Source organism: Cryptosporangium sp. NPDC048952, assembly GCF_043197895.1.
Taxonomy (GTDB): domain Bacteria; phylum Actinomycetota; class Actinomycetes; order Mycobacteriales; family Cryptosporangiaceae; genus Cryptosporangium.
Map to the genome: position 1 here is coordinate 1256746 of NZ_JBICTY010000003.1, position 111755 is coordinate 1368500.

At 70.1% G+C, this 111755-nt stretch carries 107 protein-coding genes, 1 tRNA gene and 5 pseudogenes (2 of these 113 only partly in view); 65 read left to right on the forward strand and 48 right to left on the reverse strand.

Translation table 11 applies throughout. From position 1 onward, the window contains the following. Both ACGFY5_RS21940 and ACGFY5_RS21945 read left to right on the forward strand, forming a co-directional pair. A protein-coding gene (locus tag ACGFY5_RS21940) for a winged helix-turn-helix domain-containing protein (RefSeq protein ID WP_392722306.1) crosses the window boundary here: on the forward strand, positions 1-95 show its 3' end. 442 nt of this gene lie to the left of the window's left edge; the window shows 95 of its 537 coding nt (coding positions 443-537); its start codon lies beyond the left edge, outside the window; its stop codon occupies positions 93-95. Next, positions 88-930, forward strand: coding sequence for an MBL fold metallo-hydrolase (locus ACGFY5_RS21945; protein ID WP_392722308.1), 843 nt, complete (start codon positions 88-90; stop codon positions 928-930). The genes ACGFY5_RS21940 and ACGFY5_RS21945 overlap by 8 nt, the downstream gene beginning before the upstream one ends. Here ACGFY5_RS21945 and ACGFY5_RS21950 read toward each other — a convergent pair. The 5 genes from ACGFY5_RS21950 to ACGFY5_RS21970 all read right to left on the reverse strand — a co-directional run bounded on the left by ACGFY5_RS21950 (position 917) and on the right by ACGFY5_RS21970 (position 8329). Further along, on the reverse strand, positions 917-2008 hold the full coding sequence (locus ACGFY5_RS21950; protein ID WP_392722310.1) for an FAD-dependent oxidoreductase: 1092 nt from the start codon (positions 2006-2008) through the stop codon (positions 917-919). The genes ACGFY5_RS21945 and ACGFY5_RS21950 overlap by 14 nt on opposite strands. 27 nt (positions 2009-2035) lie before the next feature. After that, positions 2036-3748 carry a High-affinity nickel-transporter gene (locus ACGFY5_RS21955; RefSeq protein ID WP_392722311.1) on the reverse strand — a complete coding sequence of 571 codons (1713 nt, stop codon included), beginning with the start codon at positions 3746-3748 and terminating at the stop codon, positions 2036-2038. Further along, entirely contained in the window at positions 3745-5274 is a 1530-nt protein-coding gene (locus tag ACGFY5_RS21960) for a tetratricopeptide repeat protein (protein ID WP_392722313.1), read from the reverse strand. Before ACGFY5_RS21960 ends, ACGFY5_RS21955 begins: the two co-directional genes overlap by 4 nt. Positions 5275-5351: 77 nt before the next feature. Then, a complete protein-coding gene (locus tag ACGFY5_RS21965) occupies positions 5352-7022 on the reverse strand; it encodes a DUF4331 domain-containing protein (RefSeq protein ID WP_392722315.1) in 1671 nt (556 codons plus the stop codon). 194 nt (positions 7023-7216) lie between these two features. After that, positions 7217-8329 (reverse strand): glycosyltransferase, encoded by a 1113-nt coding sequence (locus ACGFY5_RS21970; protein ID WP_392722317.1) that lies wholly within the window; start codon positions 8327-8329, stop codon positions 7217-7219. Between the two features lie 84 nt (positions 8330-8413). Here ACGFY5_RS21970 and ACGFY5_RS21975 point away from each other — a divergent pair, with 84 nt between their 5' ends. From ACGFY5_RS21975 to nhaA, 6 genes are read left to right on the forward strand one after another with little or no spacing between them, the layout of a single operon-like run. Next, positions 8414-9163 carry an NUDIX domain-containing protein gene (locus ACGFY5_RS21975; protein WP_392722318.1) on the forward strand — a complete coding sequence of 250 codons (750 nt, stop codon included), beginning with the start codon at positions 8414-8416 and terminating at the stop codon, positions 9161-9163. Then, positions 9160-10146: a molecular chaperone DnaJ gene (locus ACGFY5_RS21980; protein WP_392722320.1), complete on the forward strand. Its 987-nt coding sequence runs from the start codon at positions 9160-9162 to the stop codon at positions 10144-10146. Before ACGFY5_RS21975 ends, ACGFY5_RS21980 begins: the two co-directional genes overlap by 4 nt. A gap of 14 nt (positions 10147-10160) precedes the next feature. After that, a complete protein-coding gene (locus ACGFY5_RS21985) occupies positions 10161-11129 on the forward strand; it encodes a hypothetical protein (RefSeq protein WP_392722321.1) in 969 nt (322 codons plus the stop codon). Then, positions 11126-12379, forward strand: coding sequence for an adenylosuccinate synthetase (locus ACGFY5_RS21990; RefSeq protein ID WP_392722322.1), 1254 nt, complete (start codon positions 11126-11128; stop codon positions 12377-12379). The genes ACGFY5_RS21985 and ACGFY5_RS21990 overlap by 4 nt, the downstream gene beginning before the upstream one ends. Positions 12380-12389: 10 nt before the next feature. Beyond that, positions 12390-13709, forward strand: a complete 1320-nt coding sequence (locus ACGFY5_RS21995) for an MFS transporter (protein ID WP_392722324.1) — start codon at positions 12390-12392, stop codon at positions 13707-13709. A gap of 4 nt (positions 13710-13713) precedes the next feature. Further along, entirely contained in the window at positions 13714-15180 is a 1467-nt protein-coding gene (gene nhaA, locus ACGFY5_RS22000; RefSeq protein ID WP_392722581.1) for a Na+/H+ antiporter NhaA, read from the forward strand. On the opposite strand, the gene ACGFY5_RS22005 is transcribed toward nhaA, so the two are convergent. Then, a complete protein-coding gene (locus tag ACGFY5_RS22005) occupies positions 15151-15663 on the reverse strand; it encodes a DsbA family protein (protein WP_392722325.1) in 513 nt (170 codons plus the stop codon). The two genes, nhaA and ACGFY5_RS22005, sit on opposite strands and share 30 nt — an antisense overlap. A 22-nt stretch (positions 15664-15685) precedes the next feature. Here ACGFY5_RS22005 and ACGFY5_RS22010 point away from each other — a divergent pair, with 22 nt between their 5' ends. The 3 genes from ACGFY5_RS22010 (at position 15686) to ACGFY5_RS22020 (ending at position 20534) form a co-directional block, all read left to right on the forward strand. Continuing rightward, positions 15686-16558: a helix-turn-helix domain-containing protein gene (locus tag ACGFY5_RS22010; RefSeq protein ID WP_392722326.1), complete on the forward strand. Its 873-nt coding sequence runs from the start codon at positions 15686-15688 to the stop codon at positions 16556-16558. Between the two features lie 225 nt (positions 16559-16783). Further along, positions 16784-18787 (forward strand): maleylacetate reductase and hydroxyquinol 1,2-dioxygenase domain-containing protein, encoded by a 2004-nt coding sequence (locus tag ACGFY5_RS22015; RefSeq protein ID WP_392722328.1) that lies wholly within the window; start codon positions 16784-16786, stop codon positions 18785-18787. Position 18788: 1 nt separating this feature from the next. Beyond that, complete coding sequence (locus ACGFY5_RS22020; protein WP_392722330.1) at positions 18789-20534, forward strand: FAD-dependent oxidoreductase; 1746 nt, start codon at positions 18789-18791, stop codon at positions 20532-20534. A 23-nt stretch (positions 20535-20557) separates the two neighbouring features. Here the strand turns inward: ACGFY5_RS22020 and ACGFY5_RS22025 are convergent, their stop codons facing one another. Then, positions 20558-22303: an ATP-binding protein gene (locus ACGFY5_RS22025; protein ID WP_392722332.1), complete on the reverse strand. Its 1746-nt coding sequence runs from the start codon at positions 22301-22303 to the stop codon at positions 20558-20560. Positions 22304-22426: 123 nt separating this feature from the next. Here ACGFY5_RS22025 and ACGFY5_RS22030 point away from each other — a divergent pair, with 123 nt between their 5' ends. After that, positions 22427-25240 (forward strand): tetratricopeptide repeat protein, encoded by a 2814-nt coding sequence (locus ACGFY5_RS22030; protein WP_392722333.1) that lies wholly within the window; start codon positions 22427-22429, stop codon positions 25238-25240. 15 nt (positions 25241-25255) lie between these two features. On the opposite strand, the gene ACGFY5_RS22035 is transcribed toward ACGFY5_RS22030, so the two are convergent. Next, on the reverse strand, positions 25256-26095 hold the full coding sequence (locus ACGFY5_RS22035) for a helix-turn-helix transcriptional regulator (RefSeq protein ID WP_392722335.1): 840 nt from the start codon (positions 26093-26095) through the stop codon (positions 25256-25258). 104 nt (positions 26096-26199) lie between these two features. Here ACGFY5_RS22035 and ACGFY5_RS22040 point away from each other — a divergent pair, with 104 nt between their 5' ends. From ACGFY5_RS22040 to ACGFY5_RS22050, 3 genes are read left to right on the forward strand one after another with little or no spacing between them, the layout of a single operon-like run. Further along, on the forward strand, positions 26200-26895 hold the full coding sequence (locus ACGFY5_RS22040) for an SDR family NAD(P)-dependent oxidoreductase (protein WP_392722336.1): 696 nt from the start codon (positions 26200-26202) through the stop codon (positions 26893-26895). A 19-nt stretch (positions 26896-26914) separates the two neighbouring features. Continuing rightward, a complete protein-coding gene (locus ACGFY5_RS22045) occupies positions 26915-27751 on the forward strand; it encodes an aldo/keto reductase (protein ID WP_392722337.1) in 837 nt (278 codons plus the stop codon). Continuing rightward, positions 27748-28722 (forward strand): DUF3445 domain-containing protein, encoded by a 975-nt coding sequence (locus tag ACGFY5_RS22050; protein WP_392722338.1) that lies wholly within the window; start codon positions 27748-27750, stop codon positions 28720-28722. Before ACGFY5_RS22045 ends, ACGFY5_RS22050 begins: the two co-directional genes overlap by 4 nt. Here the strand turns inward: ACGFY5_RS22050 and ACGFY5_RS22055 are convergent. Together ACGFY5_RS22055 and ACGFY5_RS22060 are read right to left on the reverse strand one after the other, a co-directional pair. Then, positions 28687-29724 (reverse strand): LacI family DNA-binding transcriptional regulator, encoded by a 1038-nt coding sequence (locus tag ACGFY5_RS22055; protein ID WP_392722340.1) that lies wholly within the window; start codon positions 29722-29724, stop codon positions 28687-28689. The two genes, ACGFY5_RS22050 and ACGFY5_RS22055, sit on opposite strands and share 36 nt — an antisense overlap. 43 nt (positions 29725-29767) lie before the next feature. After that, positions 29768-31135 carry an MFS transporter gene (locus tag ACGFY5_RS22060; protein ID WP_392722342.1) on the reverse strand — a complete coding sequence of 456 codons (1368 nt, stop codon included), beginning with the start codon at positions 31133-31135 and terminating at the stop codon, positions 29768-29770. Between the two features lie 123 nt (positions 31136-31258). On the opposite strand from ACGFY5_RS22060, the gene ACGFY5_RS22065 reads away from it, so the two are divergent. After that, positions 31259-32113, forward strand: coding sequence for a helix-turn-helix domain-containing protein (locus ACGFY5_RS22065; protein WP_392722343.1), 855 nt, complete (start codon positions 31259-31261; stop codon positions 32111-32113). Between the two features lie 10 nt (positions 32114-32123). After that, the gene (locus ACGFY5_RS22070) at positions 32124-32825 is read left to right on the forward strand and encodes an SDR family oxidoreductase (protein ID WP_392722345.1); all 702 of its coding nucleotides are present in this window, start codon (positions 32124-32126) and stop codon (positions 32823-32825) included. A 23-nt stretch (positions 32826-32848) separates the two neighbouring features. Here ACGFY5_RS22070 and ACGFY5_RS22075 read toward each other — a convergent pair whose 3' ends face one another. After that, entirely contained in the window at positions 32849-33331 is a 483-nt protein-coding gene (locus ACGFY5_RS22075) for a pyridoxamine 5'-phosphate oxidase family protein (protein WP_392722582.1), read from the reverse strand. Positions 33332-33563: 232 nt separating this feature from the next. On the opposite strand from ACGFY5_RS22075, the gene ACGFY5_RS22080 reads away from it, so the two are divergent. The 5 genes from ACGFY5_RS22080 to ACGFY5_RS22100 all read left to right on the forward strand — a co-directional run bounded on the left by ACGFY5_RS22080 (position 33564) and on the right by ACGFY5_RS22100 (position 38507). Then, complete coding sequence (locus ACGFY5_RS22080; RefSeq protein WP_392722347.1) at positions 33564-35153, forward strand: GntP family permease; 1590 nt, start codon at positions 33564-33566, stop codon at positions 35151-35153. A 12-nt stretch (positions 35154-35165) separates the two neighbouring features. After that, positions 35166-36059 (forward strand): MSMEG_6728 family protein, encoded by an 894-nt coding sequence (locus tag ACGFY5_RS22085; protein ID WP_392722583.1) that lies wholly within the window; start codon positions 35166-35168, stop codon positions 36057-36059. Next, positions 36056-37087, forward strand: coding sequence for an LLM class flavin-dependent oxidoreductase (locus tag ACGFY5_RS22090; protein ID WP_392722348.1), 1032 nt, complete (start codon positions 36056-36058; stop codon positions 37085-37087). Before ACGFY5_RS22085 ends, ACGFY5_RS22090 begins: the two co-directional genes overlap by 4 nt. A 19-nt stretch (positions 37088-37106) precedes the next feature. Then, positions 37107-37703: a hypothetical protein gene (locus ACGFY5_RS22095; RefSeq protein ID WP_392722349.1), complete on the forward strand. Its 597-nt coding sequence runs from the start codon at positions 37107-37109 to the stop codon at positions 37701-37703. A gap of 156 nt (positions 37704-37859) precedes the next feature. After that, entirely contained in the window at positions 37860-38507 is a 648-nt protein-coding gene (locus ACGFY5_RS22100) for a hypothetical protein (RefSeq protein ID WP_392722585.1), read from the forward strand. Positions 38508-38581: 74 nt separating this feature from the next. Here ACGFY5_RS22100 and ACGFY5_RS22105 read toward each other — a convergent pair whose 3' ends face one another. The 4 genes from ACGFY5_RS22105 to ACGFY5_RS22120 form a co-directional block, all read right to left on the reverse strand. Continuing rightward, the gene (locus tag ACGFY5_RS22105; RefSeq protein ID WP_392722352.1) at positions 38582-39184 is read right to left on the reverse strand and encodes a hypothetical protein; all 603 of its coding nucleotides are present in this window, start codon (positions 39182-39184) and stop codon (positions 38582-38584) included. Between the two features lie 181 nt (positions 39185-39365). Further along, positions 39366-40883, reverse strand: coding sequence for an FAD-dependent monooxygenase (locus tag ACGFY5_RS22110; protein WP_392722354.1), 1518 nt, complete (start codon positions 40881-40883; stop codon positions 39366-39368). A gap of 63 nt (positions 40884-40946) precedes the next feature. Continuing rightward, positions 40947-43703 carry an ATP-binding protein gene (locus ACGFY5_RS22115; protein WP_392722356.1) on the reverse strand — a complete coding sequence of 919 codons (2757 nt, stop codon included), beginning with the start codon at positions 43701-43703 and terminating at the stop codon, positions 40947-40949. A 10-nt stretch (positions 43704-43713) separates the two neighbouring features. After that, positions 43714-45633 carry an anthranilate synthase family protein gene (locus ACGFY5_RS22120; protein ID WP_392722357.1) on the reverse strand — a complete coding sequence of 640 codons (1920 nt, stop codon included), beginning with the start codon at positions 45631-45633 and terminating at the stop codon, positions 43714-43716. Between the two features lie 107 nt (positions 45634-45740). On the opposite strand from ACGFY5_RS22120, the gene ACGFY5_RS22125 reads away from it, so the two are divergent. Genes ACGFY5_RS22125 through ACGFY5_RS22155 form a run of 7 tightly spaced genes read left to right on the forward strand, consistent with a single transcriptional unit; the run spans position 45741 to position 51966 of the window. Then, entirely contained in the window at positions 45741-46520 is a 780-nt protein-coding gene (locus ACGFY5_RS22125) for a 2-amino-3,7-dideoxy-D-threo-hept-6-ulosonate synthase (RefSeq protein ID WP_392722359.1), read from the forward strand. Continuing rightward, positions 46517-47548 (forward strand): 3-dehydroquinate synthase II family protein, encoded by a 1032-nt coding sequence (locus ACGFY5_RS22130; RefSeq protein ID WP_392722360.1) that lies wholly within the window; start codon positions 46517-46519, stop codon positions 47546-47548. Before ACGFY5_RS22125 ends, ACGFY5_RS22130 begins: the two co-directional genes overlap by 4 nt. Continuing rightward, complete coding sequence (locus ACGFY5_RS22135) at positions 47545-48276, forward strand: amidohydrolase family protein (protein WP_392722361.1); 732 nt, start codon at positions 47545-47547, stop codon at positions 48274-48276. The genes ACGFY5_RS22130 and ACGFY5_RS22135 overlap by 4 nt, the downstream gene beginning before the upstream one ends. Further along, entirely contained in the window at positions 48273-49508 is a 1236-nt protein-coding gene (locus ACGFY5_RS22140; RefSeq protein ID WP_392722362.1) for a phenylacetate--CoA ligase family protein, read from the forward strand. The genes ACGFY5_RS22135 and ACGFY5_RS22140 overlap by 4 nt, the downstream gene beginning before the upstream one ends. After that, the gene (locus ACGFY5_RS22145; RefSeq protein WP_392722363.1) at positions 49508-50485 is read left to right on the forward strand and encodes an FAD-dependent monooxygenase; all 978 of its coding nucleotides are present in this window, start codon (positions 49508-49510) and stop codon (positions 50483-50485) included. Before ACGFY5_RS22140 ends, ACGFY5_RS22145 begins: the two co-directional genes overlap by 1 nt. Continuing rightward, positions 50482-51237, forward strand: coding sequence for a 2,3-dihydro-2,3-dihydroxybenzoate dehydrogenase (dhbA, locus tag ACGFY5_RS22150; protein WP_392722364.1), 756 nt, complete (start codon positions 50482-50484; stop codon positions 51235-51237). The genes ACGFY5_RS22145 and dhbA overlap by 4 nt, the downstream gene beginning before the upstream one ends. Positions 51238-51249: 12 nt before the next feature. After that, positions 51250-51966: an isochorismatase family protein gene (locus ACGFY5_RS22155; protein WP_392722365.1), complete on the forward strand. Its 717-nt coding sequence runs from the start codon at positions 51250-51252 to the stop codon at positions 51964-51966. On the opposite strand, the gene ACGFY5_RS22160 is transcribed toward ACGFY5_RS22155, so the two are convergent. Further along, positions 51933-53402 carry a BREX system ATP-binding domain-containing protein gene (locus tag ACGFY5_RS22160; protein ID WP_392722366.1) on the reverse strand — a complete coding sequence of 490 codons (1470 nt, stop codon included), beginning with the start codon at positions 53400-53402 and terminating at the stop codon, positions 51933-51935. The genes ACGFY5_RS22155 and ACGFY5_RS22160 overlap by 34 nt on opposite strands. Before the next feature lie 107 nt (positions 53403-53509). On the opposite strand from ACGFY5_RS22160, the gene ACGFY5_RS22165 reads away from it, so the two are divergent. Next, positions 53510-53818: a SelT/SelW/SelH family protein gene (locus tag ACGFY5_RS22165; protein WP_392722367.1), complete on the forward strand. Its 309-nt coding sequence runs from the start codon at positions 53510-53512 to the stop codon at positions 53816-53818. A gap of 176 nt (positions 53819-53994) precedes the next feature. Further along, entirely contained in the window at positions 53995-54915 is a 921-nt protein-coding gene (locus ACGFY5_RS22170; RefSeq protein ID WP_392722368.1) for a tetratricopeptide repeat protein, read from the forward strand. Between the two features lie 42 nt (positions 54916-54957). Here ACGFY5_RS22170 and ACGFY5_RS22175 read toward each other — a convergent pair whose 3' ends face one another. Genes ACGFY5_RS22175 through ACGFY5_RS22185 form a run of 3 tightly spaced genes read right to left on the reverse strand, consistent with a single transcriptional unit; the run spans position 54958 to position 56722 of the window. Further along, positions 54958-55980 (reverse strand): zinc-binding dehydrogenase, encoded by a 1023-nt coding sequence (locus ACGFY5_RS22175; protein ID WP_392722369.1) that lies wholly within the window; start codon positions 55978-55980, stop codon positions 54958-54960. Further along, positions 55977-56312, reverse strand: a complete 336-nt coding sequence (locus tag ACGFY5_RS22180; RefSeq protein ID WP_392722370.1) for a hypothetical protein — start codon at positions 56310-56312, stop codon at positions 55977-55979. The genes ACGFY5_RS22175 and ACGFY5_RS22180 overlap by 4 nt, the downstream gene beginning before the upstream one ends. Then, positions 56309-56722 carry a MarR family winged helix-turn-helix transcriptional regulator gene (locus ACGFY5_RS22185; RefSeq protein WP_392722371.1) on the reverse strand — a complete coding sequence of 138 codons (414 nt, stop codon included), beginning with the start codon at positions 56720-56722 and terminating at the stop codon, positions 56309-56311. The genes ACGFY5_RS22180 and ACGFY5_RS22185 overlap by 4 nt, the downstream gene beginning before the upstream one ends. A gap of 90 nt (positions 56723-56812) precedes the next feature. Between ACGFY5_RS22185 and ACGFY5_RS22190 the strand changes: the two genes are divergently transcribed. The 3 genes from ACGFY5_RS22190 (at position 56813) to ACGFY5_RS22200 (ending at position 58643) form a co-directional block, all read left to right on the forward strand. Continuing rightward, the gene (locus tag ACGFY5_RS22190) at positions 56813-57073 is read left to right on the forward strand and encodes a hypothetical protein (RefSeq protein WP_392722372.1); all 261 of its coding nucleotides are present in this window, start codon (positions 56813-56815) and stop codon (positions 57071-57073) included. A gap of 9 nt (positions 57074-57082) precedes the next feature. After that, positions 57083-58291 carry a hypothetical protein gene (locus ACGFY5_RS22195; RefSeq protein ID WP_392722374.1) on the forward strand — a complete coding sequence of 403 codons (1209 nt, stop codon included), beginning with the start codon at positions 57083-57085 and terminating at the stop codon, positions 58289-58291. Between the two features lie 73 nt (positions 58292-58364). Continuing rightward, positions 58365-58643, forward strand: a complete 279-nt coding sequence (locus ACGFY5_RS22200; protein ID WP_392722375.1) for a hypothetical protein — start codon at positions 58365-58367, stop codon at positions 58641-58643. Here the strand turns inward: ACGFY5_RS22200 and ACGFY5_RS22205 are convergent. Continuing rightward, positions 58640-59272: a PilZ domain-containing protein gene (locus ACGFY5_RS22205; RefSeq protein WP_392722378.1), complete on the reverse strand. Its 633-nt coding sequence runs from the start codon at positions 59270-59272 to the stop codon at positions 58640-58642. The two genes, ACGFY5_RS22200 and ACGFY5_RS22205, sit on opposite strands and share 4 nt — an antisense overlap. Positions 59273-59445: 173 nt before the next feature. On the opposite strand from ACGFY5_RS22205, the gene ACGFY5_RS22210 reads away from it, so the two are divergent. The 5 genes from ACGFY5_RS22210 to ACGFY5_RS22230 all read left to right on the forward strand — a co-directional run bounded on the left by ACGFY5_RS22210 (position 59446) and on the right by ACGFY5_RS22230 (position 61501). Continuing rightward, positions 59446-59519, forward strand: a tRNA-Pro gene (locus tag ACGFY5_RS22210). Between the two features lie 119 nt (positions 59520-59638). Next, complete coding sequence (locus ACGFY5_RS22215; RefSeq protein ID WP_392722379.1) at positions 59639-60010, forward strand: type II toxin-antitoxin system RelE/ParE family toxin; 372 nt, start codon at positions 59639-59641, stop codon at positions 60008-60010. Beyond that, the gene (locus tag ACGFY5_RS22220; protein WP_392722382.1) at positions 60007-60336 is read left to right on the forward strand and encodes a helix-turn-helix domain-containing protein; all 330 of its coding nucleotides are present in this window, start codon (positions 60007-60009) and stop codon (positions 60334-60336) included. Before ACGFY5_RS22215 ends, ACGFY5_RS22220 begins: the two co-directional genes overlap by 4 nt. A 254-nt stretch (positions 60337-60590) precedes the next feature. After that, on the forward strand, positions 60591-60872 hold the full coding sequence (locus ACGFY5_RS22225; RefSeq protein ID WP_392722384.1) for a hypothetical protein: 282 nt from the start codon (positions 60591-60593) through the stop codon (positions 60870-60872). Next, positions 60869-61501, forward strand: coding sequence for a tyrosine-type recombinase/integrase (locus ACGFY5_RS22230; RefSeq protein ID WP_392722386.1), 633 nt, complete (start codon positions 60869-60871; stop codon positions 61499-61501). Before ACGFY5_RS22225 ends, ACGFY5_RS22230 begins: the two co-directional genes overlap by 4 nt. 119 nt (positions 61502-61620) lie before the next feature. Here ACGFY5_RS22230 and ACGFY5_RS22235 read toward each other — a convergent pair whose 3' ends face one another. After that, positions 61621-62187, reverse strand: coding sequence for a hypothetical protein (locus ACGFY5_RS22235; RefSeq protein ID WP_392722387.1), 567 nt, complete (start codon positions 62185-62187; stop codon positions 61621-61623). A 1030-nt stretch (positions 62188-63217) separates the two neighbouring features. Between ACGFY5_RS22235 and ACGFY5_RS22240 the strand changes: the two genes are divergently transcribed. Beyond that, positions 63218-63844, forward strand: coding sequence for a class I SAM-dependent DNA methyltransferase (locus ACGFY5_RS22240; RefSeq protein WP_392722388.1), 627 nt, complete (start codon positions 63218-63220; stop codon positions 63842-63844). 430 nt (positions 63845-64274) lie between these two features. Here ACGFY5_RS22240 and ACGFY5_RS22245 read toward each other — a convergent pair whose 3' ends face one another. From ACGFY5_RS22245 to ACGFY5_RS22255, 3 genes are all read right to left on the reverse strand, one after another. Next, positions 64275-64667, reverse strand: coding sequence for a VOC family protein (locus tag ACGFY5_RS22245; protein WP_392722390.1), 393 nt, complete (start codon positions 64665-64667; stop codon positions 64275-64277). A gap of 309 nt (positions 64668-64976) precedes the next feature. Continuing rightward, a complete protein-coding gene (locus ACGFY5_RS22250) occupies positions 64977-65105 on the reverse strand; it encodes a hypothetical protein (protein WP_392722392.1) in 129 nt (42 codons plus the stop codon). Between the two features lie 166 nt (positions 65106-65271). Then, on the reverse strand, positions 65272-65700 hold the full coding sequence (locus ACGFY5_RS22255) for a hypothetical protein (protein WP_392722394.1): 429 nt from the start codon (positions 65698-65700) through the stop codon (positions 65272-65274). A gap of 112 nt (positions 65701-65812) precedes the next feature. On the opposite strand from ACGFY5_RS22255, the gene ACGFY5_RS22260 reads away from it, so the two are divergent. Then, on the forward strand, positions 65813-66571 hold the full coding sequence (locus ACGFY5_RS22260) for a methyltransferase domain-containing protein (protein ID WP_392722396.1): 759 nt from the start codon (positions 65813-65815) through the stop codon (positions 66569-66571). A gap of 126 nt (positions 66572-66697) precedes the next feature. Here ACGFY5_RS22260 and ACGFY5_RS22265 read toward each other — a convergent pair whose 3' ends face one another. After that, entirely contained in the window at positions 66698-67813 is a 1116-nt protein-coding gene (locus ACGFY5_RS22265) for a hypothetical protein (RefSeq protein ID WP_392722398.1), read from the reverse strand. A gap of 597 nt (positions 67814-68410) precedes the next feature. Here ACGFY5_RS22265 and ACGFY5_RS22270 point away from each other — a divergent pair. The 3 genes and pseudogenes from ACGFY5_RS22270 to ACGFY5_RS22280 form a co-directional block, all read left to right on the forward strand. Continuing rightward, positions 68411-68622, forward strand: a pseudogene (locus ACGFY5_RS22270) (IS21 family transposase); the annotation flags it as partial. Further along, positions 68619-69445: pseudogene (gene istB, locus ACGFY5_RS22275) on the forward strand (IS21-like element helper ATPase IstB). The pseudogenes ACGFY5_RS22270 and istB, both read left to right, overlap by 4 nt. Before the next feature lie 32 nt (positions 69446-69477). Beyond that, the gene (locus ACGFY5_RS22280) at positions 69478-70110 is read left to right on the forward strand and encodes a class I SAM-dependent DNA methyltransferase (RefSeq protein WP_392722399.1); all 633 of its coding nucleotides are present in this window, start codon (positions 69478-69480) and stop codon (positions 70108-70110) included. Positions 70111-70883: 773 nt separating this feature from the next. Here the strand turns inward: ACGFY5_RS22280 and ACGFY5_RS22285 are convergent. From ACGFY5_RS22285 to ACGFY5_RS22295, 3 genes are all read right to left on the reverse strand, one after another. Then, positions 70884-71351, reverse strand: a complete 468-nt coding sequence (locus tag ACGFY5_RS22285; RefSeq protein WP_392722401.1) for a GNAT family N-acetyltransferase — start codon at positions 71349-71351, stop codon at positions 70884-70886. Between the two features lie 191 nt (positions 71352-71542). After that, complete coding sequence (locus tag ACGFY5_RS22290) at positions 71543-72628, reverse strand: hypothetical protein (protein WP_392722403.1); 1086 nt, start codon at positions 72626-72628, stop codon at positions 71543-71545. 340 nt (positions 72629-72968) lie between these two features. Further along, a complete protein-coding gene (locus ACGFY5_RS22295) occupies positions 72969-73244 on the reverse strand; it encodes a hypothetical protein (protein ID WP_392722405.1) in 276 nt (91 codons plus the stop codon). A 288-nt stretch (positions 73245-73532) separates the two neighbouring features. On the opposite strand from ACGFY5_RS22295, the gene ACGFY5_RS22300 reads away from it, so the two are divergent. Beyond that, entirely contained in the window at positions 73533-74318 is a 786-nt protein-coding gene (locus ACGFY5_RS22300; RefSeq protein ID WP_392722407.1) for a phosphotransferase family protein, read from the forward strand. Between the two features lie 75 nt (positions 74319-74393). Here the strand turns inward: ACGFY5_RS22300 and ACGFY5_RS22305 are convergent, their stop codons facing one another. The 9 genes from ACGFY5_RS22305 to ACGFY5_RS22345 form a co-directional block, all read right to left on the reverse strand. Then, the gene (locus ACGFY5_RS22305; protein WP_392722410.1) at positions 74394-74537 is read right to left on the reverse strand and encodes a hypothetical protein; all 144 of its coding nucleotides are present in this window, start codon (positions 74535-74537) and stop codon (positions 74394-74396) included. Further along, a complete protein-coding gene (locus ACGFY5_RS22310) occupies positions 74534-74680 on the reverse strand; it encodes a DUF6247 family protein (protein WP_392722411.1) in 147 nt (48 codons plus the stop codon). Before ACGFY5_RS22310 ends, ACGFY5_RS22305 begins: the two co-directional genes overlap by 4 nt. Before the next feature lie 284 nt (positions 74681-74964). Next, the gene (locus tag ACGFY5_RS22315; protein WP_392722412.1) at positions 74965-75141 is read right to left on the reverse strand and encodes an RGCVC family protein; all 177 of its coding nucleotides are present in this window, start codon (positions 75139-75141) and stop codon (positions 74965-74967) included. An 852-nt stretch (positions 75142-75993) separates the two neighbouring features. Continuing rightward, complete coding sequence (locus tag ACGFY5_RS22320; protein ID WP_392722414.1) at positions 75994-76605, reverse strand: DAK2 domain-containing protein; 612 nt, start codon at positions 76603-76605, stop codon at positions 75994-75996. Next, positions 76602-77600: a dihydroxyacetone kinase subunit DhaK gene (locus ACGFY5_RS22325; protein ID WP_392722415.1), complete on the reverse strand. Its 999-nt coding sequence runs from the start codon at positions 77598-77600 to the stop codon at positions 76602-76604. Before ACGFY5_RS22325 ends, ACGFY5_RS22320 begins: the two co-directional genes overlap by 4 nt. Next, positions 77597-78739, reverse strand: a complete 1143-nt coding sequence (gene mtnK / locus ACGFY5_RS22330) for an S-methyl-5-thioribose kinase (RefSeq protein ID WP_392722417.1) — start codon at positions 78737-78739, stop codon at positions 77597-77599. The genes ACGFY5_RS22325 and mtnK overlap by 4 nt, the downstream gene beginning before the upstream one ends. After that, positions 78736-79782, reverse strand: coding sequence for an ABC transporter permease (locus ACGFY5_RS22335; protein ID WP_392722418.1), 1047 nt, complete (start codon positions 79780-79782; stop codon positions 78736-78738). Before ACGFY5_RS22335 ends, mtnK begins: the two co-directional genes overlap by 4 nt. A 19-nt stretch (positions 79783-79801) precedes the next feature. Then, on the reverse strand, positions 79802-81286 hold the full coding sequence (locus ACGFY5_RS22340) for a sugar ABC transporter ATP-binding protein (RefSeq protein WP_392722420.1): 1485 nt from the start codon (positions 81284-81286) through the stop codon (positions 79802-79804). Beyond that, the gene (locus ACGFY5_RS22345; RefSeq protein ID WP_392722421.1) at positions 81286-82320 is read right to left on the reverse strand and encodes a sugar ABC transporter substrate-binding protein; all 1035 of its coding nucleotides are present in this window, start codon (positions 82318-82320) and stop codon (positions 81286-81288) included. The genes ACGFY5_RS22340 and ACGFY5_RS22345 overlap by 1 nt, the downstream gene beginning before the upstream one ends. A gap of 103 nt (positions 82321-82423) precedes the next feature. Between ACGFY5_RS22345 and ACGFY5_RS22350 the strand changes: the two genes are divergently transcribed. The 3 genes from ACGFY5_RS22350 to ACGFY5_RS22360 all read left to right on the forward strand — a co-directional run bounded on the left by ACGFY5_RS22350 (position 82424) and on the right by ACGFY5_RS22360 (position 85389). Then, entirely contained in the window at positions 82424-83149 is a 726-nt protein-coding gene (locus ACGFY5_RS22350; protein ID WP_392722422.1) for a GntR family transcriptional regulator, read from the forward strand. A 13-nt stretch (positions 83150-83162) separates the two neighbouring features. Next, positions 83163-84170, forward strand: coding sequence for an alcohol dehydrogenase catalytic domain-containing protein (locus ACGFY5_RS22355; protein WP_392722424.1), 1008 nt, complete (start codon positions 83163-83165; stop codon positions 84168-84170). A 175-nt stretch (positions 84171-84345) separates the two neighbouring features. Then, positions 84346-85389 carry a GGDEF domain-containing protein gene (locus ACGFY5_RS22360; RefSeq protein ID WP_392722426.1) on the forward strand — a complete coding sequence of 348 codons (1044 nt, stop codon included), beginning with the start codon at positions 84346-84348 and terminating at the stop codon, positions 85387-85389. A gap of 60 nt (positions 85390-85449) precedes the next feature. Here the strand turns inward: ACGFY5_RS22360 and ACGFY5_RS22365 are convergent, their stop codons facing one another. After that, positions 85450-86604 (reverse strand): alpha/beta hydrolase family protein, encoded by a 1155-nt coding sequence (locus ACGFY5_RS22365; protein WP_392722427.1) that lies wholly within the window; start codon positions 86602-86604, stop codon positions 85450-85452. Further along, positions 86601-87992, reverse strand: a complete 1392-nt coding sequence (locus tag ACGFY5_RS22370; protein ID WP_392722429.1) for a dihydroorotase family protein — start codon at positions 87990-87992, stop codon at positions 86601-86603. The genes ACGFY5_RS22365 and ACGFY5_RS22370 overlap by 4 nt, the downstream gene beginning before the upstream one ends. A gap of 138 nt (positions 87993-88130) precedes the next feature. Between ACGFY5_RS22370 and ACGFY5_RS22375 the strand changes: the two genes are divergently transcribed. Both ACGFY5_RS22375 and ACGFY5_RS22380 read left to right on the forward strand, forming a co-directional pair. Further along, positions 88131-89129, forward strand: coding sequence for an asparaginase (locus ACGFY5_RS22375; RefSeq protein ID WP_392722430.1), 999 nt, complete (start codon positions 88131-88133; stop codon positions 89127-89129). Then, positions 89126-89800 (forward strand): GntR family transcriptional regulator, encoded by a 675-nt coding sequence (locus ACGFY5_RS22380; protein ID WP_392722431.1) that lies wholly within the window; start codon positions 89126-89128, stop codon positions 89798-89800. The genes ACGFY5_RS22375 and ACGFY5_RS22380 overlap by 4 nt, the downstream gene beginning before the upstream one ends. Here ACGFY5_RS22380 and ACGFY5_RS22385 read toward each other — a convergent pair. After that, on the reverse strand, positions 89797-90387 hold the full coding sequence (locus ACGFY5_RS22385) for a TetR/AcrR family transcriptional regulator (protein WP_392722433.1): 591 nt from the start codon (positions 90385-90387) through the stop codon (positions 89797-89799). The genes ACGFY5_RS22380 and ACGFY5_RS22385 overlap by 4 nt on opposite strands. Before the next feature lie 93 nt (positions 90388-90480). On the opposite strand from ACGFY5_RS22385, the gene ACGFY5_RS22390 reads away from it, so the two are divergent. Further along, positions 90481-91587 (forward strand): FAD-dependent monooxygenase, encoded by a 1107-nt coding sequence (locus ACGFY5_RS22390; RefSeq protein ID WP_392722434.1) that lies wholly within the window; start codon positions 90481-90483, stop codon positions 91585-91587. 27 nt (positions 91588-91614) lie between these two features. Here the strand turns inward: ACGFY5_RS22390 and ACGFY5_RS22395 are convergent, their stop codons facing one another. Then, on the reverse strand, positions 91615-92469 hold the full coding sequence (locus tag ACGFY5_RS22395; protein ID WP_392722437.1) for an enoyl-CoA hydratase/isomerase family protein: 855 nt from the start codon (positions 92467-92469) through the stop codon (positions 91615-91617). A gap of 123 nt (positions 92470-92592) precedes the next feature. Here ACGFY5_RS22395 and ACGFY5_RS22400 point away from each other — a divergent pair, with 123 nt between their 5' ends. The 4 genes from ACGFY5_RS22400 (at position 92593) to ACGFY5_RS22415 (ending at position 96524) form a co-directional block, all read left to right on the forward strand. Continuing rightward, positions 92593-93852: an amidohydrolase family protein gene (locus ACGFY5_RS22400; protein WP_392722439.1), complete on the forward strand. Its 1260-nt coding sequence runs from the start codon at positions 92593-92595 to the stop codon at positions 93850-93852. Beyond that, the gene (locus tag ACGFY5_RS22405; protein ID WP_392722440.1) at positions 93852-95321 is read left to right on the forward strand and encodes an MFS transporter; all 1470 of its coding nucleotides are present in this window, start codon (positions 93852-93854) and stop codon (positions 95319-95321) included. The genes ACGFY5_RS22400 and ACGFY5_RS22405 overlap by 1 nt, the downstream gene beginning before the upstream one ends. Positions 95322-95415: 94 nt before the next feature. Further along, positions 95416-95949, forward strand: coding sequence for a thiamine pyrophosphate-binding protein (locus ACGFY5_RS22410; RefSeq protein WP_392722442.1), 534 nt, complete (start codon positions 95416-95418; stop codon positions 95947-95949). After that, positions 95949-96524: a thiamine pyrophosphate-dependent enzyme gene (locus tag ACGFY5_RS22415; protein ID WP_392722444.1), complete on the forward strand. Its 576-nt coding sequence runs from the start codon at positions 95949-95951 to the stop codon at positions 96522-96524. The genes ACGFY5_RS22410 and ACGFY5_RS22415 overlap by 1 nt, the downstream gene beginning before the upstream one ends. Positions 96525-96534: 10 nt before the next feature. Here the strand turns inward: ACGFY5_RS22415 and ACGFY5_RS22420 are convergent, their stop codons facing one another. Continuing rightward, on the reverse strand, positions 96535-97158 hold the full coding sequence (locus ACGFY5_RS22420) for a TetR/AcrR family transcriptional regulator (protein ID WP_392722446.1): 624 nt from the start codon (positions 97156-97158) through the stop codon (positions 96535-96537). Between the two features lie 164 nt (positions 97159-97322). On the opposite strand from ACGFY5_RS22420, the gene ACGFY5_RS22425 reads away from it, so the two are divergent. Together ACGFY5_RS22425 and ACGFY5_RS22430 are read left to right on the forward strand one after the other, a co-directional pair. Then, on the forward strand, positions 97323-98249 hold the full coding sequence (locus tag ACGFY5_RS22425; protein WP_392722448.1) for an ABC transporter ATP-binding protein: 927 nt from the start codon (positions 97323-97325) through the stop codon (positions 98247-98249). Continuing rightward, positions 98246-99004, forward strand: a complete 759-nt coding sequence (locus ACGFY5_RS22430; protein WP_392722451.1) for an ABC transporter permease — start codon at positions 98246-98248, stop codon at positions 99002-99004. The genes ACGFY5_RS22425 and ACGFY5_RS22430 overlap by 4 nt, the downstream gene beginning before the upstream one ends. Positions 99005-99013: 9 nt before the next feature. Here the strand turns inward: ACGFY5_RS22430 and ACGFY5_RS22435 are convergent, their stop codons facing one another. Next, positions 99014-100006 (reverse strand): Lrp/AsnC family transcriptional regulator, encoded by a 993-nt coding sequence (locus tag ACGFY5_RS22435; RefSeq protein ID WP_392722453.1) that lies wholly within the window; start codon positions 100004-100006, stop codon positions 99014-99016. A gap of 81 nt (positions 100007-100087) precedes the next feature. On the opposite strand from ACGFY5_RS22435, the gene ACGFY5_RS22440 reads away from it, so the two are divergent. Continuing rightward, positions 100088-101050 (forward strand): pyridoxal-phosphate dependent enzyme, encoded by a 963-nt coding sequence (locus ACGFY5_RS22440; RefSeq protein WP_392722455.1) that lies wholly within the window; start codon positions 100088-100090, stop codon positions 101048-101050. A 124-nt stretch (positions 101051-101174) separates the two neighbouring features. Here ACGFY5_RS22440 and ACGFY5_RS22445 read toward each other — a convergent pair. The 4 genes and pseudogenes from ACGFY5_RS22445 to ACGFY5_RS22460 form a co-directional block, all read right to left on the reverse strand. Then, positions 101175-101426 (reverse strand): annotated as a pseudogene (locus ACGFY5_RS22445) (hypothetical protein); the annotation flags it as partial. Further along, on the reverse strand, positions 101314-101661 hold the full coding sequence (locus ACGFY5_RS22450; RefSeq protein ID WP_392722588.1) for a helix-turn-helix domain-containing protein: 348 nt from the start codon (positions 101659-101661) through the stop codon (positions 101314-101316). The pseudogene ACGFY5_RS22445 and the gene ACGFY5_RS22450, both read right to left, overlap by 113 nt. Before the next feature lie 306 nt (positions 101662-101967). Then, positions 101968-102321: a hypothetical protein gene (locus ACGFY5_RS22455; RefSeq protein WP_392722457.1), complete on the reverse strand. Its 354-nt coding sequence runs from the start codon at positions 102319-102321 to the stop codon at positions 101968-101970. Positions 102322-103544: 1223 nt separating this feature from the next. Beyond that, a pseudogene (locus ACGFY5_RS22460) lies at positions 103545-103829 on the reverse strand (diaminopimelate decarboxylase); the annotation flags it as partial. Positions 103830-104000: 171 nt separating this feature from the next. Here ACGFY5_RS22460 and ACGFY5_RS22465 point away from each other — a divergent pair. The 7 genes and pseudogenes from ACGFY5_RS22465 to ACGFY5_RS22495 all read left to right on the forward strand — a co-directional run. Then, entirely contained in the window at positions 104001-104147 is a 147-nt protein-coding gene (locus ACGFY5_RS22465; protein ID WP_392722459.1) for a hypothetical protein, read from the forward strand. Further along, positions 104144-104233 carry a K(+)-transporting ATPase subunit F gene (gene kdpF, locus ACGFY5_RS22470; protein WP_392722460.1) on the forward strand — a complete coding sequence of 30 codons (90 nt, stop codon included), beginning with the start codon at positions 104144-104146 and terminating at the stop codon, positions 104231-104233. The genes ACGFY5_RS22465 and kdpF overlap by 4 nt, the downstream gene beginning before the upstream one ends. Beyond that, positions 104233-105891 carry a potassium-transporting ATPase subunit KdpA gene (gene kdpA, locus ACGFY5_RS22475; RefSeq protein WP_392722462.1) on the forward strand — a complete coding sequence of 553 codons (1659 nt, stop codon included), beginning with the start codon at positions 104233-104235 and terminating at the stop codon, positions 105889-105891. The genes kdpF and kdpA overlap by 1 nt, the downstream gene beginning before the upstream one ends. A gap of 3 nt (positions 105892-105894) precedes the next feature. Next, the gene (kdpB, locus tag ACGFY5_RS22480; RefSeq protein ID WP_392722464.1) at positions 105895-108003 is read left to right on the forward strand and encodes a potassium-transporting ATPase subunit KdpB; all 2109 of its coding nucleotides are present in this window, start codon (positions 105895-105897) and stop codon (positions 108001-108003) included. Positions 108004-108063: 60 nt separating this feature from the next. Then, positions 108064-108672 carry a potassium-transporting ATPase subunit KdpC gene (gene kdpC, locus ACGFY5_RS22485; RefSeq protein ID WP_392722467.1) on the forward strand — a complete coding sequence of 203 codons (609 nt, stop codon included), beginning with the start codon at positions 108064-108066 and terminating at the stop codon, positions 108670-108672. A 61-nt stretch (positions 108673-108733) separates the two neighbouring features. Then, positions 108734-111301 (forward strand): ATP-binding protein, encoded by a 2568-nt coding sequence (locus ACGFY5_RS22490; RefSeq protein ID WP_392722468.1) that lies wholly within the window; start codon positions 108734-108736, stop codon positions 111299-111301. Continuing rightward, positions 111298-111384, forward strand: a pseudogene (locus tag ACGFY5_RS22495) (DNA-binding response regulator); the annotation flags it as partial. The gene ACGFY5_RS22490 and the pseudogene ACGFY5_RS22495, both read left to right, overlap by 4 nt. A 102-nt stretch (positions 111385-111486) precedes the next feature. On the opposite strand, the gene ACGFY5_RS22500 reads toward ACGFY5_RS22495, so the two are convergent. Then, a protein-coding gene (locus tag ACGFY5_RS22500; RefSeq protein WP_392722471.1) for a response regulator crosses the window boundary here: on the reverse strand, positions 111487-111755 show its end. 2818 nt of this gene lie beyond the right edge of the window; 269 of the gene's 3087 nt are visible here — the last part of the coding sequence; the start codon falls outside the window, past its right edge — the gene reads right to left on this strand; its stop codon occupies positions 111487-111489.

A 111755-nucleotide genomic window follows, 5' to 3' on the forward strand; every position in this document is an offset into this window, starting at 1 on the left:
GTAAAGCCGCCGGGCCCGAGCAGCGGCACGTCCGATTCTTCCTGGCAGCGACCCCGCTGCCGGATCCCGCCGTCGAAGGGGAGTCCGATGACTGAGACGCCGATCCAGGTGACAGCCCACGACGAGCACACGGTGATCCTGCGCCAGTGCAAGTCGGTCCACTACGAAGCGCCGTTCCTGTACCTGCTGTTCGGCGAGGAGCGTGCGCTGTTACTCGACACCGGCGCCACGGAGGACCCGGCGCTGTTCCCCCTGCGGGCGACCGTCGACGGGCTGATCGACGCCTGGCTGGAGACGCACCCTCGCGCCGACTACGGGCTCGTGGTCGCGCACACCCACGGGCACTGTGACCACGTCGCGGCGGACGAGCAGTTCCGTGACCGGCCCGGTACCGTCGTCGTCGGGCGCGAACTCGACGCGGTGACGGAGTTCTTCGGCTTCGGCGCCGACTGGCCCGAGGGCTCGGTCACGTTCGATCTCGGTGGCCGCGTGCTCACGGTGCTGGGCTCGCCGGGACATCACCGGGCGTCGATCACGATCTTCGACCCGTGGACCGGCTTCCTGCTCACCGGTGACACGGTGCTGCCCGGCCGCCTCTACGTCGACGACACCGACGCCTTCCTCGCGACGATGCAGCGCCTGGTGGAGTTCGCGGCGCGGGAGCCGGTGACGTCGGTGCGGGGTTGTCACGTCGAGATGAGCCGGCGTCCGGGGAAGGACTATCCGCTCGGTGCGGTGTCGCAGCCCGACGAGCGTCCGTTGCCGATGGCGCCGGACCGGTTGGTGGCGGTGCGGGACGCGATGCTGGCGATCGGGCCGCGTCGGGGGGTGTTCCGGTACGACGACTTCATCGTCTACAACCGGCCCCCGACGCGGGACATGCTGCGGCTCCTGGTGCGAGCACGGGTGCACAAGCTCATCTCGCGGTGAGCGTGCGCAGGCGTCGCTGCCAGAACGGGGCGGTGGGCCAGCGGGTTTCGGCCGCGTAGTAGGTGGCGCGGCGGTGCAGGTAGGTGGTGGTCTCGCGGTCGAGGGCCGTTTCGTACGCCGCGAAGCGGTCCCGTTCGGGCGTGCCGGGGGCCGGCGGAACGGGACCGGTTCGGAGTGGCTCGCCGCCGAGCACCGTTTCGGCGGCGGACTTCGCGGCTCGCAGCGCCCGGACCACGCCCGTACCGGTGATCGGATCCTGGGCCATCGCCGCATCACCCACCGCGAGCCACGCCGCGTCGATCGTCGGGCGGTGGAGGCGTTGGCTGGCGGCGGAGACCACGTGGAGGTCGGTGATCCCGGCGTCGGCCAGGCGCGCCGCGGTCTCCGGGCCCAGGGTGGCGCGCCAGCGCTCCGGGGTGGTGAGGGAGGCGTCGCGGCCCAGGTCCGCGTCGGTCAGAACCATGGCGACGAGACGCCCGGCGCCGGCCGGGGCGGAGTAGCACCAGCCTTCGGGCACGGTCTCGACCAGGCCGAAGCCGCCCGGGTCGGTCGCCGGGACGAACGCGGTCACCGCGACCAGCCGATCGAACGCGATCCGCTCGGCGCCCAGTTGGCGGCCGATGCGGGCGGTGCGGCCCGTGGCGTCGACCAGCGTCGTTGCGGTTGTGGTTGCGCCTGTTGCGAGGGTGAGCGTCCAAGAAACGTCGTGGACGACGTTCAGGCAGGCCGTGTTCTCGCGGAGGTCGGCGCCGGCTGCGGCGGCCCTCTCGGCCAGGTGGCGGTCGAAGGCGGCCCGGTCGACGTACCAGCCGGTGCCGTACGGGTTGAACAGGTTGGAGTTCGCGGCGGGGCCGCCCCAGTGGCTGCGGATGCCGTAGGCCGGCTGGGCTCCGGTCAGTTCGATGCCCAGGTCGTGGAGCAGTGGGTTGATGTCGGGGGAGAGGGACTCACCTACTCGGGGGCGTTCGAAGTGTGAACGTTCGAGGAGGAGGACCCGTGCGCCGGTGCGGGCCAGGCGCAGCGCGGTGGCTGATCCGGCCGGCCCCGCGCCGACGATTGCGACGTCGTAGTTCGGCACGCCGTCATTGTCTGCCGCCGGGCAAGGTCATACCGCGAGGAGGGAGCGGCCGGCCAGGCCCAGACCTACGACCAGTACGAGGCCTGCTGTGGCCAGCGGGGCTGCGGCGGACCAGCGGGCGGCGAGGTGGGGGATGCGTTCCCAGCGGCGCCAGCGGGTGACGCGTTCCTGCAGGACGATGAGGGCTAGGCCGGCTGCGGTGAGGGCGCCGGCCATGCCCAGGCCGTAGCCGATCACCAGCAGGACGCCGAACCAGGTTCGGCCGAGGCCGATCGCGCCGAGGAGGATCACGAGCGCGGACGGGCTCGGGACCAGCCCACCCGCGATGCCGATCCCGATCAGCCCGAGCCGACTCGGCTTCGCGTCCCCGTGCGAATGCCCGTGCCCGTGCGAGTGCCCCCCGAAGAACGAGTGCGAGTGCGTGTGCCCCTCACCATGCCCGCGCGAGTGACCCGCCTCGTGCGAGTGCGAGTGCGAGTGGTCGGTCTCGTGCGTGTGCACGTGCTCGATCTCGGTTTCGTGCACGTGGGCCGTGGCGCCTGCGTGGTCGTGGGCCGCGTGCGTGTGGGTCGCGTGCTCGGCCGCGTGCGGGTGGGCCGCGCCCACGAGGGCCGGCTCGCGCTGCGGAGCGTGCTCGTGTTCCTCGCCGGCTGACCCGTGGTCGTGCGAGTGGGAGTGGGTGCGGCGGCGGTGGGCTTCGCGGAGCATGCCGATGCCTACTGCGGCCACCAGCAGGCCGCTGACCACGCCGAGGTAGCCGAGCACCATCTCGCCCACCAACCCCGCCACGGTGGTGAGCACCAACCCGAGCAGCAGCACACCGCCGGTGTGGGTGGCCGTCACCGTGGCCCCGACGACCACCGCGTCCCGTCGCCGCCCGCGGCGTCCGGCCAGGTACGCGGCCATCACGGTCTTGCCGTGACCGGGCAGCGCGGCGTGCCCGGCACCCAGCGCCAGTGCGAGCAGCACAGCCAACAACCCCACTGTCGGCGTCAGCGACTCGCGCCCCACATACGAGCGCAACACCGCGTCCGCCGATGCCGTCCATCGCGCGACGAACGACCCGTCGGTCACGGCCGGAACCTCGACCGACGACCCACTCGACGCCCCCGGCCGCACCGAGAACGACGCCGACCGCACGTCCGGCGGCGAGCTCAACAGGTCGGCGGGGTAGGCCCGCAAACCGTCGCTGACGTCCGAAACAGGCAGCGGTGAGTCCACCAGCCCGACGCCGTCCCCGACCGCGGTGATCTCCCGCCATCCGACGTGGTCGGTCCGGTAGGCGTTCCGCACGTCCACGGAAACGGCCGACCCGAGCGACGCCGGCCCGGTCAACGCACAGGTCAGGCGAGAAGTCGAAAGGCCCGCGGATCCCGGCACATACGCGAACGACGAGGACGACACGCTCCACGGCACCGCCGCGCCCCCGACCCGCACCGCGAACCCGTCAGCGAGCCCGTCGCACGAGGAGGCCGCGAACGCGGCGAGCTCCGACGGCGACGCCGTCCCGTTGCCGTCCCGGTCGACTGCGGACTTCTCCTGCAGGGTCGGCAGCTCCGCCGTGTCCACGGTGGCCGCCACGTCGACCCGGTCCGCCCGGAACGTGATCGCCTCGAGCTGGTTCACCGAGAAGTTGCCGAGCGGGTGGGCGTCCGCGGGGTCCGCCGACCACACCAGCACCACCCCCAGCGCCAACGCCACCACGAGAAAGCGGCTCAACGACGTCCGAAGGAAGTTCATGACGGAAGCTCCGCGAGGGCGCGCCGGGCCGCAGGGGCCTCGACCGGTGAGAAGTGCGGGTTCAGAGCGAGCGCGCCCGACAGGGCGCGGCGCGCCTCGGTGGGTCGGCCGAGCGCGGCCAGGATGACCCCCTGGTGGTACTGGAAACGCGCACTCCGGACGCCCAGCGCGGACGCCTTTCGGGTGTACCGGAGTGCCTCGGCGTCCCGTCCGTTGGCATGCAGTGCCTGGGCCATCGCGTCGGCGACGTCCGCGAACTGGCGCCGCTTCCACTCGCGCTGTGCGGCGGCCAGCGCCTCGGTGGGCTTGCCGCGGGCGAGGGCCAGCGAGACGGTGGTGAGGTCGTCGGAGCCGCCGTTGGCCGCGAACAGCTGGCCGGCTGCGTCGGCGAGGGCGAGCTGTTCGCCGGCCTCGGCGGTGCGGCCCGCAGCCTGCAGGAGCTCCGCGTATTCCAGCAGGTAGCCCGGGGTGGGGGAGCGCTGGGTCAGGGTCTTGTAGCTGGTGATCGCCGCGTTCAGGTTGCCGCGTGCCGTGGCGACCTTTGCGGTGCCCTGCAGGAGCGGAAGGTAGTCGGGGGAGGCGGCGAGGCCGGCCTGGTATTCGCGGGCCGCGGCGGTCAGGTCGCCGCTGTTCCAGGCGAGTTCGCCCAGTTGGTAGCGGCAGAAGGCGACGTCGGCGGGGTCGACGGCAGAGGTGAGGGCCTGGCGCATGAGTGCGGCGGCCTCGGTGTTCTTGCCGTGTTGTTCCAGGTCGTAGGAGGCGCGGGTGTAGGCGGCCAGGGCTGGCCGGAGGTCGAGCATGTGTTGCACCGCGGCGGTGGCGGCGTCGGCGTGGCCGAGTTGGGTTTCGGCGTCGGCGAGCACGCCGTAGGCGTCGGCGCTGTAGGGGTTCTGCTTCAGCGCGGCGAGGGCGTGGGTGCGGGCGGTGGCGAAGTCGTGGCGCGCGTTGGCGAGTGCACCCAAGCCGGTGAGGGCGGCCGGGTTGGGGTTCGGTCGCTCCTTCAGCGAGCGCTGGAGGGCGCCCTGGGACTTGGCGTACCAGGTCGGGTCGGCGGTGATGCGGGATTTTTCGAGGTAGGCGCCGCCGAGGGCGGCCCAGGCGACGTAGTCGTGGGGGAGGCGGCGCAGTCGTTCCTGTGTGGAGGAGATCGATGCGTCGAGTGCGGCGGAGGAGTCCCGCTTCGGTGCGGGGGCCGCCGCCTCGGGAGTGGACGGGGTGTCCCGGTGCCCGAGCACGCCGCCCACGGCGATGATCACCGCGGCGAGCGCCGCAACCACAGCGACCCCCCGCACTACCCGCCCCAACCGCCCCGCCGCGGCCGCATCCGGCGCCGAAGCGCCGCCCGCCGCATCGGCCGACGAGGCGGCGGGCGTAGCGCCCGCCGGCGTGGCGCCGGCCGCTGACGCGTCGGGGGGCGTCGGCGCCGCGGCTGCCGCTGCGACGTCCGCCGGTGGGGAGGAGTCCGCTGCGGCCGGTGAGTCGGCGGCCGGAGCGGAGGACGCCTCGGTGGCGGCCGTGCGGGTCATTCGGGTCTCCTCGCGACAGGTGCCGCCGCCCGCATGGAGCACGGGCGGCGGCACACGATCGGCCTAGAAATTCACTGTCAGCGGCGGCGTCGGCCGGCGCGTGACGGGAGCGTGGCCGTCGTCGGCCGGCGGCGGTACCAGGCAACGAACCCGGCGATCGCGCACAGGATCGCGGTGGTCGAAACCGCCGTCACCAGCGAGACCCCCGTCGGTCCGAGCCGGTCGGTCAGCGCCACGTTCTTCGTGTTCGTCGGCACGTCGGCCTGGTTCACGCCGTCCTCGTTCGGCAGCGCGACGAACGGGAACTCGTGCTGGAACCGCGCGTCGTTCGACTTGACCTTGTCGCCGTCCTTCAGCGCGTCGACGAGCTTGCCGTCCTGCGCCGCGCCCTCCATCACCTGGATGGCGATGTCGACGACGTCGTCACCGAGGCGACGGCCGTTCGGGAAGCCCTGGGTGTCGCCACCGATCACTCCGAGCACGTTCGGGTGCGGGTTGTGCTTGGTGGTGAGGTTCAGCCGGAGCATCTCCGACGCCCGGAACCGCTTGGCGTTGACGTCCTTGTTCAGCAGCTGCGAGTTGAGGTCGACGTCGATCGGGCCGTCGAGCTCCTTGTTCAGACCGGTCAGGAAGATCTCGACCAGGTCGTCACGCGGGGCGTCCGGAGCCGGGATCTTGTAGATCGCCTCGATCAGCTTCGGCAGCTCGGGGTCGGTGACACGGTCCACGACCTCCTTGATGTCGGCGTCCTTGTCCGGCGAGAGCGAGTTGAACGCGTCCTTCAGCCCCGCCGGGAGCACGACCTCGTTGACCAGCGGCTGACCCAGCCGGGACACCTGGACGGTGTCGCGGTCGAGCTTGGCCTTCGAGTCACCGGAGAGCCGGTACTTGCTGCGCTCGGTCGTCGACCAGAGACCCACGACCGGGTTCCGGTCGACCTTGTTCTTCAGCGCGATGGCCTCGTTCGGCACCTGCAGCGCGATCGTGTTGACGTTGTAGCCGGCGAGCGTGTCCTGACCGGTCTCGCTCAGGTCACCGCCGTAGAGCAGGTCGAACACGCGCAGGTCGGCGAAGAACGGGTCGTCGGCCTGACCGGCGAACGCCTTGACCTTGCCCTTCTTCTGGATCGCTTCCTTGCGCAGCTCCTTGTAGTCCGGCATCGAAGCCTTGCCGGTGAACGACGGCGCAACGGGGGCGTCGCGGAGAATCGTCTGGCTGTAACGCCGACCGCCGTCGTACGACACGTCGAGCGTGTAGACCTGTTTGAACAGCAGGTTCTCGTCGTCGAGCGACGTGACCTCGCCGTTGTTGTAGAGGAACGTGTCGTTCCCGCGCTCGTCCTGGTTCTTGAACGTCCACCGGAAGACGACGTCCGGCTTGGCGTCACCGTCGTTGTCGACGTTGATCTTGTACGCGGCGTCGGTGGCGAACGGGTAGAAGTTCGGGCCGCCGTTGGGCTCCTCGAACGGCTGGAAGTTCGCGATCAGCATCGTCGAGCCGGGGGTGTCCGGGCTGGCGAACGCGTAGAAGTCGGTGTTGTCGACCGCCGGGTCGGCAGCGATCAGCGGTGCTTCACGGTGACTCGAGCCCTGCGCGCTCCCCGGTCCGAAGCCGACCATGGCCGTCGCGAGAGCGAGTCCCGCTACGGCGAAGACGGAAGCCGCCCGGCGCGATGAAGCGATGCGCCGCGCGGAAGGTGGCAACCCCCCATCGAGGTTGCTCGTTGGTCGCTGCGGCGTGCTCGTCATCCGGAGTCCTCCACGATGGAATAACCGTGAATGCGGTCAACCGGTGGGACGGCTGAGAAACCTCACAGGCTCAGCTGTGTGACGTGGACCACAATCGCGCAGAGTGAGCAACCATCGCATCGCCGCTGCTCAGAGTGCACGCAGGTCAAACGTGCGAGTTGTCTGACACAACCGATGGGACGTCAGCTGACCCCTCACCGGTCGGCGAACGCCTCGAGATCCGGCAGTACCGACGCAGGCGAGGGCATCGCGGCGATCTCGGCGGCCAGCGCCTGCGCGGTGGCACGGTGCACCGGCTCGCCGAGCAGCGTCCGCGCGCACTCCGCGATCACGTCAGGCATGACGTCGTCGCGGGTCAGGGCGAGGCCCGACCCCTGGGCGGACACCACGTCGGCGTTGCCGAACTGGTCGGCGCCCTGGGGGAGAAGCAGCTGCGGCAGGCCGTGCGCCGCCGCGCCGAGCGTCGTGCCGCTGCCGCCGTGGTGGACGACGAGATCGGCCTCGGCCAGCACGCGCCCCTGCGGCACGAACTGCGACACCTGGACGTTGCCCGGCACCTCACCGAGGACCGATGGATCGCCCGGCCCCACGGCGACGACGACCCGCACAGGTAACCGCGACAGTCCGTCCACGGCGGCCCGCAGGACGTCCGTGGCATGGAACGAGACGGTGCCGAGCGTCAGGTACACCAGTGGCCGGCCGGGCGGGCTCCACGGGGGTGCCGGGGCGCTCCACGGCACGGGGCGCAGCGGGAACCGCGTCGGCACCGCGGCCGCGACCGGGTCGGCGAGCCCGGACGGCCAGAGGTCGAGACACGCGTCGCCGAGCATCAGGTCGGCGGGTGGTGTCGCGCCGTCCCACAGCCAGTCGAAGGCCGGCGCGGTGAGCGTCCGGACCTCCGCGGGCATCGACCGGCCGATGGTCACCGAGACCGCCGGGATGCCGGCCCGGAAGGCGGCGGCGGCCGCGCCGACGTCGCTCATCTCGTAGATCACCAGGTCGGGCCGGTCGACCTCGAGCATCGGCTCGAGGTCGGCGAGCGTCCGCCTGGCCAGGACGTCGGCGAACATCGTCGCCAGCACCGCGACGACCGGCCCGTCGGGATGGCGCTGGACGGCCTCGGCCTCGGCGACGCCGATCGACGTCCCCGCCGCACGCGTATCGAAGCCGAACTCGGCGAGCTGGGGCACGAACGTCGGCCCGGTGGCGATCGTGACGCGGTGCCCGGAATCGCGGGCGGCCCGGGCGAGGGGGAGCAGCGGATAGAGGTGTCCGTAGGCGGGTCGGCCGGAGAAGAGGATCCGCATTGGACGACCGTAGCGCCGCTTGCCCGTCCGTGCTAGGTTCTTCTCAGTTCGAGTAATACTCAATCTGAGAAGAACGGCGAGCGAATGGATGAGCGGGCATTTCTGGAGTCCTACGACCCCCGGTCTTTCCCGGCGGTCGCGGTGACTGTCGACGTCGTCGCGCTGACGATTCGCGACGGGGAGCTCCAGGTGCTGCTGGTCGAACGCGGCGAGGCGCCGTTCGCCGGGCGGCTCGCGCTGCCGGGTGGCTTCGTCAAGTCCGAGACGCTGGACGATGCGGCGCTGCGCGAGCTCGCCGAGGAGACCGGGCTCACCGCGGGACACGGCGACTTGTCCCGCGTCCATCTGGAGCAGTTGAAAACCTACGGCGATCCGGGGCGCGACCCGCGGATGCGAGTCGTGTCGGTGGCCTACCTGGCGTTCGCCCCGAGCCTGCCCGACCCGCGGGCCGGCGGTGACGCGGCGGCGGCGGGGTGGAAGCCGGTGGGCGGCGCCGAAGACCTCGCGTTCGACCACGGCCGCATCCTGGCCGACGGCCTCGAGCGGGCCCGGGCGAAGCTCGAGTACTCACCGCTGGCCACCGCGTTCGTCGGGCCCGAGTTCACGATCGCGGAGCTGCGCGCGGTGTACGCGGCGGTCTGGGGTGAGGACCTGCACGCGGGCAACTTCCACCGCAAGGTGCTGTCGGTGCCGGGGTTCGTGGAGAGCACCGGCACCACGACGGCGCGCGGCGGCGAGCGCGGCGGCCCCCGCGCGAAGCTCTACCGCGCCGGCGACGCGCGCGTGCTGCACCCGCCGCTGCTGCGGCCCACCGCCGAGGAGGCCGTGCGGTGAGCAGCTTCGAGGACGCGGTGTTCGCCATCTTCGCCGCCGAGGAACCCGCCGACCTGTTCGACAGCGAGGACGCCTTCCGCCGGCTGCGCCGGACGGTCCATCCCGACGTCGCACCGCCGGGCAGCGAGGGCATCGCGACGTCGGCGTTCACGCGGCTGACTGAGCTTTGGGATTCGGCAAGAATCCGTCCTGGCAGTTCCCGCACTGATTCTTGTCGAACTGCGCGGGCGCCGATGATCGGGCGCTACCCCGTGGGAAAAGCGATCGAGGGTGACCTCGCCGACCTGTTTCCCAGTGGCACCGCGCTGCTCAAGATCGCCCGCGACCCCGCCGACAACGACCTGCTCACCACCGAGGCCGAAGCGCTCCGGCTACTGCCCGGGGACCGCCGCTACCGCGCCTACTTCCCGTTGCTGCGCGAGACGTTCGTCGTCGAGGACGAGGGCGACTACCGCGCGGTGAACGTACTGGACCACTGCGACGGTTTCGTCAGCCTCGCCGACGTGGAACGCGCGTATCCGGACGGCGTCGATCCGCGCGATGCGGCCTGGATGTGGCGGCGGCTGCTCGTCGCGCTCGGCGCGGCGCACCGGGCGGGCGTCGTGCACGGCGCGGTGCTGCCCGAGCACGTGCTGATCCACCCCGACGACCACGGGCTCGTGCTCGTCGACTGGTGCTACTCGGCGCTCGCCGGCGCGTCGGTCCCGGCGCTGGTGGAGCGCTACCGGGACGCGTATCCGCCCGAAATCCTCGCGAAGGAGCCGGCCGTACCGGCCACCGACCTGTACCTGGCGTCCGGCCTGATGCTCCGGCTCATGGGCGGCCGGGCCCACGAGAAGCTCCGCCGCTTCGCGAACGGCTGCCGGTTCACGGCCCCGCGCATGCGCCCGGACGACGCCTGGCAGCTGCTGGCCGAGCTCGACGAGCTCCTCCAGACCCTGTACGGCCCCCGAAAGTTCCGGAAGTTCACCGTCCCTGCCTGACGAGGAGGCACATCATGGGAAGCGGACGCTGGTCCACCGACGTCTATTCCGCCGCTGCGAACTACCGTGCGGCCACCGGCACGAGCGCGTTCGCCTACAGCGACGGCGGCGCGCGGTCGGTCCACTCCACGCTCGACCCGCACCGCGTCATCGCCCGCGAAAGCCGCGACAGCGACGAACACCCACGCAGCACGCCGGTCGCGGTGCTGTTCGACGTCACCGGCTCGATGGGGTCGGTGCCGCGGACGCTGCAGACCAAGCTGCCCCAGCTTCTCGGCCTGCTGCTGCGCAAGGGCTACGCCACCGATCCGCAGATCCTGTTCGGGGCCGTCGGCGACGCGACCTGCGACCGGGCCCCGCTGCAGGTCGGTCAGTTCGAGTCCGACAACCGCATGGACGACGACCTGGCGAACATCGTCCTGGAGGGCGGTGGCGGCGGCCAGATGCGGGAGTCCTACGAGCTGGCGATGTACTTCCTGGCCCGCCACACCGACACCGACGCCACCCGGCACGGCCGCCGCGGCTACGTGTTCCTGATCGGCGACGAACTGCCGTACGACGCCGTCAAGGCCAACGAGGTGCGCCGCGTGATCGGCGACGACCTGCGCGAGAACATCACGGTCGAGGCGATCGTCGCCGAGCTGAGCCGCAAGTACCACGTGTACTACCTGCTCCCGAAGGGCGCGGCCTACGCCGGCGACAAGACCGTGCTGCGGCGTTGGCGCGAGCTGCTGGGCGAGAACGTCATCGAGCTCGACGACCTGAACGCGGTGTGCGAGACGATCGCGCTCACGATCGGCCTGAACGAGGACACCGTCGACCTGCACGCCGGCCTCGCCGACCTGGCGGACCTGGGTTCGTCCGCGGGCGCGACCGTCGGGAAGGCCCTGATGCCGCTCAGTCGCGTGGTGAGCCGCCGGGCGCGTCCGGTGCGTGCTCAGCTGCCCGCGACCAGGCGGTCGAGCAAGAACGTCCGGCTATGACCCACACCATCGTCGTCGACCTCGGCTACGGGGACGCGGGAAAGGGGCGCGTGGTCGACCTGCTCTGCGAGGAGTCGGACGTCGAAGCCGTCGTCCGGTTCAACGGGGGAGCGCAGGCCGCCCACAACGTGGTGCTGCCCGACGGTCGGCACCACACGTTCGCCCAGTTCGGGGCCGGCACGTTCCGGGGCGTGCCGACCCACCTGTCCCGGTTCGTGGTCGTCGACCCGCTGGCGCTCGCCGCGGAAGCGGCACACCTCGTCACGGTCGGGGTGCCGGACCCGTTCGCGCTCCTCACGATCGACGAGGACGCCCTGCTCGCCACACCGTGGCACCGGGCGGCGAACCGGGTCCGGGAGCGTCGGCGCGGTGCCGACCGGCACGGCAGCTGCGGGCTCGGCGTCGGCGAGACGGCGGCGTACGCGCTGGCCCACCCGGATGCGCCGCGCGTCGGTGACGTGCGGGATCCCGGGCGGCTCCGCCAGCGGTTGGTCGCGGTCCGCGACCGGCTGTCCGAGGAGCTGGGAGCCCTCCCAGTGCCTGATGTGGACGCTGTGCTCACGGTGATCACAGCGTTCCGGGATGCCGTTCGGATCGTGGACCGGGGCTACCTCCCGGACGTGCTGCGGAGGGGGCGGTGCGTCTTCGAGGGAGCCCAGGGGGTGCTGCTCGACGAGTGGTACGGGTGGCACCCCCACACGACGTGGTCGACGACCACGTTCGCGAACGCGGAAGCCCTGCTGGCCGAGGTGGGGGGGCTCGCCGAGGCGGAGGGGTCTTCGGCGGGTGCGGTGGAGCGGCTCGGCGTCGTCCGGACCTACACCACCCGGCACGGCGCCGGGCCGCTCGTCACCGAGGATCCTTCGCTGCGGCTCCCCGAGCCGCACAACGGCGCGGGGGAGTGGCAGGGCGCGTTTCGGCTCGGTCACTTCGACGCGCCGGCCCACCGGTACGCCGTCGAGGTGTGCGGCGGGGTCGACGCGTTGGCGGTCACGCACCTGGACGTGCCGCCGTCCGTGGAGATCTGCACCAGTTACTCAGCGATCAGCCACATTCCGGTTGAGTCTCCCGGCGATCTGCAGGCTCGGGAACGCCTAACCGCAGCACTGCGACGCGCCACCGTCGGACAGTCGCACCGCCCGTCCGACTGGGTCCTGTCGATCGAGGAGGCGCTCGGCGCCCCGGTAATCCTCGGTACTGACGCCCCGAGCGGTGCCCCCGTGTTCCACCGGACCGCCGTCACCGCCTGAAGGGGTCATCGTGAAGAGCCCACTGACCGAGGTCCACCGGCTGCGCGTCGTCGTCGTCGAGCCGGCTCATGCCGGGTCGGGTAAACGGGCGATCCGTCACACGAGTAGACATCGGACCGTGCGAATGCCCCCGTTCCGGACGCTGTGGGCCGCGGCCGGGCTCTCCAACCTCGCCGACGGCATCAACGTGGCCGCCGCGCCGCTGCTGGCCGCGACCCTGACCGACGACCCGGCCGCGATCGCCGGCCTGCTGGTGGCGCAGAGAGCCCCGTGGCTGCTGTCGATGGTTTCCGGGGCGCTCGTCGACCGGCTCGACCGGCGTCGGATCCTCCAGGTCGCCACCGGGGTCCGCGCGCTCGTGCTCGGCCTCCTCGCGGTGGCGGTCGCGTTCCACCTGGCGTCGATTCCGCTGTTGTACGTCGTCTTCGTTGTTCTGGGCTTGTGCGAGACGCTCGTCGACAACGCGTCCGGCGCGCTGGTTCCGACGATCGTCCCGGGTGACGGTCTCGAAAAGGCCAACAGCCGGATCCAGACGACGTTCGTCGTGGCGAACGAGTTCGCCGGACCACCGGTGGGCGGGTTCCTGCTGGCGATCGCTGTCGCGCTGCCGTTCGCGGCCGGAGCGCTGGGGCTGGTGGCGAGCATGATCGTGCTGCTGTTCCTGCCGCGGGTGCCGCGGATCGTGCCCGAGGTCCGCACGTCGCTCGCCGACGACATCCGGGCCGGCGCCCACTGGTACTGGCACAACCCGGTCGTCCGGAGCCTGTCGTTCCTCTCCGGCGTGGGGAACGCGATGACCGGCGCGAGCTATGGGCTGCTGGTGCTGATCGGGGACCGGCACCTGCACCTGAGCCCGCGCGGCTACGGCATCCTGCTCGCGGTGGGGGCGGTCGGGGCCGTGATCGGCGGGCTGCTCGCCGACCGGGTCGCCCGGCTGGTGTCGCCGGGTGTGCTGATCCTCGGCACGTGCGTGATCTCGGCGGCTGCGGTGGCGGGGCTCGGTTTCGTGACGAATCCGGCGGCCGCGGCGGCGCTGCTCGCGCTCGACGGGTTCGTCGTGCTGATCCTGGGCGTCGCGATCGTGTCGCTGCGGCAGCGCATCGTGCCGTCGGGGATGCTCGGTCGCGTCAACGCGGTGTATTTCACTGTCGCACTCGGCGGATTGGCGGTCGGTGGACTCGGTGGTGGGTTCCTGGCCCGGTATTTCGGGTTGCCGACTCCGTTCGTCGTCGGAGCGGTACTCATGCTGCTCACGACGGTGGCCGTGCTCCCGACGATCGGTAAGCTCCCTCGCGTGATCGATACAGCGCGGGAGGACCTTGGTGAGTAGTGCGCTGCCGCTTCCGGGACGTCCGGGCCCGGCGCCACGGATCGGTTTGCCCTACTTGTCACCCGGTGTCCGGGACTTCCTGTCCCGGGAAGCGGGCAGTGCCGCGGTCCTGCTGGTCGCGACCGTCGCCGCCCTGGTCTGGGCGAACCTGCCCGGCGACACGTACGACGAGTTCTGGCACGTCGAAGTCTCCGCGGCCGTCGGTACCTGGTCGCTGGACATGGACCTCCGGCACTTCGTCAACGACGCCGCGATGTCGATCTTCTTCCTCGTGGTCGGCATGGAGATCAGCCGAGAGGTGACGGTCGGCGAATTACGCGACCGGCGCACGGTGATCGTTCCCGCGCTCGGTGCGATCGGTGGCCTCGCGCTGCCGGCCCTGATCTACCTGGCCTTCCAGCCGAGCGGCCCCGCCGCTGCCGGTTGGGGCATCCCCATCTCCACCGACACGGCGTTCCTCGTCGGTGTGCTGGCGTTGTTCGGACCACGGTGCCCCGACCAGTTGCGGCTGTTCCTGCTGACGCTCGCGATCGTCGACGACATCGGCGCGATCGGCGTCATGGCGATCTTCTACAGCGACCACGTGTCGCCGACCGCGCTGATGATTTCCGCCGGGCTGATCGTGGTGCTGCTGGGGCTGCGGTTCGCCGGGGTATGGCAACTGGCGCCCTATCTGTTGATCGGACTGGCGCTCTGGGTGGCGGTGTTCGAGTCCGGTGTTCACCCGACGCTCGCCGGGGCTCTTCTCGGCCTGATCGTCCCGGCGGCCGCTGTGGATCCGGTCCAGCGTCAGCGGTTGGCGTACTACGGCCGCGCCGTGCTGGAGGCCGCTACCCCGGCGCGCGTGCGCCTGGCGAACACGGCCGCGCGGGCGACGGTCTCCTCGAACGAACGGCTGCAGGACTCGTTGCACCCGGTCAGCGCGCTCGTCGTGCTGCCGCTGTTCGGGCTCGCCAACGCCGGGGTCCCGTTGGATTGGGCGACGCTGTCGAACGCGGCCACGTCCGGCGCGACGATCGGGATCGCGGTGGCGCTCGTGGCCGGTAACGCGATCGGCGTCTCGCTGTTCGCGGGCATCGCGCTGCGTACCGGGCTCGGGGCGCTGCCCGGGCGGGTGCGGTACGGGCACCTGATCGGTGGCGCGATGCTGTGCGGGATCGGGTTCACGATCTCGCTGTTCATCACCGATCTCGCATTCGAGGACGAGGCCCTGCGTCAGGACGCGAAGATCGGCGTGCTCGCCGGGTCGCTGATCGCCGCGGTGCTCGGATCCCTGTTGCTGCGGTACCTGGGAGAGCGGTTGCCGCTCTGCACGATCGACACCGAGGACGGTCCGCCGCCGTTGCCGACGGGGGCGTGGCTCGATCCGACGATCGCGCGGGTGGCCCAGGCGCGCGCCGTATCCCTGCCGGCCGAGCCCGCGCGGGCGGCCGAGCCCGCGCTACCGGTTGAGCCCGAGAGCGGAACGTAGTTCCCGCGACTCCACGCGGCCGGCGTAGAGGCGGTCGTCGATGAACAGCGTCGGCGTGCCGCGGACACCCGCGGCCACGCCGGCGGCGTAGTCGGCCTCGATGTAGGGCTGGTACGCCTGAGCGGAGGACCCGACGATGCTCGCCGGGTCCTCGATGCCGACCTTGCCGGCCCACGCCTCCAGATCGGGGTCGGCGAGCTTCGACTGGTGCTTGAACAGCACCCACGCCAGATCCCAGAACTTGTCCCCGGCGGCCTCGGCGGCCAATGCCGCGGTCAGCGCGAACGGGTGCACCTGGAACAGCGGGAAGTGACGGAAGACCAGCCGGACCTGCCCCCCGGAGTTGTCGATCAACTCGTGCAGCACGGGCGCTGCCGCACCGCAGTACGGGCACTCCAGGTCGCCGTACTCCACGATCGTGAGCGGCGCCTCGGGGTTGCCGTAGACGTGGCGGTTCAGGTCGATAGCCGGTGCCTCTGTCACACCTCAACGGTAGCCTGCAGTCATGGAGGAGCTCTCGCTCGCCGACACCAACGGCATCCTCCGCCAGCCGTGGGTGCACCCCTCGCGCACCAGTACCGGCCTCGGCTGGCCGGACTTCTACGTCTCGACGCAACGCGAGCAGCCGTACGCGGCCTCGTTCGGCGGGGCGCTGAGCCACCTCGTGATCCTGCACCGCGACGGCCCGGTCACCGTGAGCCGCGGCTCGTTCTCCCGGTCCGTGCAGCCGGGCGGCTTTTTCCTGCACCCCGCGGGGAAGGCGCTGGACGTCGAGCTGTGCGGTCCGCTCGACACGGTGCACGTGTACGTGAGCGACGACGCGCTGCAGCAGGCGCACGACGGGCCCGGCGTCGATCTGGCCGAGGAGCTCGGCACCGAGGATCCGCTACTCGAGCAGCTGGTGCTCGCGCTCGACGGGGTGCTCACCGCGTGGGAACCGGCTGCGCGGACGTACGTGGACCAGCTCGGGAGCTTGATGGCCGCGCAGTTGGTGCGGCGGCACAGCAACCGCGGGTCTGCGGCCGCCGAGGTGTCGCCGCCTTCGCAGCGGCGCGGGCTGGGGGATCGTTCCTTCGCTCAGGTTCGAGCTCTTCTCGACGCCCGGCTGGCGCAACCGGTGCCGCTGGCCGAGATGGCAGCGGTGACCGGCTTGAGCGTGAGCCAGTTCGCGCGCCAGTTCAAGGCACGGACCGGGCTCGCGCCCCACCAGTACCTGCTGCGCTTACGCGTCGACGCCGCCGCAGCGTTGCTCCGTGATCCCGCCGTGCCGATCGCCGAGGTGGCCACGCGCTGCGGCTTCACCCACCAGGAACACCTCACCCGAGTCTTCCGAACCCACCGGGGCACCACCCCAGCCTCCCTACGCCGCCCCACCTAGCGGCCACCCCCTCGAACCGTGCCGCTAGCGCGCCGGGGTGCGTGGGAGTGGCCGCTGCGAGTGGTCCCGTTCGGGCGGGCGTCAGGTCGTCGGATCGGGGCCGCTTCGAGTGGGTTGGCGGGGAGGGGCGGCGGGGTGCTGGTTTTGTGCAGCGGGAACGTGCAGGAATCGAGGGCTGGGCGGCGGGATACTGGCCGGGTCAGCGGCGACGATGCTGGAGGCAGCGTGCGGAGCTTTGTGCATACGGCGTCACCGGTGCGGGTGGTGTTCGGAGCGGGCACGCTGGGCTCGCTGCGTGCGGAGGTCGAGCGGCTCGGGCGGCGCCGGGTGCTGCTGGTCAGCGGTACCTCGCAGCCCGAGGTGGTCGCCGCGGCCGCCGAAGGACTGGGCGACCTGCTCGCGGCGACGTTCACCGAGGCCGCGATGCACACGCCGGTCGAGGTGACCGTCCGCGCGATGGAATCCGCGCACGACGCCGACTGCGTGGTCTCGATCGGCGGTGGATCGGCGACCGGCCTGGGCAAGGCGCTCGCGGTGCGGCTCGGCGTGCCGCAGATCGCGGTCGCGACCACGTACGCCGGCTCCGAGGTCACGTCCACGCTCGGTGAGACCGAGAACGGAGTGAAGACCACGCGTTCCGCCCCGGAGATCCTGCCCGCCACCGTGATCTACGACGTCGACCTGACGCTCGGTCTACCGGTCGGAACGTCGGTGACCAGCGGCGTCAACGCGATGGCGCACGCGGTGGAAGCGTTGTACTCCCCGGACGCGAACCCAGCCATCGACGCCGTGGCCGAACAGTCGATCCGGCTCCTCGCGTCCGGTCTCCGCCGAATCGTCGCCACCCCGACCGACCCCGAAGCCCGCGCCGACGCGCTCACCGGGGCGTGGCTCGCCGGCACGTGCCTCGGCGCAGTCGGTATGGGTCTGCACCACAAGCTCTGCCACACCCTCGGCGGCTCCTTCAACCTTCCCCACGCCGAAACCCACACCGTGCTGCTCCCCCACGTAGCCGCCTACAACGCACTCGCCTTCGCCGATCGCGAAGGGCCCGCGGCGGGCGGGGGCGAAGCCCCCGCCACCCCCAGCGCTTCGCGCGACGGCTCCGGGCCTGCGGCGGGCGGGGGCGGTGGGCGCGATCCGTTGGGGCGGGTGGCGGCGGCGTTGGGGGCGGAAGGGCGGGAGGTGGGGGCTGCTTTGTTCGACTTCGTCGTCGAGGTCGGTGGGCCCACCTCGTTGGCGGAGATCGGGTTCACGGCCGAGGACATCCCCGAAGCGGCGCGGCTGGCCACGGCCAAGCCGTACCCGAACCCCCGCGAGGTCACCGAAGAGGGCATCACCGCGCTGCTCACCGACGCGCTGACCGGCACCCGCCCGCCCGGCGCCCAGGACTTCTCCTGGCTCACCGACCAGGTGGTCGCGAGCTTCGCGAACACCCCCGACCCGCGCCTGCGCCAGCTGATCACCGACCTGGTCCGACGCCTCCACACGTTCGCCGAACACCACGACCTGACCCAGGACGAGTGGCAGTACGCGATCGACTTCCTCACCCGCACCGGCGAGATCACCAGCCCCACCCGCCAGGAATTCATCCTGCTCTCGGACACATTGGGCATCTCCAGCATGGTCGACCTGCTCACGAACTCCCGCACGACCGAAACCACTCCCTCCGCCGTGCTCGGCCCCTTCTACGTCCCGGGCCCACCCGCCGTGACCCAGGGCGCCGACATCTCCGGCGACCTCCCCGGAACTCCGCTCCTGGTCGACGTCCGCATAGAAGGCGTGAACGGAGAGCCGGTCGCGGACGCGGCCGTGGACGTCTGGCAGAGCAACGAAGACGGGTTCTACGACCTGCAGCTGCCCGACCTGGACGGGCCGGTGCTGCGCGGTCGGCTCACCAGCGACTCCGACGGCCGGGTCCGGTTCTGGACGATCCTCCCGAGCGAGTACCCGGTGCCCGTCGACGGTCCGGTCGGGCAGATGCTCGAGGCGACCGGCCGTCACCCCTATCGCGCCCCGCACCTTCACTTCCTGATCAACGCCCCCGGCCACAAACAGCTCATCACCCAGCTCTTCGTCCGCGGCGGCGCGTACCTCGACTCCGACACGGTGTTCGGCGTCAAGGACGACCTGGTCGTCGACTTCGCCCCCGGCGAGGGACCCCCGCCGGACGGCCGTGCGGTCGACGGCGAGTGGCGCCTGCTCACCTACGTGTTCCGGATGGGATGACATGCCTCCTGTGGAAACCGACGTGCTCGTCGTCGGCAGCGGGCCGGCGGGCGGTGCCGCGGCGCTTCTGCTGAGCACGTACGGCGTCCCGAACGTCGTCGTCACGAAGTACTCGGCGCTCGCCGACACCCCACGTGCACACATCACGAACCAGCGCACGATGGAGGTCTTACGGGACGCCGGTCTCGAAGAGATCGTGAAAGCTCAGGCCACGCCGCAGCACCTGATGGGCGACACGCCGTTCTGCACGTCGCTGGCGGGGGAGGAGCTCGGGCGGCTGCACACCTGGTACACGCATCCGGCGCGCAAGGCCGAGCACGACCTGGCTTCGCCGACGTCGATCTGCGACATGCCGCAGCACCTGATGGAGCCGGTGCTCGTCAACGCCGCGATCGCGCGTGGGACGAGGTTCCGGTTCGACACGGAGTACGTCGGCCTCGAACAGGACGCCGACGGTGTCACCGCCACCGTGCGCGACCGGTTGCGTGGCGACGAGTACCAGATCCGGGCCAAGTACCTGATCGGTGCCGACGGTGGCCGGAGCCAGGTCGCGGAGGACATCGGGCTGCCCACCGTCGGTCAGATGGGTGTGGCCGGGAGCATCAACATCGTGTTCGAGGCCGACCTCACGAAGTACGTCGCGCACCGGCCGAGCACGCTGTACTGGGTGCTGCAGACCGGGTCGGACGTCGGCGGCATCGGCATGGGGCTGGTGCGGTGCGTGCGGCCGTGGAACGAGTGGCTGATCGTGTGGGGCTACGACATCAACGGTGAGCCGCCGAACCTCACCGAGGAGTACGCGCGTCAGATCGCGCACATGCTGATCGGGGACGACTCGGTCCCCGTGCGCATCGTCTCGTCCTCGGCGTGGACGGTGAACCACCTCTACGCCGAGCGGTACTCGAGCGGCCGGGTGTTCTGCGCGGGGGACGCCGTGCACCGGCATCCGCCGTCGAACGGTCTGGGCTCCAACACTTCCATTCAGGACGCCTACAACCTGGCGTGGAAGCTGAGGTTGGTGTTGTCGGGGGCGGCCGGGCCGGGGCTGTTGGAGACCTACGACGCCGAGCGGGCGCCGATCGGGAAGCAGATCGTCGACCGGGCGAACCAGAGCATCGGTGACACGCGCCGGATCTTCGACGCGCTCGGGTTGCTCTCGACCGACGATCCGGACCAGATGCAGGCCAACATGGCGGCACGCAAGAACGCGGGTCCGGACGCGGAGAAGCAGCGGCAGGCGTTGCGTGAGGCGGTCGCGTTCAAGGACTACGAGTTCAACACGCACGGGGTGGAGCTGAACCAGCGGTACGTGTCGGCGGCGGTGGTGCCGGACGGGAGCGCGGTCTCGAACCCGCGTGACGACGAGTTGTTCCACCACGCGACGACGGTGCCGGGCGCCAAGGTGCCGCACGCATGGGTGGGGAGTGGTTCTGCGCGGCGTTCGACGCTCGATCTCGGTGGTCAGGGACGGTTCACGCTGCTCACCGGCATCGGTGGGGAGGCGTGGCTCGACGCGGCTCGGGCGGTGGGGGTTGCGCTCGGCGTCGAGATCGCTGTTGTCGTGATCGGGCCGGGAGGCGACTACGAGGATCTGTACGGCGATTGGGCCGCCGTGCGTGGTGTGGGGGACACCGGGGCGGTGCTCACCCGGCCTGACAACTATGTGGCGTATCGCGTGGGGTCGCTGCCCGACGATCCCGCCGCTGCGTTGGACGCCACGATGCGTCGGGTGCTGGCGCGCGCCTGACTGACGCGGGCGCCCGGCGGTGGCTAGGGCGCCGCCGGGTCCGGCGGAGCCGCGTCGGGCTTCGGCTGCACCGCAGCCGGAGAGGCTGGCGGGGCCGCCTGGCGTGGTGAGGGGAAGAGGCGGCCCAGGGCGGGGAAGTCCACGGGTGGGCGGGCCGGGGTGGCGGCGGCTTTGACCGCTTCGATCTGGCGGCGCAGGTCGTCCTGGCTGATCGCGCTCGCGGGCGTGCCGGTGCGTGCCTCCCGCATCGCTTTCGCCAGCTGGGCGCGGCGCAGGACCTCCTTGAGGTCGGCGCCGGTCAGCCCCGCGCTGAGCGTCGCGCACGCCGCGATGTCGACGTCGTCGGCGAACATCCGGAACCCCGGAACCTCGTGTTCGACGATCTGCTGGCGGATCATCTTCGCGAGGATCTGGGCGCGCCCGGTGGTGTCGGGTGCCGGCACCGCGAGTTTGATGTCGAACCGTCCGGACCGGACCAGCGACGGGTCGATACGCTCCGGGAAGTTCGTGGTGGCCACCACGAACACGTTCGGGTTGGCGTCGATCAGAGTGTTCATCTCTTGCTTGAAGATGCCCGCGACCGAGTTGATCGCCTGACTCGCGGCGTCCCCGCCCTCGCTGGCGTAGCCGATGATCGTGTCGAACTCGTCGAAGAGCATCACGGTCGGTTCGGTGTAGCGCCGGGCGTCGCGGAAGATCTGCTTGATGTTGCGTTCGGATGCACCGAGCCACTTGTCGAGGATCTCGGTGGTGCGGATTTCGCGGAACCGGGCGCCGATCTCGTTCGCGAGGGCGCGGGCGAGCATCGTCTTGCCGGTGCCGGGCGGGCCGTAGAACAGTGCGCCCTGGGGTCGCTTGGCGCCCCAGCGGGCCAGTGCCTGGGGGTGGCGGAACGAGGCCGCGATCTCGCGGAGCTGCTGGACGATGTCGTCGAGGCCGCCGACCTGGTCGAGGGTCACGCGGTCGGGGCTGCCGGAGGTGGCGGACACCGTGACCACCTGTCCTACCAGCGCCTCCGGTGCGGAGGCTTCGACGACGGCGTCGAGCACCAGGCGGCAGAACCCTTCGATGTGTTCGACGCTGAGCTCGTCGAGCGGCAGGGTGGAGCGGAGGGCGATCGTGCGTTCCGTGGTTTTGGTGGTGGCGACGAGGCCGCTCGGGGCGTCGTGCACCTCCGCCTCCCCGTCGATGACCTCGGGTTCGGCGTCGCCGATCGCTCCGTCCGCGGGGTCCGTGACGTGGTCGGCGGCGCCGACGGCGACCGCGGCTCCATCGGTAGCGGCTCCACCGGCCGTGGCTCCGCCGGTCGCGGCGGAATCCGTGCTGCCACGGCTCGCGGCGGAGTCCGGGCCGGTGGGGCGGGCGGGGGGAGTGGGGCGGTCTCGGTCGGGGTCCAGGCGGCGGGAGACGTTCGCGAGGAATCCGCCCACCCCGTCGACCAGGCGCGTGGCCCACGGATCACCGGACTCGACCCGCTTGGACAGGAACACACCGATCGGGTCGTTCCCCAGCACCGTGACACCCGTGCGGTCCGACGGCTCGGTACCGGTGCGGATACTCGCGTCGAGATACGCGTCGATCTCGTCGCGCGTCAACGTGAGGGAGACCGCGCGCACCGGCGGCGGAAACACGACCCCGCCGAGCAGCTCGACACGCTGACCATCGTCGATGATCAACAGACGTTCGGCATCCACGAGCGTGACCGTGGCGCCGGCATGAGTGAAGGTCCGCAGGTCCGGACGCACCGGATAGCTGGCGTCGGTCTCCATGATTCGTTGCTACCCCACCGGGTCAACCTCAACCCGGCTTGTCATCCGTCGTTACTCTGCCGGAGCAGAGCGCTGGCGCAGGGTAGGGGCAGAATCATCAGTTCGAGTCGAGCCGAGGTACGCATGTTCGGCAGGCGTCGACGGGAGCGTCGACCCGCCGAGCTGGCTCCTGACACCCTTTTGCGCGACCGGGTCATCGCCGGCCACACGCTGCTGGCACAGGGACGCACGGTCGAGGCCGAACAGACCCTCATCGAGGCGCTGCCGCTGCTCACCGCCGTCGGCCCGCACGCCAACACCTTCCTGACGCTGCGCCTGCTCGGCCAGTGCGCTCGCACGACCGGTCGCCTCGACACCGCCCGCGCCTACTACAGCCGGGCGCTGGACGTCGCCGAAGCGCTCGGTGACCCCGACCTGGCCGGCGCGGCCGTCAGCGGCATGGCGTTCGTCGAACTCGCCGCGGACGATCTGAGCCGCGCCGACGGGTACTTCCGGCAGGCGGTGCAGCTGGTTCGGACGCTGGCGCCGGGTCCGGGGCGGGTCGCGGTGCTGCGGAACTACGCCGATCTGCTCGTCCGGGTCGACGACGCGCGGGCCGCCACGTTCTACCAGGAGGCCCTCGACCAGCCGGGGCTCGACGCGACGAGCCGCGCGGCGATGCTCGTCGCACTCGGCCGTGAGCTGCACCGACGCGGACGGGTCGCGGCAGGCACCGAGCGGCTGCGCAGCGGGGCCGCGCTGTTCGCCGAAGCCGGTGCGGACGGCGAGACGTACGCGGCGCTCGTCGCACTCGCCGGCCTCGCGCGGGAGACCGACCCCGCCGTGGCCGCGGACGCGTTCACCCGTGCGCACGACCTGGCACATTCGCTGCTGCCGCCGATCGACGTGCGCCACTACACCGACGGGTTCGCCGCGCGGGTGCGGCAGGTCGAGGCGGAGACCGAGCGTCGCGCGGCCATGGGTGAGCTGCCCGCGGTGGCGCCGCCTGCGGTGCTGGCCGCGTCGCGGGGGCTCGGGCCCGAGGTCGTGCGGTCGGTGACGGTCGGCGCGCCGGCGATGATCGGGCAGCGGTCGCTGGAGGAGGGGTCCGCGCTGACTGCCGCCGGTCGGTTCGCGGACGCGGACGCGAAACTCCGGATGGCCGAGGTGATGTGGTCGGCGCTCGGGGCCGCGCACGTGCTGCCGCGGGTGTGGGTGGCGCAGGCCCGGCTCGCCGCGCGCCGGGGGGCGCTTGTTCCGGCGCGATCGCTGCTCGAGCGGGCGAGGGCGCAGTCCGCTGCGCTCGGTGACGCCCGCACCGAACTTGCTGCGCTTTCCGCGCTCGCGGAGGTGGGGGTGGAGGTCGCGGAGCCGCGTCCGTTGGGTGGGGAACTGCCAGCAGACCTGCGCTTGCTCGACGTTCTGGCGCAGGCGAGTGCGCTGGCTGTGTTCCTCGCCGAGCGCGGTGAGCCCCCCGAGACGCCGGATGCCTCCGCGGCTGTGCTGTGCGTGCGGTACGGGGCGTTCGATCTGGCCGAGCACTACCTCCGCCGCGCCGCGGCCCTACCCGACGCGGGCGGCGCCACCGGCGTGGGGGGTGCGGAGGGGGCTCGGGCCAGTGCGTTGGCTGGGCTCGTGACGATTGTGACCCGGCGGGGGGCCGGTCAGCGTGACGAGGTCGCGGCGCTGCGCACGCGGCTGGCGGCGCTGGCGGAGCAGAGTACGGACCCGCTGGTCCGGGCGGCCGCGGGCGGTGCGGTGGGGCGGATCGCCGCGGCGGCCGGCGAGTGGACCGACGCAGCCTGGGAGCGCCTGCGCGACGCGTGCGCGGCGTACGACGAGCTCCGGGCCCACCCGATCGGCCCCGACCCGAACGTCGAGCCGCCGTACCTCACGGCGGCCGAGGTCGCGATCCGCCTGGGCCGCTTCACCGAGGCTCTCACGCTCGCCGAGCGCCTGACCCGCGGCCCGGCGCCCGCCGAGGACGCGGCGCTCAGCGGATCTGTGGCGGACGTCGTCCGGGTGGTGTTCCTGCCGGGAGCGTGCGGCGTGTACGCGCTGACCGCGATCCCCGGTGAGCCGGTGATCGGCGAGGTCGTTTCGTCCGCGCCGGGCGGGCCGTCGCAGGCCCGGTGCGCCGCGGTCGTCGACGCCGCCGCGATGCACGGTCCGATGGTCGTCACCGCGCTCGGCGCCTTGTACGGCACCCCGGTGCACCGCACTGCCGACGGCGCGGCCCGCCGCGCCGTCTCCCTGCTCCCCACGGCGTCCCCACGCCCGCCGGCCCGAGCGGTGCTCGGCGGGGCGGGGCGGGGTGTCGTGCTGGTTGGGCCCAGCGGTGATCTGGCGTTCGGTGGAGTTGCTGGTGAGCACGCGGGTGCCCGGTGGGATGCGATAGTGCTGCGGGGCCCGGACGCCAGTGCGGAACACCTTGCGGCGGCGCTGCGGGGGACGGTGTCGATGGTGCATGTGGCCTGCCGGATCGTGGTGGACGAGCGGCGTCCGCAGCGCACCAGCCTCCTGCTGGCCGGTCCGGACGGCGTGCCCGTTCGCGTCGATGTCGCCGGGCTCGCCGCGCTGCCCTGGACCGGCGCGGTCGTCGTGCTCAGCTCGGGGGAGGGCGGCGGCGTCCCGGCCGTCCTCGTCGACGCGCTGCTCCAGGCCGGGGCGCGGGCCGTCGTCGCGAGCGCCGCGCCGGTCGACGGTCTCACCGCCGCCGTCCTCACCACCTGGCTGCACGACGAGCTGGCAGGCGCCGAACGTCTCGACGCCGACACCGTCGACGAGGCCCTCGCCACCGCACAGCAGCGCCTCCGCACCTCCACCGGCGACGATCTCCTCACCTGGGCCGCCGACCGCCCCACCCTCTGCGCCGAGCAACTCGCCCTGGTCACCGACCGCGCCGAAGCCAAGCACCCCTTCGCCGTCGGCGCCCCGTACGCGACCTACGGCCGCTAGCCCGCGGGGACGCCCCTAACCGGCGACGGGAACCACCCGGAGGAAGTCGAGTTTTTCGGCGTCTTCGGAGCGCGCCGGCGCCGTGTACGTGACGATCCGCAAGTCTGAGCACGGAACTGTCAGTACGTCGCAGTCGACTTCGATCGGGCCCACTACCGGGTGATCGATCGTCTTCCGGTCGGCGATGTGTACGCCGACCGCGCCTCGCGCCCACATCTCCGCGAACCGTGAGCTTCCCGCCCGTCCCTCGGCGACCAGCGCACGGACCTCGGGATCGTCCGGATACGTCGCCGCGGCGGCACGCAGGTCGGACACCAGTGCCGTGTCCAGCACGTCCGGGCCCAGCTGGGAAACCACCGGCCACCGCGCGATCGCGCGCGGCTCGGCGAGGCCGAACCGCACCCGGATCAGGTTCCGATCCGCGGGAAACGACGTCGGGTCGCCGATCAACGCGGCCCAGAGCGGACTCCACTGGATCAGCGTCCAGTCGGCCCGGAACACGCCGAGCGGAATCTCGCCGAGCCGGGTCAGCAGGCGTTGCACGCCGGGCGGCACGTGGTCGGAGATCAGCCCCGGCGACGGCGGGGCGAGCCCGGCCAGCTGGTACAGGTGGTCGCGCTCGCAGGTGCCCAGTTGGAGCGCCCGCGCCAGCGACGCTACGACCTGCGGCGACGGGGTCGTCGCCCGGCCCTGCTCGAGCCGCACCACGTAGTCGACCGAGAGCCCCGCGAGGCTGGCGAGCTCTTCCCGCCGGAGCCCGAGCGCGCGCCGGCCACTGGCCGCCGGGAGCCCGACGTCGACCGGCGACAACCGGTCACGCCAGATCCGTAGCGTGTCGCCGAGAGTGGTTTCCATGGTCCCAGTCTCCCTCCGGAACGCCGGGACATCCCTGGTACTGCTGGTCCTACCGTCGTGGGAGGCACTGGTAGTCGCGGTCGACCGGGCGCACCGTCGACCCCATGACCACCACGTTCATCACCGGGGCCAACAAGAGCCTCGGCTTCGAAGCCGCCCGTCGTCTGATCGAGGCCGGCCACACCGTCATCGTCGGCGCTCGCGATGCGGAGCGCGGCCGGGTAGCCGCCGCTGAGCTCAACGCCCGCTTCGTCCAGATCGACGTCACCGACGACGCGTCGGTGGCAGCGGCCGCCGCGGACGTCGCTGCGCACGAGGGGCACGTCGACGTGCTGATCAACAACGCGGGGGTGCCCGGGGTGAACCCGCCGGCCGCCGAGATCACCGCCGACGACGCCCGGTACGTGTTCGAGACGAACGTCATCGGGATCGTGCGGGTGACGCACGCGTTCCTGCCGCTGCTGAGCAAGTCGGGCACGCCGGTGATCGTCAACGTCGCCAGTGGCCTGGGCTCGTTCGGTATCACCCACGACCCCGAGCGATTCGAGTCGACGTTCGCGATGCCGCTGTACAACGCGTCGAAAGCGGCGGTGTCGATGCTGACCACGCAGTACGCGAAGGCGCTCCCGGAGTTGCGGATCAACGTCGTCGACCCGGGGTACACCGCGACCGACTTCAACGGGCACAGCGGCCCGCAGACCGTCACCGAGGGCACGGACGCGATCGTCGCGCTGGCCTCGATCGGCGCCGACGGCCCGACCGGAACGTTCCAGGATCGCCACGGGGCGGTTCCCTGGTGAGCGGCGTAGCTTTTCAAGCATGACTCTCAACGCCGGAGAAGCCGGAACCATCGACGTGGGCGGGGACCTCACCGTCAACCGTCTCGGGTTCGGCGCGATGCGCATCACCGGAGCCGGCATCTGGGGCGACCCGCCGGACCGCGAGGTCGCCAAGGCCGTCCTGCGTCGGGCCGTCGAGCTCGGCGTCAACTTCATCGACACCGCCGACTCCTACGGGCCGAACGTCAGCGAAGAGCTGATCGCCGAGGCGCTGTACCCCTACGCCGACGACCTGGTCATCGCCACCAAGGGGGGCCTGACCCGGACCGGGCCGGGCCAGTGGCCGGTCAACGGCCGGCCGGAGCACCTGGTCAAGGCGCTCGACGGCAGCCTGTCGCGGCTGCGGCTCGAGCAGATCCCGCTCTACCAATTCCACCGCCCCGACCCGAACGTCCCGATCGAGGAGTCGCTCGGTGTGCTGATCGAGGCGAAGAACGCCGGCAAGATCCGCCACATCGGGGTCTCGAACTTCGACGAGACGCAGATCGCGATCGCGCAGGGCCTCACGCCGGTCGTCTCGGTGCAGAACCGCTACAACGTCGAGGACCGGTCGTCGGAGACGGTCGTCGACCTCGCCGAGCAGTCGCAGTTCGTGTTCCTGCCGTGGGCGCCGATCAGTGGCGACATCGCCGCGGTGAAGGACGCCGCGGTCAACCACGGGGTCTCGCCGCGGCAGATCGTGTTGGCGTGGTTGCTTGCGCGGTCTCCGCAGATTCTCCCCATTCCGGGCACGGGGTCGATCGAGCACCTCGAGGAGAACATCGCGGCCGCATCGCTGCAGTTGTCGCCGGCTGAGGTGGCGGCCATCACCGGGTGATTTCGTCGTTTCCGTTCCCGTTCCGGTCCGACACGTTCCGGTACGGGACGAACGTCTCACGAGCCCGGCTCCCGGTGTCCACGGAGGTGGGCTCGTGGGGCTCGGGCCTGATCGACGTCGACGCGGCCTACCAGGCGGAACTCGCCGAGCGGGCCCGGATCCTGCGCGCGGATCCGGGTCGGCTCGCCGTCCGGTCTGCGGCCATCCCGGCCTGCTGGGATGCGTTGCTCACGGTCCTGCGTGAGCTCTCCGTTTCTTATTCCGACGTCATGAGCCTGGACGTTTTTGGTGCGAGCTTTCGATGGCGCAACAAGCTGCTCGGAGTGGACGTCCGGTTCCGGGAGGGTGACCCCCTGCCGGGCGGGCCGCTGGGGTTCCTCGGGAGCCAGATCCAGGACGACATCGTGCTGCTCGACCAGCGCGAAGGGGCGTTGTGGATGGAGGCCGGGCTCGTCACGTTCGCGGCCGGCTGGTCGGTGGCGTTCGACGTCGGGATGACGTTCACGGAGATCCACGGGCCGGTGCCGCGGGTGCACGATTCGGGCGTGGTCGCTCGAGCCGAGCGGTTCATCATGCGCTTGCAGCCGGGGGAGGAGTACCGGCGGACGAACTGGTCGGCGACGCTCGATGGGCGGTTGGATCAGTCCACCGAGGCGTGGCCTGAGTGGGGCCCGGAGCGAACCGCGGCAGGGGCGTTGGTGGGCTCGGAGCTCGCGCGGCGCCTTCATTTGCGGGTGGAGGTGCAGCACCTGATCCGCCTGGGGCATTCCGGCGCGATCCTATTCCTGATCAGGACGTATCTGGCCTCGCTGGCCGAGATCGCCACCGTGCCTGCGTGGCGGGTGCGCCTCGGGCGGGTGCTCGCGGAGCTTCCCGAGGACATGGCGTCGTACAAGGGCCTGGCGCCCTTCCGCGATGCGGCGGCGGCCTGGCTCCTAGCCGGTGACGCCTCCGGGCCCGAGGCGCGCTAGCGCGGCGTTCCGTGGTGGGGGCGCTGTGGTGCCGCGGACGACCAGGTGTGGGGGAGTGACCACCTCGCGCTGGAGGACGGGGGCGCCTTCGATGCGGGTGATGGCGCGTTGGATGGCTTGGGTGGTCATCGCTTCGGTGTCCTGGGCGATCGTCGTCAGGTCGAGGTAGGTCAGCCGGGCGAGGCGGCTGTCGTCGTAGCCGACGACGCTGACGTCACCGGGCACGCTGAGCCCGGCACGGCGCAGGGTGTCGAGCACGCCGGTCGCGGCGAGGTCGTTGAACACCGTGATCGCGGTGGGTGGGTCGGGCAGGAGCGGGGCGACCGCGGCCGCCCCGTCCTCGCCGGTCGGCCCACCGGGCAGCACCCGGATCTCGGCCTCCAGACCGTGCTCGCGCATCGCGTCCCGATAACCGCGCCGGCGCTCGGCCGTACCCGGCGTGCGTCCGCCGTCGAGGTGGACGATTGTGCGGTGCCCGAGCGACACCAGGTGCTCGACCGCCTGGTGCAGGCCCTGGCAGTCCGCGTTCCGGACGACGTCGACCGCGTGGTGGCGGACGTCACGGCCGAGCGCCACGACCGGCATCTGCGCCGCGATCGCGGCGAGCGCGGAGGTCGGGGACTGGGGTCCGATCACGAGCAGCGCCTCGCAGCGGTCCTGCAGCAGACCGGCGATCGCGGTGCGTTCGTCGCGGAGCGGTGTCACCGCGCTGAGCGTCAGCTCGTAGTCGTGGCGCGCGGCGGCGTCGTACAGGCCGGTGAGCAGGTCGCCGTGGAACGCGTGCTGCACGCCGAACACCACGCCGAGCAGTCGGCTGCGACCACTGCGGAGTAATCGGGCCCGGCTGTCGGGCCGGTACCCGATCCGGTCGGCGACCTCGAGCACCCGTTCGCGCGTCGCCGCACTGGCCCCCGGCGCGCCCCGCATCACGATCGACACCAACGCGACCGACACCCCGGCCTCGGCAGCGACGTCCGCCAAGGTAGGCCGCCGATTACCCATCGCCGTAGCGTACTGAGCCGTCAACGCGCGGAGCGTCCAGCGCTCACGGCCGCGCAGCAGGCGTGCGCGCCCCCGCCGACCGCGCCCCCTCAGCAGCCGCCCCGCCGCCGTCGCCGCCCCCGACTCGCGCCGAGGCGCTCCCATCGCCGGCGCTACGAGCGGCGCTGTCGGATGGGGTGCGGTTGGGGGTGGCGCTGTCTGCGTTGACGGGTGCGGGGTGGTGGCGGTCGAGGCGGAAGCTGACTACGGCGATGGCCAGGCCGGCGGCGGCGAGGGTGGCGCCTACCCAGGCCGGTGCGGTGTAACCGAGGCCGCGGGCGATGACGAGGCCGCCGAGCGCGGCGCCGAGGCTGTTGCCGATGTTGGTCGCCGACTGGTTGATCGCCGCGCCCATCAGCTGGGCGCGGGGCGCCACCTCGATGAGCCGGGCCTGCAACGCCGGCGCGGTGACCAGGCACGCCGCCCCCACCAGGAACCCGGTCACGAACAATCCGACCGGATGCGACGCCGACAGCGCGAACGCGGTCGCGGCGAGCACCACCGAACCGAGTCCCAGCACGATGCTGCGCCGCACGTTCCGGTCACCGAGCATGCCCCCGAGCAGGTTCCCGACCGTCATCCCGAGCCCGATCGTCGCCAGCACCCACGGCACCGCGCCCGACGTCAGCCCCGCGGTGTTCGTCGTCACCGGAGAGATGTAGCTGTAAACGGCGAAGAACCCGGCGAACCCGATCGCACCGATCGACGCCGCGAGCCACATCTGCGGCGAGCGGAACGCGCTGAGCTCCGCCCGCGGCGAGCCACCAGGCGCTGCCGCGATCGACGGCACGGTCGCCAGCACGGCGAGCAGCGTCAGCACGAACATCCCGGCGATGGCGGCGTACGCGATACGCCAGCTCGTCGCCTGGCCGAGGCTCGTGATCAGCGGGACGCCGAAGACGTTCGCTGCGGTCAGTCCGGTCAGTACCGCGGCGAATCCCTTCGCCTGGCTACCGGGCCCGATCAGCGCGGCCGCGACCATGCCGGCCGCGCCGAAATACGCTCCGTGCGGTAGTGCGGCGACGAACCGCGCCAGCAGGACCAGCGGGAACGTCGGCGCCAGCGCGGACGCCACCGTTCCGACCGCGAACAGCGCCAGCAGACCGATCACGAGTCGCTTGCGCGGCACCCGCGCGGTCAGCGCCGCGATCGTGGGCGCGCCAACCACCACCCCGAGCGCGTAGACCGTGATCGTCCAGCCGGTCTGGGCCACGGCGTCCGACGTCGAGCGCGCATATTCCGCGGGGAGGAGGCCCTGCGCCATCTCGGGCAGCAGCCCCATCGCGACGAACTCGGTCAGCCCGACCGCGAACCCACCCAGCGCGAGCGACAGCACGGCGGCGTTCCGACGCGCGCGCGACACGGCTTCCATTCCGACCTCTCCGGTGCGGTTCGGTCTGCGCACCGGTGCGCGGATCGCGGACAAACGCTGGTAAGGCTAATCCGGATCTCTAGAACGTTCTAGTGAGTCGCGCGTCACAGCGATACTGGGGGTGTGCTGGCCCAATTGCATTCCGCGCTCGCCGAGCCGGGCGTGGGCCGATGTGCCAGCGCGGTGGCCGTGGCCGCGCCGGAGCTCCGGCCGTACGTGGTGGGGTATGGCGGGTACCGGGTCGGTGGTGGTGCGCCGGTGCGTCGACGGATGTTCCCGGTCACGCTCACCACGCTCCTTCTCGACGCGAACGAGGGTGCGCGCCTGATTACCGGGGCGCGGAGCAGCGGCGGGGTGCACGACGGCCCGCCGTGGCGGTCGGGGGTCTCGGTCGGCCTCACGCCGGCCGGTGTCCGCGCGCTCCTGAACGCCGAGGCCGCCGACCTGGCCGACGACGTGGTTTCCCTGGATACCCGGCTGAGTGTCCTGGCCGATCAGCTCGCCGAGCTCCCGAACTGGCGGTCCCGAGTGGCCACGCTCGATACCGCCTTCGCCCGCCGCCTCGGAATGCCCCACGCGCCCCGGCAGAGCGCGGACTGGGATGGCGCGGGTCGGGGTGTGGGTGGTCGGGTGTCTCGGGTGGGGGCGCCAGAGCTGATCGTCGATCGGGCTTGGTGGCGGTTGCAGGAAGCTGGGGCGCGGGTGGGCACGGTCGCTGCGGAGCTGAGGGTCAGTCGGCGGTATCTCGAGTTGGAGTTCCGGCGGCGGATCGGGCAGTCGCCGAAGACCGTGGCGCGGGTGGCGCGCCTGCAACGCGCGCTCGGAGCGTTCACCGCGCCGGACGCCACCCTCAGCGGCGCCGCGGCACTCGGCTACGCCGACCAGTCGCATCTGAGCCGCGAAACCCGGGCACTCGTCGGCTCCACGCCGGGGGAGCTGTTCGCATTCGTCCAAGACGCGGTGCGTCCCGCTCACTAGCGTCCGCGGCATGGAGCTGACCGGGAAGGTCGCGGTGGTCACCGGGGGTTCGCGGGGCATCGGCCGCGCGATCGTGACCGAGCTCGCGGCGCGCGGCGCCCGTGTCGTCTACAGCTACCGTGATGCCCCGGCCCCGGAACTTCACGGCACCACCGCCGTCCGCGCCGACCAGGCCGACCTCGCGAACCTCGACGCGCTGTTCGCCCCGGTCGCCGACGGTTTCGACATCCTCGTCAACAACGCGGCGATCAACCCCGGAGCGCCGATCGTCGACCTCACCTCCGACGAGTTCGATCGCGTGTTCACGATCAACACGAAGTTCCCGCTGTTCGCGATGCGGCGGGCGGCGACGCTGCTGCGCGATCACGGGCGGATCGTGAACGTGTCGACGCTCAACACGGTGATCCCCGCGCCAGGGCACAGCCTGTACTGCGCGAGCAAGGGTGCGTTGGAGCAGTTCACCGCGGTCGCGGCCCGCGAATTCGGGCCGCGTGGCATCACGGTGAACACGGTCTCGCCGGGCTCGACCGAGACCGAGCTGTTCCACGAGACCAACCCGCCCGAGGCGATCGCGCAAGCCACGGCCTTCACCGCGTTGGCCCGGATCGGTCAGCCGCTCGACATCGCCCGCGTCGTCGCGTTCCTGGCCGGCCCGGACTCGGCGTGGATCACCGGCCAGAATCTCCGCGCCACCGGCGGCTTCGTGATCTAGCCGCCGCAGCTAGCCGGCTGTCTCTAGCCGGCGCCGTTGAGGCCGGCGATCTTGCGGTGGTCCCAGGATGCGATCTTGCTCGGCGTCAGGCGTACCCAGCCGTGCCGGCCGTCGTGATACATGTTCTGCTCGCCGTCGAAGTACTTCGCGGCGAACAGCCGCTCTGCGGCGTCGAGCTCCGGGATCGACTCCCCGCCGGTGCGCGGCGCCTCGCCGACCTGCTCCAGCGTCCCACGCAGTTCGATGCCGTGCAGTTCGAAGAAGTCGTGGCCGGCGTCGACGACGACCGCGACGCGCGGGTCGCGCAGCATGTCGGCCCAGCGCTGGCTCTTCACGATGGAGTACAGCCAAAGCGACGTGCCGTCCCACACGTACCAGAGGGGTGAGACGTGCGGCGCGCCCGACGACGTCAGCGTGGCGACGCGGCACGTGCGGCTGTCGGTGAGGAACGCGTCGAGTTCCTCCTTCGACAGCGCGATCCGTCGGCCCCGCTTCTGGGTGTTCAGCACGTCACTGTCGGCCACAGCGCCTCCCTTTGGTACTGGTCGGTATCCGGTTTACCGGACGGCGGGATGTTTCGTCAGGCGTACTCCCCCCGAGCTCGGTGCGCGGGACCGTGCCGAGCTCGTGATCGCGGTGTACGAGAGCGGGGTGGTACGACCCGACTACCAGGGCTGAAGTTGGGGTAGGTGACCGTGGCGGGCGCCGAGGCCCGCCGGGGAAAGACCGGGAGCCCGCATGGATGTCACGACCGTTCTGGCGGCGGACGCGCCAGCGCCCGCCAGCTCCGATCCGCGGCTGATCATCGCCGCGCTGATCGGTATCGCGGTGGTCGTCGTGCTGATCACCTGGGTGAAGATGCACCCGTTCATCGCGCTGACCGTCGGCGCGATCGGGTTGGGGCTGGGCGCCGGGCTGCCGGCTGCCGACGTCGCGACGAGCTTCAGCGGTGGGTTCGGCGACACGATGGCGTCGGTCGGTCTGCTGATCGGTCTCGGTGCGATGTTCGGGAAGTTGCTCGCCGATTCCGGAGGTGCCGACCAGATCGTCGACACGATCGTCGGGCGGGCCAGGCCGGCGGCGTTGCCGTGGTTGATGGCGCTGGTCGGGGCGATCATCGGGTTGCCGATGTTCTTCGAGATCGGCGTCGTACTGCTGATTCCGGTGATCATCCTGGTGGCCCGTCGGTCCGGGCTGCCATTGTTCCGGATCGCGATCCCGACGCTCGCCGGTCTCTCGGTGATGCACGGTCTGGTGCCGCCGCACCCCGGCCCGCTGGTGGCCGTGAGCGCGTTGAACGCGAACCTCGGACTCACGCTCGCGCTGGGCCTGCTGGTCGCGATCCCCACCGTGATCATCGCCGGGCCCCTGTTCAGCCGCTTCGCCGCCCGCTGGGTCGACGTCCCGATCCCGAACCTCTTCCACACCGACGAGGACACCTCGGGCGGCCGGGGAGGCCACGACGGCGGCACACCCGACGCGCGTGGCGAATCCGGTGACGGCGCCGCCGAACCCGGCCGCGGCAGCGCGTCCGCCGCCGAGCCCGGGCGGCGGACGGCCGGAACCGCCGGTAGCGATGTCGAAGACGCCGCGGACGCGTCGTCCGGGACGGACGACTACCGGGGGCGGGGGACCACGGCGGTCGCGGCGGCTCGCAAGCGGCCGAGCTTCGGTGTCACGCTCGCGTGCATCCTGCTACCGGTCGTGCTCATGCTCGCCAAAGCGATTGCCGACGTCGTCGCGCCCGACGCCGAGAACACGCTCAAGGACGCGATCGACTTCGTCGGCACACCGCTGATCGCGCTGACGATCGCCGTCCTCGTGGGCATCGTCGGGCTGGGCCTCGGCGCCGGCATGGACCGCGGCGCGATCGCGTCGACGCTCGGCGACTCGCTCCCGCCGATCGCCGGCATCCTGCTCATCGTCGGCGCCGGTGGTGGCCTCAAGCAGGTGCTCATCGACACCGGCCTCGCGCAGATCATCGCCGACACGGTCGAGGGCAGCGCACTGCCGGTACTTCTCCTAGCCTGGATCGTGGCGGTACTGATCCGGGTCGCCACCGGGTCGGCAACCGTCGCGACGGTCACCGCCTCCGGCATCCTGGCCCCGGTGGCCGCGGATCTGTCCAGCGGCGAGGTCTCGTTGATGGTGCTGGCGATCGGCGCCGGCTCGCTGTTCCTCTCCCACGTCAACGACGCGGGGTTCTGGCTGATCAAGGAGTACCTCGGCACGACCGTCGGCCAGACCCTCAAGACGTGGACCGTGATGGAGTGCCTCATCTCGGTCTGCGGACTGGTCGGCGTCCTTCTCCTCGATTTGGTGATCTAACTGCAAACCTTCCTGCCCGTCGCCGACTTCGACCGTTCCGCTGAGCTCCTCGACTCGCCGCGCCTCGGCAAGCAGCGCGTCGAGACGCTCCAGGTGCTGCGCGCGCTCGAGCTGCCCGACTACGGCTGGGCGAACCACCCCGTCACGATCATGTGGCGGGGCCGCACGGCCGGGCTCGTCGTCTACGGCCTCGCGACCGTGCGGGCCTGGCAGGCGCGGGGTTTCGCCGACAGCACCGCGGCGCAGATGGCCGAGTTCGCGCCGGATGCCGCCCGGATGACCCAGGCCGAGGCGGCAGCGGCCGGGCTGCTGCCCAGCTGGATCGGGAACGAGGACGTGCACCGGTCGCACCGCTCGAACCTGCGCGCGAAGGACCCGGCGTTCTACGGCCCGCTGTTCCCGGACACGCCCGACGACCTGCCGTACGTCTGGCCGCCGGCGGACGACGTTCCGCCGCCCGCGCCTCCGTCCGGAGTGCCGGTGTGGATCGTGCGACCCGCCGGGCCGCTGGAACTGGGCACGGCGCTCTCGCAGGGCGTCGTCGGTATCGGCACGGACTCCGGCGTCGACGTCGACGCGACCGGTCTGGAGCCGGTCGAACTCCGCAACCTGGCAAAAGAGCTGTCCGGCCGGAGGCCGGCGAAGGCCCTCCGGCAGCTGTCGTCTTTTCTCGACGAGATGAAGCCCGGCGATCTGGTCGGCGTGCCCGTGGAGCAGGGCGCCGGGCTGCTGCTGGGCGAGGTCGTGGGCGACTACCTGTGGGTACCGGGGCAGCCCCTGCCGCACCGCCGCCCGGCCCGGTTCACCCACGTGGTGGCCCGGTCGGCGGCCCGGCCCCCGGCGACCCTGCAGGATCCGCGCGCGCTGTTCCGGGTGATACTCGATCCCGTGGAGACCGGGGAGTGACAGAGTTAGCGTTCGGGTTGGACACGTTCGGTGACCGCAGCGTCGACCTGGACGGGAACCCGATCCCGTACGCGCAGGTGATCCGCAACGTCGTCGACGAGGGAGTGCTCGCCGAGCAGGTCGGCGTCGACAGCTTCGGCGTGGGGGAGCACCACCGCGACGACTTCGCGATCTCGGCGCCGGAGATCGTGCTCGCCGCGATCGCCGCGCGCACGGAGCGCATCCGGTTACGTACCGCGGTCACCGTTCTGAGTTCCGACGACCCGGTGCGCGTCTACGAGCGGTTCGCGACGCTGGACGCGATCTCCCGCGGCCGGGCCGAGATGACGCTCGGACGCGGATCGTTCACCGAGTCGTTCCCTCTGTTCGGGTACGACCTGAGCGACTACGAGACGCTGTTCAGCGAGAAGCTCGACCTGGTCGCGGCGCTGCTGGAGGGCGGGCCGGTGTCGTGGAGCGGCACCGTGCGCCCGCCCCTGGTCAACCAGGACGTGTACCCGAAGGTCGAGTCCGGGCGGCTGCAGGCGTCGATCGGCGTCGGCGGGAGCCCGGAGTCCGTGGTGCGCGCGGCGAAGTACGGGCTGCCGCTCGCGCTGGCGATCATCGGTGGTGACCCGGCGCGGTTCGCGCCGTTCGTCGAGCTGTACCACCGGGCGCTCGCGGAGTTCGGACTCCAGACGCTGCCGATCTCGGTGCACTCGCCGGGGTTCGTCGCGGCGACCGACGAGGAGGCCGCGGAGATCGTCTGGCCGCACGCCCAGGCCATGCACAACCGCATCGGCGCCGAGCGCGGCTGGCCGAAGTACACCCGCGGGCGTTTCGAGTCCGACATCAACCACGGCGCGCTGCACCTCGGATCGCCGGAGACCGTGGCGCAGAAGATCGCCCGGACGATCCGGGCGCTCGGCATCCAGCGGTTCGACCTGAAGTACACGAACGGCCCGATTCCGCACGAGCACATGGCGACCGCGATCGAGTTGTACGGCACGAAAGTTGTTCCGCGCGTTCGTGAGCTTCTAGACGATTAGGGCGATTTACCCTGTTTGCATGATTGCTCAGGGTATCGCTCTTGTGCTCACAGTTGTTCTCGGTGCCGCAGACCCGCGTCCGCCCGCGGTGCCGCCGATGACACCGCTTCCGGCGGCCCCGGCGCCGTACGTCAGCGGGACGGCCGGCTGTGTCATCCCGGACCCGTCCGGCACCGGGGGATGTGTCACCGCGCCGACCGCCTGGCTCATGGGTCAGGTCCGGCTGCGGTTCGGCGATCTGAAGGCCCAGTGCTGGGACGAGCACGCGTGGAACCCGACCAGCGATCATCCGCTCGGCCGCGCGTGCGACTACGTCATCGGCAAGACCGGTGCGTTCGCCGAAGGTGACGACGTCGCCCGGGGGTGGCTGCTCGCCCGGTGGTTCCGCGTGAACGCGATCGCCCTTCGCGTCCACTACGTGATCTGGCAGGGCCGGATCTGGTCGTGGGAGCACCACGAGCAGAGCTGGCGTCCGTACCTCGGTGCGGGTGTGTACGACGTCTCCACCCCCGACGGCGGGCACTACGACCACGTGCACGTGTCGACCGTCGACAGTAGACCCGAGGACCTGTTCCCGGCGGCCGCGGACCAGGCACGGGAAAACCGGAAACCTTAAGAGCTCCGATATTTCGAACCGACTGCCCTGGTTCGCCCGTAACTCGCTATCGAAAGTGCAGGGGGCCCTGCACAGCGTCAATGGTGATCGGTCGAAGGGTGTGTCGTGGCGAATCGGAAGCTGGGATGGCGTCGTAAGGCAGCGGTCGGTGTGGGGATGCTGGTGGTGTTCGGCGGCGCGACCGCGGTCGGGATCGGTGTCAGCTCGGCCGGCGAGAACGCCGCCGCACCGCAGGCGCCGAAGGAGGACTGCGGCGGTCTGGACACCGCGCTGAAGAACAACCTGAACTTCATCGCCGCCCAGCGGGCCAACCCCGACGCGCTGTCCGAGGCGCGGATCGCCAACCGGCAGGCCGTCGTCGACCTGATCCAGCAGCGGCGCGTGGTCGCCGAGTGCACCGCGAACGTCGTCGCCGACGGCGCGGCGGCCCAGCCGCCCGCGGCCGCTCAGCCGCCCGCCGCGGAAGCGCCGGCCGCCGACCCGGCCGCGGAAGCCCCGGCTGCGGACCCCACGACCGCCGCGCCCGCTCCGCCGGCGAACAACGGTGGCGGCAATGCGCAGCAGGTCTGCAACGGCAGCACGATCACGCTCTCCGGTGAGGACGGCGCTCCGGCGGCGTCGAGCAACCAGTTCCCGGTCGGCACGCAGCTGCGGGTGACGAACCTCGACAACAACAAGTCGATCACCGTCTCGGTGACCGGCGCGTCGGGCAGCTGCGCGCTGCTGAACAACGCGGCGTTCGAGCAGGTGCGCGAGCCCGGTAAGTTCCTGATCCGCCGCGCACTCATCGAGCGCGTCGGCTAGTCAGCACTGCCGAATTGGCCCGGGGACCCGACAGCGTCGGCCCGGGCCGATTCGCTTTTGTCCGGCCGGCACCGTCACGGAACAGCCACCGTCGTCGTGATCCGTACCAGTGACGGATCGCGCGGGGTAGAGCCGAAACCGAACTTCACGGGTGGCTCGATGGCGGTCAACGACCCGAGATCATCCCCGTCGAGCGACGCCGACGCACGCACGATCGGATGCACGTCCCGGGCGCCGTACCACTCGTACCGCCCGTTGCCGGCGCTCCCGTGCGTCCGGACTCCGGGCAGCACGACCCGGGCCGGCAGATCGATCAGCCGCACCCACGCGGGTACCCCGGCCAGCGCCGACGGAACAGCCTGGAGCAGCCAACCGAGCGGGCGCCGTTTTCCGGGCCTGAACGCGTAACGAAGCGGTCCGGCCTCCACCGCCCACTGAGCCCCCCGCCGCACGCTCACGGGAACGACCTGCACCTCGTCGAACCGATACGTAGCCGCGACGAACTCCGCGAGCTCCCCGGTCGACGCGAGCAACGTCCGCCGCCCCGAACCGTCCTCCACCATCACGTCGCTGACCGGCCCGAACGGCGAATCCGGCCAGTGCCCCAGCACCAACCGCGTACCGCTGGTCGTCCCTACCCCGGCGATCCAGCCGTCGAACCGCAACCGTTGCCCCATCCGGTCAGCCTCGCGCGAACCACGCGAAACCGCATCCGGAGCTGCCGCCGGGACCACCCCCGTGTTGGTCCCGGCGGGTCGCGCCGCTACCGAAGGCAGCACACCCCTCCAGTGCTGCCTCCGGCTGCGGAAGGCGACACCGAGAGCCTCCCGCGCCGCGGGGCCGGACGACATGACGTGATCACGGGGTTTCCCGGTCGAGGTGACCGCTGACCCGGTCGAGCACCGTGCCCCAGTCCGACGGTGCGCTGTCGGCGCGCCACGCGATGTGCTGGTCGGGACGCACCAGCACCAGCCGACGGTTCCACCGCGTCCGCACCGCCCGATCGGTGACGACGAGGTGGGCCATCGGGATCCCGCGTCGGCGCGCCGCCAGCACCAGCTCGCGTCCTGCCTCGTCCTCGGTCAGGTCGACGAGCGTGAACTGGGGGCCGAGCCGGTCGAACAGCTGGGTGCCGTCGTCCATCCGCACGGCCGGCGCCCGGCCCTCGGGCAGCCCGGCGTCGTCGACCGGAGCGACCTCCCGACGCAGCACACCGGCGAGGTACTCGCGGGACGCCCCGGCGGCGACCAGCCGCCCGAAGCGACGACGGGTCTCCAGGCGGCGCGCCACCACTTCCCGGTCCATCAACGCCCGGGGACGCCGCTCGGCCTCGTAGCTGTCGAGCAGGCCGGCGCCGCCCCAGCCGTTGAGCACCCCGGCCAGCTTCCAGCCGAGGTCGACGGCGTCGCCCACGCTGGTCGCCGCGTTGTCGCCCAGGGGGTAGAAGCGGTGTGCGGACTCGCCGACCAGGAACACCGGCCCGGCGCGGTACCGGTCGGCCACCGCGAGCGCGTCGTCCCACTGCGTGACGTCGAGAATTTCGGTGGCTTCCAGACGGTTGCCCAACCCGGCGCGCAGGAGCGCCTCGGGGTCGGCGGTGATCGGGTCACCCGGCGCGACCCGCAGGTGACCGACCCAGGTGTCGTCGCCGTCGTCGCGGTACTGCAGCGTCAGCGTGCCGACGATGACCGTCGACGGGCGACGCGCGGCGAACCGGCGGGTCAGCTCCGGGCTGCGGAAGTACACCGAGCAGTGCTGCACCGGCGCGGTGAGCTCGGCCATCGGGATGTCCAGGCACTGGCGGACGGTGCTGCGCGCGCCGTCGCAACCGGCGACGAACCTGGTCTCGAGCACCCGGCGGGTGGGCCCGTCGCGGTCGATCGCGGTCGCGACGACCCGCCCGCCCTCGACGCGCAGGCCCGTGAACGTCCAGCCGAGGCGCAGGTCGATCAGTGGGTGCTGCTCGACGGCGGTCCGCAGCCCGGTAGCGAGCCGAACGCCGGACACCCGCTGCGGCAGCTCCACCGGTGCGCTGCCGTCCTCGACCTGCGCGTACCGGCCGCGCAACTCGTCGAGCGACGGAACCGAGAGCACGAGCACCGGTGGCTCGTCCAGACCCTGGCTCCGCCACTCCTCGCCGCCGGAATTCTCCGCCCCGACGCCCTGCGCCCGGATCGCCGACGCCAGCCGCAACCGCCGCAGCAACTCCATGCTGCGGCCGTCGAGATAGTCCACGTTCGTGGACTGGGGCGGTTTCACGGCGCGGTCCACGACAACGCTCGGAACACCGTGGTGCGCCAGCTCCAGCGCCAGGATGGATCCCACGGCTCCGGCGCCGACGACCAGTACCTGTGCTTCCGATGCGTCGCCGCCCATCGGACCTCCCCGTGAATCCCCCGTGTGTTGCTCATGCTGGGGCGGGGCGCGGTACCTACGCCATCACGTCTTTCCGTGATTCTGGGTGGCCACCATGTTGGCCAGCGCGACTCGGCTCTGAATGTTCCACTTCGCGAAGATCTTGCGCAGGTGGCTGTCGACGGTGTGCCGGGACAGGTGCAGCTGCTGGGCGACCTGGTGGTTGGTGAGCCCGTCGGCCACGAGCAGGGCGACCCGGCGCTCGGCGCGCGACAACTGGTTGAGCACCGATTCCGACGCCACGCCCAGCGCCCGTTCGAGGCGCTGCCGCATCCGGTGCGCACCGCACGCGACGGCGAGCGTCAGCGCCTCCCGCCGCCAGCCCCGTGCGGTGTGCGGCTCGTCGGTGAGCGTGGCGGCGTCCTCGAGGGCGGTGGCGAGCGCCAGGCGGCGTTGCGTCTGCCGGAAGTGCCCGATCGCGGTGCGCAGCGCCTGCTCGTCGCGGCGCAGCAGCCCGTCGGCGTGCGCGGCGGCACCGGTGAGCGCGTGCAGGCCGGGGTTTCGGTGCGCGAGGTCCCGGGCGGTCGTCGCGACGGTCCGGGCCCGCTCGGCGTCGTCGGCCGCCAGTGCGACCCGCACCAGCGTCGACGCGTTGCCGGGGTCCTGACCCACGAGGACCGGCCGGTCGGGCAGCGCGTCGTAGAGCGGGGCCAGGACCGGCATCGCGGCCGTCGGTCCGGCGGTGGTGTTCAACAGCACGCCTTCGGCCCAGTCGACGTCTTCCGGCGCGGCGGTGATGCCGGTGTGCATGAGCCGGTGCATGTGCCGCAGGTACTCCTCGGCGGCGGGCAGCTCGTCGCGCTCGACGGCCAGCCGGGTCAGCGTCGCGAGCAGCGGCACCGCGAGTTGGTGCGAACCGAGCTGCTCGGCGACCGCGACCCCGGCGTCGGCCTCGGCGAGGGCTTCGTCGAGGTTGCCGCGCGCGGCCAGGAGCGCGGCGGTGTAGTAGTGCCAGAGCGGCGCGGACCAGCCGGTACCGAGCCGTTCGGACTCCGCCCGGCCGCGCTCGAGCACGCGTCCGGCCTCTCCGAAACGGTCGAGCGCGGTGAGCGCGCTGGCCAACCAGATGCGGGGATGGCGCTGGAGGGCCTCGCCGCCGGCGGCGTCGGCGGCTTCGGTGGCTTCGGCGGCGTGCCGCAGGGCCGCGTCGAGATCACCGGTGGTCTGGGCGACGAGGCTGCGGGCCGTGCGCCCGAAGACCGACGCGCCGATCTCGCCGGTCGCGCGCCCGATCCGGTCGGCGCGCTCACCGGCCGCGTCGGCGTCCGCGAGGTCTCCGGCGTACACGAGTGCGTGGGCGCGGATCGCGTGCAGGCGCGCCGCCAGGGCGTCGGTGTCGGAGACGTGCGCCAGCCCCTGATCGGCGTAGTCGACAGCGGTTTCGTTCTTTCCGGCGTGCTTGAAGGCCTCGGCGAGGCCGTACAACAGCAACGCTTCGACGTGGCGGTCGAGCCCGGCGCGCAGGACCGTGCGTCCCTGCTGCTGCGCCTCGGTCAGCCGCCCGGCGCGGGCCAGGTAACCGATCGCCTCCGCGACGACCGGAGAGCGCTCCGGGTCGTGCTCGCCGAGCGCCTCCAGCGCGTGCAGGACGAAGTCCGCGGCGGTGCTCGGGGCGACGTCGGCGACGTCGTGGGCGGCGGCGCGCAGCAGGTCGACGGTGTCCTTGCGGCCACCCGCGCCACCGCGGACGAGGTGATACGCGATCTCCATCGGCGCCCGCTCGTCGGCGCGGGCGAGCGCGGCCGCCTCCTGGTGCAGCACGACAGCGATCGCGCGGCTCAGCGTGTGGTAGATCGCCCGGCGCACCTGGTCGTGGACGAACGTGAGGTAGGGCCCCTCCTCGACCAGCACCCGGGCGTCGATGGCCTGCTCGACCAGGGGGATCAGCTCGGCGGGCCGGCGGTCGAGCAGGCGGGCCAGCTCGTCGATGAGAAACGGCCGGTCGAAGACGGACGCGGCGCGCGCCAGCCGGCGGGTTTCCTCCGGCAGCTGGTCGAGGACCTGCCGGATCATCGCGACGAAGCTCGACGGAAGGTCGGTGCCCACGACCGAGGCGATCCCGTCGGCGACGACGATCTGGTCGGTGACCCGCAGCGACGACATCAGCTGGGTGACCTGCAGCGGGATACCGCCGAAGCCGCGGGCGAGCGCGAGCACCGTGTCGTCGACAGCGGCCTCGAGCGCCTGGGCGCAGAGCTGCCCGACCGCCTCGTCGGCCAACCGTCCGAGTGGCAGTTCGGTGGCACCGTCGCGGATCAGCCAGTCCAGGACACGCCGGCCGGGGGTGTCGACCGGCTCGGGACGCCGGGCGAACAGCCACCGCACCGGCGAGGACGCCAACGCCGGGACGAGCTGGCGGATCGCGACCGCGCTGAACTCGTCGATCCAGTGGGCGTCATCGATGACGACGAGCAGGGGCCGGCGGGCGGCGTGGGCTTCGAGGGTGGCGCCGAGCCGCTCGAGCGTGGCGAACGAGTGGCCGCTGTCGCGGGCGAGCCAGCTGAACGCGTCGGTCGGGGGATCGCAGGCCCGGAGCGTGGAGCCGAGCGTCAGGAGCCCGACCGCGCGGTCGAGTTCGAACGCGCGGCGGAACGCGACCGACAGCGGGATCTCCCGGGCCTGGTCGACGGCGGCGCGGAGCAGCCGGGACTTGCCGATGCCGGCGGGGCCGCTCAGGACGAGGCAGCCACCCGCGCCGTTCGCGGTGTCGGCGAGGGCACGCCGCAGCACGTCGAGTTCACGTGCGCGGCCGACCGGCGGGGGAAGGCCTTGCCCGGGCACGCCGAAAAGGTTACCGGTTGAGGGTGGGGCCGGTACCCGCCGTTTGCGGGCATATTTGCATTTTTGCCTCCGCGGTGACCGCGCGGAGGAGGCGGTCCACGATCGACGGGCCGTGCTCGGTGAGGACGGATTCGACGTGGAACTGCACCGAACGGACGCGGGTTTTGGCCAGCGCGTGGACGGCGCCGGTGCGGGCGTCGCGCAGCAGGCGGACGGGTTCGCCGGTCGTCGGACAGCGGATGCGGTCGCTGCCGGAGACGGCGGCGAACGTGTTGTAGAAGCCCAGCCACTCCGGGTTGCCGTGCCAGTCGATCCGGCGGCGCAGGCCCTGCGCCGGGGTCGGGAGACGCCGGACCGGGAGGCCGAGTGCCTGGCAGAGCACCTGGTGGCCGAGGCAGACCGCGAGGATCGGGCGACGGCCGGCCAGCAGTGACCGGGTGATCGAGTGCAGGCGGGCGATGCGGGGCACCGCGACGTCGCGTGGGTCGCCGGGGCCGGGTCCGATCAGGACCGGGTCGTACGGGGTGAGGCCGTCGAGGAGGGCGTCGTCCGGCGTGGTCGCGGGGCGGACCAGCACGTCGACGTCGAGCGAGCGCGCGATCGAGGCGAGCATCGCGGTGAAGTCGTCCTCCGCGTCGACGAGCACGAGCTTCTCCGCGGGCGGCGCCGCGATCCGGCTGCGGCCCAGCCCGCGCCAGTACCGCGAGAGCCCTCGGTTGCGCCCCTCCAAAGCCACCCGGACCCGCTCCGCGACCTCCCGCTCCACCGCGGCCGCACTCGCGTCCGCCGCCGCGTGCCGATCGGCCGACTCGCCGTAGTCGGCCGGGTCGGCCGGGTTTCGGCCGAAGGCGGAGAGCAGCGCTCTTGCTTTGGCTCGGGTTTCGGCTGCTTCGGTGGCCGGATCGGAGCGGCGGACGAGGGTGGCGCCGACGCCGAGCGTCAGGGCGCCGTCCGCTCGGACGTCCGCGGTGCGGATCAGCAGCGCGGAGTCCAGGACGCGCCGGCCGTCCTTCCAGCCGAACCACGCCAGCGCTCCGCCGTAATAGCCGCGCCCACCGCGCTCGTGCGTCGCGACCATGTCGCACGCCGCCCGCAGCGGGCTCCCGGTGACCGTCGGCGCGGGCAACGTCCGGGCCAGCACGTCCCGGGGATCGCGGGACGTCGGCCCCTCGACCGCGTACTCCGTGTGCGTCACCCGCGACATCGGACGCAACCACGGCCCCCGCAACCGCGGCGGACGGTCACAGATCCGCGCCATCATCTTCAATTCCTCGTCGACGACCATGAACAATTCCTCGGTCTCTTTCCGGTCGTCGAGAAACGCGAGAAGCTCCCGATCGTCGGGCCCTCCCGCGGGGTGCCGATACGTGCCACTGATCGGGCTCATCGTCGCGATTCCGTCCGCGTACCGCACCTGACGTTCGGGTGTCGCGCCGATCAGCGTCCGCCCGTTCCAGTGCACGAGAAACGTCCAGTAGGCCCCCCGCTCGGATTCCACGAGCCGCCGGAAAACGCCGAGCGCGGCCTCCCGCGACCACCCCGTGATCTCGGCGCGGAACGCGCGGCGCAGCACGAAGTTCGAGCCGATCCCGCGTCCGATGCACTCGTCGATAACCCGTCGCACGGCGGCGGCGTACTCGGCGTCCGAGAGGTCGAAACCGCCGGTCATCGTGGTGCCGCTCCCCGACGGGAGCGAGTCGATCGGCACCGTCGTGCAGGTCCGCACACGCATCGCCACGAGCGGCTCGCCGTCGTCGACGGCGTTCAGTCCGCGCTCCGCGATCTGCCGGTACGGCACGATCGCGAGGACGCCGTGCTCCCCGCGCACCGGCACCGGCAGATCGGCGATCCGGGCGACGAGATCCACCTCCCCGGTGAGCATCTCCACAGCAGAGTTCCGGCGAATGAGCGCGAAGGCGTCGTTCCACATTCTTCCGTTGTGCCGAATCAATGCGCGGAATGGCAACTACCCACTCGAGTAGGGGCTACTCGAAACGGTAGTGGGACCGCGCCGCGGAATTCCTTACCGTCGTTTCCGTGACCACCTTCGCCCGGAGCGTTCGGCTCCAGAACCTCTACCGCCGGGATTCCGGCCGACTCCTGATCGTTCCCCTCGACCACGCGATCAGCGTCGGACCGGCGGCCCACAGCGGACACCTCGACCGGCTGGTGGGCGTCATCGCCGACTCCGGCGCCGACGCCGTCGTCCTGCACAAGGGCGCGCTGCGTCAGGTCCGACCGCACCGGTTCCGCTCGCTGTCGCTGATCGTGCACCTGTCCGCCAGCACCGGTCTGGCCGGCGATCCGGACGCCAAGTACCTGGTCTGCGGCGTCGAGGAGGCCCTGCGTCTGGGCGCCCACGGGGTGAGCGTCCACGTGAACGTCGGCTCGGCGACCGAGCAGCGGCAGATCGCCGACCTGGCGGCCGTCGCGGACGCCTGTGACCGGTGGGGCCTGCCGTTGCTGGCGATGATGTACGCCCGGGGCCCGGCGGTGACCGACCCGTCCGCCCCGGACGTCGTCGCGCACACCGTGACGATCGCGGCGGAGCTGGGTGCGGACCTGGTGAAGACCTCGCTGCCGGCGTCGTCGACCGAGGTCACCGCGATAACCGCCGCCTGCCCGATCCCCGTGATCGCGGCCGGTGGGGCGTCCGCCGATCCCGAGGAGACGTTCGGCCAGCTGTTGAGCGCGATGCACGGCGGGGCCGGTGGGGTGGCGGCGGGGCGGTTCGTGTTCACCGCCGACGAGCCGGGCGAGCGGGTGCGGCGGCTCTCGGCCCTGGTGCACGGGCGGCCCGCGGTGGTGGCTCGATGACCGGGTTGTGGCTCGACACCCGGGGGCTCGGCGACGTGACCGACGTCGTCCGGGAAGAAGCAGTGCACTGTGGGTTCGACGGGATCGTGGCCGCTGAGGCGGACGACCTGGCGGCGTTGCCGCCGACCGTGAAGCGGGTCCTGGCCACCGAAGGATCCGAGAAGCCCGTCGGGGTCGCCGACCTGGTGGTGCGGACCCTCACTGTCGACGACGCGGAGAGCCTCGCGGAGGCGTGCGCGAGCGCGCGTCGGGACCCGTGCACGGTGCTGCGGTTCGCCGACCCGACGAACATCCCGCTGGAGATCGTGCTGGCCGCGGCGGCCGACGCGGACGGGCTGATCGTCACGGTCGTGGACGACGTGGACGCCGGCGCGGTGCACGCCGGGGTGCTGGAGCACGGGCCGGGTGCGGTGATGCTGGCGTCGGCGGCTCCGGGGGACTGCACACGGCTCGCGGCGGCGGTGCGCCACCGGACGCCTCCGTTGGCGCTGGAGACGCTGACGGTCACGGGGATCGAACACGCCGGACTGGGGGAGCGGGCGTGCGTCGACACCTGCACGTACCTGGAGCAGGACGAGGGGATCCTGGTGGGGTCGCGGGCCCGGGCGCTGGTGTTGTGCGTCAGCGAGACGCATCCGCTGCCGTACATGCCGACGCGGCCGTTCCGGGTGAACGCCGGGGCGATCATGTCGTACACGCTGGCACCCGGGGCGCGGACGCGGTACCTGTCCGAGCTGCGCGCCGGGAGCACGGTGCTCGCGGTGGGGGCGGACGGGCGGACGCGGCCCGTGACGGTCGGGCGGGTGAAGATCGAGACGCGGCCGCTGCTGTCGATTTCAGCGGTGGCCGGGTCCGGGGAGCCGGTGAATCTGATCGTTCAGGACGACTGGCACGTGCGGGTGCTGGGTCCGGGGGCGGCGGTGTTGAATTCCACGGCGTTGCGGCCTGGGGACTCGTTGTTGGGCCATCTGCCCGAGCGGGCGCGGCACGTGGGGTACGCGATCGACGAACTGTGTTACGAGCAATGATCGATTTCCATGCTCGTCTGGGAGCCGGGCTGCTCGACGCGATGGATGCGGCCGGGATCGCGCGGGCCGCGGTGTCGGCGGGCGGTCTCGTGACCCTGGATCGGCTGTCCGAGCTGGTAGCTGCCCCGGAGGCGTCGGCGCCTCCGGCTGCGGCGCGTCCGCGCGCGGACAACGCGGCGGTGTTGGCCGCGGCCGGCGACCGCCTGGTCCCGTTCTATTTCGCGGACCCCTTCACCGACGTCGAGGCCTACGCCAAGGCCGCGAGCGACTACCGCGGCCTCGAAATCTCCCCGGCGATCCACGGCTTCCGCTACGACGATCCGAACGTCCGCGATCTGATCGCCACCGCCCGCGCTGCGAACCACCCCGTCTACACCGTCTGCCTGGCCCGCCCGGGCACCCGAGCAACGGACCTGGCGGCGCTCGCCAGCGATGTCCCGGACGTCCATTTCGTCTTCGGCCACTGCGGCTTCACCGGCCTGGACGCCGCCGGCCTGACCACGCTCGCCCCGCTGCCCAACGTCGCCGCAGAGCTTTCCGGCAGTTTCACCGCGATCGCCCGGCTCGCGATAGCCCGGTTCGGACCCGGCCGCGTCCTGTTCGGCACCGAGTACCCACTCCAGGACCCCCGCGTCGAGCTGGCCAAACTCGCCGCCCTCGACCTGGACCCCGCCACCTACCGGGCGGTCACCGACACGAACGCCCGCCGCCTCCTGGGGGAATCATGAACCTGCCGACGCTCGGCGACTGGTCCTCGTTCGAGGAACTGGCCCGTGTACAAGAGACCCGGCTCGACGCGGTGTTGGCGTCGGCGTCCAGATCGCCGTTCTATGCCGCACGAGGCGTGCCCCCGTCCCTGCGCGACGCTCCACTCACCACCAAAGCCGACCTCCGCGACGCCTACCCGTTCGGACTCCTGGCGGTCGACCGCACCGAACTCGCCACCTACCACGAGTCCAGCGGCAGCACCGGTTCGCCCACGGCCTCCTATTACACGCAGTCGGACTGGGACGACCTGGCCACCCGCTACGCCCGCAAACACGTCGGCATCCGCGCCGACGACACGTTCCTGGTCCGGACCCCGTACGCGCTGATGATCACCGGCCACCTCGCGCACGCGGCCGCGCGCCGCGCCGGGGCGACCGTCGTTCCGGCCGACAACCGGTCACTCGCCATGCCGTACGCCCGGCTCGTGCGGGTGCTGCACGACCTCGACGTGTCGGTGACCTGGTCGATGGCCACCGAAACCCTGCTCTGGGCGGCGGCCGCGCGGCTGGCCGGGTATTCGCCGGGAGCCGATTTCCCGGCGCTGCGGGCCCTTTTTGTCGGCGGTGATTCCCTGAGCCCGGCACGCCGGGCGCGGATCGAGGAGATCTGGGGCGTTCCGGTCGTCGAGGAGTACGGCGCGACCGAGGCGGGCAGTTTGGCCGGTGCGTGCCCGGAAGGGCGGCTGCATCTCTGGGCGGACCGGGTGATGTTCGAGGTCCACACCGACACCGACGAGATCCGACCCGACGGCCGCGGCCGGCTCGTCGTCACGCCCCTGTACCGGGATGCGATGCCGCTGCTCCGGTATGCGATCGAGGACGAGGTCGAGGTGTCCTACCGCGACTGCGCCTGTGGTTGGTGGCTGCCTGACGTCCGCATTCTGGGTCGGACGGGACGCGTGTCCGAGGCGACGCTGGACGAGCACGTGTTCTCGCTCCCGGCCGAGTACGGCGTGCTGTTCTGGCGGGGCCGGGTCGATTCGGGGCTCGAGATCCAGATCGAGGTCGCCGACCGGTACCGGGCCGCTGCCTGCGCGGACCTGACCGCGTCGATCGGCGACGTGCGCGTCACCGCTGTTCCCCCGGGAGGCTTGGTGCCGATCACCCGTCTGACGTCGTCGCCGGATGTCCTGAAACCGCGGTCACTGTTCGGTCCGGACGAGGACTGGGACACCGCCCACCGGTACTACTGATGAGGATCGTCGTGGTGGGGGCGGGGATCGCCGGCCTGGCGACGGCCCGCGCGCTGGCGTCGGTGGGGCTGTCGTGCGTGGTCGTGGAACGGGGTGTTCGGACTTCGGGCTACGGCATCCAGCTCGCCACCGCCGGAGCGCAGTTGTTGGAGCAGTGGGGCGTCGATCTGTCGTTCGCGATGCGACTTTCGGAGCGCGAGCTGCGGAGCTGGCGCTCCGGGGAGCTGATCGCGCGGATGCCGCTGGAGGCGCCGTACTGCGCGATGCGCCGCGTGGACCTCCACCGGGCGCTGTTTCCCGGCGGTGTCGTTCGCGGGGGGCGGTGCGTCGGTGTGTCGGACGGGGCGGTGCACCTGGCCGACGGCAACACCCTCGCCGCTGACCTGATCATCGGCGCCGACGGCCTCCGCTCCGTGGTGCGCAGAGCCGTTTCTGCTGATCAGGTGCGGTCCGCGGGCGCGTCTGCCTGGCGGGCCGCGGTGCGTGCCCCGTGGTCGGATCCGCCCCGTGTGCGCGTCTGGTTAGGGCCGGGTCAGCACTGCGTCTGCTACCCCATCGCGCCCGGCTTGCTCAACGTCGTCGCTGTCGGGTCTTTTTTCGACGATTGGCATGTGGACGTTTTTCAGTTGATCTCTGCCGCCCGTGCTGCTGTGCGTTTCGAGTTGTTCGACCGGGCGCCGCTGGCGAGTCGGGTCGCGGGGAGGGTCGCATTGGTCGGCGACGCCGCACATCCGATGCTGCCGTACCTGGCGCAGGGCGCGTCCCAAGCCATCCTCGACGTCGCGGCGCTCGCCGTGGCGCTCGCGGAGTCTTCGTCCGTGGAGGCGGCGCTCTTGCGTTACGACGCGATCCGCACCCCCGCCTCCGCCGAGGTAGCCGACGCGGTTCGCATCGCGGCTCACGAACACCACCTCCCCGACGGCCCGGAGCAACGATCCCGGGACCGCCGCCTCGCTGCGATCGGAGCTGACGAATGACGAGTGGGTTGGCGGGCAAGGTCGCTTTGGTCACCGGGGCGGCACAGGGAATCGGCGCCGCGGTGGCGGCCGCGCTGGCCTCGGAGGGGTGCCGAGTCGTAGGCGCCGACCGGACGCGATACCCGGGGGGTTCGCGTGGCGGGGGTGGGGTGGTGCTCGACGTGCGGGATTCGGTGGCGGTCGAGCGGGTCGTCGACTCGGTGGAGGCGACGGCCGGCCCGATCGACGTGCTGGTGAACGTCGCTGGTGTGCTCACCACCGGCCCGGTGGTGGAGCTGCGCGACGACGACTGGACCACGACGTTCGACGTCAACGCCGGGGGAGTGTTCCGGGTCAGCCGGGCCGTCGCCCGGCGAATGGTGCCGCGCCGCCGCGGCACGATCGTCACCGTCGCGTCGAACGCCGCCGGCGTACCCCGCAGCGGCATGGCGGCCTACGCCGCATCCAAAGCCGCGGCCGCCCAGTTCACGCGCTGCCTAGGCCTCGAACTCGCGGAGTTCGGCATCCGCTGCAACGTCGTCGCCCCGGGCTCGACCGACACCCCGATGCTGCGCGGCATGTGGCACACCGAAGCCGACCACGACGCCACCCTGCGCGGCGCGCCGCACCAGTACCGCGTCGGCATTCCGCTGGGACGGCTCGCCGAGCCCCGAGACGTCGCCGACGCGGTTGTCTTTCTGGCCTCGGACCGCGCCCGCCACATCACGATGCACGACCTGTACGTGGACGGCGGAGCGTCGCTCCGCGCCTGAGAGGGGAACCCGGTGCCCATTCCGACCATCGATCCGTACCCGATGCCGACCGAGTCCGAACTGACCCCGGGCCCGGCGGCCTGGCGCCCCGACCCGGCGCGGGCGGTGCTGCTCGTGCACGACATGCAGGGGTACTTCGTCGGGTTCTTCCCGCCGGGGCGGTCGCCCACGGTGGAGCTGCTGGCGAACGTCCGCCGCCTCAAGCTAGCCGCGGCCGCCCGTGGGATCCCGGTCGTGCACAGCGCCCAGCCCGGCCGCATGTCCCGCGCCGAACGAGGCCTGCTGCACGACGTCTGGGGCGCCGGCATGGCCAACGACCCCCAGGACCGCGCCATAGTCCCCACGGTCGCCCCCACCCCCACCGACGTCCTCCTGACGCCACCCCGCCCCAGCGCCCAGCTCGAGCCCCGCGGTGGCGCGCTCACCGGGCAGCGGGGTGGGGTGCTCGTCAAGCACCGGTACAGCGCGTTTCACGGGACGTCACTGGCGGCGGATCTGGTGGGAGCGGGGCGTGACCAGCTGATCGTGTGTGGGGTGTTCGCGCACATCGGGTGCCTGCTGACCGCTGCGGACGCGTACGCGCACGACGTGCAGCCGTTCCTCGTCGCCGACGCGGTCGCGGACTTCAGCGCCGAGGAACACCGCTGGGCGCTCTGGTACGCCGCGCGTCGATGTGCGGTCACCCTCACCACCGATCAGTTGCTCGCCGCACTGGAATCGTCGGCGTAGTCACGCGCGAGCCGCGCCAACTCCACCCGTGACCTGACGCCGAGCTTCCGGAAAATCTGCCGCAGGTGGTAGTTCACGGTGTGCGGTGACCTCTCGATCCGCCGTGCGATCTGCTGATTGGTGAGCGCACACCCCACCAGCCCCACAATCCGCCGCTCCTGCTCCCCGAGCGACTCCCACCCCTCAACTCCGCCGCGCAAGCCTTCCCCGCCCGCGCCCTCCGCCGATCCCACCCGCGACCTACGCGTGCCCTCCGCACCCCGCGAACCACCGAACGGATCCCCACCCCTGCGCGCGCCAGCAGGAGCAACCCCGACCGCGCGCGCCCCGGCGGCCGTGGTTTCGGCCTTGCGCCGGCCGGCGGGCGTGGCTTCGGCCTTGCGCCGGCCGGCGGGCGTGGCCCCGGCCATGCGCGGCCCGGCGGGCGTGGCCCCGGCCTTGCGCGGCCCCGCGGCCGCGTGGGGGCGTGGTGGGGAGGATCGGGGGGTGCGCTCGTGGCGAAGGGCGGCGCGGACGGGACGGGGGAGGGACTCCTCGGCCGTCTTCCGCACCAACTCGTGCCGAAAACGCAGCGCGTCCTCGACCCCCACCACCAGCCCCGAACCGATCGCCTCGTGCACGGCCGGCACCAACGCCGCGGCGCTGCGATTCAGCAGAGCGGCGAGCTCACGCAGATCGAACCGCGCCCCGATCGTCGACGCCACCTGCACCAGATGCCGCGTCGACGGCGCCAACCCCGCGAGCGTCGCATCGAGCCGTGCCCGCGTGCGAGCGGGCAACCGCACCTCGTCCACACCGGCACACCCGGAACCCACCCGCAGCAGGCCCTCCTCTCGCAGACCGACCACCAGATCCTCGATCGCCGACGGATTCCCACCCGCGACCTCGGCAAGGCTCCGCAACTCCGCGTCCGGCACGCCCCCGACGAGCGATCCCAGCAACGCACCGACCGCCGGCCCCGACAACGGCCCCAACACCACCCGCTGCGGCCCCACCACCGCGAGCGCATCGAGTTCGCTCGTGGACGCGCCGACACGCCGGGTCAGCACGACGAGCAGCGGCACGGTCCGGGCGATCGCCTCGAGCTCGAGCCAAACCCGCGAGTGGATCCACTGCGGATGCTCACACGTCAACAGCCGCGGCCCCGCGGACACACCCGGCCCGGACGGCCCGTCGTCCCGCCCGGACGCGACGATCCGCCACATCCCACTGCCGTCGATCCAATCCGTCTCCCGCGCCGTCGCCGCACCCCGACGGTGCGCGATCCCGACGAACTCCTGCAACAGCCGGGTCTTGCCGGCGCCGCGCGCCCCCTCCACCACCGCGAGCGACAACCGACCGGCCGCCGTCCGGTCGAGCAACGATCGGAGCGCCCCCAGCTCCCGATCCCGCCCGACCAGCACCGCGGACACCCCCGCACACCGATCCCCCTGCACGGGAATCCCCTCCCCTTGCACCCTGGTTCCCGTGAGAAGTGTGCGGCCGTTCGCGCCCCTGTTCGGCGGTCGGCCTTTGGTAGACAGGGGGAGTCGAGCGACTTATCATGCTCGGCTCGTCGACGAGAGGTGGCACGGTGGGGGACAAGCCCAGGGTCGAGGTCGAGTACTGCATCCGGTGCCGCTGGTTGCCGCGCGCGGCCTGGCTCGCCCAGGAGCTGCTGACCACGTTCGAGAACGACCTGGGCGCGGTGGCGCTCGTCCCCGGCGAGGGCGGCGTCTTCACCGTCCGCGTCGACGACACGGTGGTCTGGAACCGCAAGGACGACGGCTTCCCCGAGCCCACCGCCGTCAAGCGCCGAATCCGCGACCTGGTAGCCCCCGGCCGCTCCCTGGGCCACAGCGAAGCCCCCTAGCGAGCCGAATCCCGGCCGCGCAGATGGTTGGCAGATTTCCGTCTGACGCTGCTGGTGGTTGTCACGTTACCCACGCCATGACGTGGACAGCATGACAACCACCGCGCGACGCGGACGTCCGCGCCCGTAGGTCCGTGACCGGTTTCCCGGAATGTGCGGTGAGCGATACTTGGCGCATGTTTCATGGGCGGCGGCGGAGTGCGGAAGAGCTGTATCTGGAGGGGCGGCGGCTCGATCTGCTCGGGCACGAACGGCCTGCGCTGCCGCTGTTCGAGCAGGCTGCGGAGGCCGGGTACGGGCCGGCCTGCAACGAGCTGGGCAAGCAGCGGATCCGTGCCGGTAAGACGATCGACGGGCTGCAGTGGTTACGCAAGGCGGTCGACGCCGGTGTGCCCGAAGCGGCGCTGAACCTTGCCGCCGTGCACACGCGGCGGGGGCAGTTGGCGAAGGCCGAGGAGTTCCGCGCGAAGGCCGAGCCCGGGCTCCGGGCGGCCGCTGACGACGGCGACATGACCGCTGCCCTCGCCCTCCGCCGCCTCTACCGCGACAGCGGCGAGTCCGAAAAGGCCGCCGAGGTCGTAGCCCGCGCCGAAGCCCGCGCCGGGGGCAACGCCGGTACGCAGGCCGGGGGCGGGGGCGCGCTGCGGGCTGGCGACAGCGGGGAGCCGGACTTCTGGTGTGGGCTCGGTGCATTGCTGGATGACGCCGGGCGGCCGGAGGAGGCGGAGCCGTGGTGGCGGCGGGGGGCCGAGGCTGGGCACGTCGAGTCGATGTACCTGCTCGGATTGCTGCTCCACGACCAGCGGAACGACGACGGGCTGCGCTGGCTCGAGCGGGCCGCCCGCAAGGGGAACGCGTACGCGATGGGGTCGCTGGCCCAGCTCGCGCTGGCCACGGGCGATGAACGCACGGCGGAGAAATGGCTGCGCAAGGCCGCCAAGGCCGGCTTCTCGGGTGCGATGAACAACCTCGCGGTCCTCGCCAAGGAGCGCGGTGAGCGCGCCGAGGCCGAGCGCTGGTACCAGCAGGCGGCCGAGGCCGGCGATGCGCAGGCCGAGCACGATCTGCAGGCTCTCCGGGAGGAAGCCGGCGTCTGACGAGTTCGGTGGGGCGTCGCCGGACACGCCCCACCCACCCGATCATCGACTACTTGCGAGCGGGCGAAGGACCGTGATGCCGGCGGTGGTTGCGGCAGCCACCTCGGCCAGGGCGTCGGGCCCCGAGGACAGCGGAAGCTCCCGCGTCACGAGGCGCTCCAACGGCAACCCCAGCCGGAACAACCGCGGATAGTCGTGCGCCGCCATCCCGTGACTCCCCAGAACCTGCAGCTCGAACGCGATCACCCGCTCCATCGGCACGACCGCCCGCCCGGCCACCGGCGGCAACAACCCCACCTGCACGTGCCGCCCCCGACGGCGCAGGCACCGGATCGACGCCTCGCACGCGGCCGGGTGACCCACGGCGTCCAGCGACACGTGCGCCCCGCCGTCGGTCAGCGACATGATCTCGTCCGCCGACGACGGGTCCAGCGCATGCGACGCCCCGAACGACAACGCCAACTGCCGGGCGTCCGGCGAAGGATCGGTAGCGATCACCTGGGCACCCGCGGCCACCGCGATCGCGACGGCCGACAGGCCGACACCGCCGCACCCGTGCACGGCGACGAACTCCCCGGCCCGCACCCGCGCCACGTCGGTGACCGCACGGAACGCGGTGGCGACCCGGCAGCCCAGCGCGGCCGCGTGCACCGGTGAACCGGTCACCCGCACCAGGTTGACGTCCGCGTGGTCCAGCGCCACGAACTCCGCGAACGAACCCCAGCCCGTGAACCCCGGCTGGGTCTGCGCGCGGCACACCTGCTGGTTGCCGGTGGCGCACTCCGGGCACGCGCCGCAGGCGGTGACGAACGGCGTGGTGACGACGTCACCGACCCGCCAGTTCCGCACGGACGAACCGACAGCGACGACCGTCCCGGCCAACTCGTGCCCCGGGACGTGCGGGAGCGTGATGTCGTCGTCGTGACCTTGCCAGCCGTGCCAGTCACTGCGGCAGACGCCGGTCGCATCGACCTCGACGACGACCCCGTGCGGTGCCGGGGAAGGGTCCGGTACATCCGCCACGGCCAGTGGGCCACCGAATCGCGAGAACAGAACGGCCTTCACGGCAGCGGCGCCTTGTCCGGAGCGACCCAGCCGTCGCGACCCGACGCCAGCACCTCCGGCGAGTAATAACGAAGGAGCAGATCCTTGTCGAGCAACGCCGGATTCCCCCGAATGAACGTGTCGAAGTCCGACCCCACCAGCTCCACCCACGCCCGGGTCACGGTCGCGTGGTACTTCGCTCCGCCCACGCGCCGGATCCCCTCGCTGATCAGATCAGTCGCCCCGGGAACGCCGTGGGAGCGGACGGCGAGCCAGGTCAGGTGCACGTGCTCGCGATGGCCGAACCGCGGAGCGTCCGCCATCACCTCGTCCATCAACGAAGAGAAACTCATCGGGGCACCTCCGTCAATGCGTCGAGTCCGGCGCGCAGACCGGCGAGGCTCTCGGCCGGCAGCCGGCCGAGCGTGCGCTGTTCCAGGGAGCGGATCGCGTCGGCGACGACCGCGGCCGTGGCCCGCCCCGAGGCGGTGAGTTCGATCAGGACGACCCGACGGTCGCCGGGACGCACCCCGCGGGTGATGTGGCCGCGCCGTTCCAGCCGGTCGAGAACGCTGGTCAGCGTGGTGGGTCGGGAGCCGACGTCGGCGCCGAGCTGGGACACCGTGCGGGCGCGCCCGTCGGCCAGGTTGGCGAGTGCGTTGATCTCCGAGGCGGTCAGGTCGAGGTCGACGAGTTCGGCGGCGAGAATCTGCAGGGTGGCATGGGTGGCGCGTTGCAGCGCCAGCAGCGGTGACCAAGTCACGAGATCGGACTATACGATTTCGTAGCTTCGGTGTCGAGTGTGTTCCCGCGGGGAATGACCCGGCCATCATCGCCAGGCGAAGGAGGGGCCGTGGACACGCCCAACCAGGAAATGCTCTACGCGATCCGCGAGGCCATTTCCGAGCACCAGCTCAGCTTGAACGCCTCCGGTCTCGACGCCGGCATGGGCGCCGCGCTCATCGACACCAGCCGCGCCCAGTGGCAGCAGGACCCGAACCAGATCGTCAGCCTCACCGCGGAACAGCTCGCCGCGGCCATCGCCACCGCCAAGCACCAGGGGATGGAGGAAGCGTTCGAGGCCGCCCAGCACGTGCTGTCGCCGCGCCACTAGGGTGCCCGCATGTCGGGTGCGCGCCGAACCGGTGATCTCAGGCTGCTCGCTCTGGCTCTGCCGTTCTACTGCGCGTTCCTCGCGGTGTACATCATGGCGCCGGAGGACCCCGACTACGCGGTCTCGCTCACCGCGCAGACCGCCAGATCGGTGTACCTCGGCATCCTGTTCGGTATCGCCGCGGCGGTGCGGGCATCCGACCTGCGGAGCGGGGGTGTGTCCCGTCCCGGGGGCATCCGCCGGCCCGTGACGCTCCTCGGCGCCCTATGGCCCCTGCTCGTGTTCGCGGTCGTCGCCCAGTGCGCCTTCGTCGGCGTGGTGGCGGTGGTCCGCGGCGCCGGGGTCACGGCCCCGATCCTGGCGGTCAGCCTCGTCGTCCTGCTCGCCCAGATCGTGTTCGCCGGCTGGGTCGGCCTGATGCTGTCGGGCACCCGCGCCGCGATCGTGCTCGTCGTGTTCTGGGGCCTCTGGTTCGTCCCCCGGCTCGGTCCGTTCGACGGTTGCTGCGCCGGCAACGAAACGTGGTCCCGTCCCGCCGCCGGGGCCTCCCTCGCGGTCGGCGTAGCCCTGCTCGTCGGCACGCTCGCCGCCGTCGCGCTCGCCGGGCGTCCCGCCTGGTCGGTGATCGTCGCGGTCACGGTTCCCTTCGCGGTCGCCGCCGTCACCGCACTGCTTCTTCCGGACGTCGTACGCGGCGCCGCCGCCCAGCCCCGTCCCGACGACACCCGCTGTTTCGACGGTGACGTGCGCATCTGCCTCCGGCCCGAACACGTCGACGAGTTAGCCGAGGTGGGGGCCGTGGTGGCCGAGATGAACCGCGCCTGGCGGCCGTACGGGGTGACGATGCCGGCCACGGTCAGCGAGGCCGGCGGACCCGGTCGCGTCCAGTTCCAGTACGGGCCGGAGCACTCGGCGGACCTCGTCCGGCTCACGCTCGCCGTGAACATGACCCCGTCGCCGGACGCCTGCTTCCGCAAACCGCTGCCCCCGGAACACGACCGCGCGCTGGTCGCCGCCGTCGACCACGTCACCACCTGGCTCCTGCTCACCGGCGGCGAGCCCCGCTGGTCCGCGGCGGAAGAGCTCCGCGAGGTGCTGACCGACCCCGCCAACCTCGACGCGGTCGACGACGTCACGGACCGCCCCGAGGCCGAGCAAGCTGCCTGGTACGAGACGCAACTGGCGACCATCGAGTCCTGCGGCGGCCGGGACGTGTGAGCCACCTCGAACGGCGCGCGCAATAACGTCGATATGCCTGATGCTTGAAGCGGGCGGCAGAAGGAGACGGACAGTGGACGAGCCGGGGAACAACACGGCGTGGCGGGACAAGTTCGGCGACATCTGGGTGCGCAGCGACGAAGCTGCGAAGCAGCGGTCGGAGTCACTGGGGACGCTCGAGGAGTTCCACTGGTGGTCGCTGTGCGAGAGCGAGGCGTGGGACGACCAGCTGCGGGGCAGCGTCGGGGTGGCCTCGCCGTGGTCGTCGGTGGAGATGCACGGTCCGCTGGAGGCCGCCGACAGCGACCAGGTTCAGCGGGTCGTGGATGCACTCAACCGCGAGCTGGGTTAGTCCAGGGGCGGCAGGTCGGACGCTTCGCGGGCGAGTTGGGCCAGGTGGAGCCAGTCGCTGGGGGAGAGGTATTCGAACTCGCCGCGGAGGCGGTCGGAGCGCACGTCGACGACGCGCAGCGTGGCGGCGACCGGGTGGGAGCTGAACGGGTCGATCTCGAGGAACACGTCACGGACACCCGACGGGAGGCGTAACGCGTCGGACTCGACGGTGAGGCGCGCGGAGAGTCCGCCGGGGGAGATGTCGAGGGTGGTCCCGTTGAAGCGGACGGGGCGCTGCGGACCGGGCGCCCCGGCGCCGGCGAGCGCGGGCAGCGAGACCGTGGTGCCCCGGAGCGGGACGCCCAGCGGCATCCGGTGGGCGTCGCGGCGCTGCCACGCGGGCGGAATCTTGGACATCTTGAGCGTGACGACACCTTCGTCGGCGTCGAGGGCGGCAATAGTGCGCATGACGCCGAACGGGGTGGGGATGCTGATCATGCCGCGTTGCGGCGGGGCGTCCGAGCCCATCACGAGCACCGAGATCTGCTCCTGGTCGCCGACCTCGGCCGAGGCCAGCGTCAATAACTCCACGGCCTGAGCAGGACCGGTGAGGATCAACTGGGTGCCGGCGGGCAGGGGGATGGTCATCGCGGAGCTCCTCGTGAGGGGTGTGTTCTCCACTGTCCGGCGGATTCGGGGCGTCGGCTACGGTTTGGGTGAATACGCAACTAATCTGCACCTGGGTGGCAACCGGGGTTCGTATCTCGTCGGGCCCGTACGGTAGGGTTGTCACGTCAACGCGACGGCGTCGCGGAGGCATTCGGGCTGTAGCGCAGCTTGGTAGCGCACTTGACTGGGGGTCAAGGGGTCGCAGGTTCAAATCCTGTCAGCCCGACAACGGTGAGGGTTTCCGCAGGTCAGATGACCTGAGGAAGCCCTTTTTCGTGTGCTGGGAGCTCTTCGCTCGGCCTACCACCGCCGTCTTAGATATGAGCTCGAGGTTATATTGATCTCGTGGCCTGGGATGTGATCCTTCTCGAACCAGTTGAGAGCTGGTATCTCAAACTGTGCGAAGAAGATGTCAGGACTGCAGCCTTGATAGAGCAGGCCATCGACAGGCTCGCGGAGGCTGGGCCTACGCTTGGCCGTCCGCTCGTCGACACTCTGGAACATAGTGGTCTGCGTAACCTCAAAGAGTTACGGCCCGGCAGCAGGGGCCGGTCCGAGATTCGCATGCTGTTCGTCTTCGATCCGGAACGAGCCGCGATCTTCCTCGTAGCCGGAGACAAGGCCGGGCAGTGGTCCCGGTGGTACGACGAGAACATTCCGCTGGCTGAAGCTCGCTACACCGAATACAGGGCGGCCAAGGAAAAGGACACGCGATGAGCACCGGACGCAACTGGCAAGACGTCAAGGCTGAAGCGCACCGACGCCACCCCGAGCTGGCCAGTCCTGAGCGTCAGGCGCGGGCCCGTGACGAGACAGACGCCTACATCGCCGGTCACCACCTCAGGGAGCTCCGCAGAGCCATCGGCAAGACCCAGGCCGAGATTGCCGACATCCTCGGCGTCTCACAATCTCGCATCTCCCAGATCGAGAACGGCGATCTGAAGGCCATGGAGTTGGAGACTCTGCGCGCCTATGCGGCGGCCCTCGGCGGCCACTTGGACATCACTGTCAGTGTGGGTCCGCACTCGGTCAAAGTGGCCTAGCCACGATGGCCGCGATCCGATGATTTTCCGGGCCGCAGTATCGGTCGCCGAACTTCGGGTCGCTGGCAGAGCCGCGCCGAAGCGAGTACTTGACTGGGGGTCAAGGGGTCGCAGGTTCAAATCCTGTCAGCCCGACAACGGTGAGGGTTTCCTCAGGTCAGATGACCTGAGGAAGCCCTTTTTCGTGTCTGTGGAAGTTCGGCGAGGTCGAGCACGCCGCTGTGGGACCCCTTTACTCGACGGGTTTCGAATCGATGACTTTGCTGAATCTGAGCGCTCTGACGGCCGGTCTGACGCCGGCCTGGAGCAGCTACGTCCGGGACTGGGACCGCTCGCTGCGCGCGGCGAACCGGCCCGAGACCACCCGTTACAACTACCTGCTGGCCGCGGCTCAGCTCGCCCGGTATCTGGGCGAGCATTCTCCGGATCCGGATGCCGACGAGGCTGCGGCTGATCCGGTGTCGGTCACCCGGGCGCACGTGGAGGCGTTCCAGGGCTGGATGATCGAGACGCGGTCGGCGGGGACCGCGCGTTGAACAAGCGCAAGTGTTTGAAGCAGTTCTTCAACTGGCTGCAGCTGGATGAAGAGGCGATCGATCGGTCGCCGATGCGGCGGGTCCGGGAGCCCTCGACGCCGACGAAGTTGGTGCCGGTGCTGGGCGATGACGACACCGCGAAGCTGCTCGAAGCCTGCCGCGGGCGGAGCTTCCTGGCGCTGCGGGACACGGCGCTGATCCGGCTGTACCGGTCGACCGGGGCGCGGTTGTCGGAGATCGGCAACCTGATGCTCGACGATCTGGATCTGAGCAACGAGTCGGTGCATCTGCACGGCAAAGGCGCGAAGGATCGGCGCGTGCGGTTCGGGCCGAAGACCGCTCGGCCGCTCTCGCGGCATCTGCGGGCCCGGGCCACGCATCCGGGCGCTGAGCTGCCGGCGTTGTGGCTGGCGGAGCGGGGTGGTCGGGCGCTGCTGCCGAACGGCATCAAGATCCGGCTGCGCCGGTTCGGTGAGTCGGCAGGAGTCACGCATGTGCACGCGCACCGGTGGCGACACAGTTTCGCGCACGAGTGGAAGCTGGCCGGCGGCGATACCGGGGACTTGATGGTGCTGCTGAGCTGGGCATCGGATGACGCCGCGGCACTACGGAGCGAGCGCGGCGGCTGAGCGGGCGCTGCAGACGCAGCGGCGATTGGGTATCGGCGAGCACGTCTGACTCAGCGAGACGCGGCCGTCGGGCAACAGGAGTTGCCCGGCGGCCGCGTCGCGTCATGTGGATGCGTCGTTCATGGGCTGAAGACCAGCAAGTCGATGTGGACCGCGGTTTGCTCGTCGGCGACGTGGTTGCGGGTCTTCTTGGCGTCGGTTTGGGTTGTGTAGTAGTGGTACTGGTCGCGGTGACCCGGTGCGCTGATCGCGACTATTTGCAGGATGTGGGCGAGCCCGGCAGTGTCTGCGGCTGCGCGGAGGACCTGTTCGTGGTGGGCGAAGGCGTGTGCATTAGGGGCTGAGCGGACGATGGCGATGATGCAGGCTTCGCGCGCGAGGAGTGAGCGGCAGGCGGTGAAGAGGTCGTCGATGCCGGCGTGGTCCTGGGGGCGGGGCCAGCGGAGACTGACCAGGCTGATCGGTGGGGCTACGTGCGCGAAGGCGGCGAGGTCGGCGCTCGCGGTGATCGGCAGGTAGCTGCGGTCGGCTGTGGTGGCCGCGTCGCGCAGGCCGGCGTCGTCGTCGAAGTCGAGGATGGCTTCGCCGCGGCGGGTGTAGATGTCGACGAGCCGTTCGGCCAGTCGCGGACCGATGTGGTCTGAGTCGGCTGCGTCGTCGTTGAGTCGCCAGACGGCGATGGGCACGACGTGGTCGCGTTCAATTGAGTCGTGGCGTGGCACTCCGAAGGCTGAGTGGGGCGCGGGTTGTGGGGTGTCGTCCGGAGTGCGCATCGGGAGTGGCTCCCGCGCTGAGGTGGCCGTGTTCACGTGAACGAAGGCCTGCGGGGGAGCGGATACCGGCGCGGCGGGTGCGCGTTGGTCGCCAACAGCGTCAGTCTTGCGCCCAACAAAGCGGGTAGGACGGCGGTCGCGCCTGAGTCGTCGTCGCGACTGCGGGTCGTGCCCGCTCCACGGGCCAGCTCATCACCGCGCCGCAGCCGCCGCAGTTCTCGTACACGCCGCCGCTCGCTCCGCTGCCTGGGTCGGGGCGGTCGGTATGGTGACGGATTCTCTGCGCGGCCGTGGTTCTGGGTGTCGTCGTCTTGGTTGGTGCGACGCTCGTCGGTACGCGTCGGGTGCAGGTCCGGTTCGCTGCGCCTGCCGGACTCATATCTTCGGCGGCGGCTACCGACGAGGCCGTGACCGAGTCGTCGCCGTCGAAGGAACTAGGCCTGGCAGGCGCGCACGGGTGCGAGATCATCCGCTTCTGCCGAGGAGAGTGCATCATCGATAAACTGGCTAAATGAACATCTCTGCTTACGGGCCACGACATCCATAAGCCGCAAATCAGCCGAACCGTCGATATTCCGAGAAAGGAAGCTCCCGCACTTAATAGATTCCGAGCGAAGTCTTCATTGGAGCGTTTACATAACAGTCCATGTACGACGCGTCGACGCCATCCGAAACTAGCTCGCTCCCTTCCCGATCGGCTGACGGACAAGAGGCTTGGAATTCGCGAGACCGCCAACCCACCGCGCTATTCCGGCCGTCGCCGACGCTGTACCTCCTTGAGTCGTCTGACACGACCCGGCGGGCTGAGGTCGCAGACCCTAGGAGGCCGGGACGGGCTCAACCTCAACTCCGATGACGGAATCCGCCTCCGGGTTTCGACGGGGAGCCGGTCTCCCGCAACGACTTGTCATCCGACTGGCAGCGGTTGATACGCTGCCAGGCCGTGAACGACCTCGAACTCGACAAGATCCGCTCAATCTACGACGCCGTGGCCGCCAGTTACGCAGCGCTTGTCGTCGACGACCTGCCCCGGCAACCGGTCGAACGCAGCCTCCTGACGCTGTTCGCGGAGCTGGCATCTGGGCGTACCGCCGATGTGGGCAGCGGACCGGGCCAAATCGCCGCCTTCCTGCACGAACAGGGCTTGGACGTCTACGGAGTCGACCTGTCGCCCCGCATGGTCGCCCAAGCCCGAGCCGCCTATCCCCACCTACACTTCGAAGTCGGTTCGATGACTCGGCTCTCCGAACCGGACGGCAGTCTCGACGGCCTCAATGCCTGGTTCTCCATCATCCATATCCCCGACGGGGACCTACCCAACGTGCTGGCCGAGTTCCGCCGGGTGCTGGCTCCGAGCGCCCCACTGATGCTCACCTTCCAGGTGGGCGACGCTCCCAAACACTTCACCCAGGCGTGGGGCCACGACATCGACATGACCATCCACCGCCGCCGTCCCGAGACGGTCGCGGACATGCTGACCGCCGCAGGCCTCCACGTCTTCATGACAACAGTCTTCGAGCCAGTCGGCACACCGCCGGGGAGCCAAGCGGCAACCCTCATCGCCCGCTAACGATCCACCCACGCCACCGGTCCGCTCTTCTTTGAGGCTCTCGGGACGAACTCGAGCAGGACCCGCACCCCGCCGTCGATGGCGTCGCCGCGTGAACCGGGGCCCCACCGTTGTGGTCACCCGCAATTACGAAGCTCCGAGGCCCGCTAGCCTTCGCCGTGACTCGCTTTCGATCACCTCCACCGAGACCATGCTCTGCCGTCCGAATCGGTCGACGATCGGCTGCCGATTCCTCCGGATCATGGTGTGACTTCCGCACCTTGATCCACCGGATCCCCGCCAGTGAATCCCCGGGAATCCGTTCGACCGAACTACCCACTGACCGAGTCGCCGCAGGCTGAGACCTCTTGCAGATGGCAACTCACTCTCTTGCCGCGAATCTAGCGGGTCGTCGTGATCTGAGTAGCCGGCGCAAGGCCGAGGGCAGGCGTCAGGGCCTGACGGCGACGCTGGCGCTAATCAGGCAGAAGGGATGACCGGAGGGGTCCAGCAGGACCACGTAACTGGGATCGTCCTCGTCCTGGAAATCCGCGAACCGCGCTCCGAGGCGCTGAGCCTTGCTGATCGCCTCGACGAGATCTCCGACGACGAAATCGAAGTGATGCTGCATCGGCACCTCCATCGACGGCCACGTCGGTGCCCGGTGTTCCTCTGCCCGATGGAAGTTCAACCGCAGTCCGCCGGCTTCGACACCGACCCAGTCGGGCTTTCGGTGGGTGACTCGTCCGCCCATCAACCCGAGATAGAACGCCGCCATCGCCTCCGGGTCCGCGCACTCGATCGACTGCGCGCACCACTGGACGATCGGCGTCGGCTCCGTCATGGCCAGCATGCTGGCAGATTGCGTCGTCCTCGCCAAATAAGTGAGTCACCAAGACTATCCTGACCGACCGAACGCACGCTCATGCCGCCGATCGTGTGTGGAGGCTGCGCGTCCGCGTCGGGTCGTAGTGCTTCGCGCAAACTGCCAGGAAGCCGTTGGTTGCAGGCGGCGAAGGCCGACATTGTTCTGGCAGTCCGCGTCGATGGGCGCGCGGTTCTAGCGCTGGGGTCCTGCGTGGGGCGGTCGCTGACGACCGGACGTGACGCGGCCCGGGGCGCGTGACGCGCTCCGGGCCGGCGGCTGGATGGTTCAGCTGCAGGGGTTGTAGTCCCAGCAGTCGTTGTAGCGCTTCTTGTGGTGGCGACGACGGCGGGGCTTGCACTCCTCGTAGGAGTAGTCGTTGCAGTTGTCGTACGAGTAGTCGTAGCAGCCGCTCATGTCGTCCAACCTCCGGAAGTTTTCGGTTCGCGGGGTGTGTCCCCGTCCTGGAACCAGGTTCCCGCGAAGCGACGCCCTGCTCGTTCGCCGGTCTGACGCCACGAGCGTTCGGTTCGCAACACTCACTCATGCCGCGGCCCGGGCGTCTCCGTCGCACAGTGAGCATCTACGGCTCGCGGTCATCGTCCGAGGGCCGTTCGTTCTCCGGTCCGGGCAGGTAGGGGAATCCGATTCCTGGCGGCAATGTGCCATCCTCGCCGTGCAGATGCCGGCTCAAGGCGCCGGGATCCGGGTCCTCGTCGGTGGCGTAGTCCTCCCAGCGGAAGGCTGTGGAGCCGAAGCGCTCCGCCGTGAATAGCCACTCGCGGGCCTGACCCTGCAGGAGCCGGATCTCTCCTCGGAGACCTCCGACATGCTCGAGCAAGTCCCGATCGCCGCGAGGGCGGATCGCCGGCGCGCGTTCGTCGACGAGGTCCTGAATCCGCCTGGCGGATGTCCACAGGGCGTTAGCGCACCATAGCGCGGCCGCTGCAGCCTCCGTTCGCGGAACGTATTTCGCAAGCAGGCGAACGACTTCGGCCTCGGGCTCCGGCATGCCGTGACGGTAGTCGCCGAAGGTTGCAAGGACCGCTCTTAGCATCGCCGCGCACTCTTCTGCCGCATTGCGCCGGACCGATCTCGGTTGACGTTGTCGGCAGGGTGGTCGTATGCGTCCGTTCGGTGAGCTAGTCGATGAGGCTGTCGCGGCCGACGTAGCGGGGTGGAGCTTCGACTGGCTGGACGGCCGCGCCACCGAGCAGCGGCCGCCCTGGGGGTATTCGCAGCAGCTCGCCGCGCGCCTCGGCCGTGCCGCTGCGGCCTTGGACATCGATACCGGCGGTGGCGAGATCATCGCGCAAATGTCGCTGCTGCCATCGAGGATGGTCGTCACGGAGACTTGGCCACCGAACATCGAACGCGCTCGCCGTGGCTTGTCCGGCCGCCCGGTGGACGTGGTTGCCGTCCAGCAGGAAGAACCGTTGCCGTTCGCGGACGCGAGCTTCGACCTGGTGTGCAGCCGCCATCCGGTGAGCCCTCACTGGGCTGAGATCGCCCGCGTGCTGACTGACGACGGTACGTACTTCGCTCAGCACGTTGGGCCGGCGTCGGCGTTCGAGCTGATCGAGTGGTTCCTCGGCCCACTGCCGCGGGAACGGCTAGACCGCGATCCCGACCGGGAGACCGCAGCGGCTCGGGCCGCGGAACTACGGATCATGCAATTACGCAGCGCCCGCTGTCGGATGGAATTCTTCGATGTCGGCGCCGTCGTCTACATCCTGCGCAAATGCGTGTGGTGGGTGCCCGACTTCACCGTCGATCGTTACCGGGGCGCCCTCCAACGGCTTGATACCCACATCCGCGAACACGGCATGTTCGTCGCCCACTCCACCCGGACCCTCATCGGAGCTCGACGTTCTCCCCGCTGAGCGGCATCCGCTCTTGCCGCGGAGCGGTCGTACTCCTCCTGCCGCGCTGAAGCCTTACGGCATTGTTTGGCGGCTCCTCGAAGTTCTCTACCCCGCCGGGCGCCGCAAAACGACTGTGGCCTGCCGTTATCCCACTTTCCAGGCGGCCGCGACCGTGGTGCCCTGGTTGTCGGTCTCGCTGCCGATGACGTAGCCGGTGTCGGTGATTTTCGTGGCCCCCGACGACGTCGCGCCCGGCGTCATGTCAGTGAAAGCGCCTCTCCACCACACAAACGCATGTCCGGAGGTACCGACGATCTGCCCGTGGCTGTTGATCGAGGTGGCGACGGCCGTGGTTCCGCCGAGCGTCCCGAGGTCGGTGAGCCTGCCGGACGTCCAGAGCGCCGCATGGGTGGAGCCGTTGGCCGCACGCACCGATCCGACGACCTGACCGATCTCGTTCACGGCGTTCGCGGTACCGATCCCCGGAAGGCTGGTCAGGCGTCCGTTGCGCCAGCTGAAAGGCCGGCCGACGCCGAGGACGGTACGCGTTCCGACCACTTCACCGCGCTCGCTCATCGCACCGATCCTCGAGATCCCGGTGCCGATCGTCGTGAGCCGGCCCGCCGACCACACCTTGGCCGTCGCGATGCCCCCGCCGGCCCGCCGGAAGAGCGAGACGACCTGGCCGCGCGTGTTGAGGAAGGCTCGGATCTCCCCGTTCGACTGGGGCGCCGCTTCCTGGCCGGTCGGGGTCACCGCCGTGAACGTGCCCTGGAACCAGATGCTCAGATGGTAGCCGCCGGTCAGCCCGGTCTGGTTCTCGTCGCGCCAGGCGATCAGAGCCTGCCCGCGCTCGTTCAGATCCAGAACCTGGCTGCCGACGGAGTTCGGTGGCGCCACTCTCGTCGTCGTGTCCCCGCTGCGGACGTAAGCGTCCCCACCGTCCACGACCATGCCGATGTCGCCGGCCAGGTTCACGGCCGTGGCCTGGCCGGCGAACGCGCTCAACGGGGTCACATCGATGGCTGTCCCGTCCTGCCAGCTGACCGGCCGCAGGGTGGGCACGCCGCCGGAGGTGTAGCCCGGCGACGAGCCGACGATCACCCCAGCGGCGTTGACGTCGAGGGCCTGCTTGAGCTGATTCGGCACGTCGGCCAGCGATGGAAGGGCGATCGGTGTGACCGTCACGGCCGCAGAAGCAGCCTGCGCCGGCAGCAACGCTGCGCCCACTAACAGAATCAGCAACGAAAGACGACGCACGTCAGCCTCCCCGGTCTCCCGGCGCCTCCTTGCGCCGGAGCGATCACACGATCGCAGCCACCGCGGCCCCCTGCGGCGGAAACCGATATTTGTCGACGCCAACTAAGACGGCGTCGACTGTGCGCGAACCTCGGTGAGGACGCCCTCCACCTCGGCCCGGACACAGGTAGATCACCTCCAGGCGGCGAGCGACGCGGCAGCTACTAGATGCCTTCCCGGGCGTCCTTGCTGGCGGGTCAGCTCGATTAGCGGCCAGCCGGCCTTCCAGCCGTGCGCGGTCCCGGGAACCGTCATACGCGCGCCGAACACCGTTGTCACCGTCCAGCTAGACGACGAGGTGCTCTCCGCCGTCGAAGAGTGCACGTCCGAAATAGGCGTCACTGGTACCGACGCCCGGGCCGAAGTGATCCGGTTCATGCTCACCTACGCGGCAGCCACAATGTTAACCGGCTGGGCATCGCTTGAGGTGCTTTGCCCCCGTTGCGGCAGCGCCGACACCGTCCGGACGCGGGTGAAGGATCGCGGACGATGCCGAGCGCGTGCAGGCTGACACCACACCCATTGAGGATGACCAGTGGTCATGCATGCGGTGTAACGGCCAAACACGCGGTCATCACCGACCCCGACCACGCCCAGACCGCCGCGGCCATGCGCCAGAACCTCGCAGCCGATCGCCGGGCCGGCAGGCCACCCGCCGGCATCCCGACGGGCATCCAGTCGCGTTGCGCGCCCTGCCGGACTACGACGCGCTGTTTGGCGTCGACTTCGACCCCAACCCGATTCCCTCACCGAAAGCGAGCCGTGAATGACGACCACCGCCACCGCAGCGGGCACGGCACCGCCCACGAGCTCCCCGAGCAGGCCGGCCGACGGGATCCCCTCGCAGATCGCCTATCTGACCCGCGTGCTGAAGACCCCCACTATCGGACGCCACTGGGAAGAACTGGCCACCCAAGCCCGCGACGAGAACTGGTCGCACGAGGAATATCCAGCCGCTCTGCTCGAACGGCAGGTCGCTGACCGGGAGTCCAAAGGCAATTTCATGCGGGTGCGCACCGCGCACTTCCGGCGCTGAAGTCTCTCGAGGACTTCAATCTCGATCACCTGCCCTCGCTCCGCCGCGACGTGCTGGCGCATCTGGCGACGAGCATGTTCGTCGCCAAAGCCGAGAACGTGATCCTGCTCGGACCGCCCGGCATCGGCAAGACGCATCTTGCGATCGGCGTCGGGATCAAGGCGGCCAACTCCGGCTACTCGGTGTTCGACACCGCGAGCAACTGGATCACCCGCCTGGCCGACGCCCACCACGCCAACCGGCTCGAGGCCGAGCTAAAGAAAATCCGCCCCCAACAAGCTGATCATCGTCGACGAGTCGGCTACATCCCGTTCGATCAGGACGCGGCGAACCTGTTCTTCCAGCTCGTGGCCTCCCGTCACGGAACAAGGCTCGATCATGGTGACCTCGAATTTGCCGTTCGGACGCTGGGGAGAGACCGTCTCCGACGACGTCGTGGCCGCCGCCATGATCGACCGTCTCGTCCACCACGTCGAGGTCCTCACCTCACCGGCGACTCCTACCGCACCCGCCAACGCCGCGAGCTCCTCGCCAAGGACAACCGGACGCAAAGCTAGACGATCTCCTGGCAGGCCTATCGTGTCCCGGCATGGACACCGAGGACTGGCTGGCTGATGTTCGGACCTCCTACGACACGGTCGCCGTCAACTACGCCGCCCAGGTCCGGGACGCCCTGGCCGACGATCCCTACATGCGGGCGGCGTTGGCATCGTTCGCAGAGATCATTCAGGTCGCCGGCGGCGGACCGGTCGCCGACGTCGGCTGCGGCCCCGGGCACGTCACCGCTCACCTGCACGCGCACGGCGTGGATTCGTTCGGCATCGACCTCTCACCGATGATGATCGACCTCGCACGACGAACCCATCCAGGGCTGCGGTTCGACGTCGGCTCGATGACCGACCTACGCCTCGAGGACGGCTCACTCGGAGGCCTACTCGCCTGGTGGTCGCTGGTCAATGTCCCCGACCACGCCATTCCCGGCATCTTCAACCACTTCAAACGGACGCTACGCCCTCACGCCCCGCTGCTGCTGGGCTTCCACGCAGGAAGCGGATCGCAATGCAAAACCCAAGGCTACGGCCACCCAATGAACGTCCAGGTCCACCGCCGTCAACCCGCGCAGGTCACCGCATGGCTGCACCATGCCGGCTTCACCGTTGAAGCCCACCTCGCCCTCGACCCCGACAGCGACCGACCCGCAGCAATCCTCTTCGCCCGCTAAGCCCTACCCAATGCACCATCCCCGCGGCACCCGAACACCGAAGTATTTACCGGCAACCCACACGCCCAGAGATGATCAGGCCCCGTGCCACAGGATGTAGTCGTAGATCAGTCGTGTCGTTCGATGGCGCGACATGATGTCCTCCGGCGATGGCGCTGAGGAAGGATGGTCTCGCCGTCTATACGCCGGCTACACGGTCTACCTCTTTCGGCGCAGCGCGGCCGCCCGAGCCGGACGCAACGGCGTCGGCAACGTGGTCGCGCAGGCTGCCCTGGGCGCCCGGTACGCCGCACGGCCGACCAGCACTGACGAGTTCAGGAACGTCGGCTTCCCTTGGCCGAAGGCCAATACGAGCTCAGCCGCAGCCGAGCTCGGTGCCGAGGAAGTCCCGTTCAACCTGTTGTTCACGGCGACCCGGACCGCCGAGGCCTGGCTGGCGGCCCTGGCGGCCGCCAGGGGCATGGTGACGTGTGTGGTGTGGCGGTGGCCGCGGCATTCCCGGCTGTGTGGCCGGCCGCGGTTGAAGCCCTTAACGGTATGGGATGACCGTGCTCGTCGGCCTGGTCGCGATCGCCGGCGGCGCGATCGCGCTGACAGCACTGCTAAGTAAGGCCAACCGGGTCACCGGTGCGGATCAAGCGAAGCTGCGGATCGACGCGATCCGCACCGCGTTGACGGTCACTGCCGGCGCCGGTGAGGATTCCGTCGAGCGAGATCGTTCCTTCCGGCGGAGGGAAAGAAGACACTCAACTGCCGCTGTTACGACTTCGGCGCTAGAACTGTTTGGTGAGCCGGATGTCTTCTTCGTGGTAGCCGCCGCGGGAGTAGAGGGCTCGCGCGGCGTCGTTGGCCGCGCCGGTCTCCAGGGTGAGGCGAGGGAGGCCCTGATCCCTGGCCCACTGCTCGGCTGCTCGCATGAGGAGGGTGCCGATTCCGCGTCGTTCGCAGTCGGCCTTCACCACGAGTTCCCCGACGTAGCCGTCCACCTCGCCGGTGAAATGCCGTCGGTGAGCGGTGGTCACCACGCCGAGGATCTCGTCCGCGGCGACCGCCACATGCACCGCGCGATCAGCGTCTCCACTGCGGTCGAGTGACTCCTCGATCCAGCCGGCCACCGCCGAGCTGACCGCTGCCGGATCCCGCCACGACGCAACACCGATCCGCAGCCGGGGAGCAAGCCAGAGAACCGCCTCCCGATCCTCAGGCAGGTACCGGCGCACGACAACCTGAACGTTGGACATGACGCAATAGTGGCAACCCAAGTGGCGGTAGATAAATGCCTACAAGACGGTTCGTCTGGCTACCGGCTAGTGTCGACGAGTTTTAGCCGCGCGGAAGTTCTCGCGCTCCTAGCGCCGCGGCGCTGGAGCTCGACTCGGTGGTCGGCGCTAGCAGCGAGGTGGCGCGGAGGCCAGCGACCATCGCCTCAAGGTCACAGGTCGGGGCCAGGGTGGATGCCCGCGGCAAACCGTGCGAGCTGCTCGTCGGTCAGGCCGGTGGCGCTGACCGCGACGCCGAGGTTCCCGTCGAGAATCACGACCGCGCCCGGACGGCCCGGCGGGTTGCCGGCCACCAGCCACACTCGGCGCCCGTCGATCCGGATCTCCCGCCGCACGGGCGAACCCGGTGTGAACCCCACCGACCTCCCGAGCACATGGATGTACCCGACGCCGACCCAGACCCGGGTCCCCACGTCCTCGGTGATCACCCCTGACCAGCCTGGATCGACGCTGAGCCGGTCGCTGGGACCGACGAACCCGATGGCGGCGCCGGTCGACGGGTCGGACGTGACGGTTCCGGGTTCCAGGCCGTCCGGGAGATCGGCGAACCGCACCAGGTCAGCCACCGGACGCGGCCGGTCGACCAGCCCTTCGGCGATCCGGCGGAGGTCGTCGACGCTCACGTCGACCTCGTCTCTGCTGCTGGTGTCGGCCCTGACCTGGATCCACCTGCCGGGCTTCCGTTCGACGATCAGCAGCCGGTACGCCGACCGGACAACGCCCACGCCCTCCTGATCGCCGGGCGGCGGCGGTACCGAGATGACCGTGGCGGATTTCCCGTTCACCGCGACGGAGGTTCTCGTGCCCTCAACCGTCTCATGCGTCGGCTCGGTGTTCCGCATGGTCACGGTCAGCGTGGCCGACGGGTCGTCGCGCTCGGTCTGCAACCCGTACGTTCCCGGGGCGATCAGTGCCGCGCGGGGCGGGTGGAAGCCGGGCGGCAGCCAGCCCAGGTCGATCGGCGACGCGAGAGCGTCCAGTCCGCGGGACGGCCCGGCGGGGACGGACCGATCGGTGGCGGACTCGGTTCTCCAGGCGTCGAGTCCGCGGGGCGACCCGGCGGGGACGAACCGGTCGTTGGCGGACTCGGTTCTCCAGGCCACGGTCATCCCGATCAGGACGACGACCACCGCAGCCAGCACCCCGGCCACCAGTCGCCGGCGGGTCGTGACGCGGCGGAACAGCTCCTTGCCTGAAGAGATCTGACCGTCCGTGTTGAGCCACGCCCTGGACTGCATGGAGGCCAGCATGGCAGGCGCACGCGAGGGTGTGGATCAACATCGGTCGCAACCTCCGGCCCTCCGATCTAGCGCCGCAGCCCCACCAGGCTCGCGGCGCCGAACTGACTGCGGACCCGTCCACTGAACGCTCGCAGGAAGCGCCCGAGACAGGGCGACCTGGCACTGCCGCAGGCGCCTAACGTGAGGGCGCCTTACTCGCCGATCTTTTTCGAGCGCAGGATGATCGTGGTGTCTGACGCTGACCGCGTGCCGGGTGCAGGGGACTGGGAGACCACGACCCAGTTGCGGTCCATCAAAAGCAGACGTCCGGCGCCGGTGGCGTCCTCCTCGGAGAGGTTTAGAAGCCGGCTGCTTGCATCGTGTCTTGGGCGAGCTGGTGATTGACCCCAACGACATCGGGAACGACGCCACGCGTCACGGATCCCGCGTTCACCGCGGACGTGTCGGCTGTAGCGGTTGGTTCGGACGCAACCGATGGGGCGACCGTCACAGTGACGACCTCGACCTCGGGCCGGCTCGCTGCCGAGTCGCTGCCGCAGGCGGCGAGTAACCCGGACGCGACCAGTGCCGTGGCGGACCCTGCGATCAGGCGGATCGTGCGACGTGCCGTCATCGTTGAACCCCACCAACTCGATGCAGATCTGGACTGGCGACTGATCCGCGGGATGCGTGTTCACATGAGGAATTCCCGCGCACCTCCCCGACGTCGAAGAAACGGCTCAGAGACGGTGCGACCAGGGAACAACCGGGCCGCACCATGAACCGACACCGGCGGGTGAGTCCCCGTTTGGGCGTGGACTGTTCGTCAGAAGTGACCGCTTCCTAGCTCATGTGGTCTGTCTCAGAATTGGTTCGCTGCGCCGTCCGTAGGCGTCGGTGTTTCGGGCGGCGGATCGCGTCGATGACGATCGTGGAGGAGCTTGCGATGGCATACGACGGTTCGTTCGCTTCGGTCGAGGAACCGCTGCCGGGAGGATTCCTCAATGTGGTGGTTCGCACCGGCCAGGTCGTGCGCCGGCCCCTGCCGACCGCGGCGGACTACACCCACCAAGTGCTTTCTCTGTTGGAGGAGCGAGACTGGCCGGGCGCGCCGCGCCTGCTGGGCATCGACGAGCGCGGCCGGGAGATGCTGACCTACCTCGAGGGATTCGTGCCCTGGGAGAGCGAGAATCAGCCGGCGGTCCGGTCGGACGCTGCATTGGTCGCGGTGGCACGGCTGGTTCGAGAACTTCATGATCTGACAGCGGGGAGCGCTCTGGCCGCCGGTGGAGAGGTCGTCTGCCATAACGACCTCTCGCCGAAGAACACCGTCTATCGGCAGGTAGACGCGCGGTGGCTGCCGGTGGCCTTCCTCGACTGGGACAACGCCGCCGCAGGCCAGCGGGTGTATGACCTTGCGCATACCTGCTGGCAATACATCGGTCTCGGTCCCGCGTTGCCCTCGGCTAAGCGAGCAGCCGCCAGCGTCCGGCTGATTGCCGATGCCTACGGCTTGGTCGATCGCTCCGCGCTCATATCGACGATTCTCTGGTGGCAGGACCGCTGCTGGCGCGGCATCGAAGCCCGCGCCGACACGGGCGACCCGGCCATGGTCCGGTTGCGGAACCTCGGTGTTGCCGCCGAGGTGCGATCTGCCTACGACTGGACCGCTGCCCATCGGACCGAGCTGGATGCCGCTCTCCGATAGACGCATCGAACCTGCCAGTGACCCGCTTACGGCGAGCCCGAGTGTCCAGCCGCAACTGGCCGCGCTAGCCGGATGTCATTGGCACGGGGTCCCGGCGTAGCACGGCAGTGCAGATGCCGGTAGCGCGGTGAGCTGTTCCACGACCTCGGCGTCGGTTTCGACGGCGTACATCGAGAGGCCGAACTGCGCGCGGGTCACCGACCACGGCTCGTCCGTCACGGCGACGCCGGCCGACAGGTGATCGGCGCGCTCAGTATCCGACGGTGGGCGCGCTCGTCGCGCGATGACCACGCGACTCGCTGCCAGCGGCGAAGCGGTGCCAGAAGGTCGGTGAGCTCGAGGCCCTCGACGGCCTCGTTCATCGCCTGGCGTACTCCCGGTCGAAGTCACCGGCTTCCTCTGGAAGCAATGCTGCCCGCATCGCCTTCGGATACTCCCGGCTCGTCAGGGGCGGGGGCTGGTGCGGGCATACGCCAGCGATAAACCACTGCCGGCGGCCACCGGATCCATCGCTCGGTGGGACGTTGCCGACGACCGGTGCAGTCCGTCGTTGCCAATTCCGGGGAGCGATCCGCGGCACATCACCTGGCTCACGTGTGACAGCCAAGGACGCGCCGCCCTGCTGGTTATGCGATTGTCTGTCCGGTTATGTGCAGATGCAGTGGCGGGTCAGCGCGTTCGCCAGCGTGGCAGCGCAGTAGCGATCGGAAATCGGGTCGTGTCCCTCGGATGCGTGCGCGCAGACGTCGCAGGTGTGAGGAGCAGAGTCTTTCCCGCCGGAACGGACCATTCGGTCATGGGTAGCAGTAATCGAGCTCGTCATTATCACTCCGTTGTTCGGTGAAGCATTGCTTCCGCGCGATTCGTCGTGCCGTTGAAATCCGGCTACGGCGTTGTTGTCCGGGTGACGTGAATGCCCGAGCGGCGGGGGAGTTCGAATCGGAGGCTAGGGGAAACGATGTAGCGTCAGCCACACCGGTTATGCCCTCCTGTCCCGAACCAAATTCTACACCCGGGCGAGCCGAGCCGCGTCTCGCGGGGGCCGGGCGACAATTTCCGGCTCCTGACAAGTGCGCTGTGACCGCCGGGCCGATTCCTTTGGCCTTCGCCGGTGACCCCGTCCACTTTGCCAGCCGAACTGATATTCGTGCTGCTAGCCGCCGTTGTGTTGGCCGCTCGACGGGAGCCGGTGACCTGCGTGCGGCACGCGATTAGTCGCTGAGATCATCGGACGCCGGTCACAACGGTTTGGGCAGAATGGGCCAGGCGGCGTCAATGGCCGCGAACCCGCCTCGAAGCGCCGTCAGAGGTCCGCACCACCCCGCGACACGCAACCAGCGCTGTCAAATCCCGTCGGCACTATTCGCGTCGGCGTTCGCTCAGCGCTGCCCGAATTCACCGCCGAACGATGCCAGTTCTCGTCAACAATGCCACTGGCTCTTCTCCGTTGACGAGGTGCGCTCGGTGGTGCCGCCGTCGTTGAGCGCCGAGACCGTTGTTCGCCGGCGTCCGGCCCCAGTGAGCGCTGAGCCGACGGATTTGCCGAACGTGCGCCGATGCGGATGGCGTCCCGACGGCTCACCATGCCGGATGGTGAGCCGCCGGTCGGGTCGGGCCTGCCGTGGATGCAGGGCGGGCCATCGGTGAGGTGCTCGAGCGCGGTTGCCGCGACGTGTCAGCGGGCTGCCTGGAGCGCGGCGAGGAAACTGACGTACAGGCTGCCACCCGGATCGGGGTGGCCGATGCCTCGCTCGCCCACCCAGGCGGCGCGTCCGCGCCGACCGGCCCGGTCTTTCGTGGCGTCGACGCCGTCCTGGGCGGCGCGCAGCATGGCGTCCAGTGCGGTGCCTGGCGGCGCCTTTTCCAGGGCGTCCAGGCTGGGTCCGAGTGCGTCGAGGACCGTCTTGTCGCCCAGTTCGGCCTTCCCGCTCCGTTTGATCCGCTCGAAGACGGCCCGTCCGATGCGCAGCGCCAGAGCGGCGTCGATCTCGGTGTAGCCCTTGGCCTCCTTCGCGGCGCTCAGCAGGCCTCCGCCGACGAGCGCTGCCATTGTTGACGGATTGCCGGCGGCGAAAGCTTTCCCTGCCGTCCGGAGGAGATCGCCGAAGTCGGACGGGGGTGTTTCGTCGAGCGCAGCCCGTATCGCGGTGCAGCCGCGCTCGGCGGTGATGCCCAGGTCGCCGTCGCCGACGGCTGCATCCAGAGCGCGGAAGGCCTCGCGCTGGTCGGCGACGCGCGTGAGCGCGCGGTCGAGGATCGCGACGGCGTCGGGTGTGGAGGTGCTCATTGGTGGAAGAAGGGGGAGGCGGCCGGCGCGTCGAGCAGCGGTGTGAGCTCCTCGTCGAGTCGGAGCACGGTGACGGAAGCGCCGGCCATCTCGAGGCTGGTCGCATACTCCCCGATGTACGTCCGGTGAACCCGCACTCCGTGGGCGTCCAGCAGGCTGCGAACGCGGCGATAGAGCACGTAGAGTTCTTCCAGCGGTGTGGCGCCCAGCCCGTTGACCATCACGGCGACCGCGTCCTCGGAGCCGACTCCGAGTTCGTCGAGCACAACGGTGGTGAGCCGGTCGGCGACCTCGTCCGCGGTCTCCAACCGGCCACGGTGGACGCCGGGTTCGCCGTGGATCCCGATGCCGATCTCCATCTCACCGTCGTCGAGGGTGAAAGTCGGCGCGCCGGCTTCGGGGAGGATGGTGGGGGAGAGTCCGACGCCGGCCGAGCGGCTGGCGTCCACCGCGCGCTGAGCCAGCCGGGCGACCTCGTCGAGCGAGTCACCGCGTTCGGCGGCCGCCCCGGCGATCTTGAAGGCGAAGACCATTCCGGCCACCCCGCGCCGGTCAGCGGCCCGGTCCGCCGGTGCGGACAAGACGTCGTCGGTGATCAGGACGGTACGGGTGGGGATGTCGTCGGCGTCGGCCAAGTCGGCGGCGAGTTCGAAGTTGAGCACGTCGCCGCCGTAGTTGCCGAAGAGGTACAGGACTCCGGCGCCACCGTCGACCGCTCGCGTGGCCGCATACATCTGCTCGGCCGACGGGGAGGAGAACACGTTGCCTACGGCGACCCCGCTGCACAGACCGGAGCCGACGTAGCCGAGGAAGGCCGGGAGATGGCCCGAACCGCCGCCGGTCACGATGCCGACCCGGCCCGGGCCTGGTGCGTCCGCGCGGACCAGGACCCGGTGGTCGTCGGTGGCGGCCTTGAGCTGGTCCGGGTGCGCCAGTAGCAACCCGTCGAGCACCTCGTCGACGAAGTCGGCGGGCTTGTTGATCAGCTTCTTCATGCGCGTGTCTCCTCGGTCGTGGCTCGGGCCCACAGGTCGTTGAGTGACCGGACGGCCGGTCCGAGCGCGAGTGAGCGGGCGCCGGCGACCACACGGTGCTGGGCACGCAGGCGTGGTGCCGGTGGCAGGGAGTCGATGTCGGCGACGTGGGCGAGACCGACGGTCCGGCGGACGAGTTCGGTGGCGGCGTAGCGGGCGCTGTCTTCCAGGAGCTGGTCGAGGAAGATCTCGTTCCAGGACTGGTGGCGGGGCCAGAGCAGCCGAACCTCTTCGCTCAGCGCGCCCCAGAATTCCGCCGCGTAGTCCCCGATCCGGGCGACGAATTGGTCGTTCCGCTGCTCGTCGTGGGCGATCGCGGCGAACGCGAGGTTCGCCAGGACGTTGCCGGTGTCGTAGGCCATCGGTCCGAAGAACGCGAACTCGAGGTCGAAGGCACGAGCGTCGCCCGGGGCTACCAGGAGCGACCCGGTGTGCAGGTCCCCATGGATCAGCGCCTCCCGCCGCGTGCGGAACTCCCACAGCAGCTGCGCTGCGGCCCGGCGCATCGGCAGGTCCTCGCGCAGCGCTGCGGCGAGCCCGGCCGCAGCTTCGTCGTACTTGTTGGACGGGGCATCGACGTACGGAGCGGTGAAGACGAGCTCCTCGGTGATCGCGCAGAGCTCCGGATTGACGAAACTGGCCAGCATGGCCTCGCGCTGGCGGGGATCGGCCACCAGCTCGCTCGTGCCCAGCAGCGTGCGGGCACTGTAGCGGCCGACCAGGTCGGCGACGCCGGGCACGTGCTGCCCGGCGATGAGCGCACCGCGCCAGACGGTGTGACCACGCAGGTCTTCCAGCACCATCGCCGCGCCGTCGGGGTCCACGGCGAGCAATTGGGGCACCTGCCCGGGTGCCAGCTCGCCGTGAGCGCGGAGTGCGGCGGCCTCGATCCGGATCCGGTCCTGGGTGAGCGGCCAATCCCCGCCGGCGGCGCGCAGGTAGGGCGGGGCTTGCTTGACGATCACCGACGCCCCGCCGGAGCGCACCCGGTAGACGAAGTTGAGGTTGCCGTCGCCGATTTCGTCCACCTGCATCTCGCCGTTCGGCAGGAAGGGGGCTGCGAGACGTCGGACCAGCGGATCGGCGGTGGCGACGCTCATGAGCTCGCCGCCTTGAGGCGGCGCTGGTTGAGCGCATCGAGGAGCACTGCGACGAAAATGACGACGCCCTGGATGAACTGCGTCCAGAACGGGTTGACGTTCAGCAATGTCAGACCGTTGTTGATGACGCCGATGAGCAGCGCACCGATGAAGGTACCGATCAGGCTGCCCCGTCCGCCGAACAGTGACGTGCCACCGATCACGACCGCGGCGATGACCTGTAGTTCGAGCCCGTTCGCGGCCGAGGAGAGCGCGGAGTTCAATCGTCCGGCCAGCACGATGCCGGCCAGCCCGGCGCAGAGACCGGCGAGCGCGTAGACGGTGAAGACCACCCGGCCGACCGGGATACCGGCGAGCCGCGCCGCCTCGCGGTTGCCGCCGACGGCGAATACGCGCTGGCCGAAGTTGGTGCGGTTGAGCAGGAACCACCCGACGGCGAACACGATGACGGTGATGATCACCGGGGCTTGGATTCCCGCGATCTTGCCGTTGCCCGGGAAGGTGAAGTCGGCGGGGAAGCCGAAGATCGTCTGGCCCTGGGACACCTGCTGGGTCAGTCCGCGGCCCATGGCCAGCATGGCCAGCGTCGCGATGAACGGTGTCAGCCTCAGCCAGGTGACCGACATCCCGTTGAAAGCGCCCACGAGCACGCCGACCGCGAGAGCGATGACGATGCCCAGGGCGCCGCTGGCGCCGTGTTCCTTCATGAACCAGGCGGCGACCATGCCCGACAGCGCGACGGTGGAGCCGACCGACAGGTCGATGCCGCTGGTGATGATGACGAACGTACCGCCGACCGCCGCGATGCCGACCACCGAGATCTGCACCAGCACGTTGAGCAGGTTCGACGTGGTGAGGAAGCTGTCGGTGCTCACGGCGAGCACGAGGCAGAGCACGATCAGGGCCGTCACCAGCGGGGCGATGCCACCGAGCAGCGTGTCGGTCCAGCCAGGTGGCCCGATGCGGCGCCGGCGGCCGGGCTCGGCGGAACCCGCCGGTGGAGCGTCGGCCTGGGTGGGGGAGGTATCAGTGGACTCGCTCATGGGTTCTCCCGCGTGAAGATCAGCCGGACGTCGCCCAGCGCATGACGGTTTCCTGGTCGGCCTGCTCGCGCCCGAGTTCGGCGGCGATGCGGCCCTGACGCATGACGAGGATCCGGTCGGACATCCCGAGCAACTCGGGGAGCTCGGAGCTGACCAGGACGACGGCGGCACCTTGTTCGGCCAGGTCCAGCACGTGGCCGTAGATCTCCGCCTTCGCCCCGACGTCGATGCCGCGGGTGGGTTCGTCGAGCAGGATGACTTTCGGGCGGGTGCCGGTGACGCGGCCGAGAATGATCTTCTGCTGGTTGCCGCCGGAGAGAGTGCCGGTTTCCTGCTTGATGCTCGAGGCCTTGATGCTGAACCGCTTGACCAGGTCCTCGGCCGCGGCCCGGCGTGCCCGCCGGTTGATGACACCGAACCGGCTGGTGGACGTCAGCGCGGAGAGTACGAGGTTGTTCTCGACCGGAGCCTCCAGGAGCAGCCCCTCGGTCTTCCGGTCCTCCGGCGCGTAGACGATCCCGGCGCGGAGACCGGTCCGGGTGCTCCGGACCGGCACCGCCTTTCCGTCGATCGCGATCCGGCCCGAGGTCGCAGGTGTCGCGCCCGCGATCGTCTTGAGCAGCTCGGTTCTTCCGGCGCCCGCGATGCCGGCGATGCCGAGTATCTCGCCGGCGCGGACCTGTAGCGAGACTCCGCGGACCCGGGGCGGCCGGTGGAGACCGGAAACTTCGAGGACGACCGGGCCGGGCTCGCGCGGCCGCCACGGATAGAGTTCCCGGAGCTCGCGAGCGACCATCGCGTGGACCAGCGCCGACTCGTCCCAGTCGTGGATCGGCTGGGTTCGCACCGCTTGGCCGTCGCGGAGGACCATCGCGCTGTCGCACAGCGCGAAGATCTCCTCCAGGTGGTGCGAGATGTAGATGACCCCGATGCCGTCGGATCGCAGGTCACGCACGACGTCGAACAGTGTCTCGATGTTGTCGCGCTGGAGTGCGGCGGTCGGTTCGTCCATCACCAGGATGCGGGCGTTCCTCGCCAGCGCCTTGGCGATCTCGACCAGTTGCCGGACGTTGAGGCCCAGGGTGACTACCCGGCGATCGGGATCCAGGTCGGCGAGGCCGACCCGGGCCAGCGCCGCCCGGGCGCGCTGCCGCGCGGTGCGCCGATCGATGAACGGACCACGTCGGGGCAGGTTGCCCAGGAACATGTTCTCGACGACGGTCATCTCCGGAACCAGACTCAGTTCCTGATAGATGACGGCAATCCCCGCGTCGAGCGCGGCGGACGGCCCGGAGGGTAACGGCGCGCCGTCGATCAGGATCTCGCCGGCGTCGGCGGTATAAGCGCCGGCGAGGATCTTCATCAGCGTGGACTTGCCGGCCCCGTTCTCGCCGACCACCCCGAGCACGTGCGAGGCCGGCAGCGTCAGGCTGACACCGCGAAGCACGTGGACGCCGGGGAAGCGCTTGTCGATGTCGCGGATCTCCAGTAATGGTGCGGCCATTACTGGACCTCGGCCGACCAGATGCCGTAGCTCTTCACTTCGGCGGAGTCGATGTTCTGCTTGGTGATCATGATCGACGGCCAATAGGAGTGCGCCGGCACGGACTTGCCGTCGACGATGAGCGTCTTGATGTAACCCATCGATTGTTCGGCCATCTTGATCGGGTTCTGGCTGATCGTGGCGTCCTGCTTGCCGGCACGGATGTCATCCAGCGCCTGTGCGGTGCCGTCCAGGCCGATGATGAGGATGCGCTTCTTGGAACCGGGCGGCTGGTAGCGGCCGGCGGAGTCGATGGCGCGCACCGCGCCGACGGTGTTGTCGTCGTTGGCGCCGAAAACCGCGTCGATGCTCGGCTGGGCCTGCAGGATGTTCGTCATCGCGTTGAGAGACTTCTCCTGATCGAATCCGCCCTCCTGTTTGGCGACGATCTTCAGCCCGGGGTTAGCCTTGACCCCGGCCTGGAATCCGATCTCGCGTTCCGCGGCCGCGGTCGTCCCGGTCAGACCGGTCAAGTCGACGACGTTCCCGGCGGCCTTGCCGTAGCGCGCCTTGAGTTGGTCCGCGATCCAGGTCGCCGCTTGGGTGCCGGCCTTGCGGTTGTCGGTCTCGACGAACGAGGTGATCTTGCCGCCGCTGGCACCGCGGTCGAGCGTGAACACCGGAACGTTCTTCTGGTTGGCCGCCTCGACCACGGGCGTGATCCCGTTGGAGTCGATCGGCGTCAGCACCAGCACGTCGACACCCTGGTTGAGCAGGTTCATCGCGTCGTTGAACTGCTGCGAGGCGTCGCCGTTGGCGTTGGTCTCCTTGAGCTTGAATCCCTGGGCTTTGGCGCCGTCTTTGACGCCCTTCTCCAGGCCGACGAAAAACGCGTTGGTGAGGGTGGGCCCGGCGTATCCGATGACCACATCGGATGCCTTCTTCGTGGTGACCTTGTCCGAGCCGCTCGACGAGGTGTCCTGGGAACACGCGGTGAGTGCGGTCGTGACGGCTAGTGCTAAGGCGGTCAGGGCTACGGTTCGTCTGGCGATCACGAAGTCCTCCTTGACTCAGTGGAGACGACTGTTGTCTGACAACTGACGTCTGTCAATAGTCGGGTTATGCTCTGCTGCGCACACGTCGGAACGGGGGAATTCGATGACGGCTATCGGTGCCGCGGTGTCGTTACCGCAGCAGTTGGCAGACGCGCTGCGAGCACGAATCAGGGCCAAGGAGTGGGCGCCGGGGGAGAAGCTGCCCACCGAGGCCGAGCTCGTAGCGGCTTACGAGCTGTCCCGCGCGACGGTCCGGCAGGCCATCAAGGATCTGGAGAGCCAGGGCCTGGTGGTGGTCCGGCACGGCCGCGGCACGTTCATGTCACCGCACGGTGGCATCCACGCCGGCATGCAGGAACTGACGTCGATCTCGTCGTCGATCGCCGAGATGGGCCTTACGCCGTCGATGAAGTACCGGCGGCGCACCATCCGGTCGGCCAACGACGACGAACTCGTCGAATTCGATCTGGAGCGGGGCGCCAAGGTGCTCGACATCCAGCGCAAGATCCTCGCCGACGGTGTGGTCGTCGCGTACTCCTACGACATCCTGCCGCGGTGGGCGTTCCCCGAGACGTTCAAGGCGAGCCAGCTCCGCGGATCGGTCTTCGGTTACCTGGCCGAGCACAACGGCCCGCGACCCACCCGCGCGGTGGCCGAGGTGCACGCGGTTCGCTCGGACATCATCGGTTGGGACGACGACGAGGGCGAGGACAAACTTTACGTCCTGCTCGACCAACTGCAGTACGACGACCACGGCCGCCCGTTCATGCACTCACGCAGCTTTTTTCTGGAAGGAAAGTTCAACTTCACCGTCATCCGTACACACTGAGCCGGGAGCCGTGATGCGCGCCATCGTCCAGGAATCACTCGCACCGATCGAACAGAACCCTCTTCACCTCCGTGAACGCGAGATTCCGACTCCCGGCCCCGGCCAGGTGCTGGTCCGTGTCGCAGCCTGCGGCGTGTGCCGCTCGAACCTCCACATGATCGAAGGCGACTGGGCCCCGGCCACGCCGGCATTCCTGCCGATCGTTCCCGGACACGAGGTCGTCGGCACGATCGAACGGCTCGGGGCCGACGTCACCGCGCTCTCGGTCGGCGATCGGGTGGGCGTCAACCCTCTGTTCTCGACGTGCGGGAACTGCGAATTTTGCTGGTCGGGGCGTGACCAGCTGTGCCAGTCCAAGCAAATCACGGGCGAGACCGTCGACGGTGGCTATGCCGAATACCTGGTGTCCGACCAGCGGTTCACGTTCCCCCTTCCCGACGAGGTGGAGTTCGCCGACGCCGCGCCGCTGTTCTGCCCCGGCATCACAGCGATTGGTGCGGTCAGCAAGGTGGCGCCGGCACCCGGCATGAAGATCGCGGTCTTCGGCGTCGGCGGCGTGGGCCATCTCGTGCTCCAGTTCGCCCGGCTCCACGGCGCCGACACCTATGCGGTGGCCAGGAGCCGGGACCATCTCGCGCTGGGCGAGGACCTGGGTGCTGCCGCGGTGGACGCGTCGGCCGGCGACGCGGCCGAGCAACTGCTCAAGGCCGGCGGGGTGGACGCGAGCGTCGTTCTCGTCTCCTCGGCCGTCGTCGTCGATCAGGCCCTCCGGGCCACCCGTCCGGGTGGCACGGTCGTCCTCGGCGCCAACGCTCCGGTCGGCGACTTCGCGTTCGCCGTGGAGAAGACGGTCGTCGGCTCGCTGCTGGGCACGCGCCAGCAGATGCGTGAAGTCCTCGCGCTGGCCGCCGCCGGAAAGATCAAGGCCGAGTGCGAGCCCTACCCACTCGAAGAGGCCACGACCGCGCTGACCCGCTTGAAGAACGGACAGATCCGAGCCCGCGCGGTGCTCATGCCGTGAATCGGCGTGATCGGGGTGCGTTGGTTTCCGCGGAGCCGGATGACGGACAGGCTCAATTGCTCACCTAGCCCGGTCAGCGGTCGATCGGTCGGGTGTGCCTCTATCGTCACGCCCAGGTCCGCCACAGATCGCGTCTGCGGAGGATGTGCTGGCGCGGCGACGGAGGACCGTCGAGGTGGTCAGCCTGGCGATTCGGTTGGTCCCGCTGCTGCTGGCGGTCGCGGCGGCAGTTGGCGGCCCCGGCGCACCGCCGGTGATGTATCCGCAGTACCAGTCGTTGACGGCGGCCGCGCCGACCCTGTTGATAGCTGCCTCGGTCGTCGGCGTCGTCGCCTTGAGACGACGCCGGGCGCGAGTATACAGTCTACTAAGTGCGACGCAGGTGGGGCTGGATGTCGCCGCTGTGCTGGCGGGAACGGAATGGTCTCCGTTCGGCACGCTGAATGATGGCTGGCCCATGCTGGCGATCCCGGTGCTGCTGGGCGCGGCCCGGTTCCAACTGATGGGCGCGCTCTCGGCGTGGTCCCTGGTCACGGTCGGCGTGGCTGTCGGTGAGTCCGTGCACCCGAGTCCCGTCGCCCCCAATCATGTGCAGCTCGCGGTCTTTGCCTGCGTCACGGCACTGCTTCTCGGCCTCGCCTTCGGCGGCCAGACCAGGGCGTACACCCGGCAGCTGCAGCAGACCGAGGAGGCCCAGGCCGCCCTGGCGTACGAGGCGTCGCATGACTCGCTCACCGGACTGGCGAACCGGGGCGCACTGTACGCACACGCGGCCGAGGTGCTGGGTAGCCCTGGCCTGGTCGCCGTGCTGGTGCTCGATCTCAACGACTTCAAGCTCGTCAACGACGTCCATGGGCATGCCGCCGGGGACGAGGTGCTCCGCCGGGTGGCCGAGGTATTGGAGACCGCGACGCCGTCCGGCATGCTGGCTGCCCGGGTCGGCGGCGACGAGTTCGTGGTCGTGCTGACCGGCCACGCCGCCGCCGATCCGGCCGCGGTTGTCGGTCGAATCGAGGAGGCCCTGCGCACTCCGGTGATCTTCGGCGGCGTGGAGCTGCACGTCCGGGCGAGCATCGGAACCGTGGTGCGGGCCGCCCACGCCGATACGACTCTGGACGCTCTGCTGGCGACGGCCGATGCGGCCATGTACCGGGACAAGGCGCACCGACGGCGCACCGACCGTCCCGGCGTGGGTGTCCCGGCCCGAGAGGGCGTTTGATCTGCGCGCTCCGTGGCCGGGCGCGGCCCTGACGTCAGGGCCGCGCCGGTCCTTACGGTGTCACGCGGCCGCGCGTGGCGCCGGTCCGAGTCCCCGCGCACCCAGCCAGTTGAACCAGATGTCGTGCTGCAGGTGCACGTTGTCCTTCTGGCAGTGCTCGGTGCCGCCGAGACGTCCCGATTTCTCGACGAACACCATCTTCTTGTCGTCCGTGCCGGCCTCTTCGTAGATGCGCAGGAACTGGGACAGCGGTGTCGGCTGTACGAGCAGTTCCTCGTCACCCTGGATCAGCAGGAGCGGGCACGACATGTGAGGCAATGCGCCCTCGAGGGAGAACCCGAACCGCGGGTCGTTGACGAGTTCGTCGACGTCCTTCGCGCCGACGGTCTCGTGTGCGTACTCGCGGAACTCGGGCGACATCCACTTGACGAGGTTGGCCCAGTCGAGCTGGTAGGCCGGTGAGGAGGCGATGGCCGCCGCCGTCCGCTTCTCGAAGGACGCCGCCCGGAGGACGTCGAACGACCCGAAGCTGGTGCCGACGAGGATGTACCGGGTGTCCTCCCAGTCGCTCCGGCTCTCGAGGTAGTCGATCGCCGGTCCGACGTAGTTCTCGGTGTCGGGGCGGCGCGGCACCTTCTTCTCGAGCAGTGTGAGACCGACGCCGGGTCCCTCGAAGACGAAGTAGTTGTATCCGGCTTCCACAAATGTGCTACCGGCCGTGAACCAGTTCTCGCTGGAGATCTCGTCACCACCGTTGAGCTGCACCACCGTCGCCACGGCGTTGGGCACCCGCCAGAGATAACCGGGCAGCTGCTTGCCCTCGTAGGGGATGAGCACCTTCTCCGGGACGACCGGGAGATACCTCGCCGCGGCGTCGAACACCTCGTCGATCTTGTGGAGGACCCGGAGCCGCTCAGGGTCCTTTGGCAGCATGAAGAACTGGGCGGCGCGGTAGTAGTTGGTCGCGCGCTGGTAGAAGTTCCGCGCGCTGATCCAGTTGCCCTGCGCCTCCGCGCGCCGGCCCCGCTCCTCGACCAGCCCGGCCGTCTGTAACCAGGCCCGGTCCCAGCTGCCGGCGTCGTCGAGCGAGATCCGGTCGCACGTCTCGAAGATCTCGGTGCAGTCCGAGCCGCCGAAGTCCGCGAGGCCGATGAGCCTCGAGACCTGGAACGACCAGACGTACCGCTCCGGCCACCTGCTGAACGCCACACTCATGGTGAATTTCCTTCCGATGTTCCTCGGTGATCTGCAGTGGATCGGGAGAACCCGGCGCCGGCGACGAACCGGCCGCCGCGGTCCGGGGTGGGATGGCCGTCTTCCGCGACGAGCGCGCCCCGCAGGAAGGTCTTGACCACGCGTCCGCGCACCGCGCGCCCGTCGAAGGGCGTCCAGGCGGCCTTGGAGAGAACGTCCGAATTGCGGATCGTGCGTGTCGCGGTCGGGTCGACCAGTGCGAGGTCGGCGTCGGCGCCCACCGCGATCCGCCCCTTCCGGGGCCACAGCCCGTAGATCTTCGCGGGTGTCTCGCTGTAGACCCGCACCACGTCCTCATAGGAGAGGTGGCCGCGCGCGGCGGCGTCCAACAGGATCGCGAAAGTGCTGTCCAAGCCGGGTAGGCCGAAGTGCGCCGACCAGATGTCGCCGTCGCCCTTCTGCGCGAGCGTCGAGGGAGCGTGATCGCTCGACATGTGCGTCAGCGTCCCGGCGCGCAGGAGCCGCCACATCTGGGCCTCGTCGTCGTCGATGCGGGCCCGGGCCGGTGGCGTGAACTTGCGCAGCGGACCGTGCTCGTGTACTTCCTGCTCGCGGAGCAGGAAGTACTGCGGGCACGCCTCCGCGGCCAGGCGGGCTCCGCGCTGCCGTTCGGACCGGAGATACTCCGCGACCTCCTGATTGCTGACGTGGGCCACGGTGGCTCGCGCGCCGGTCCTGCGCACGAGGAGCGCGGCCACGGCGGCCGCGACGAGCTCCGCGTCCCGGCTGCGCCACTCGGTGAGCAAACCGAAGTCGGTGCGCCCGTCGGCACGCAGGACGGCTTCGGCGGATTCGGTCAGGGACTCGTCCTCGCAGTGCAGCAGGCTGACCGCGTCCACCTGTGCGGACGTGGCCAGGTGGGCGCGGAGCGCGGCGGCGGAGTGTCCGGCGACTCCGTGCGTCGTGCAGGTGAAGACCTTGAAGAACGCGACGCCCGCGGACCACAGTTCGGGCACTGCGGCTTGCTCGCCGGGCCACGCGTGCGCCGCGAGTCCGAAATCGATGTGCGACCGTCCGTCGAGATGCTCGATCTTCGCGTCGAGATCGGCGACCGTCCGGACCGGATGGGAATGGGTGTGTTCGAGGATGGTCGTGACACCGGCCGCCGCGGCGGCTGCGGTCCCGGACGGGAAGTCCTCCCGTGCGTTGTCGCCCGGGTCCATCAGATGGACGTGGGTGTCGACTCCTCCAGGCAGGACGAGGAGGCCGTCGGCGTGCACAGTGGGTGCCGATGCGTCGACTGCGCCGATCGACACGACGCGGCCGTCCCGCACGCCGATGTCGGACCGTCGGCGCCCTTCGGGGGTGACGACGGTGCCACCGGACACGACAAGATCCAGCGAAGCCATGGCGTTCTCCTCGAATCGCCAGGCGGGCGCTGAACTTCGGCAGGCGCCTGATCAACGCGGCTCGGAACGGCCGCGGTCTCGCAGTCTGCATTTTATAAAATGCGTGATAGCTTGTGTCAAGTCTGCCGAAGGAGGCCCATGGACGTCGAACGGGTGGCGATCGCGTCGCTCGGCGGCACGATCACGATGACGTCTTCGTCGGCGGGCGCCGGGGTCGAGCCCACCCTGACCGCGGCGGATCTCGTCGGCTCCGTCCCGGGTCTCGCCGACGCGGCTACGGTGACCACGCGCACGATCGCGACGGTTCCCGGAGCGTCCCTGACCGTCGCCGACGTGCTCGGCGTTCTCTCCTGGGCCCGTCTGGCGGTGGACGACGGGGCGTCCGGCGCGGTGGTCGTCCAGGGCACCGACACGATCGAGGAGACGGCGTACCTCCTGGACCTGTACTGGGACCGGGCCGCTCCGCTCGTCGTCACCGGCGCGATGCGCGCGGCGCGGATGGCCGGGGCCGACGGTCCGGCGAACATCCTCGCCGCCACCCGGGCTGCCTGTTCACCGGCTTCGCGGGACCGTGGGGTGCTGGTGGTCCTCAACGACGAGATCCATGCCGCCGCGAGGGTGCGCAAGATGCGGTCGAGCGGGCCGAACGCGTTCTGCTCACCCTCGTTCGGGCCGCTCGGATATGTCGAGGAATCCGCCGCCGTGTACGGCGGGGGATTCCGCCGCGTTCCGTCGTTACCGTCGCCGGCGGTCGCCGTCCATCCGCGCGTCGCGCTGCTCGAGACCCATTTCGACGACGACGCGGCCCTGGTCGACCTGGTCACCGCGTCGGATCACCGGGGGATCGTCCTCGCCGGGTTCGGCGTCGGCCACGCGTCGGAGAAGGTCGCGCCGGCCGTCTCACGCGCGGTCGCAGCCGGCAAGGTCGTCGTGCTCGCCAGCCGCACCGGGGCCGGTACCACCTACCGCGCCACGTACGGCTTCAGCGGCTCCGAGTCCGACCTCCTTCGCCGCGGCGCGATCCCGGCCGGGTGGCTGGACGCGAGGAAGGCGCGCCTCCTCCTCGCCTGTCTCCTCGCGGGATCCGCCACGATGGAGGAGATGAAGTCCGAGTTCCGGCGTCGGGGAGAACCATGACACTGAGTCGACTGTCCGCCGGCCGGGGCTCCAAGCAGACGACGCACGCCTACGTGCTCAAGTCCCTGCGCGACGCCATTCTCGACGGAACTCTTCCGGGTGGCACCCGGCTGATCCAAGCCGAGATCGCCGCCCAGCTCGACGTGAGCATCACTCCGGTGCGGGAGGCGCTCCGAGACCTGGCCGGCGAGGGCGTCGTCGAGTTCGACCCCCATCGGGGCTCGCGGGTGCGGAGCCTCGATCTGGGCGAGGTCCGAGAGCTCTACGAACTGCGGATGACACTCGAGCCGCTCATGGTGCGCCGGATGATCGACGCGGTGTCGGAGCAGGCGCTCGCCGACGCCGAGCGACTGCTGCGCCGCATGACGACGACCAAGGACAACGTCGCCTGGTCCGAACTCAACCGCCAGTTCCACGCACTTCTCGCCGAACCGGACCGGACCAGCCGGCTCGCGGTGATCCTGTCCGGGCTCCGCGACGGCGCATCGCCGTACGTCAGCCTCTCCCTGGGTGCGAGCGCCGAACGCCGAGCCGAGTCGGACGTCGAGCACGCCCAGCTCGTCGAGCACTATCGAGCCCGCGACGTGGAGGCGGCCGTCCGGCTGACCGTCCAGCACATGAACACGACGCTCGCCACCATCGAGCAGGCGCATGCCGAAGGTCTGTTCTAGGCCGAGCGGGTGACGGCCGGTAGGAAAATGCTGTCGACGATCTCCACGATGTCCGCTTCGGGCACGGCGTGCGCGGTCATCAGCAGCTGGTGCCGGAACAGGTCCACCGGGAGCTGGACGATCCGCCGCGTCAGCCTCGCCGGGTCGACCTCACCGCGTTCGACGGCTCGGCCGACGATCGTCTCCATGGCCGTCTCCTGGCCGGTGGTCAGGGAGGTGCGGAGGTCCTCGATGCTGGTGCCGGTCGAACGGTAGAGGTCGCCCAGCTGGGCGACCAGGACGGTGGCGATGCCGACCCGGCGTTCGTTGACCTGCCGGAGCAGTGCGATCACGTCGTCGCGGAGGTTGCCGGTGTCGGGGACGGTGATCGGGTCCTGCCCGATGACGTGCCGGAACGCGGCTCGGGCGAGCTCGGGCTTACCGGGCCATCGACGGTAGACGACCGCTTTGCTGGTGCCGGCCCGGGTGGCGACGCCGTCGAAGCTGAAGTACTCGTACCCGTGTTCCGACATCTCGGCCCACGCCGCCTCGAGCAGGGCCTGCTCGAGGGCGGCCCCGCGCCGACGCCGTGCCGTGCTCTCCGTCACGACACGTGATCTTCGCACTCGTCTTGCCAAGGCGTCCCGATGGGTAGATAAGATACTAGAAGTTTCTTAAACCGCGAAGGACGTGATCCATTCATGCGCATCCTCGTCTCCGGAGCCGGCATGGCCGGACTCAGCGCCGGCATCAACCTCGGTGCCACCGGCCACGACGTCACGATCGTCGAACGCGCCGGCCACCTCCGCGTCAACGGATCGCCCATCGACATCCGCGGCGACGCGATTGACGTCGCCGCCGAGATGGGCGTCCTCGACGAGATCCGCAAACGCCGGGTCACCATGACCGCCAGGACCCAGTTCGTCGACGCGGACGGGAACGTCCTCGCCGAGCTGCCGGGGGGCGAGGTCAGTGACTCCGACGACGACATCGAGATCCCCCGCGAGGAACTCGCGCACGTACTCCACGGGGCGCTCGGCCCGTCGACGTCGCTCGTCTTCGGCGAATCGGTCGAAGAGCTTCACGACGAGGGCGATCGCGTCGCCGTCACGTTCGTCTCCGGACGGCGGGAACACTTCGACCTGGTCGTGGGCGCGGACGGAATGCACTCCCTGACCCGTCGGCTGACGTTCGGCCCGGAGCGGGAGTACCTCGAGCACCTCGGGTTCTACGTCGCCCTCACGAGCCTGCCCGCCGAGCGCGGCACCGACCTGAAGAACCCGATCCTGAACTGGCCCGGTCACATGATCGGCATCACCCGCTACAACGACGTCGCGCTGGGCGTTCTGAACTTCCGCTCACCGTGGATCGACTACGACTACCGCGATCTCGCCGCACAGCGGCAGATCCTGCTCGACGCGTACGCGGACCACGACGAATGGCGCGTGCCCGCGATCCTCGACGCGGTCCGCAACGACCCCGAGCTGTACTTCGACTCCGTGAGCCAGATCAAGATGCCGACCTGGCACCGCGGACGGATCGTTCTCATCGGCGACGCCGCCCACTGCGCTTCCGGTCTCTCCGGGCGCGGCGCTTCGCTCGCACTCACCGGCGCGTGGCTTCTCGCCCTGGCGCTGCAGAATCGCCCCCACGACCTCGATGCGGCGTTCAGGGATTACGAGGCCAACCAGCGGCCGTACGTGACGCACGCGCAGGCCAGCGCCGGTCCCGGCGGAGACCTCGTCGTGCCGGCGACCCAGGAGGCCCTCGACGCGCGCAACGAACGACTCCGCGCCGCGGCGTCCTGAGCATCGGGGGCATCCAGGGCGCGCGCGTCAGAACATCGTGCGGGCCTCGGAGCCGGCGATGAGGTCCGGATCCGGGACCACCGATTTGCTGGCCACGTTGGCGAGCATTTGATGGGCCATGTGGAAGCCGAAGTCGTCGGCGACCGTCTTCTTCCAGTGCCGCGACAGAATGTTGTGGGTGGCCCACCGGGTGTACCGAGGTCGTTTCGCGATGAAGCGGGCGAGTTCCCAGGCGCGGTCGAGGAGCTGTTCGCGGGGGAGGACGTCGTTGATCAGACCCCACGTCATGGCCGTCTCGGCCGGGATCGATTTCGCCGCGTAGACGTAGTACGCGGCGCGCTTGGGGCCGATCAGGGACTGCAGCGCCATGGCCTGGCCGTCCCCGGGGGGTGACCCCAGCCAGAAGTGCGGATCCATGAAATCGGCGTCCGGGGCGGCGAACGTGACGTCGCTCATGACGGCGAACTCGGTGTGCACACCCGGGCCGTTCACCACCGCGATCGTGGGGATGTCGATGCTGTTGACGAAGCTCTCGATGAGCTTCCAGCCGTCGTACATCCGCTGATGGATGTGGTCGGGGTCCAGGTCGGAGGCGGGCGTCGGGTTGAGACCCTTCGGGTTGCCGGTCATCCACTTGTCGCCGGTGCCGGTGATGATCAGCACCTGATTCGCCTGGTCGTTGCCCACCTCCTGCCATACCCGCGGCCAGACGTTGTGCGCGGCGTGGGTGTGCACGTACGGGCCGTCGTCGGTGTGCAGGCGGACTTCGATGATGCCGTCCGCACGCCTCATCCGGAAGAAGTCGGCGTACCGGGCCGAGTAGTCCTCGAAGGAGGGCGGAGCGAGATAACCGTCCCAATGTTCGGCGGGTTCGAATGTCATGGGCCGAAAGTACACGCTTCAGTGTGCTTTTCAAGGTGATGGTTCTGTGCAGAAAATGGCCCCTCAGCGATGATTTCGTGCATTCCGGAGGTCACTCCGTGACCGAGCCCTACGGTCCGACGGGTGAAGCTCAGAGACAGCGCGGCGCTGCGGGTGCACAACGTGCGGCTCGTCGACGGCGTCAGTGCCGTGGCCGTGGACGACGCCGTGTTGGACGCCGACGACGACGGCCACATCACCTATGCCGGACCGGCGGTCGGAGCACCGGTGCCGCGCCCTGGCGTCCGCACGGTCGACGGCGCGGGCGGAACGCTGCTCCCGGGCCTCTTCGACTGCCACACCCACCTCGGCATCCCGTCGGACCGGTCCCTGGTCGACGTGGCACTCCTGACCGATCCCGTGCTGGGCATGCTGCAGACGACCGAACGACTGCGCCGGACGCTGGACGCGGGGATCACCTCCGCTCGGGACGTCGGCGGCCTGCGCTCCGGCTTCCGCGACGCGGTCACGGCCGGCCTGATCACCGGTCCTCGGCTCCAGACGTCGGTCGGGGTGATCAGCCACACCGGCGGTCACGCCGACGGAACGATGCCCAGCGGCCGGGACCTCGCGCTGGAGTACTGCGAACTCGCCGACGACGTCACCGGTGTGCGGACGGCCGCGCGTCGGATGCTGCGGGCCGGCGCCGACCTCGTCAAGATCTGCACCAGCGGCGGGATGAGCAGCGCCTCCGACGATCCCGACGACGAGGACCTGCTCGACGAGGAGATCGCGGCGGCCGTCGACGAGGCCGGACGACGCGGCGGGCGTCCGGTCGCCGCGCACGCTCAGGGGCGTGCCGGGGTCCTGGCGGCGATCCGGGGCGGGGTCCGTTCGGTCGAGCACGGCTTCGGCATCGACGACGAGGGGTGCGATCTGCTCGGCGAACGGGGAGCGTTCCTGGTCCCGACACTCTCCACCACGTTCGGGACGCTGGACCGCGAGAAGACACCCCCGTGGCGCTACGAGAAGAAGCTGCGCTGGAACGAGCGCACCAAGGCGAACATCGCCGAGGCGATCGCCAGGAAAGTGAACATCGCGGTCGGCACGGACGCCGGGATCGCGCCGCACGGGCAGAACCTCCGCGAGCTGTGGTGCCTGGTGGAACTCGGCATGTCGCCGATGGACGCGATCAAGGCGGCGACGTCCACGAGCGCGCGCCTGCTCGGAGTGGACGACACGCTGGGCAGCCTGAAGCCCGGGTACGCCGCGGATCTGGTGCTGTGCACCGGAGATCCCGTGCGGGACATCTCCCGGCTGGCATCCCCGGAAAACATCGTGCTGGTCGTCCAGCAAGGCGCCGTTCGCAAGTGCGCCCTCCCGCCCGCGGAAAGGACAAGCTGATGACGCAACCGGGCGCCAACGCTGTCGCGGAGCAGCCGACGGACTACCTGCACACCGGATGGACCCGGCGGGTCGCCGGATACGTCGCGATCCTGATTCTGGTGAACGTCATGGTCGACAGCGTGCTCGCGTCGCCCACATTCGTTCTGCCGGAGCTCAGCGACGCCTTCGACACCGACCAGTTCGCGTGGATCGGGTCGAGCGCGATGCTTGCGGGGGCGATGTGGGCGCCGCTGCTCGGCAAGAGCGCCGACATCAACGGCAAGCGCAAGGTCCTCATGGTCACGCTGCTCGTGGCCTGCGCCGGAGGTCTGGTCTGCCTGGTCGCCCCGAACCTCGGCGTCTTCGTGCTCGGACGGGTGCTGCAGGGCGCCGCGGTCGCGGCCCTCTTCCTCACGGTCGCGCTCATCCGCGACATCTGCGCGCCGAAGTTCGCGATGGTCGTGACCGGCATCGTCACGTGTGGCTCGGCCGTCTTCGGCATCGCGACGCCGTTCATCCTGGAGTTCGCGCTCGACGCCTTCGGGTGGCGGGTCGTCTTCGTCATCTCCGCGGCATTCGCCGCCTTGGCCACCTTGTTCGTGCGCCTCGTGCTCCCGGAGACGCGGAACACGCAACCCGGCCGGGTGGACGTCAAGGGCGCTCTCGTACTCGGTGGAGGCCTGGCCGGCACTCTGGTCTACATCAGCCTCGGGCAGGTGTTCGGCTGGCTCGGTGCGGTGCCGCTGCTCGTCCTGGTCGCCGGCGTCGCCGCGCTGACCGTCTGGTTCCTCGTCCTGAGCCGCGCACGTGAGCCGGTCATCGACATCCGGGGCATCTCGCTCTCCCTCGGACTCGGGCTGCTCGTGGTCGTTCTGGGCACCGGCGCGTACCAGAGCATGCTCCAGCTGTTCAGTCTCCTGATCGAGGTCTCACCCGACGACGGTCTCGGCTACGGGATCGCCGCGCCGGCCGCCCTGGGCCTGCTGTTCGGCATTCCGTCGATCGGCATCATGCTCGGCGGTGTCCTGGCCGGCGCGTTTGCGACCCGGATGGGACCGGCGCGGACACTCGCGGCAGGCGTCGTGACCGGTGCGGCGGCAACCCTGATCATGTTCGTCGTCGGCGCGCAGGACCTTCCGTTTGCCGTCGTGTCGTCGTTCATGCTGAGCCTCACGGCCGGGACGCTGCTCACCTCCGGCTTCAACCTCGCGTCGATCCTGGCGCCGCCGGAGCGCCAAGGCACCGTCTCCAGCATGGTGATGGTCATGGTGGCGATCGGATCGGTGACGATGAACTTCATCGGCTCCGCGATCCTCGGGGCCAACCGCATCACGATCGACGGCGAGACGGTGAACTCGTCGACCGGCGTACACACGTACATCGCTATCGCCGGGGCGGTGTTCCTCGTGGCCACCATCCCGACCGCTTTCCTGGTGCGGTCGATGCGCGGCCACGTGGTCACCGGCGTGCCTGTCAGCCACATCTAGAGCGAGCGACATGAACACTGGTGCCCCGAGCAGAACTGCCGTAAGGAGCACGGGTGGAGCTGGACGCGATCGCGGTTCGAGAGGACACCCCACGATGAGCTATGCGGAAGCCGTCGCCAACGGCATCTGGGCCGCTGACGTGAGCCGGGTCGGCTACGTCCCGTCGGTGACCGTGGCGCCTGTCGTCGCAGCGCTGGTCGCCGCCGACGGCGGCACCGACGGCGTCTCGCCCCGCGTCACACCGCTGTCGCGGGAGGAGGAGGCGATCGGTGTACTGAGTGCCGTCGCTCTCACCGGCGGCCTCGGTGCCGTCGTCATGCAGGACAACGGCTTCGGGAACGCGCTCACCGCCCTGACGACGTTCCCGCTGGCGTACCACCTGCCGCTGCTGATCTTCGCGAACACGCGCGGCGGCCTGGGTGAGTACAACTCGATGATCCATTCGATCAGCCAGCCCGTGCCGGCCATCCTTCGTGCCGCCGGTCTCCCGGTCGTGGAACTGGATCGCCGCAGCAGCGCCGCGGACTGGCGCGACACCGTGCAGGAGGCCGGCGTCCACGCCGTGATGACCTACCGGCCCACGGTGGTCCTCGGTTCCTTCTGGCACACCGACGGAAGGGTTGCCTGATGAGGCGGCTGGAAGCACTCGAAGCGCTGGCAGATTTGACGAGCCGGCATCCCGTTGTCGTGACCTGCGCGGCGACCAGCCGGGAGCTGGCGTCGGTGAAGGACAGCGACAACCACCTGTACCTGCTCGACGCGATGGGCCTGGTCGGGTCGGTGGCGACCGGACTGGCGCTGAGCCTGGACCCCGCGGCGCCGAAGGTCGTCGGCGTCGAGGGTGACGGTTCGCTGCTGATGAACCCCAACGTGCTGCCTACCGGCGGCTTCCTGGCGCCCGCGAACCTACTGCTCGTCGTACTCGACAACGGCGTGTACGGGTCGACCGGCGCGCTGCCGACGTACTCGTCGCGGGTCGACCTCGGACGGCTGGCGGGCGCGGCGGGCTGGGTGCCGCGCTCGACGGACACCGTCGACGGCCTTCGCGCCGCCTTCGCCGAGCTGCTCACCGTGCGCGAACCGGCTTTCCTGCACGCACGCATCGAGCCGGGCAACGCGCAGGGCATCCCGAAGCTGCTGGTGGACCCGGTCACGATCCGGGACCGCTTCGCCCGGTGGCTCCGCGAGGAGTACGCGTCGTGACCCGAGACGGTCAGCGGTAGGCGCGCAGGAAAGCGTCGACGCCGTCGGAGACGACCGCTTCGAGATCCGGCGGCTGCGCTCTGGTGCGCTGCTCGTCGAGCGCGAGACCGATCGTCAGCGCGGTGAAGTGTCGCACCGCGAGGGCGGGGTCGGGCGCCCTGATCGCGCCGTCGGCGGCCAGCCCGGCGAATCGCTCCTCGAGCATGCGTTCCGGGCGTTCGCGCACCTCCTCGGACAGCCGCAGCGCCGATCGCTGCTGGGTGTCCAGCCCGCGGAACGCCAGGTAGTCCGAGGACGCGATCGTCTGACCGACGATGCGCAGCCCGAACGCGATCAGTGCGTCACGCAGGTCGCGGGAGGGTACCAATTCGTCCTCGATCGCGACCCGCACGGTATCGACGACCGCGTCGCTCCGGCGTTCGAGCGCCCGCAGGAAGAGCGTGTCCTTGTCACCGAAGTGGTCGTAGACCGTCCGCTTGGAGACCTGCGCGCGCGCGGCGATCGCGTCCACGCTCGTGCGGTCGTAGCCCTCGGCGAGGAACAGCGCCTCGGCCGCGTCGAGGATCGCTGTCCGTTTTCCTTCGGACCGGCGACGGCGTCCCGGGGTCTGAACCTCGGCGATGGTCTTCGACACGGATTCGAGCATAGGTCAGCCGTTCCCACCCACATCGGAGGCAGCGTCACGAGCGATCGCGCTGGCGGCGGGAACTGGGCGAACGCGATCGGGGTGCCGTCCGTGCGACGGCTTGTCCCTGGTCGGTAAACTACACCGAGTAGTGTGCTTTTTAGGAGGAGCAGATGTCTGCAGGGAGTCTCGGCATCCGAGCCGAGAATTTAACCAAGAAATACGGCGGCAAAGCCGCGGTGGACGATCTGTCGTTCACCGCGGAGCCTGGCGTGATCACCGGGTTCCTCGGGCCCAACGGGGCCGGGAAGAGTACGACGATGCGCATGCTCTTCGGGCTGACCAAGCCCACGAGCGGCACGATCACGATCGGCGGGCGGAACATCGCCGACCTGGACGATCCGGCCCGAACGGTGGGAGCGCTCCTGGACGCCCGCGCAGTCCATCCGCACCGCACGGCGTCTCGGCACCTGCTGGCCTTCGCTCAGGCCGCGGGTCTCGACCGGCGGCGGGTCGACGAGGTGCTCGACGTCGTCGGGCTCGGTGACGCCGCCGACCGCCGGGCGGGGGAGTTCTCGCTCGGGATGAACCAGCGGCTCGGCATCGCGACGGCGCTGCTCGGCGACCCGGGAGTGCTGGTGCTCGACGAGCCGCTCAACGGCTTGGACCCGGAGGGTATCCGCTGGATCCGCACGCTCATGCGGGACCTGGCACGGGAAGGGCGCACGATCCTGTTCTCCAGCCACCTGATGTCCGAGATGGAGCTCACCGCAGACAACCTCGTCGTCGTGGGGCAGGGTCGCCTCATCGCCGAAGCCTCGCTGGACGAGTTCGTGCGGGCCAACACCACTCAGGCGGTCCTGGTGCGGGCCCAGTCACCGGTGCAGCTCGCGGGGGCGCTGCAGGACGCGGGCGTCTCGTTCAGCACCCAGCCGGACTCCTCCCTTCTGGTCACCGGAGCCGACTCCGCGGCCGTCGGCAAGATCGCCGCGGCCGACGGGGTGGTCCTAGAGGAACTCGGTCCGGTTCGCGAATCCCTGGAGGACGTGTTCCTACGGCTCACCCACGACGTCACCGAATTCGAGGGTCAGGCGGCATGAACGTGCTCCGTTCCGAATGGACCAAGCTGCGCAGCGTGCGCAGCACCTGGATCACCGCCGCCAGCGCGGTGGTCGCTGGCGTGGCGCTCAGCGTGCTCGGGGCCTCCGACCTGCTCAGCGCGTCGCCGTCCGACCTGCCGTCCGGCTGGGACCCGACGGCCGAAAGCCTCAAGGGGTTCCTGTTCGCGCAGCTCGTCATCGGCATGCTGGGGGCGCTCGCGGTCACGCCCGAGTTCGGCACCGGGATGATCGGCACCAGCCTCGTCTTCGTGCCGTCGCGCTCGCGGCTGCTCGCGGCGAAGGCGGTCGTGGTGGCGGCGATCGGGCTCGTCGTCAGCGTCGTCACGACCGTGCTGAGCTTCGCGGTGGTCCAGCTGATGTTGACCAGCGCCGACCTGCCGGCGGCCGGGCTCGGCGATCCGGGTGTCTTCCGGGCTCTGCTCAGCGGCACCCTGTACCTGACGCTCGTCGCGCTGCTGGGCGTAGCCATCGGCGCGCTGGTGCGATCGGCGACCAGCAGCCTCGCTCTGCTGGTGGGCGCTCTCCTGCTGGTGCCGGCCCTCGGCCCCGGCCTGCCGGGCGTCCTCGGTGACGGGTTCGGCAAGTTCTGGCCGATCACGGCCGGTCAGGCCGCCTACACGGTGGTGCCGACGGACGGCGCGGTCGCGCCCGGGCTGGGACTCGTTCTGCTGGCGGTCGCCGCGGTGGTCGTCACGGTTGCGAGCCACGTGGCGTTCCGCGTCCGCGACATCTGACGACGCGGGTCAGCCGGCCAGCAGCGGCACCGACCGCACCGATCGGCCCTCCGCGTCGAGGATGCGGCCGAGCAGCTTGACCACGCGCAGCACGACCGAGCGGTCCTGGATACGCAGCGCCGGGAGCGCCTGGCTCATCTGGCGCTCCAGGTCGTGCACCTCCGCTGCCGAGTGCAGCCAGGCGTCGATGATGACGTTGTACGGCCCGGCGACGAGGCTGCACGACCGTACCCCGGGCAACTCGCGGAGACGGGCCTCGGCCGTACCCAGCTCGTGGACGTCGATCGAGCCGTAGAAGATGGCGGCCACCGCCCGGCCCGAGAGGTGCCGCGACACATCGCACCGGAACGTGATCAGGTCGGCGTTCCCCAGCCGGGTCAAGCGCCGGCGCACGGTGACCGCACTCAGGCCGGCGTGCTCGGCCAGCCGCTCGAACGACATCCGCCCGTCGACCGTCAGCGCGCGCACGATGCGATGGTCGGCGGGTTCCAGGACAGCGTGGCGGGACGCGCGGTTCGCGGCGTACGCGGTCAGTTGCCGCTGCTGTTCGGCGTCGAGCGCGCCTTCCCGCCACCGGCTGGCCTCCAGGGCCGAGCGGGTGACGATGTGACTGCGGACGTTGGTGATGCCCTGGACCCGCCCGACCCGCTCCAGCAGGTAGGTGGAGAGCGCGACGAGGTCGGGTGCCTGCGCCAGCATCTGCAGGTCGCGCCCGCCCGACGTCAGTTTGAGCGTGGCGGTCTCCACGTCCTCGGCCAGGACGTCGGCCACCGTGGTCGACGTCCCGGGCACGCAGCTGATCTCCACCAGCGCGCAGGCCGGTGTCGCGCTGCCGGCCGGGTGCGCGGTCACCCAGGCCACGCCCGCGGACCGCATGCGCGCCCAGCGCCGGCTGATCGTCGCGGGATCGACGCCCATGACGGGCGCGAGGTCCCGCCAGGCGGCGCGCGGGGCGGATCGCACCGCGTCCACGATCGCGACGTCGAGCTCGTCGAAGTCCATGTTCGTGCGCCAATCAGCTGGCCGTGAAGGATCCGTGCAGGGAACGGGCGGTGAGGTGGAGGAACACTACCGTGCTCAGTCATGCTGACCGTTACCGACGTCCAGGCGGCCGCCGCGCGGCTCCACGGCGTCGTGCACCGCACCCCCGTCCTCCGCTCCCGGACGCTCGACGAGCTGGTCGGCACGGAGGTGTTCCTCAAGTGCGAGAACTTCCAGCGAGCGGGTGCGTTCAAGTTTCGCGGCGCCTACCACGCCGCCTCGCGCGCACCCCGCTCGAACGGGCTGCTCACCTACTCCTCGGGCAACCACGGCCAGGCCGTCGCCCTCGCCGCGCGCGAGTTGGGCGTCCCCGCGGTGGTGCTGATGCCCTCGGACGCACCGCAGTCGAAACGGGCGGCCACCGAGGGGTACGGCGCCGAGGTGGTTCCGTTCGATCGTTACACCGACGACCGTGAGTCGCTCGGCCGGGCGCTGGCCGCGAAGCGCGGGATGACGATCGTTCCGCCGTTCGACCATCCCGACGTCATCGCCGGCCAGGGAACCGTGGCGCTCGAACTGCTCGACGCCGTGGACGCGCTCGGGATGCTCGTCGTGCCGGTCGGCGGCGGCGGGCTGATGGCGGGCTGCGCGATCGCCGCCGCGGGCGCGCGCTCCGACATCCGGATGATCGGTGTCGAGCCGATGGCCGGTGACGACACCCGCCGATCGCTCGCGGCTGGACGCGGGGTCACGCTCGACGTGCCGCGGACGATCGCCGACGGCCAGGCCGCCCCGACGCCCGGCGAGCTGACGTTCGCGATCAACCAGCGCCTCGTCGACGGCATCGTGGTGGTCTCCGACGACGATCTCCGGGCGGCGATGCGTTTCGCGTTCGAGCGGTTGAAGGTCGTCGTCGAGCCGAGTGGAGCCAGCGCGCTCGCGGCGCTGCTGTCGGCCCGGATCGACCGGCTGCCCGCGCGGGTGGGGGTGGTCGTGTCGGGGGGCAACATCGACGTCGAACGGTTCGCCGAACTGTGCGGTCAGAGCAGGACTTTCGGCTTGTAGCCGAGTTCCTCGCTGGCGGCGACGTAGACGTCGAGCATTTCCTGCGGCCCGGCGACCCTGGCCACCGGTGGATCACGGTCGGCGTCTCGAAGATGTAGGTGCCGGGGCGGTACTTGTGCTCCTGGTCGTGCCCCCACGATCCGTGCAGCGTCCAGCCGTAGACCGGATGCGGGTGGCGGTGCAGTGCGCTCGTCGACCCAGGCTGGGCCCGTACCTGGGTGACCACGACCGTGTCGGACGCGCGGACGTGCAGAATGCGCGACTCAGGTGGGCGGCGCCATGCCGGCCAGCCGTTGCAGGCAACGATGGTCGCTGTCGTCGAGCCGCAGCGTCCGGGCGAGCGCCTCGATCGCCTGCCGGGTCGCGCCAATGTCACGGCCTTGCTCGAGCCACGTGTACCAGGTGACGCTCACCGACGCCGCGTCCGCGACTTCACGGCGGCGCAGGCCTTTCACCCGCCGCCGGCCCGTTCGGGGAATGCCCAGGTCTTCCGGCTGCAGGGCCTCGCGCCGGGCCAGAAGAAACGCCGCGAGTTCCTCGCGGCGGGCCCGATCGCTCGCCGTCCGGGACGGAGGCTGGCCATCGTCCCTCATGTCGGCGCTGGGACGCATCAGCACGCTCCCTTCCGGCGAACGAGTGCCTCGTATGCTTGAAAATACACTACACCGAGTAGTGTGGATAGTGTCCACGTCCGCTTGGCGACGCTTCCGTTAGACGGTGGATAGCACCCCGATCAGCCGTGGCAGCTTCGCCCGCAGTGCCGGGTGTTCCCGGCGCGGGTGACCATCGACCGGCGCTCTTCGCCTTTCCCTCGGTCGCCCGGCCGCGAGGCGGCATCGCCACCATCCGCTGCGCGTCCCACTCGCGGATCGCCGTCGTCAGACCTGCGTAGCGCTGTCAGGTCCCGGACGCGCTGATCACTGGTTCTTCCAGAACCGTGCGGTGATGTAGACGTCCGGCCGAGGCACGATTCGTTCGTCGTTCAGGTCGACTTGCTCAGCGCTGGCTCGGAGTTCGACGGGCTCGACGCTCCGGTTCTCCGGTTGGACGATGAGGCGGAGTAAGGCCACCCACGCCTCGAAGAGGGCACGCTGCTCGGTCGCTGACAGGTACGGCGGCACTGTGCCGGCCAGGCGGACCGTGTCTCGCACCTCCCAGTAGAGCGGCGCTAGCTGAGCTTTTCTCCCGCGTTCCAGGATGATGTCGAGCGCCTGGTAGGCGATGTACTGCCAACCGGACCGTTCGGCATTCGCCTCGGGCAGGTTCGCCATCGGGTTCACTCCTACCGTCAGTCGTCCACGCACAGCCGACCAGCACCGCTTCCCGCCCGTGAGAGTTGCCGCGGGTGGATCGGCATGCGACTCAAGCCGCTACTCGATCGGATTACCCAGCGTCAGGGCCTTGTCACCATCGTGGGCGGGCCGCTGGTCGGCCTTTCTGGTGCCGGACGACAGCATGGCCAAGCGGATGGTGCACGGCCCCATCGCGGGCCTCGCTGCGATGGGGACATTCAGCCCAGGCCGGCAGTCCTATCTCGCGGCGGCACGAGGTACCGGCGGGATGGTCACGCGATTCCTGCTGGCGTACGGATCCTTTGATGTAAGGCCAGGTCGGGGGACACCTGCAACATCGTCGGCGCCGGTCGGCGCCCGCAGGATCCGGAATTTCCCCTATATGTGTTTAATCGCGCGAAACGTATATTCAGGGCGTCCGGCGCCACCGGATACAAAGCAACCAACGGGGGATGGCGATGAAACTTAAGCGAGTAGCAGGACTGGCGGTGGCAGTCATAATCCTGCAGCTGGGCGCCCTGGCCGCCGCACAGCCGGCACAGGCCGCTGTCAGTTGCGGCGCGGTTCTGAGAACCGATAAACCGGTCTTCGGAGCGGAGTACAACCGCCCAGGGGGAACCCTCAACGTTCGCAAAGGCCCCCACAGGATGTGCCAGAGGCTCGGCACCATCCAGGTCGGCGAACGATTGACGCTCTGGTGCAAGGCCAACGCCGACGCCGGCACCTGGGTGTACCTGACCAACGAAGATGCCCTGAATGACGCGGGCTACCAGCTGAGCGGTTGGAGTAAAGCTGAACTGCTCAGCCGCGTGCGGGAGGTGCAATGGTGCAACGGGACCGGGCTCACTGGCCTCTCAGCCCGAAGCTCCGAGGTACAGGCGCCGAGATGGTGCTGGGACGACTACTACAGCCGATGGGTTCGTTGCCCGGAGCAGCGGCAGCCGCGGCCGCCGGTCGATGACAACGTCTGGGTACCCGAGGGAGGCGACCAGCCCTCGGACCAGTCGGGGCCCGAGCGTCCGGGGAGCTGGGGGTGACGGTGTGACCCCGCCCTTCTGATCGTTCTTGGGTGCTGAGTCTCGCCGAGTTCGCTGGCCCTGAACGATCGCGGCAAGCGGTGGCGGAATCGGCAGCGTCCGCCGCCGCCTGTCGTGTTGTCACGTCCCGCGACGAAGGCGTCCCAGCGGTCGTCGCCTGGCGGTTCAGGACGCCGGCCCGCAGCCGACGTCGCGCAGGAGGAGGTCGTCGGTGGTTTCCCGGCGGATCGCCAGGCGTGCTTCGCCGTCCGGGAGGACGACCGGGAGAGGGCCGTCCGACCATGTTGTAGTTGGTGGCCAGCGAGTGGTGGTAGGCGGCGGTGCCGGGTACGGCGAGCAGCTCTCCCGGGCGCACAGCGGCGGGCGTCGTCCGGCGGCGGTCGTCTTGACCGTGATGACGCGGTAGAGGGTGACGCCGGCGCGGGCGACGATCGCGCGTCCGGGTTCGACCGTCTGGCCGCGGTCGGTGCCGACGGTCCACCGGCCGCCCCGGCAGCGGTACGGCAGCGGAGGTGATCGCGGCGGACGCGAGGGCCGCGCGTCGGGCGTCAAGGAAGCGTTAAGAACGCCCCGCTGGGTGTTAGGAGAGCGTCAGCGACAAGCGCCACCACCGCGTGGGCGATGTTCACTCCTGGTGCGGGCATCGAGACCGATGCCCGGACCTTGGGTTCTGGAGTGTTCGCCATGCTTGACCTGGCCTTTGTGGCCCTCGTCATCGCGTTCTTCGCGCTCGCGGCGTTCGTCGCGCGACGGGTGGAAAAGCTATGAGTGCCGAGAACATCGTCGGCCTGGTCGCGTCGGTGCTGCTGATCGGCTACCTGCTGGTCGCGCTCGTTCTTCCGGAGAAGTTCTGATGAGCGATCTGGCAGCGGGGCTGCTCCAGATCCTGGCGCTCGTCGTCGCGCTGGGGTTCGCCTGGAAGTACCTGGGCGACTACCTGGCGCGCGTCTACGAATCGCCGAAGCACTTCCGCGTCGAGCGACTGCTGTACAGGACGGTCGGCGTCGATCCGGACGCCGATCAGCGGTGGCCGGTCTACCTGCGCAGCGTGCTGGCGTTCTCTGCGGTCGGTGTCCTGGCTCTCTACCTGCTCCAGCGCGTGCAGGGTGCGCTGCCGCTGTCCCTGGGCTTCCCTGGCGTCGACCCGGCGCTGGCGTTCAACACCGCGGCGAGCTTCGTGTCGAACACGAACTGGCAGGCCTACTCCGGTGAGTCGACGATGGGCCACCTCACCCAGATGGCCGGCCTGGCGGTGCAGAACTTCGCCTCGGCCGCCGTCGGTATGGCGGTGGCGGTGGCGCTGATCCGCGGCTTCGTCCGCAAGGGCACCGACCGGCTGGGCAACTTCTGGGTCGACCTGTTCCGGACCAGCTTCCGTATCCTGCTGCCGATCGCGGTGATCGGCACGCTCGTCCTGGTGGCGGCCGGTGTCGTCCAGAGTTTCGCGTCTCCGCACGAGGTGACGACGCTCGCCGGCGGCACCCAGGCGGTTCCGGGCGGCCCGGTGGCGTCGCAGGAGGTGATCAAGGAACTCGGTACCAACGGCGGCGGTTTCTGGAACGCCAACTCCGCGCACCCGTTCGAGAACCCGAACGCGTTCAGCAACTGGTTCGAGATCTTCCTGATCCTGCTCATCCCGGTCGCGCTCACCCGGACGTTCGGCCGCCTGGTCGGCAGCCGCAAGCAGGGACTGGCGATCCTCGCCGCGATGACGACGATCTTCACGCTCGCGCTGGCCGGCGTCTGGGCGTTCGAGGCCGCACACCCCGGCACCGCGTCGCAGCTGGCCGGTACCGCGATGGAGGGCAAGGAGACCCGCTTCGGCGTTTCCGGCTCGGCGTTGTTCGCGACCGCCACGACCGGCACGTCGACCGGTGCGGTGAACTCGTTCCACGATTCGTTCTCCGCGCTCGGCGGCGGCATCGTGCTGCTGAACATGCTGCTCGGTGAGATCGCGCCCGGCGGTGTCGGCTCAGGCCTCTACGGCATCCTGATCATGTCGATCCTGGCCGTGTTCGTCGCCGGGCTGATGGTCGGGCGCACACCGGAGTTCCTGGGCAAGAAGATCCAAGCCAGGGAGATCAAGCTCGTCTCGCTGTACATCTTGGCCACACCGATCGCGGTGCTGGTCGGCGCCGGGCTGGCGATGGCGTTCGACTCGACCCGCGGCTCGATGCTCAACTCCGGGCCGCACGGCTTCTCCGAAGTGCTCTACGCGTTCGCCTCCGGTGGCAACAACAACGGCAGCGCGTTCGCCGGCATCTCGGTGAACACGCCCTTCTACAACACCGCCATCGGTCTGGCGATGCTGATCGGGCGCTTCCTGCCGATCATCTTCGTGCTCGCACTGGCCGGATCACTGGCGCGGCAGCAACCGGTACCGGTGACCGCGGGAACCCTGCCCACCCACCGGACGCTGTTCGTCGGCCTGCTGGTCGGCGTGATCCTCATCGTCACCGGACTCACCTATTTCCCCGCTCTTTCTCTCGGCCCGCTCGCGGAGGGGCTCTAAAACATGACTCTCATCCAGGAACCTCCGGTTCAGATCCCTCCGTCGGAACCCCGCCGGGTCACAACCGGCCTGCTCGACCCGAAGCTCCTGCTCACCTCCCTTCCCGACGCGTTCACGAAGCTCGATCCCCGCGTCATGGTCCGGACGCCGGTCATGTTCGTCGTCGAGATCGGTTCGGTCCTCTCGACGATCTTCGCGATCATCGATCCGAGCGTGTTCGCGATCGTCGTCGCGGTCTGGCTGTGGCTCACGGTGGTGTTCGCGAACCTCGCCGAGGCCGTGGCCGAGGGGCGCGGCAAGGCCCAGGCCGACACGCTGCGCCGCACGAAGACCGAGACCGTCGCGCGCAAGCTCCTCGAGGACGGCACCGACGTCGAGGCACCGGCGACGTCTCTGCTCCCCGGCGACCTGGTGATCGTCGAGGCCGGTCAGATCATCCCCGGCGACGGGGACGTCGTCGAGGGCGTGGCCAGCGTCGACGAGTCGGCGATCACCGGTGAGTCCGCGCCCGTCATCCGCGAGTCCGGCGGTGACCGCAGCGCGGTGACCGGCGGCACCCGGGTGCTGTCCGACCGCATCGTCGTGAAGATCACCGCGAAGCCCGGCGAGAGCTTCATCGACCGGATGATCGCGCTGGTCGAGGGCGCCTCGCGGCAGAAGACGCCGAACGAGATCGCGCTCAACATCCTGCTGGCCAGCCTCACGATCGTGTTCCTGCTGGCAGTGGCCACCCTGCAGCCGTTCGCGGCGTTCGCCGGTGCGGCCCAGCCGCTGATCGTGCTCGTCGCGTTGGTCGTCTGTCTCATTCCGACGACGATCGGCGCGCTGCTGTCGGCGATCGGTATCGCGGGCATGGACCGGCTCGTCCAGCGCAACGTGCTGGCGATGTCCGGGCGTGCGGTCGAGGCCGCGGGTGACGTCAATACGTTGCTGTTGGACAAGACCGGGACGATCACCCTGGGCAACCGGGAAGCGACGGAGTTCATCCCCGTAGGGGAGGTGGCGCCGATGGAGATCGCGGACGCCGCGCAGCTGTCCAGCTTGGCCGACGAGACCCCCGAGGGCCGCTCGATCGTGGTCCTGGCGAAGAACGAGTACGCGCTGCGCGCCCGTGCGGAGGGCCTGGTCGCCAACGCCGCGTTCGTCCCGTTCACTGCGGAGACCCGGATGTCCGGCGTCGACCTCTACGCGGCCGGCAACCACGACCGGCCGGAGCGGCTCATCCGCAAAGGCGCGGCCTCGGCCGTGATGAAGTGGGTCCGCGACAACGGCGGCCACCCGACCGGTGAGGTCGGCACCACCGTGGACGCGATCAGCGCCTCCGGCGGCACCCCGCTGGTGGTCGCCGAGAAGGCCGGTGACGAACCGGCCCGGGCATTGGGCGTGATCCGCCTCAAGGACGTCGTCAAGAGCGGCATGAAGGAACGCTTCGACGAACTGCGCCGGATGGGCATCCGCACCGTGATGATCACCGGTGACAATCCGCTCACTGCCAAGGCCATCGCCGAAGAGGCCGGCGTCGACGACTTCCTCGCCGAAGCCACCCCCGAAGACAAGATGAAGCTGATCAAGTCCGAGCAGGCCGGCGGCAAGCTCGTCGCGATGACCGGCGACGGCACGAACGACGCCCCGGCGCTGGCGGCCGCCGACGTCGGCGTGGCGATGAACTCCGGGACGTCGGCCGCCAAGGAGGCCGGCAACATGGTCGACCTCGACTCGAACCCGACGAAGCTCATCGAGATCGTCGAAATCGGCAAGCAGTTGCTGATCACGCGCGGCGCGCTGACCACATTTTCGATCGCGAACGACGTCGCGAAGTACTTCGCGATCATCCCGGCCATGTTCGTGGTCGCCTATCCCAGCCTGGACGCGCTGAACATCATGCGGCTGCACTCGCCGGAGTCGGCGATCGTCTCCGCGGTCATCTTCAACGCGCTGGTGATCATCGCGCTGATCCCGCTCGCACTGCGCGGCGTGCGGTACACGCCGTCGTCCGCGTCGGCGATGCTCCGCCGCAACCTGTTGGTCTACGGCCTGGGTGGGCTGATCGTCCCGTTCGTCGGCATCAAGCTCATCGACCTCGTCGTGCAGTTCATTCCCGGCCTGTCCTGACCCGGTCCGCCCGGGGCTGTCCGGCCCCCGGGCACTCACGCTCGAAAGAAGAAACTAGTCATGGCATCACGAGCACCGGCCGCGGTCCGCCAATACGGCGCGGCCATCCGCACGCTCTTGCTGTTCACCGTCGTCCTCGGCCTGGCCTACCCCCTGCTCATGACAGGTATCTCGCAGGTCGTCCTCAACGACCAGGCCAACGGGTCGAGGCTGACCGTCAACGGCAAGGAAATCGGGTCCAGCCTGCTCGGTCAGTCGTTCACCGACGCCGACGGCAACCCGCTGCGGCAGTGGTTCCAGCCCCGGCCGTCCGCCGGTGGCTACGATCCACTCGCCTCCGGCGCGTCCAACCTCGGCCCCAACGCCGAGGATCAAGTCAAGGCTGTGGACGAGCGGCGGGCGGCCGTGGCGGAGTTCGACGGCGTCGCGCCGGCCGACGTTGCGCCCGACGCACTCACGGCTTCGGGCAGCGGCCTCGACCCCCACATCAGTCCGGCCTACGCCCGCCAGCAGATCAACCGGGTCGCCGACGCCCGCAACCTGGCGAGCGACCAGGTGCGAAAGCTGGTCGACGACCACACCCAGGGCCGCATCCTCGGCTTCCTCGGTGAGGACCGCGTCAACGTCCTCGAACTCAACATCGCCCTCGACCAGCTCAGCAGGAACTGACCTCGGTCGCGCCGGACGGCGGCAGCCGTCCGGCGCGGCGAAGCCCACGAAGGGAGGCGCCATGCCGCGCGGAATGCTGCGGATCTACCTCGGGGCAGCACCCGGAGTCGGCAAGACGTTCACGATGCTCGAGGAGGGCCGTCGCCGGGCCGAGCGCGGCGCCGACGTGGTCATCGGATTCGTCGAGACCCACGGCCGCACCGAGACCGCCGCCCAGATCCGGGATCTCGAGGTCGTCCCGCGCCGGAGCGTCACCTACCGCGGCTCCCAGTTCGAGGAGATGGACCTCGACGCGGTGCTGGCCCGGCGTCCGGAGATCGCGTTGGTCGACGAACTCGCGCACACCAACATTCCGGGCAGCGAGCACGCCAAGCGCTGGCAGGACATCGAAACGCTCTTGGATGCCGGCATCGACGTCCTGTCCACCGTCAACGTCCAGCACCTCGAGTCGGTCAACGACGTCGTCCAAACCATCACCGGTGTCCCACAGCGGGAGACCGTCCCGGACGCCGTCGTCCGCGCCGCCGACCAGGTCGAACTCGTCGACATGGCCCCCGACGCGCTGCGCCGCCGAATGGCCCACGGCAACATCTACAAAGCCGACAAGATCGACGCCGCCCTCGGCAACTACTTCCGCGTCGGCAACCTCACGGCCCTGCGCGAACTGGCGCTGTTGTGGACGGCCGACAAGGTCGACGAGGCGCTGCGCAAATACCGCGACGAACACGACATCACCAATGTCTGGGAGGCCCGGGAGCGGGTCGTGGTCGCGGTTACCGGCGGCCCGGAGGGCGACACGCTGATCCGCCGCGCGGCCCGGATCGCCGCCCGCAGCCAGACCGGCGACCTGCTCGCCGTCCACATCTCCCGTAGCGACGGGCTGGCCGATGCCGACCCGGCCCGCGTCGAACGCCAGCGTGGCCTCGTCGAATCGCTCGGCGGGACATTCCACGCCGTGGTCGGCGACGACGTGCCTGCCGCGTTGCTGGACTTCGCCCGCGGCGCCAACGCCACCCAGCTCGTGCTCGGCACCAGCCGCCGCGCTCGCTGGCAACGGGCGGTCTCCGAAGGCATCGGCACCCAGGTGATCGCCGCGTCCGGGCCGATCGACGTGCACATGGTGACGCACTCGGAGGCGGCCGGTCAGCGACGGCTGCCCCTGCCGAAACTGACCGGTGGCCTCACCGCCCGGCGGCGGTGGTACGGCGTCGCGGTCTCTGCGCTCGGACTGCCGCTGCTGACGTTCGTCCTCACGCTCGCCGAAGGTCACCTGGACCTGTCCAGCGAACTGTTGCTCTACCTCGCCGCCGTGGTGGGCGTCGCCCTGGTCGGCGGCGGTTACCCGGCGGTGCTCGCCGCGGCGATGGGCACGGTCTTGGTGAACTGGTTCTTCACTCCGCCGGTGCGCACGTTCACGATCGCCGAGTTCGACAATCTGGTCGCGCTGGCCGTGTTCGTCCTGGTCGCCCTGGCAGTGGCCGCCGTCGTGGACCTTTCCGCGCGACGCGCCCGGCAGGCGTCCCGCGCGCAGGCCGAAGCCGAGATGCTCTCCGCACTCAGCCGCGGAGTTCTCGGCGGCGAACGCGCTCTCGACGCGCTGCTCACCCAAGTACGTGACGCGTTCGGCCAGGACTCCGTGACGCTGCTCGAGCGAGCCGACGGACGCTGGAACGTGGTCGGCTGCGCAGGCGGGGCACCCTGCGTCAACCTCGACGAGGGCGACACCGACATGCCGGTCACCGACACCCTGCATCTCGTGCTGCGCGGCCGCCAGCTCGCCGCCTCCGACCGGCGGGTGCTCGCCGCGTTCGCGGCCCAGGCAGTCGTCGCGATGCGTCAAGCCCGCCTCTCCGCGCAGGCCGCCGAAGCCGCTGAATTGGCCGAGGGGAACAAGATGCGTACCGCGTTGCTGGCCGCGGTCAGCCACGACCTGCGGACACCACTGGCGTCGATCAAGGCCGCTGCGACCGCGCTGCGGCTCCCCTCGGTCACTCTCGATGCCGAGGACGTCGCCGAACTGCACGCCACGATCGACGAGTCCGCGGACCAGCTGTCCGGCCTCATCGACAACCTGCTCGACATGAGCCGGCTGCAGACCGGTGCGATCAACCCGCTGCGCCGCACGATCAGCCTGGAAGAGGTCGTACCCGCCGCGATCGCCGGCGCCGACCGGCGCAACGGCTGGCCCTCCCCGGAGATCCAGGTCGAGATCTCCGAAGCGCTCCCGCCCGTCCTGACCGACCCTGGGCTGCTCGAACGTGCGCTGGCCAACCTGGTCAGCAACGCCGTCCGCCACGGTGGCGGCGCTCCGGTGGCGATCCGCGCCAGCGCTCACGCCGACCGCGTCGAAATCCGGATCGTCGATACCGGGCCGGGTATCTCCGAGCCCGATCGCGACCGGATCTTCGCGCCGTTCCAACGACTCGGTGACCGCCCGACAGGCAACGGGGTCGGCCTCGGCCTCGCTGTCGCGCGAGGGTTCGTCGAGACCATCGGCGGCATGCTGGAACCCGAGGACACCCCCGGAGGGGGCCTCACCATGGTCGTCTCGCTTCCGACGGCTAGGGAAACGGTTCCCCTCACCGCTGCCCGGCCGTTCCCGGATGCCCACACCCCTTCTTCGCGGTGACGAAGATCCTGGTGGCCGACGACGATCCCCAGCTGCTGCGGGCACTGCGGATCACCCTGCGCGCCCGCGGTTATGACGTCGACACAAACTGGAACCCGACCCCGCGCATCCCCGCTCTCTGGTACTCGCCGCGCTCGCGGTGATCGTGGGCTTCTTCGCGGTGCTCGGCGCCGGGATCGCGGCGATCATCTGGGCGAAGTCGAGCCTCTAGCCCGGCTCCGTGGCGAGGACGGCGGTTCGTCGAGGGGTTCCAGTTCGACGGCCAGCCGGTTGAGAAGGGCGAGGCCCCGGTCGAGTTCGTTGGCTGCGGCGCTCAGCGTCGCGTTGCGCTCGTCGTCGGTGGGGAGTTGGCCGGCGCGGGCGTCTTCTTCCAGTGTGCTGCAGAGCTCGGCGAGTGGGCCGAGGCCAAGGTTGGCCGCGGCGCCGCGGAGCCGGTGGGCGCGCGCGGCGGTGG

Bases quoted from the DNA above. Each gene is read 5' to 3' on its own strand.
- ACGFY5_RS21945 (WP_392722308.1), top strand. From the start codon at position 88: ATGACTGAGACGCCGATCCAGGTGACAGCCCACGACGAGCACACGGTG.
- ACGFY5_RS21955 (WP_392722311.1), bottom strand. From the start codon at position 3,748: ATGAACTTCCTTCGGACGTCGTTGAGCCGCTTTCTCGTGGTGGCGTTG.
- ACGFY5_RS21960 (WP_392722313.1), bottom strand. From the start codon at position 5,274: ATGACCCGCACGGCCGCCACCGAGGCGTCCTCCGCTCCGGCCGCCGAC.
- ACGFY5_RS21965 (WP_392722315.1), bottom strand. From the start codon at position 7,022: ATGACGAGCACGCCGCAGCGACCAACGAGCAACCTCGATGGGGGGTTG.
- ACGFY5_RS21970 (WP_392722317.1), bottom strand. From the start codon at position 8,329: ATGCGGATCCTCTTCTCCGGCCGACCCGCCTACGGACACCTCTATCCG.
- ACGFY5_RS21975 (WP_392722318.1), top strand. From the start codon at position 8,414: ATGGATGAGCGGGCATTTCTGGAGTCCTACGACCCCCGGTCTTTCCCG.
- ACGFY5_RS21985 (WP_392722321.1), top strand. From the start codon at position 10,161: ATGGGAAGCGGACGCTGGTCCACCGACGTCTATTCCGCCGCTGCGAAC.
- ACGFY5_RS21990 (WP_392722322.1), top strand. From the start codon at position 11,126: ATGACCCACACCATCGTCGTCGACCTCGGCTACGGGGACGCGGGAAAG.
- ACGFY5_RS22010 (WP_392722326.1), top strand. From the start codon at position 15,686: ATGGAGGAGCTCTCGCTCGCCGACACCAACGGCATCCTCCGCCAGCCG.
- ACGFY5_RS22020 (WP_392722330.1), top strand. From the start codon at position 18,789: ATGCCTCCTGTGGAAACCGACGTGCTCGTCGTCGGCAGCGGGCCGGCG.
- ACGFY5_RS22025 (WP_392722332.1), bottom strand. From the start codon at position 22,303: ATGGAGACCGACGCCAGCTATCCGGTGCGTCCGGACCTGCGGACCTTC.
- ACGFY5_RS22030 (WP_392722333.1), top strand. From the start codon at position 22,427: ATGTTCGGCAGGCGTCGACGGGAGCGTCGACCCGCCGAGCTGGCTCCT.
- ACGFY5_RS22035 (WP_392722335.1), bottom strand. From the start codon at position 26,095: ATGGAAACCACTCTCGGCGACACGCTACGGATCTGGCGTGACCGGTTG.
- ACGFY5_RS22040 (WP_392722336.1), top strand. From the start codon at position 26,200: ATGACCACCACGTTCATCACCGGGGCCAACAAGAGCCTCGGCTTCGAA.
- ACGFY5_RS22045 (WP_392722337.1), top strand. From the start codon at position 26,915: ATGACTCTCAACGCCGGAGAAGCCGGAACCATCGACGTGGGCGGGGAC.
- ACGFY5_RS22055 (WP_392722340.1), bottom strand. From the start codon at position 29,724: ATGGGTAATCGGCGGCCTACCTTGGCGGACGTCGCTGCCGAGGCCGGG.
- ACGFY5_RS22060 (WP_392722342.1), bottom strand. From the start codon at position 31,135: ATGGAAGCCGTGTCGCGCGCGCGTCGGAACGCCGCCGTGCTGTCGCTC.
- ACGFY5_RS22070 (WP_392722345.1), top strand. From the start codon at position 32,124: ATGGAGCTGACCGGGAAGGTCGCGGTGGTCACCGGGGGTTCGCGGGGC.
- ACGFY5_RS22080 (WP_392722347.1), top strand. From the start codon at position 33,564: ATGGATGTCACGACCGTTCTGGCGGCGGACGCGCCAGCGCCCGCCAGC.
- ACGFY5_RS22095 (WP_392722349.1), top strand. From the start codon at position 37,107: ATGATTGCTCAGGGTATCGCTCTTGTGCTCACAGTTGTTCTCGGTGCC.
- ACGFY5_RS22100 (WP_392722585.1), top strand. From the start codon at position 37,860: ATGCTGGTGGTGTTCGGCGGCGCGACCGCGGTCGGGATCGGTGTCAGC.
- ACGFY5_RS22105 (WP_392722352.1), bottom strand. From the start codon at position 39,184: ATGGGGCAACGGTTGCGGTTCGACGGCTGGATCGCCGGGGTAGGGACG.
- ACGFY5_RS22110 (WP_392722354.1), bottom strand. From the start codon at position 40,883: ATGGGCGGCGACGCATCGGAAGCACAGGTACTGGTCGTCGGCGCCGGA.
- ACGFY5_RS22120 (WP_392722357.1), bottom strand. From the start codon at position 45,633: ATGTGGAACGACGCCTTCGCGCTCATTCGCCGGAACTCTGCTGTGGAG.
- ACGFY5_RS22130 (WP_392722360.1), top strand. From the start codon at position 46,517: ATGACCGGGTTGTGGCTCGACACCCGGGGGCTCGGCGACGTGACCGAC.
- ACGFY5_RS22135 (WP_392722361.1), top strand. From the start codon at position 47,545: ATGATCGATTTCCATGCTCGTCTGGGAGCCGGGCTGCTCGACGCGATG.
- ACGFY5_RS22140 (WP_392722362.1), top strand. From the start codon at position 48,273: ATGAACCTGCCGACGCTCGGCGACTGGTCCTCGTTCGAGGAACTGGCC.
- ACGFY5_RS22145 (WP_392722363.1), top strand. From the start codon at position 49,508: ATGAGGATCGTCGTGGTGGGGGCGGGGATCGCCGGCCTGGCGACGGCC.
- dhbA (WP_392722364.1), top strand. From the start codon at position 50,482: ATGACGAGTGGGTTGGCGGGCAAGGTCGCTTTGGTCACCGGGGCGGCA.
- ACGFY5_RS22165 (WP_392722367.1), top strand. From the start codon at position 53,510: ATGCTCGGCTCGTCGACGAGAGGTGGCACGGTGGGGGACAAGCCCAGG.
- ACGFY5_RS22170 (WP_392722368.1), top strand. From the start codon at position 53,995: ATGTTTCATGGGCGGCGGCGGAGTGCGGAAGAGCTGTATCTGGAGGGG.
- ACGFY5_RS22180 (WP_392722370.1), bottom strand. From the start codon at position 56,312: ATGAGTTTCTCTTCGTTGATGGACGAGGTGATGGCGGACGCTCCGCGG.
- ACGFY5_RS22195 (WP_392722374.1), top strand. From the start codon at position 57,083: ATGTCGGGTGCGCGCCGAACCGGTGATCTCAGGCTGCTCGCTCTGGCT.
- ACGFY5_RS22205 (WP_392722378.1), bottom strand. From the start codon at position 59,272: ATGACCATCCCCCTGCCCGCCGGCACCCAGTTGATCCTCACCGGTCCT.
- ACGFY5_RS22220 (WP_392722382.1), top strand. From the start codon at position 60,007: ATGAGCACCGGACGCAACTGGCAAGACGTCAAGGCTGAAGCGCACCGA.
- ACGFY5_RS22225 (WP_392722384.1), top strand. From the start codon at position 60,591: ATGACTTTGCTGAATCTGAGCGCTCTGACGGCCGGTCTGACGCCGGCC.
- ACGFY5_RS22245 (WP_392722390.1), bottom strand. From the start codon at position 64,667: ATGACGGAGCCGACGCCGATCGTCCAGTGGTGCGCGCAGTCGATCGAG.
- ACGFY5_RS22250 (WP_392722392.1), bottom strand. From the start codon at position 65,105: ATGAGCGGCTGCTACGACTACTCGTACGACAACTGCAACGACTACTCC.
- ACGFY5_RS22255 (WP_392722394.1), bottom strand. From the start codon at position 65,700: ATGCCGGAGCCCGAGGCCGAAGTCGTTCGCCTGCTTGCGAAATACGTT.
- ACGFY5_RS22260 (WP_392722396.1), top strand. From the start codon at position 65,813: ATGCGTCCGTTCGGTGAGCTAGTCGATGAGGCTGTCGCGGCCGACGTA.
- ACGFY5_RS22280 (WP_392722399.1), top strand. From the start codon at position 69,478: ATGGACACCGAGGACTGGCTGGCTGATGTTCGGACCTCCTACGACACG.
- ACGFY5_RS22285 (WP_392722401.1), bottom strand. From the start codon at position 71,351: ATGTCCAACGTTCAGGTTGTCGTGCGCCGGTACCTGCCTGAGGATCGG.
- ACGFY5_RS22290 (WP_392722403.1), bottom strand. From the start codon at position 72,628: ATGCAGTCCAGGGCGTGGCTCAACACGGACGGTCAGATCTCTTCAGGC.
- ACGFY5_RS22295 (WP_392722405.1), bottom strand. From the start codon at position 73,244: ATGACGGCACGTCGCACGATCCGCCTGATCGCAGGGTCCGCCACGGCA.
- ACGFY5_RS22300 (WP_392722407.1), top strand. From the start codon at position 73,533: ATGACGATCGTGGAGGAGCTTGCGATGGCATACGACGGTTCGTTCGCT.
- ACGFY5_RS22310 (WP_392722411.1), bottom strand. From the start codon at position 74,680: ATGAACGAGGCCGTCGAGGGCCTCGAGCTCACCGACCTTCTGGCACCG.
- ACGFY5_RS22315 (WP_392722412.1), bottom strand. From the start codon at position 75,141: ATGACGAGCTCGATTACTGCTACCCATGACCGAATGGTCCGTTCCGGC.
- ACGFY5_RS22320 (WP_392722414.1), bottom strand. From the start codon at position 76,605: ATGAGCACCTCCACACCCGACGCCGTCGCGATCCTCGACCGCGCGCTC.
- ACGFY5_RS22325 (WP_392722415.1), bottom strand. From the start codon at position 77,600: ATGAAGAAGCTGATCAACAAGCCCGCCGACTTCGTCGACGAGGTGCTC.
- mtnK (WP_392722417.1), bottom strand. From the start codon at position 78,739: ATGAGCGTCGCCACCGCCGATCCGCTGGTCCGACGTCTCGCAGCCCCC.
- ACGFY5_RS22335 (WP_392722418.1), bottom strand. From the start codon at position 79,782: ATGAGCGAGTCCACTGATACCTCCCCCACCCAGGCCGACGCTCCACCG.
- ACGFY5_RS22340 (WP_392722420.1), bottom strand. From the start codon at position 81,286: ATGGCCGCACCATTACTGGAGATCCGCGACATCGACAAGCGCTTCCCC.
- ACGFY5_RS22350 (WP_392722422.1), top strand. From the start codon at position 82,424: ATGACGGCTATCGGTGCCGCGGTGTCGTTACCGCAGCAGTTGGCAGAC.
- ACGFY5_RS22355 (WP_392722424.1), top strand. From the start codon at position 83,163: ATGCGCGCCATCGTCCAGGAATCACTCGCACCGATCGAACAGAACCCT.
- ACGFY5_RS22365 (WP_392722427.1), bottom strand. From the start codon at position 86,604: ATGAGTGTGGCGTTCAGCAGGTGGCCGGAGCGGTACGTCTGGTCGTTC.
- ACGFY5_RS22370 (WP_392722429.1), bottom strand. From the start codon at position 87,992: ATGGCTTCGCTGGATCTTGTCGTGTCCGGTGGCACCGTCGTCACCCCC.
- ACGFY5_RS22375 (WP_392722430.1), top strand. From the start codon at position 88,131: ATGGACGTCGAACGGGTGGCGATCGCGTCGCTCGGCGGCACGATCACG.
- ACGFY5_RS22380 (WP_392722431.1), top strand. From the start codon at position 89,126: ATGACACTGAGTCGACTGTCCGCCGGCCGGGGCTCCAAGCAGACGACG.
- ACGFY5_RS22390 (WP_392722434.1), top strand. From the start codon at position 90,481: ATGCGCATCCTCGTCTCCGGAGCCGGCATGGCCGGACTCAGCGCCGGC.
- ACGFY5_RS22395 (WP_392722437.1), bottom strand. From the start codon at position 92,469: ATGACATTCGAACCCGCCGAACATTGGGACGGTTATCTCGCTCCGCCC.
- ACGFY5_RS22405 (WP_392722440.1), top strand. From the start codon at position 93,852: ATGACGCAACCGGGCGCCAACGCTGTCGCGGAGCAGCCGACGGACTAC.
- ACGFY5_RS22410 (WP_392722442.1), top strand. From the start codon at position 95,416: ATGAGCTATGCGGAAGCCGTCGCCAACGGCATCTGGGCCGCTGACGTG.
- ACGFY5_RS22415 (WP_392722444.1), top strand. From the start codon at position 95,949: ATGAGGCGGCTGGAAGCACTCGAAGCGCTGGCAGATTTGACGAGCCGG.
- ACGFY5_RS22425 (WP_392722448.1), top strand. From the start codon at position 97,323: ATGTCTGCAGGGAGTCTCGGCATCCGAGCCGAGAATTTAACCAAGAAA.
- ACGFY5_RS22430 (WP_392722451.1), top strand. From the start codon at position 98,246: ATGAACGTGCTCCGTTCCGAATGGACCAAGCTGCGCAGCGTGCGCAGC.
- ACGFY5_RS22435 (WP_392722453.1), bottom strand. From the start codon at position 100,006: ATGGACTTCGACGAGCTCGACGTCGCGATCGTGGACGCGGTGCGATCC.
- ACGFY5_RS22440 (WP_392722455.1), top strand. From the start codon at position 100,088: ATGCTGACCGTTACCGACGTCCAGGCGGCCGCCGCGCGGCTCCACGGC.
- ACGFY5_RS22450 (WP_392722588.1), bottom strand. From the start codon at position 101,661: ATGCGTCCCAGCGCCGACATGAGGGACGATGGCCAGCCTCCGTCCCGG.
- ACGFY5_RS22455 (WP_392722457.1), bottom strand. From the start codon at position 102,321: ATGGCGAACCTGCCCGAGGCGAATGCCGAACGGTCCGGTTGGCAGTAC.
- ACGFY5_RS22465 (WP_392722459.1), top strand. From the start codon at position 104,001: ATGTTCACTCCTGGTGCGGGCATCGAGACCGATGCCCGGACCTTGGGT.
- kdpF (WP_392722460.1), top strand. From the start codon at position 104,144: ATGAGTGCCGAGAACATCGTCGGCCTGGTCGCGTCGGTGCTGCTGATC.
- kdpA (WP_392722462.1), top strand. From the start codon at position 104,233: ATGAGCGATCTGGCAGCGGGGCTGCTCCAGATCCTGGCGCTCGTCGTC.
- kdpB (WP_392722464.1), top strand. From the start codon at position 105,895: ATGACTCTCATCCAGGAACCTCCGGTTCAGATCCCTCCGTCGGAACCC.
- kdpC (WP_392722467.1), top strand. From the start codon at position 108,064: ATGGCATCACGAGCACCGGCCGCGGTCCGCCAATACGGCGCGGCCATC.
- ACGFY5_RS22490 (WP_392722468.1), top strand. From the start codon at position 108,734: ATGCCGCGCGGAATGCTGCGGATCTACCTCGGGGCAGCACCCGGAGTC.